Annotated in this window: 108 protein-coding genes, 2 tRNA genes and 2 riboswitches (2 of these 112 cut by a window edge); of the genes, 97 read left to right on the top strand and 13 right to left on the bottom strand. The window is 37.2% G+C overall.

The features are described from left to right. Together IGJ27_RS09420 and IGJ27_RS09415 are read right to left on the bottom strand one after the other, a co-directional pair. A protein-coding gene (locus IGJ27_RS09420) for an ECF transporter S component (protein WP_010737992.1) crosses the window boundary here: on the bottom strand, positions 1-470 show its 5' portion. Its footprint begins 97 nt before the window's first position; 470 of the gene's 567 nt are visible here — the first part of the coding sequence; the start codon lies at positions 468-470; the stop codon falls past the left edge of the window. Positions 471-475: 5 nt separating this feature from the next. Continuing rightward, on the bottom strand, positions 476-1,450 hold the full coding sequence (locus IGJ27_RS09415) for a nucleoside hydrolase (protein WP_010718607.1): 975 nt from the start codon (positions 1,448-1,450) through the stop codon (positions 476-478). Positions 1,451-1,473: 23 nt separating this feature from the next. Next, a riboswitch (PreQ1 riboswitch) is annotated at positions 1,474-1,518 on the bottom strand. A 222-nt stretch (positions 1,519-1,740) separates the two neighbouring features. On the opposite strand from IGJ27_RS09415, the gene IGJ27_RS09410 reads away from it, so the two are divergent. From IGJ27_RS09410 to IGJ27_RS09280, 27 genes are all read left to right on the top strand, one after another. After that, positions 1,741-2,727 (top strand): alpha/beta hydrolase, encoded by a 987-nt coding sequence (locus IGJ27_RS09410; protein WP_192924302.1) that lies wholly within the window; start codon positions 1,741-1,743, stop codon positions 2,725-2,727. Positions 2,728-2,798: 71 nt separating this feature from the next. Next, entirely contained in the window at positions 2,799-3,074 is a 276-nt protein-coding gene (locus tag IGJ27_RS09405) for a GNAT family N-acetyltransferase (RefSeq protein WP_010718605.1), read from the top strand. A gap of 279 nt (positions 3,075-3,353) precedes the next feature. Further along, positions 3,354-3,590 (top strand): preprotein translocase subunit SecG, encoded by a 237-nt coding sequence (secG, locus tag IGJ27_RS09400; RefSeq protein WP_010718604.1) that lies wholly within the window; start codon positions 3,354-3,356, stop codon positions 3,588-3,590. A gap of 220 nt (positions 3,591-3,810) precedes the next feature. Continuing rightward, positions 3,811-4,560 carry an alpha/beta hydrolase gene (locus IGJ27_RS09395; RefSeq protein WP_178305784.1) on the top strand — a complete coding sequence of 250 codons (750 nt, stop codon included), beginning with the start codon at positions 3,811-3,813 and terminating at the stop codon, positions 4,558-4,560. Positions 4,561-4,562: 2 nt separating this feature from the next. Continuing rightward, entirely contained in the window at positions 4,563-6,929 is a 2,367-nt protein-coding gene (gene rnr / locus IGJ27_RS09390) for a ribonuclease R (RefSeq protein WP_178305785.1), read from the top strand. Between the two features lie 39 nt (positions 6,930-6,968). After that, a complete protein-coding gene (gene smpB / locus IGJ27_RS09385; protein ID WP_010718601.1) occupies positions 6,969-7,433 on the top strand; it encodes an SsrA-binding protein SmpB in 465 nt (154 codons plus the stop codon). Between the two features lie 300 nt (positions 7,434-7,733). Beyond that, positions 7,734-8,453, top strand: a complete 720-nt coding sequence (gene atpB / locus IGJ27_RS09380) for a F0F1 ATP synthase subunit A (protein WP_010718600.1) — start codon at positions 7,734-7,736, stop codon at positions 8,451-8,453. Positions 8,454-8,503: 50 nt separating this feature from the next. Beyond that, positions 8,504-8,719 carry an ATP synthase F0 subunit C gene (gene atpE / locus IGJ27_RS09375; protein ID WP_010718599.1) on the top strand — a complete coding sequence of 72 codons (216 nt, stop codon included), beginning with the start codon at positions 8,504-8,506 and terminating at the stop codon, positions 8,717-8,719. Positions 8,720-8,928: 209 nt separating this feature from the next. Next, on the top strand, positions 8,929-9,453 hold the full coding sequence (gene atpF, locus IGJ27_RS09370) for a F0F1 ATP synthase subunit B (RefSeq protein ID WP_010718598.1): 525 nt from the start codon (positions 8,929-8,931) through the stop codon (positions 9,451-9,453). Next, a complete protein-coding gene (gene atpH / locus IGJ27_RS09365; protein WP_034699144.1) occupies positions 9,440-9,982 on the top strand; it encodes an ATP synthase F1 subunit delta in 543 nt (180 codons plus the stop codon). Before atpF ends, atpH begins: the two co-directional genes overlap by 14 nt. Before the next feature lie 22 nt (positions 9,983-10,004). Beyond that, positions 10,005-11,561, top strand: a complete 1,557-nt coding sequence (gene atpA, locus IGJ27_RS09360; protein WP_010718596.1) for a F0F1 ATP synthase subunit alpha — start codon at positions 10,005-10,007, stop codon at positions 11,559-11,561. A 13-nt stretch (positions 11,562-11,574) separates the two neighbouring features. Beyond that, a complete protein-coding gene (locus tag IGJ27_RS09355; RefSeq protein ID WP_010737986.1) occupies positions 11,575-12,477 on the top strand; it encodes a F0F1 ATP synthase subunit gamma in 903 nt (300 codons plus the stop codon). A 22-nt stretch (positions 12,478-12,499) separates the two neighbouring features. Further along, a complete protein-coding gene (gene atpD / locus IGJ27_RS09350) occupies positions 12,500-13,906 on the top strand; it encodes a F0F1 ATP synthase subunit beta (RefSeq protein WP_010718594.1) in 1,407 nt (468 codons plus the stop codon). A 13-nt stretch (positions 13,907-13,919) separates the two neighbouring features. Beyond that, the gene (locus IGJ27_RS09345) at positions 13,920-14,342 is read left to right on the top strand and encodes a F0F1 ATP synthase subunit epsilon (protein ID WP_010737985.1); all 423 of its coding nucleotides are present in this window, start codon (positions 13,920-13,922) and stop codon (positions 14,340-14,342) included. A 218-nt stretch (positions 14,343-14,560) separates the two neighbouring features. After that, positions 14,561-16,069 carry a hypothetical protein gene (locus IGJ27_RS09340; RefSeq protein ID WP_256733919.1) on the top strand — a complete coding sequence of 503 codons (1,509 nt, stop codon included), beginning with the start codon at positions 14,561-14,563 and terminating at the stop codon, positions 16,067-16,069. 144 nt (positions 16,070-16,213) lie between these two features. Next, on the top strand, positions 16,214-17,065 hold the full coding sequence (locus tag IGJ27_RS09335) for a hypothetical protein (protein WP_256733920.1): 852 nt from the start codon (positions 16,214-16,216) through the stop codon (positions 17,063-17,065). Positions 17,066-17,514: 449 nt separating this feature from the next. Then, on the top strand, positions 17,515-17,748 hold the full coding sequence (locus IGJ27_RS09330) for a DUF1146 family protein (protein ID WP_010718588.1): 234 nt from the start codon (positions 17,515-17,517) through the stop codon (positions 17,746-17,748). Positions 17,749-17,852: 104 nt separating this feature from the next. Further along, positions 17,853-19,154 carry a UDP-N-acetylglucosamine 1-carboxyvinyltransferase gene (gene murA, locus IGJ27_RS09325; protein WP_010718587.1) on the top strand — a complete coding sequence of 434 codons (1,302 nt, stop codon included), beginning with the start codon at positions 17,853-17,855 and terminating at the stop codon, positions 19,152-19,154. Positions 19,155-19,166: 12 nt separating this feature from the next. Further along, a complete protein-coding gene (locus tag IGJ27_RS09320; RefSeq protein ID WP_010718586.1) occupies positions 19,167-19,343 on the top strand; it encodes a DNA-directed RNA polymerase subunit beta in 177 nt (58 codons plus the stop codon). A gap of 180 nt (positions 19,344-19,523) precedes the next feature. Next, a complete protein-coding gene (gene yidD / locus IGJ27_RS09315) occupies positions 19,524-19,793 on the top strand; it encodes a membrane protein insertion efficiency factor YidD (protein WP_010718585.1) in 270 nt (89 codons plus the stop codon). Continuing rightward, positions 19,780-20,277, top strand: coding sequence for a GNAT family N-acetyltransferase (locus tag IGJ27_RS09310; RefSeq protein WP_256733921.1), 498 nt, complete (start codon positions 19,780-19,782; stop codon positions 20,275-20,277). Before yidD ends, IGJ27_RS09310 begins: the two co-directional genes overlap by 14 nt. Positions 20,278-20,357: 80 nt before the next feature. Then, on the top strand, positions 20,358-21,245 hold the full coding sequence (locus IGJ27_RS09305) for an ROK family protein (RefSeq protein WP_034699200.1): 888 nt from the start codon (positions 20,358-20,360) through the stop codon (positions 21,243-21,245). A gap of 83 nt (positions 21,246-21,328) precedes the next feature. Beyond that, positions 21,329-21,562, top strand: a complete 234-nt coding sequence (locus tag IGJ27_RS09300) for a DUF2969 domain-containing protein (RefSeq protein ID WP_010718582.1) — start codon at positions 21,329-21,331, stop codon at positions 21,560-21,562. 87 nt (positions 21,563-21,649) lie between these two features. After that, a tRNA-Tyr gene (locus tag IGJ27_RS09295) sits at positions 21,650-21,730 on the top strand. A 6-nt stretch (positions 21,731-21,736) separates the two neighbouring features. Further along, positions 21,737-21,808 (top strand) — tRNA-Gln (locus tag IGJ27_RS09290). 120 nt (positions 21,809-21,928) lie between these two features. Continuing rightward, positions 21,929-22,099 (top strand): hypothetical protein, encoded by a 171-nt coding sequence (locus IGJ27_RS09285; RefSeq protein WP_178305787.1) that lies wholly within the window; start codon positions 21,929-21,931, stop codon positions 22,097-22,099. A gap of 256 nt (positions 22,100-22,355) precedes the next feature. Further along, positions 22,356-23,063 carry a GntR family transcriptional regulator gene (locus tag IGJ27_RS09280; protein ID WP_010718580.1) on the top strand — a complete coding sequence of 236 codons (708 nt, stop codon included), beginning with the start codon at positions 22,356-22,358 and terminating at the stop codon, positions 23,061-23,063. A 95-nt stretch (positions 23,064-23,158) separates the two neighbouring features. Here the strand turns inward: IGJ27_RS09280 and IGJ27_RS09275 are convergent, their stop codons facing one another. Then, positions 23,159-23,806, bottom strand: coding sequence for a YigZ family protein (locus IGJ27_RS09275; RefSeq protein WP_053765692.1), 648 nt, complete (start codon positions 23,804-23,806; stop codon positions 23,159-23,161). A gap of 128 nt (positions 23,807-23,934) precedes the next feature. Between IGJ27_RS09275 and IGJ27_RS09270 the strand changes: the two genes are divergently transcribed. The 27 genes from IGJ27_RS09270 (at position 23,935) to IGJ27_RS09140 (ending at position 50,445) form a co-directional block, all read left to right on the top strand. Beyond that, a complete protein-coding gene (locus tag IGJ27_RS09270; RefSeq protein WP_010718578.1) occupies positions 23,935-24,222 on the top strand; it encodes a DUF7662 domain-containing protein in 288 nt (95 codons plus the stop codon). A gap of 95 nt (positions 24,223-24,317) precedes the next feature. Beyond that, positions 24,318-24,641, top strand: a complete 324-nt coding sequence (locus IGJ27_RS09265; protein WP_010718577.1) for a PTS sugar transporter subunit IIB — start codon at positions 24,318-24,320, stop codon at positions 24,639-24,641. A gap of 175 nt (positions 24,642-24,816) precedes the next feature. Then, on the top strand, positions 24,817-26,145 hold the full coding sequence (locus IGJ27_RS09260; RefSeq protein ID WP_178305788.1) for a DEAD/DEAH box helicase: 1,329 nt from the start codon (positions 24,817-24,819) through the stop codon (positions 26,143-26,145). Between the two features lie 30 nt (positions 26,146-26,175). Then, positions 26,176-26,865, top strand: coding sequence for a ComF family protein (locus IGJ27_RS09255; RefSeq protein WP_178305789.1), 690 nt, complete (start codon positions 26,176-26,178; stop codon positions 26,863-26,865). A 133-nt stretch (positions 26,866-26,998) separates the two neighbouring features. Then, positions 26,999-27,559, top strand: a complete 561-nt coding sequence (gene hpf, locus IGJ27_RS09250; protein ID WP_010718572.1) for a ribosome hibernation-promoting factor, HPF/YfiA family — start codon at positions 26,999-27,001, stop codon at positions 27,557-27,559. A 215-nt stretch (positions 27,560-27,774) separates the two neighbouring features. Then, a complete protein-coding gene (gene secA, locus IGJ27_RS09245; protein ID WP_010718571.1) occupies positions 27,775-30,309 on the top strand; it encodes a preprotein translocase subunit SecA in 2,535 nt (844 codons plus the stop codon). A gap of 145 nt (positions 30,310-30,454) precedes the next feature. Then, positions 30,455-31,553 (top strand): peptide chain release factor 2 gene (prfB, locus tag IGJ27_RS09240; RefSeq protein WP_178243920.1). Its coding sequence is split into 2 segments (ribosomal slippage): positions 30,455-30,526 and positions 30,528-31,553, totalling 1,098 coding nucleotides; the frame shifts between segments, so codons are not numbered across the junction. A gap of 104 nt (positions 31,554-31,657) precedes the next feature. Further along, positions 31,658-32,344, top strand: a complete 687-nt coding sequence (gene ftsE / locus IGJ27_RS09235; protein WP_010718569.1) for a cell division ATP-binding protein FtsE — start codon at positions 31,658-31,660, stop codon at positions 32,342-32,344. Further along, positions 32,337-33,221 (top strand): permease-like cell division protein FtsX, encoded by an 885-nt coding sequence (gene ftsX / locus IGJ27_RS09230; protein ID WP_278250225.1) that lies wholly within the window; start codon positions 32,337-32,339, stop codon positions 33,219-33,221. The genes ftsE and ftsX overlap by 8 nt, the downstream gene beginning before the upstream one ends. A gap of 677 nt (positions 33,222-33,898) precedes the next feature. After that, complete coding sequence (locus tag IGJ27_RS09225; protein WP_178305790.1) at positions 33,899-34,744, top strand: acyltransferase domain-containing protein; 846 nt, start codon at positions 33,899-33,901, stop codon at positions 34,742-34,744. 85 nt (positions 34,745-34,829) lie between these two features. Further along, complete coding sequence (gene cls / locus IGJ27_RS09220) at positions 34,830-36,278, top strand: cardiolipin synthase (RefSeq protein ID WP_010718567.1); 1,449 nt, start codon at positions 34,830-34,832, stop codon at positions 36,276-36,278. A 349-nt stretch (positions 36,279-36,627) separates the two neighbouring features. Continuing rightward, positions 36,628-37,482, top strand: a complete 855-nt coding sequence (locus IGJ27_RS09215; protein WP_010718566.1) for a phosphate ABC transporter substrate-binding protein PstS — start codon at positions 36,628-36,630, stop codon at positions 37,480-37,482. A gap of 117 nt (positions 37,483-37,599) precedes the next feature. Further along, positions 37,600-38,520, top strand: coding sequence for a phosphate ABC transporter permease subunit PstC (gene pstC / locus IGJ27_RS09210; RefSeq protein ID WP_010718565.1), 921 nt, complete (start codon positions 37,600-37,602; stop codon positions 38,518-38,520). After that, entirely contained in the window at positions 38,520-39,404 is an 885-nt protein-coding gene (gene pstA, locus IGJ27_RS09205; protein ID WP_010718564.1) for a phosphate ABC transporter permease PstA, read from the top strand. The genes pstC and pstA overlap by 1 nt, the downstream gene beginning before the upstream one ends. A 14-nt stretch (positions 39,405-39,418) precedes the next feature. After that, positions 39,419-40,225: a phosphate ABC transporter ATP-binding protein PstB gene (gene pstB / locus IGJ27_RS09200; RefSeq protein WP_178305791.1), complete on the top strand. Its 807-nt coding sequence runs from the start codon at positions 39,419-39,421 to the stop codon at positions 40,223-40,225. Positions 40,226-40,240: 15 nt separating this feature from the next. Beyond that, positions 40,241-40,999, top strand: a complete 759-nt coding sequence (pstB, locus tag IGJ27_RS09195; protein WP_010718562.1) for a phosphate ABC transporter ATP-binding protein PstB — start codon at positions 40,241-40,243, stop codon at positions 40,997-40,999. Between the two features lie 12 nt (positions 41,000-41,011). Beyond that, positions 41,012-41,689 (top strand): phosphate signaling complex protein PhoU, encoded by a 678-nt coding sequence (gene phoU, locus IGJ27_RS09190; protein WP_010718561.1) that lies wholly within the window; start codon positions 41,012-41,014, stop codon positions 41,687-41,689. Positions 41,690-41,946: 257 nt separating this feature from the next. Next, on the top strand, positions 41,947-42,591 hold the full coding sequence (locus IGJ27_RS09185) for a hypothetical protein (RefSeq protein WP_034699165.1): 645 nt from the start codon (positions 41,947-41,949) through the stop codon (positions 42,589-42,591). Positions 42,592-42,832: 241 nt separating this feature from the next. Next, complete coding sequence (gene liaX, locus IGJ27_RS09180; RefSeq protein WP_010737970.1) at positions 42,833-44,404, top strand: daptomycin-sensing surface protein LiaX; 1,572 nt, start codon at positions 42,833-42,835, stop codon at positions 44,402-44,404. 216 nt (positions 44,405-44,620) lie between these two features. Continuing rightward, complete coding sequence (locus tag IGJ27_RS09175; RefSeq protein ID WP_010718558.1) at positions 44,621-44,929, top strand: PspC domain-containing protein; 309 nt, start codon at positions 44,621-44,623, stop codon at positions 44,927-44,929. Then, positions 44,929-45,279 carry a phage holin family protein gene (locus IGJ27_RS09170; RefSeq protein ID WP_010737969.1) on the top strand — a complete coding sequence of 117 codons (351 nt, stop codon included), beginning with the start codon at positions 44,929-44,931 and terminating at the stop codon, positions 45,277-45,279. The genes IGJ27_RS09175 and IGJ27_RS09170 overlap by 1 nt, the downstream gene beginning before the upstream one ends. Positions 45,280-45,470: 191 nt before the next feature. Further along, on the top strand, positions 45,471-46,409 hold the full coding sequence (gene hprK, locus IGJ27_RS09165; protein ID WP_010718556.1) for an HPr(Ser) kinase/phosphatase: 939 nt from the start codon (positions 45,471-45,473) through the stop codon (positions 46,407-46,409). 14 nt (positions 46,410-46,423) lie between these two features. Beyond that, positions 46,424-47,254 (top strand): prolipoprotein diacylglyceryl transferase, encoded by an 831-nt coding sequence (lgt, locus tag IGJ27_RS09160; protein WP_010718555.1) that lies wholly within the window; start codon positions 46,424-46,426, stop codon positions 47,252-47,254. Positions 47,255-47,297: 43 nt separating this feature from the next. Next, entirely contained in the window at positions 47,298-48,323 is a 1,026-nt protein-coding gene (locus tag IGJ27_RS09155; RefSeq protein WP_126343480.1) for an NAD(P)H-dependent glycerol-3-phosphate dehydrogenase, read from the top strand. 14 nt (positions 48,324-48,337) lie between these two features. Next, the gene (gene galU / locus IGJ27_RS09150) at positions 48,338-49,276 is read left to right on the top strand and encodes a UTP--glucose-1-phosphate uridylyltransferase GalU (RefSeq protein WP_178305792.1); all 939 of its coding nucleotides are present in this window, start codon (positions 48,338-48,340) and stop codon (positions 49,274-49,276) included. Between the two features lie 129 nt (positions 49,277-49,405). Next, positions 49,406-49,846 carry a DUF948 domain-containing protein gene (locus tag IGJ27_RS09145; RefSeq protein ID WP_010718552.1) on the top strand — a complete coding sequence of 147 codons (441 nt, stop codon included), beginning with the start codon at positions 49,406-49,408 and terminating at the stop codon, positions 49,844-49,846. A 2-nt stretch (positions 49,847-49,848) separates the two neighbouring features. Continuing rightward, complete coding sequence (locus IGJ27_RS09140) at positions 49,849-50,445, top strand: YtxH domain-containing protein (RefSeq protein WP_034699167.1); 597 nt, start codon at positions 49,849-49,851, stop codon at positions 50,443-50,445. Between the two features lie 759 nt (positions 50,446-51,204). On the opposite strand, the gene IGJ27_RS09135 is transcribed toward IGJ27_RS09140, so the two are convergent. Next, positions 51,205-52,308: a M24 family metallopeptidase gene (locus IGJ27_RS09135; protein ID WP_010737965.1), complete on the bottom strand. Its 1,104-nt coding sequence runs from the start codon at positions 52,306-52,308 to the stop codon at positions 51,205-51,207. 207 nt (positions 52,309-52,515) lie between these two features. On the opposite strand from IGJ27_RS09135, the gene ccpA reads away from it, so the two are divergent. The 3 genes from ccpA (at position 52,516) to IGJ27_RS09120 (ending at position 59,080) form a co-directional block, all read left to right on the top strand. Then, a complete protein-coding gene (ccpA, locus tag IGJ27_RS09130) occupies positions 52,516-53,517 on the top strand; it encodes a catabolite control protein A (RefSeq protein WP_010718548.1) in 1,002 nt (333 codons plus the stop codon). A gap of 224 nt (positions 53,518-53,741) precedes the next feature. Further along, positions 53,742-56,144, top strand: a complete 2,403-nt coding sequence (locus IGJ27_RS09125; RefSeq protein ID WP_178305793.1) for a hypothetical protein — start codon at positions 53,742-53,744, stop codon at positions 56,142-56,144. A 554-nt stretch (positions 56,145-56,698) separates the two neighbouring features. Continuing rightward, on the top strand, positions 56,699-59,080 hold the full coding sequence (locus tag IGJ27_RS09120) for a hypothetical protein (RefSeq protein ID WP_178305794.1): 2,382 nt from the start codon (positions 56,699-56,701) through the stop codon (positions 59,078-59,080). A 90-nt stretch (positions 59,081-59,170) separates the two neighbouring features. Here IGJ27_RS09120 and IGJ27_RS09115 read toward each other — a convergent pair whose 3' ends face one another. Beyond that, a complete protein-coding gene (locus tag IGJ27_RS09115; RefSeq protein ID WP_096708856.1) occupies positions 59,171-61,516 on the bottom strand; it encodes a transglycosylase domain-containing protein in 2,346 nt (781 codons plus the stop codon). Between the two features lie 291 nt (positions 61,517-61,807). Here IGJ27_RS09115 and IGJ27_RS09110 point away from each other — a divergent pair, with 291 nt between their 5' ends. Beyond that, positions 61,808-62,707 (top strand): deoxyribonuclease IV, encoded by a 900-nt coding sequence (locus IGJ27_RS09110; RefSeq protein ID WP_081128037.1) that lies wholly within the window; start codon positions 61,808-61,810, stop codon positions 62,705-62,707. Between the two features lie 243 nt (positions 62,708-62,950). Here the strand turns inward: IGJ27_RS09110 and IGJ27_RS09105 are convergent, their stop codons facing one another. Further along, positions 62,951-64,528 carry an Nramp family divalent metal transporter gene (locus tag IGJ27_RS09105; protein WP_010718543.1) on the bottom strand — a complete coding sequence of 526 codons (1,578 nt, stop codon included), beginning with the start codon at positions 64,526-64,528 and terminating at the stop codon, positions 62,951-62,953. Positions 64,529-64,766: 238 nt separating this feature from the next. On the opposite strand from IGJ27_RS09105, the gene IGJ27_RS09100 reads away from it, so the two are divergent. From IGJ27_RS09100 to IGJ27_RS09080, 5 genes are all read left to right on the top strand, one after another. Further along, positions 64,767-64,991, top strand: coding sequence for a YneF family protein (locus IGJ27_RS09100; protein ID WP_010718542.1), 225 nt, complete (start codon positions 64,767-64,769; stop codon positions 64,989-64,991). Between the two features lie 174 nt (positions 64,992-65,165). Continuing rightward, on the top strand, positions 65,166-66,926 hold the full coding sequence (locus tag IGJ27_RS09095) for an ABC transporter ATP-binding protein (RefSeq protein ID WP_034700948.1): 1,761 nt from the start codon (positions 65,166-65,168) through the stop codon (positions 66,924-66,926). Continuing rightward, entirely contained in the window at positions 66,916-68,694 is a 1,779-nt protein-coding gene (locus tag IGJ27_RS09090; RefSeq protein ID WP_178305795.1) for an ABC transporter ATP-binding protein, read from the top strand. The genes IGJ27_RS09095 and IGJ27_RS09090 overlap by 11 nt, the downstream gene beginning before the upstream one ends. A gap of 275 nt (positions 68,695-68,969) precedes the next feature. Further along, positions 68,970-69,941, top strand: coding sequence for a hypothetical protein (locus IGJ27_RS09085; RefSeq protein ID WP_178305796.1), 972 nt, complete (start codon positions 68,970-68,972; stop codon positions 69,939-69,941). Further along, positions 69,925-70,875 carry a hypothetical protein gene (locus IGJ27_RS09080; RefSeq protein WP_178305797.1) on the top strand — a complete coding sequence of 317 codons (951 nt, stop codon included), beginning with the start codon at positions 69,925-69,927 and terminating at the stop codon, positions 70,873-70,875. The genes IGJ27_RS09085 and IGJ27_RS09080 overlap by 17 nt, the downstream gene beginning before the upstream one ends. 132 nt (positions 70,876-71,007) lie before the next feature. On the opposite strand, the gene IGJ27_RS09075 is transcribed toward IGJ27_RS09080, so the two are convergent. Continuing rightward, the gene (locus IGJ27_RS09075) at positions 71,008-71,898 is read right to left on the bottom strand and encodes a MurR/RpiR family transcriptional regulator (protein WP_010737959.1); all 891 of its coding nucleotides are present in this window, start codon (positions 71,896-71,898) and stop codon (positions 71,008-71,010) included. A 220-nt stretch (positions 71,899-72,118) separates the two neighbouring features. On the opposite strand from IGJ27_RS09075, the gene IGJ27_RS09070 reads away from it, so the two are divergent. The 6 genes from IGJ27_RS09070 to IGJ27_RS09045 all read left to right on the top strand — a co-directional run bounded on the left by IGJ27_RS09070 (position 72,119) and on the right by IGJ27_RS09045 (position 79,515). Then, positions 72,119-73,513, top strand: coding sequence for a 6-phospho-beta-glucosidase (locus IGJ27_RS09070; protein ID WP_178305798.1), 1,395 nt, complete (start codon positions 72,119-72,121; stop codon positions 73,511-73,513). A gap of 13 nt (positions 73,514-73,526) precedes the next feature. After that, positions 73,527-74,960 carry a 6-phospho-beta-glucosidase gene (locus tag IGJ27_RS09065; protein WP_010718537.1) on the top strand — a complete coding sequence of 478 codons (1,434 nt, stop codon included), beginning with the start codon at positions 73,527-73,529 and terminating at the stop codon, positions 74,958-74,960. Between the two features lie 146 nt (positions 74,961-75,106). After that, positions 75,107-76,036 (top strand): thioredoxin-disulfide reductase, encoded by a 930-nt coding sequence (gene trxB, locus IGJ27_RS09060; protein ID WP_178305799.1) that lies wholly within the window; start codon positions 75,107-75,109, stop codon positions 76,034-76,036. 451 nt (positions 76,037-76,487) lie between these two features. Beyond that, positions 76,488-77,288, top strand: coding sequence for a hypothetical protein (locus IGJ27_RS09055; protein ID WP_178305800.1), 801 nt, complete (start codon positions 76,488-76,490; stop codon positions 77,286-77,288). A gap of 137 nt (positions 77,289-77,425) precedes the next feature. Next, positions 77,426-79,153, top strand: coding sequence for a phospho-sugar mutase (locus IGJ27_RS09050; protein WP_010737954.1), 1,728 nt, complete (start codon positions 77,426-77,428; stop codon positions 79,151-79,153). 53 nt (positions 79,154-79,206) lie between these two features. Further along, positions 79,207-79,515, top strand: a complete 309-nt coding sequence (locus tag IGJ27_RS09045) for an ArsR/SmtB family transcription factor (protein ID WP_370566774.1) — start codon at positions 79,207-79,209, stop codon at positions 79,513-79,515. 151 nt (positions 79,516-79,666) lie between these two features. Here the strand turns inward: IGJ27_RS09045 and IGJ27_RS09040 are convergent, their stop codons facing one another. Continuing rightward, entirely contained in the window at positions 79,667-80,524 is an 858-nt protein-coding gene (locus IGJ27_RS09040) for a pyruvate, water dikinase regulatory protein (RefSeq protein WP_010718532.1), read from the bottom strand. Between the two features lie 92 nt (positions 80,525-80,616). On the opposite strand from IGJ27_RS09040, the gene IGJ27_RS09035 reads away from it, so the two are divergent. From IGJ27_RS09035 to IGJ27_RS08935, 21 genes are all read left to right on the top strand, one after another. After that, positions 80,617-81,045 (top strand): Fur family transcriptional regulator, encoded by a 429-nt coding sequence (locus tag IGJ27_RS09035; protein ID WP_010718531.1) that lies wholly within the window; start codon positions 80,617-80,619, stop codon positions 81,043-81,045. Between the two features lie 165 nt (positions 81,046-81,210). Continuing rightward, positions 81,211-81,408 (top strand): 30S ribosomal protein S21, encoded by a 198-nt coding sequence (gene rpsU, locus IGJ27_RS09030; protein WP_010718530.1) that lies wholly within the window; start codon positions 81,211-81,213, stop codon positions 81,406-81,408. A gap of 26 nt (positions 81,409-81,434) precedes the next feature. Further along, the gene (locus tag IGJ27_RS09025) at positions 81,435-81,881 is read left to right on the top strand and encodes a GatB/YqeY domain-containing protein (RefSeq protein ID WP_010718529.1); all 447 of its coding nucleotides are present in this window, start codon (positions 81,435-81,437) and stop codon (positions 81,879-81,881) included. A 461-nt stretch (positions 81,882-82,342) separates the two neighbouring features. Then, positions 82,343-83,314, top strand: coding sequence for a PhoH family protein (locus IGJ27_RS09020; RefSeq protein WP_178305801.1), 972 nt, complete (start codon positions 82,343-82,345; stop codon positions 83,312-83,314). A gap of 19 nt (positions 83,315-83,333) precedes the next feature. Next, a complete protein-coding gene (locus IGJ27_RS09015; RefSeq protein WP_094940343.1) occupies positions 83,334-85,529 on the top strand; it encodes an HD family phosphohydrolase in 2,196 nt (731 codons plus the stop codon). 41 nt (positions 85,530-85,570) lie between these two features. Next, positions 85,571-86,047 (top strand): rRNA maturation RNase YbeY, encoded by a 477-nt coding sequence (ybeY, locus tag IGJ27_RS09010; protein ID WP_014834527.1) that lies wholly within the window; start codon positions 85,571-85,573, stop codon positions 86,045-86,047. After that, positions 86,025-86,438, top strand: a complete 414-nt coding sequence (locus IGJ27_RS09005; protein ID WP_034700929.1) for a diacylglycerol kinase family protein — start codon at positions 86,025-86,027, stop codon at positions 86,436-86,438. Before ybeY ends, IGJ27_RS09005 begins: the two co-directional genes overlap by 23 nt. Positions 86,439-86,450: 12 nt before the next feature. Next, positions 86,451-87,350 carry a GTPase Era gene (era, locus tag IGJ27_RS09000; RefSeq protein WP_010718524.1) on the top strand — a complete coding sequence of 300 codons (900 nt, stop codon included), beginning with the start codon at positions 86,451-86,453 and terminating at the stop codon, positions 87,348-87,350. A gap of 160 nt (positions 87,351-87,510) precedes the next feature. Beyond that, a complete protein-coding gene (gene recO, locus IGJ27_RS08995) occupies positions 87,511-88,323 on the top strand; it encodes a DNA repair protein RecO (protein WP_010718523.1) in 813 nt (270 codons plus the stop codon). Between the two features lie 355 nt (positions 88,324-88,678). Then, the gene (glyQ, locus tag IGJ27_RS08990; RefSeq protein WP_178305802.1) at positions 88,679-89,596 is read left to right on the top strand and encodes a glycine--tRNA ligase subunit alpha; all 918 of its coding nucleotides are present in this window, start codon (positions 88,679-88,681) and stop codon (positions 89,594-89,596) included. 1 nt (position 89,597) lies between these two features. Beyond that, the gene (gene glyS, locus IGJ27_RS08985) at positions 89,598-91,673 is read left to right on the top strand and encodes a glycine--tRNA ligase subunit beta (RefSeq protein ID WP_178305803.1); all 2,076 of its coding nucleotides are present in this window, start codon (positions 89,598-89,600) and stop codon (positions 91,671-91,673) included. 841 nt (positions 91,674-92,514) lie between these two features. After that, positions 92,515-93,294, top strand: coding sequence for a YveK family protein (locus tag IGJ27_RS08980; RefSeq protein WP_010737948.1), 780 nt, complete (start codon positions 92,515-92,517; stop codon positions 93,292-93,294). A 10-nt stretch (positions 93,295-93,304) separates the two neighbouring features. After that, complete coding sequence (locus IGJ27_RS08975) at positions 93,305-94,000, top strand: CpsD/CapB family tyrosine-protein kinase (RefSeq protein WP_010718519.1); 696 nt, start codon at positions 93,305-93,307, stop codon at positions 93,998-94,000. Between the two features lie 19 nt (positions 94,001-94,019). Next, positions 94,020-94,784 (top strand): tyrosine-protein phosphatase, encoded by a 765-nt coding sequence (locus IGJ27_RS08970; protein WP_178305804.1) that lies wholly within the window; start codon positions 94,020-94,022, stop codon positions 94,782-94,784. Between the two features lie 11 nt (positions 94,785-94,795). Beyond that, positions 94,796-96,613 (top strand): polysaccharide biosynthesis protein, encoded by a 1,818-nt coding sequence (locus IGJ27_RS08965; RefSeq protein WP_010718517.1) that lies wholly within the window; start codon positions 94,796-94,798, stop codon positions 96,611-96,613. Between the two features lie 168 nt (positions 96,614-96,781). Then, the gene (locus tag IGJ27_RS08960; RefSeq protein ID WP_010718516.1) at positions 96,782-97,411 is read left to right on the top strand and encodes an acetyltransferase; all 630 of its coding nucleotides are present in this window, start codon (positions 96,782-96,784) and stop codon (positions 97,409-97,411) included. Position 97,412: 1 nt separating this feature from the next. Continuing rightward, a complete protein-coding gene (locus tag IGJ27_RS08955; protein ID WP_306172382.1) occupies positions 97,413-98,531 on the top strand; it encodes a DegT/DnrJ/EryC1/StrS family aminotransferase in 1,119 nt (372 codons plus the stop codon). Beyond that, positions 98,524-99,150, top strand: coding sequence for a sugar transferase (locus tag IGJ27_RS08950; protein ID WP_096710097.1), 627 nt, complete (start codon positions 98,524-98,526; stop codon positions 99,148-99,150). The genes IGJ27_RS08955 and IGJ27_RS08950 overlap by 8 nt, the downstream gene beginning before the upstream one ends. Positions 99,151-99,161: 11 nt before the next feature. Then, positions 99,162-100,253, top strand: coding sequence for a glycosyltransferase family 4 protein (locus IGJ27_RS08945; protein ID WP_161651566.1), 1,092 nt, complete (start codon positions 99,162-99,164; stop codon positions 100,251-100,253). Between the two features lie 243 nt (positions 100,254-100,496). Then, positions 100,497-101,666, top strand: coding sequence for a nucleotide sugar dehydrogenase (locus tag IGJ27_RS08940; protein WP_063627376.1), 1,170 nt, complete (start codon positions 100,497-100,499; stop codon positions 101,664-101,666). Next, entirely contained in the window at positions 101,667-103,088 is a 1,422-nt protein-coding gene (locus IGJ27_RS08935) for an oligosaccharide flippase family protein (RefSeq protein ID WP_178305805.1), read from the top strand. A 209-nt stretch (positions 103,089-103,297) separates the two neighbouring features. Here IGJ27_RS08935 and yidC read toward each other — a convergent pair whose 3' ends face one another. Next, on the bottom strand, positions 103,298-104,230 hold the full coding sequence (yidC, locus tag IGJ27_RS08930) for a membrane protein insertase YidC (RefSeq protein WP_010718510.1): 933 nt from the start codon (positions 104,228-104,230) through the stop codon (positions 103,298-103,300). A gap of 338 nt (positions 104,231-104,568) precedes the next feature. Continuing rightward, a complete protein-coding gene (locus tag IGJ27_RS08925) occupies positions 104,569-104,844 on the bottom strand; it encodes an acylphosphatase (RefSeq protein WP_010718509.1) in 276 nt (91 codons plus the stop codon). Between the two features lie 107 nt (positions 104,845-104,951). Here IGJ27_RS08925 and IGJ27_RS08920 point away from each other — a divergent pair, with 107 nt between their 5' ends. The 4 genes from IGJ27_RS08920 (at position 104,952) to IGJ27_RS08905 (ending at position 108,692) form a co-directional block, all read left to right on the top strand. Further along, positions 104,952-105,716 (top strand): TrmH family RNA methyltransferase, encoded by a 765-nt coding sequence (locus IGJ27_RS08920; protein WP_034700883.1) that lies wholly within the window; start codon positions 104,952-104,954, stop codon positions 105,714-105,716. A 124-nt stretch (positions 105,717-105,840) separates the two neighbouring features. After that, positions 105,841-106,344, top strand: coding sequence for an HD domain-containing protein (locus IGJ27_RS08915; RefSeq protein ID WP_010737939.1), 504 nt, complete (start codon positions 105,841-105,843; stop codon positions 106,342-106,344). A 248-nt stretch (positions 106,345-106,592) separates the two neighbouring features. After that, positions 106,593-107,240: a FusB/FusC family EF-G-binding protein gene (locus IGJ27_RS08910; protein ID WP_010718506.1), complete on the top strand. Its 648-nt coding sequence runs from the start codon at positions 106,593-106,595 to the stop codon at positions 107,238-107,240. Between the two features lie 42 nt (positions 107,241-107,282). Then, positions 107,283-107,350: riboswitch (Fluoride riboswitch) on the top strand. A gap of 49 nt (positions 107,351-107,399) precedes the next feature. Continuing rightward, a complete protein-coding gene (locus IGJ27_RS08905) occupies positions 107,400-108,692 on the top strand; it encodes a voltage-gated chloride channel family protein (RefSeq protein WP_053766598.1) in 1,293 nt (430 codons plus the stop codon). 62 nt (positions 108,693-108,754) lie between these two features. Here the strand turns inward: IGJ27_RS08905 and IGJ27_RS08900 are convergent, their stop codons facing one another. The 3 genes from IGJ27_RS08900 to IGJ27_RS08890 all read right to left on the bottom strand — a co-directional run bounded on the left by IGJ27_RS08900 (position 108,755) and on the right by IGJ27_RS08890 (position 111,810). After that, on the bottom strand, positions 108,755-109,954 hold the full coding sequence (locus IGJ27_RS08900; protein ID WP_010718504.1) for a YdcF family protein: 1,200 nt from the start codon (positions 109,952-109,954) through the stop codon (positions 108,755-108,757). A 301-nt stretch (positions 109,955-110,255) separates the two neighbouring features. Continuing rightward, entirely contained in the window at positions 110,256-111,563 is a 1,308-nt protein-coding gene (locus tag IGJ27_RS08895; RefSeq protein ID WP_063627372.1) for a serine hydrolase, read from the bottom strand. 124 nt (positions 111,564-111,687) lie between these two features. Next, complete coding sequence (locus IGJ27_RS08890; protein ID WP_010718502.1) at positions 111,688-111,810, bottom strand: hypothetical protein; 123 nt, start codon at positions 111,808-111,810, stop codon at positions 111,688-111,690. Positions 111,811-112,042: 232 nt separating this feature from the next. Between IGJ27_RS08890 and IGJ27_RS08885 the strand changes: the two genes are divergently transcribed. From IGJ27_RS08885 to IGJ27_RS08875, 3 genes are all read left to right on the top strand, one after another. Continuing rightward, entirely contained in the window at positions 112,043-113,149 is a 1,107-nt protein-coding gene (locus IGJ27_RS08885) for a baeRF6 domain-containing protein (protein WP_010737935.1), read from the top strand. A gap of 443 nt (positions 113,150-113,592) precedes the next feature. Continuing rightward, positions 113,593-113,793: a cold-shock protein gene (locus IGJ27_RS08880; protein WP_005875554.1), complete on the top strand. Its 201-nt coding sequence runs from the start codon at positions 113,593-113,595 to the stop codon at positions 113,791-113,793. A 284-nt stretch (positions 113,794-114,077) separates the two neighbouring features. Continuing rightward, on the top strand, positions 114,078-115,343 hold the start of the coding sequence (locus IGJ27_RS08875; RefSeq protein ID WP_178305806.1) for a helicase C-terminal domain-containing protein. It continues 1,515 nt past the right edge of the window; 1,266 of the gene's 2,781 nt are visible here — the first part of the coding sequence; it begins with the start codon at positions 114,078-114,080; the stop codon falls past the right edge of the window.

Raw genomic sequence — 115,343 nt, 5'->3', positions numbered from 1 at the left:
TGAACGAGTATCACGCTCATTGTTTGATTGAACCCAATTCCATGGAGAAACTGAACGATCATGCTTGAACCAGAAGAAGTGACTCCCCCAAAGAGTTTTACAGTGATTAGGGAAGAAAGGATGGTTCCAGGCAGTGATAAGACAAGCGCCCAGAAAACTAAGGTCCAGCGGTTCTTACTTCGAGTGAATCGTTGATGGAAAATCACTCCAGCAAGTAAACCTGTTACCATTTGAACAGGTGAATAATACAACGAGAAGATATCGGTGGTAACACCACTTAATACCCCGCTGGCCAAGCCAGTGAGTAACCCAAATACCGGACCTAACAAAGTTCCAGCGAATATGGTACCGATCGAATCAAGATAGATCGGTAATCGTAGCCATAATGCAATGGTTCCGCCGATATAATTGATTCCGATACATAAAGCGACGATTGTAATCGTCTGTGTGGTGATTCTTTTTTTGCGCATGTTTTTCATCCCATCTTTAATCTTTCCAGATCTTTTTTAATCGTTTCTTCTTGTGCATTTAAAAGAACGGTCAAAAACTTCCGAAAAAATAGATGAGTATCAACTTCTGTCATAATGGTGCTGTTTGGTGCTTTTTGCCAAAAATCAAAGCGATCGACTAGTGTTTGCCCACGGCTGATTCCTTGCGTTTCAACAGCGGTATAACTAGTAAATCCCTGACAAATGCTTTCGTCGATAAAGTAGGCAACGGCCAGAGGATCATTGATGACGCACCCTAGGATTCTTTCTTGTTGCCAGTGAAAATCAAAATAAAAACGAGTGATCGCTTTTAGAAATTCTCCTTCCTCAGGATTGAGCTGACAACAATATTCTAATAAGGTAGGTGTCAAAACGATTTCTCTAGTAACATCTAAACCGACCATTTCAATCGTGTTCCCTAAATTTTCAAACACAAAGGCAGCTGCATCAGGATCGCACCAATAATTGTACTCAGCAACTGGTGAACAGTTTCCGTGGCTTTTGTAGGTGCCACCCATTGAAATAAATCGCTCGAAATGTTTCCCTAAATGTGGATTTTTCATCAAAGCACGAGCAATATTGGTCAAAGGGCCAAGTGCAATGATCGAGGTGTTTGTTTCTTTAGAAAAGTATTCCGCCAAAAAATCGACTGCTGATTTTTCTTCTATTTGTTTTTCTTGTACTTGAGCAAAGTTTGTCTCGCCTAATCCGTCCATCCCATGAGTGTCTTGTGCGCTAATAAACGGCTGTTTCAACGGTTGTGTTTGCCCTTGATAGACGGGGATGTCTAAGCGTCCGCAACGTTTCAAACATTTGAAAACATTTTGGCTACCGATCGTCACAGGTACATTGCCGCAGACCGTCGTGATCGCAACTACCTCGATTTCGGGGGACTTGATGGCTAACATCAATGCTAAAGTGTCATCGATTCCAGGATCGCAGTCAATAATTACTTTTCGCATTATTTCCAATCTCCTTTCTGTAGAGATACTTAGTTTTTTATTCTGGGAAGTTTCCGAACCAGTCCAAGGATACTCCTTGATTAAAATGCACGGAATCAGTATACTGGCTTTTAAATAAAATGTAAATGTTATCTTATTTTTTATTCCTATTTGATTGGTTTTAAATTTCAATGAAGCCTAGGGTGAAAACTTGAGCAGTTTTTTTAGAAAATGGTACAATGGAATAGAAGGCTATACGGATTGATAATAGAAAAAATATTTATGGAAAGCGGGGAAGATAAGTGATTGTCATGTATCTTATTCTTATAGTTCTCATTTTAGGCGCAGTCATTTATCGTGGACTTTCTTCTTACTATGCGCAAAAATTAATTCAATCGGGTTTACAAAGAGGATATGATTGGTATGAAAAAACTGGTCATCAGTTGATGGACCCATCGGCTTTTACGATCGTGGAAAAGCAACGGCAACTTGCGGAAACAGAAGCTGAGGGCTTTTGGAATAAAGGCAAAGAAATCGAAGTCAAAAGTCATGATGGGTTAAAACTGTTAGGACGAATCTTTCAAAGTTCCTCTCCCAACAAAAAATGGGTTGTTTGTGTCCATGACTATCGAAGTGATGGGAAAACAGATATGTCTTATATTGGAAAGAAATATGCAGAAGCAGGGTTTAACGTCTTGATTCCTGATTTGCGTGCTCACGGCAAGAGTGAAGGAGAAATCATCGGGATGGGGTGGTTGGATCGTTTAGACTTGATTATCTGGATCAACTATATTTTACAGATGCAGCCAGATGCTAACATTATTTTACATGGGAGTTCAATGGGTGCCTCTGCTATCATGATGGCTAGTGGGGAAAAACTACCTCCTGCAGTTCGTGGGTTTATCCTGGATAGCGGGTTTGTTTCCGTCTATGCGGAGTTTCGCTACATGTTGAGCAAACTAACCTTTCTTCCTAAAAAAATGATCATGCGCCATGCGAATCGCTATGCAAAGAAATATGCTGGTTATTCTTTGAAACAGGCGTCAGCAACTCGTCAGTTGGGCAGTAACCATCTGCCAGTATTGATCATTCATGGGGAAGAGGATCAGTTCGTTCCAGTCAGTGCCGCTTATACGATCCAAAATGCGACAGCTGGTGAAAATGATCTTTTTCTGATCCCAGAAGCTCAACATTTAGAAGCAGCCGTGAAAGATCCCACCAAATATTGGACGGTTGTTTTCTCATTTATCGAACAGCGAATCGATTGGAGAGAATCAGGTTATTCCGAGTATAAATAATTGTTTGCTGAGAACTAGACTGTTAGAATCAAGGAGAACAAATTATTTGGTCAATACGGGGAGTGGCGAAAATGGAAATCAAAGAAGAAAAAAATCGTTTCGTATTATTGAATGATGAAGCAAAAGAAATCGGGGAAATGACTTGGTCTGATGCAGGACCAGACATCATGATCATTGATCATACATTTGTAGAACCAGAGTATCGTGGACAAAAATTAGCAGAAAAATTGGTGCTTAATGGCGTAGAACTAGCTCGAAGAGAAGGTAAAAAAATTATTCCATTGTGTCCATATGCGAAGAAAGAATTTGAAAGAAAACCTGAATATCAAGATGTGCTTCGTAAATAATCGACTCGTTTTCGTACGATCGTCAATGAATGAAATGACAAAAAGCGGATCTATCCGCTAAATGAATTTTTTTTAAATTAGAGAAACCGAAATTGTAGCAACCGGCTATTAACGTTGTTATTCTTTCGGTTTTTTCATCTTTTCAGTCTTTGCCCATGAATAAGTGCTAATACTAAATGTTATCTAAAATTGGAGCCCCATTCGCAAGAGAAGGTTGTCAGAGTTTTTTTTATATGATAAAGTAAAATAGATGATATTTTACGGAAAGGAGGCTGCTTAATGTATAATGTAATTTTAGGAATCGTGATCGTGTTATCGATTGTAATGGTCATTGCAATCATGATGCAACCAAGTAAACAAAACAGTGCAGCAAGTGCATTTACTGGCGGAGCGGATCAATTATTCGGTAAACAAAAAGCACGTGGTTTTGAAGCAGTCATGCAACGTTCGACAGCGGTAATGGGTGCCATTTGGATGATTTTATTATTTGTACTAGCCTTTTTATCTTCTAAATAAAAAGTTGATTTAACGATTAGTCGAAATAATTATGAATCGTTTTTTCGTTCAAAAAATTTCGGCTTAATTTTTTAAGTAGTTGATTTGAATGAGCGAAAAAAGAATTCCTTTCATGCAGAGCAGTGATTGACGTCGCGGCTCTTTTTTATTTGCCAAAAGAGCGGTTTTGTCCTAAGGGATCGCCAATCTATGTTAAAATGAGAAGAACGAGGTGAACCTAATGAAAAGTCTACCAAAACCCCTTTATGCAAAACATAGCAAGAAAGCTGTGCTACTCTTACATGCCTATTCTGGAAGTCCGAATGATGTGCGCATGCTGGCTCGATATTTGGAAAAGTCAGAATATACTGTCTATGCTCCATTATTTACTGGACATGGAACGCTAGCTCCACAAGACATTTTAGCGCAAAAAACGGAAACATGGTGGGAAGATACGAAACAAGCCATCCACTTTTTAAAAGCAGAAGGTTTTTCCCAAGTTGCCGTTTTTGGATTATCAATGGGAGGAATCTTCGCTGTTCGAGCATTAGCAGAACAGTCAGAGATCATTGGCGGCGGATGTTTCTGCTCACCGATTTCACCAGTTGAAAATCATGTACCAGAAAATTTTGAGCGATATGAACGTTATGTGCTAAAACTTGCAGGGGAATCTGAACAGGAAATCGAAGAAACTGTCGCTGCGCTTCGACCAAATGTTTATCAGCAATTAGCAGAGATACAAAATCAAGCAGCAATTACAGAAGGAAAACTTAGTGACATCCAAGCACCTGTTTTTTTAGCCCAAGCCGGTCAAGATGAAATGATTGATCCAGCTGGAGTCTACGAAACAGCAAAAAAATTAGCCGATAAAAGAGTGACCCTTCAATGGTATCCCAACAGCAAACATGTGATCACCGTTGGAGAGTCTAGAAAATTACTGGAAAAAGATGTGTTGGAGTTTCTAGAGAATTTACCTTGGAATGAGGAATGAAAATGACAAAAGAAACATTGAAAGAAAAAATTATTTTTTTTATTGAGAGCGAGCGCAAAAAAAGCTTTTCAATGGAAGAAATCGCCCAAGGATTGGGCTTGCAAAAAAGTGAAGATTTCAAACTACTCGTTCAGACGATCGCTCAAATGGAACGAGAACAAAGTGTGGTCTTTACCAAAAAAGGAAAAGTGAAGCTACCATTAAAACCAGTATTGATCGAAGGAACGTTTCGGGCCAATGAAAGAGGATTCGGCTTTGTGACGATTGATCCAGAAGAAGATGATATCTATATTCCTAAAGAAGCAACTGGGTATGCCATGGATGGCGATACGGTAGCGATCGATATCATAAAAACGGCCGATACTGCGATGGATCGTGGAGCAGAAGGTAAAGTAGTTGAGATCCGCAAACGAGCAACTACGCAGTTAGCTGGAGAATTCGTGGCTTACACAGACGACGAGATAAATGAAACGGATCTTTATGGGGTGGTTATCCCAAAAGACAAAAAATTGAATCAGTTTAAAGTTTATGCAGCAGCTGAAGGGATTCGACCAGTTGATGGGAGTATCGTAATGGTTGAGCTGACCCATTATCCTGAGAAAAACTATGCGACCAGTTTAGAAGGTATTGTCAAACAAGTCATCGGCCATAAAAATGATCCTGGAATGGATATCCTATCGATTGTTGTCTCAAACGGGATTCCGACAAAATTTCCAGATGATGTCTTGGCAGAAGCTAATCAAGTGCCAGATACGATCAATGAAAAAGACCTAGTTGGCCGGAGAGACTTACGTGAACAACTGATCGTGACGATTGACGGAGAAGATGCCAAAGATTTGGATGATGCCGTTACTGTGAAAAAATTAGCCAACGGTAATTATTTCTTAGGTGTACACATTGCAGATGTTTCCAATTATGTGACCGAAGGAAGCCAGTTAGATCGTGAAGCTTACGAACGAGGAACGAGTGTGTATTTAACCGACCGTGTCATTCCAATGATCCCACAAAGATTATCAAACGGGATTTGTTCATTGAATCCTCACGTACCAAGACTAACAATGAGTTGTGAGATGGAGATTGATCCAAATGGTCAGGTGGTATCTCATGATATTTTCCCAAGTGTCATCCAAACGACGGAACGAATGACCTATACAGCGGTCAATCAGATTTTAGAAGAACAAGATGAGCAGGTAATGGAACGTTATCAGCAATTAGTGCCGATGTTTCAAGAGATGCAAGAGCTACATCAAATTTTAGAAGAAATGCGGATTCGTCGAGGAGCGATTTCTTTTGAAGACCGTGAAGCAAAAATACTCGTAGAACCAGATGGACAACCAACTGATATCTTATTGCGAAGCCGTGGCGTAGGCGAACGGTTGATCGAATCTTTCATGTTGGCAGCAAATGAAACGGTGGCGGAACATTTTAATAAACGCAACTTTCCATTCATTTATCGGATTCACGAGCAACCTAAAGAAGAAAAGATGCAACGTTTCTTTGATTTTGCTTCCGCACTAGGAATCGTCGTTCGTGGAACAAAAGGAACGATCACACCTAAAGATCTTCAAAAAGTCATTGAAAACGTTGAAGACAAGCCGGAATCAGCTGTTATCAATACGATGCTGTTGAGAAGTATGCAACAAGCACGTTATTCAGAAGATAATTTTGGACACTATGGATTAGCTGCGGAATATTATACGCATTTCACTTCGCCTATCAGACGTTATCCAGATTTGATCGTTCATCGCTTAATTCGCTCGTATGGACAAGACCCAAGTGAAGCAAATCAAACTTATTGGGAAAATGAGCTACCCGAAATTGCGGAGCATAGTTCGAAGATGGAACGTCGTGCGGTCGAGGCAGAGCGTGAAGTAGATGCAATGAAGAAAGCTGAATACATGATGGATAAAGTAGGAGAGGAATTTGAAGGGATCATCAGTTCAGTTGTTAAATTTGGGTTGTTTATCGAATTACCCAATACGATTGAAGGGTTGATCCATATCAATGAGTTGAAACAAGACTATTTCCACTTTATTGAGAATCATTTAGCATTAGTAGGCGAACGAACAGGGTTAACTTTTAAAATCGGTCAAAAAGTGCGGGTAAAAGTCATCAAAGCAGACCCGGAAGAACGTGCAATCGACTTTGAATTGATTGATGCAGAAGAAATCGTTCCATTAGAACGTCCAAAAACGTCAAACAAAAATCGTCCTTCTAATCGTCATCAAAAACGTTCATCAAAATCTCATACTGAACGGAATGGAAAGAAAAATTCCTATTCAAATGAGCGGAAAAAAGGAAAAGGACCATCTAATAAAAAAGGGAAAAAACCTTTTTATAAGGGAATTAAGAAGAAAAAGAAAAAATAACCAATAACCACTATGAATACCAGTTTGGAGGAATGTCATATGCCAAAAGGCGACGGAAAGTTAATCGCCCAAAATAAAAAGGCTCGCCATGATTATTCGATTATCGATACGATGGAAGCAGGAATGGTGCTGCAAGGAACAGAAATCAAATCGATCCGAAACAGCCGAATCAATTTGAAAGATGGATTTGTCCGTATTCGAAACGGTGAAGCATTTTTGCATAATGTTCATATCAGTCCCTATGAACAAGGCAATATTTTTAACCATGATCCGTTACGAACAAGAAAGTTACTATTACACAAAAAACAGATTTCACGGCTAGAGACTGAAACAAAAAATACCGGGGTCACGATCGTACCCTTAAAAGTATATATTCGTGATGGGTATGCCAAAGTTTTGATTGGTCTTGCGAAAGGGAAGAAATCTTATGACAAGCGAGAAGATCTAAAACGAAAAGATGTGGATCGTCAAATTGATCGAACATTAAAAAATTTCTCTAGATAATTTCATTATCCTTTTTCGCATATTCGGTGCTTTTAGGTTTACTTAATGATAAAATTTGTTAGCATTTAATCTGATAAAGCATGATATCACAGGTTTTTTCTTGTAAAACGCCACGATGATTTTTAGGAAAAAGCAAACTTTTTTGACTGAAATAAAAAATTGTCTGATTTTCATGAAAATGTTTTGAATTTTCTGTTTCATGGTGGTATGATACCGTTTGGTTAGAAAACGATTTAGAAAAACCAGATGTACACATGAATTTGATTTTATGTGAAATTCAGGGAAAAGAGGTGAAATGGATTGGATGAACGCTCGCTAACGTTCCATATTGGACCGGTTTGGTTTGATGGTACTGTTTGTATGATGGTGTTATTGACCTGTTTGATTGTCTTCTTCTTAGTTTACTTCTTTACAAGAAATCTTAAGATGAAACCAACGGGGAAACAAAATGCGCTGGAATGGGTCATTGACTTTACCCGAGGGATCGTAACAGATAATCTGCCTAGAAAAGAATTGAATAATTTTCATTTGTTGGCTTTTACATTGTTCTTGTTTGTCTTCGTGGCAAATAATATAGGTTTAATAACGAAAATCGTCTTACCTAGCGAAACAACACTTTGGAAAAGTCCGACAGCAGACCCGTTTGTTACTTTAACTTTGGCATTTATAATGATCACACTTACTCATTTATTCGGGGTGAAAAAGCTTGGATTTAAAGGGTATTTTGTAAATTCGTTCTTGAAACCATATAGTTTCATGTTTCCAATGAAGCTGATCGAAGAATTTACGAACCTATTAACACTTGCTTTGCGTCTTTACGGGAATATCTACGCGGGGGAAGTTTTACTTACCTTGATTGCCAATATGATGAATAATTTAGGTTGGTTCTCATTACCGTTAGCAATTCCTTTAGAGATGGTCTGGATCGCATTCTCATTGTTTATCGGAAGCATCCAAGCATTTGTCTTTGTCACTTTATCGATGGTATATATGAGCCATAAGATTGAAGTAGAAGAGTAACATCGTTTTTAACAAACTACTATTTATCTATATTTAGGAGGAAATAAATTATGAATTATATCGCAGCAGCAATCGCAATCATGGGAGCAGCTATCGGAGCTGGTTATGGTAATGGTCAAGTAATCTCTAAAACAATCGAATCAATGGCACGCCAACCTGAAATGTCTGGTCAATTACGTACAACAATGTTCATCGGGGTAGCCTTAGTTGAAGCTGTTCCTATTCTAGGTGTGGTTATTGCCTTGATTCTAGTCTTTGCTGTTTAATCAATTAACTGTTTGAGGATAGGACTACTGTCACTAATCCTCTTTTAATTGTCAAAAACTGAAAAAAAACAACCTGATTATTTTCAAAATAATTGAGTTGTTTCATCATAATACTAGAACAAAAGGCGTTGAGGAGGCTGTTTCAATCATTGAAGTCAGGATTCCTTCATCATCCATGAGATACACCTTAAAGAAAGGAAGGCTAGCCTATGCTGAATCAATTGGCAATTGCAGAAGTTGGTAATCCGATGTTAGGTAATATCATCGTTGTCAGCGGCTCATTTTTGATACTAATGTTTCTATTGAAACATTTTGCTTGGGGACCAATCAGCGATATTTTGAAAAAACGTGAAGATAAGATCGCCAATGATTTAGATTCTGCCGAAAAATCTCGCATCAATTCAGCAAAAATGGAACAAGAACGCGAACAACAATTGTTAGCGTCTCGCTCTGATGCAGCTGATATCATTAAAAATGCGAAAGAAAGTGGAGAATTAAGCCGTCAAAATATTTTGAAGGAAACGCAAGAAGAAGTTGCACGTCTAAAAAGCAAAGCGCAAACTGATATCATGTTAGAACGTGATACAGCTTTAAACTCTGTAAAAGATGATGTAGCAGATCTTTCTCTTCAAATCGCGGCTAAAATCTTGAACAAAGAATTGTCTCCAGAAATGCATGAATCTTTAATCAATCAATATATCGAAGGTCTAGGTTCTTCAAATGAAACTAGATAAATATACTGTCGGCAGACGCTACGGTAAAGCACTATTTGAACTGGCGATCGATTCAAATAGCGCAGAAGAAATTTACCAAGAATTACTAAGCTTACGCCAAATCTATAGTGAAGTACCTGGATTAGGCAACGTACTTAGTGACGTCCGCTTAGAACCTCACGAAAAACGAATCATTATGGATAAACTTGTCAGTGGGTTTGACGGTATCGTGAAAAACTTTTTAGAAGTGGTCTATAGTTATAATCGGATGTCTGAATTATCGTTTATGATCGATGAATACGAACACCGTTACAACGATTACAAAGGACTACTTTTAGGTAGTGTAAAAACAGCAGTACCACTTTCTGATGAACAATTACAAAAACTAGAAATGAATGTTGCAAAAACAATGGACTATCAAACAGTTGAATTGAAGCAAATCGTTGATTCTTCTATTATTGGTGGGGCAATTGTTGAAGCCAACCATCGAGTGATCGACGGAAGCATTCGCACGCAATTAGAAAAAATGCGTAATCAATTAAATAGATAGTACAAAGAGGTAGGTGAATCGAATGGCTATCAAAGCAGAAGAAATTAGTGCCTTGATCAAAGAACAAATTGAAAATTATCAAAACGTGCTTTCAGTCGAAGAAATCGGTACCGTGACTTATGTCGGTGACGGGATTGCTCGTGCACACGGTTTAGAAAATGCGATGAGTGGTGAGTTGCTTGAATTTTCAAACGGCTCATACGGAATGGCGCAAAACTTAGAATCAAATGATGTAGGTATCATTATCCTTGGTGATTTCGAATCCATTCGTGAAGGAGACAAAGTAAAACGAACAGGTAAAATCATGGAAGTTCCAGTTGGGGACGCCTTGATCGGACGTGTCGTTAATCCGCTAGGTCAACCAATCGATGGGTTAGGAGAAATCGTTACAGATAAAGCTCGTCCAGTCGAAGCAATGGCACCAGGCGTTATGCAACGTAAATCTGTCAATGAACCAATGCAAACAGGTCTAAAAGCCATCGATGCTTTAGTTCCAATCGGACGTGGCCAACGTGAATTAGTTATTGGTGACCGTAAAACGGGTAAAACATCTATCGCAATCGATACGATCCTTAACCAAAAAGGTCAAGATATGATCTGTATCTATGTGGCGATCGGTCAAAAGGATTCTACTGTGCGTACACAAGTAGAAACTTTGAAAAAATATGGAGCAATGGATTACACGATCGTAGTCAATGCGGGTGCATCACAACCTGCGCCATTACTTTATATTGCGCCTTATGCAGGAACTGCAATGGGTGAAGAATTCATGTACAACGGCAAACATGTATTGATTATCTTTGATGACTTATCAAAACAAGCTGTTGCTTATCGTGAACTTTCATTGCTATTACGCCGTCCTCCAGGTCGTGAAGCTTATCCAGGGGATGTTTTCTACTTGCACTCACGTTTATTAGAACGTGCGGCAAAACTAAGTGATGATTTAGGTGGCGGTTCAATGACTGCTTTACCATTTGTTGAAACACAAGCCGGAGATATCTCGGCTTATATTCCAACAAACGTTATTTCAATCACTGACGGACAAATCTTCTTAGAAAGTGACTTGTTCTATGCCGGAACTCGTCCAGCCGTTGATGCTGGGTTATCCGTTTCCCGTGTAGGTGGTTCTGCTCAAATCAAAGCAATGAAAAAAGTGGCAGGAACATTACGTCTTGACTTAGCAAGTTACCGTGAATTAGAAGCATTTACCCAATTTGGTTCTGATTTAGATGCTGCGACTCAAGCGAAATTGAATCGTGGACGTCGTACAGTTGAGATCTTGAAACAAAAACTTCATGCACCACTAGCTGTTGAAAAACAAGTAGTTATCTTATATGCTTTGACACATGGATTCTTAGATAGTATTCCAGTTGACAGCATCTTAGATTTTGAACATGAATTATTTGAATATCTAGATACGAATCATGCAGATATCTTTGAAACGATCCGTACAACGAAAGATCTTCCAGAAGAAGAACGATTGAATCAAGCGATCCAAGAATACAAAGATATTTTCTTAGCGACAAAAGGAAACACTTCTTCAACAGAAGACAAATTGAAATCCATTCAAAATGCATAGTGAGGTGAGATGAATGGGCGCTTCATTAAATGAAATCAAGACTCGGATTGCTTCAACGAAGAAAACGAGTCAAATCACTCGAGCAATGCAAATGGTGTCCGCTTCTAAACTGACAAAATCTGAAGCTTCTTCTCAGAAGTTTCAGATTTATGCAAATAAAGTCAGAGAAATCGTCACTCATTTGACAGCTACTCAACTAAATGATATTGCTTCTGATAATCCTCGTGGAGATATCAATTACAATAGTATGTTAATCAGCCGTCCGGTAAAGAAAACGGGGTATATCGTGATTACCGCTGATGGTGGTTTAGTTGGTGGCTATAACAGTTCGATTTTAAAGCAAACAATGTCTATTTTAGAAGAAGACCATAAATCTCCTGACGATTATGTGATGATCGCAATCGGAGGTACAGGTGCAGATTTCTTCAAAGCTAGAGGAATTAATTTGGCTTACGAATTACGTAATTTATCGGACCAACCAAGTTTTGATGAAGTGCGTAAAATCGTAGGTATGGCAACAACGATGTATCAAAATGAAGTATTTGATGAATTGTACGTATGCTACAATCATCATATCAATTCACTAACTAGCCAATTTCGTGTAGAAAAAATGCTGCCAATTTCAGATTTAGATCCAGAAGAAGCAACTACTTTTGACCAAGAATACATTTTTGAACCTTCAAAAGAAGAAATCTTGGCGCAGTTATTGCCTCAATATGCGGAAAGCTTAATCTATGGTGCAATCGTTGATGCGAAGACAGCAGAACACGCTGCCGGCATGACTGCCATGAAGACAGCAACGGATAATGCTGCAACGATCATTGATGATTTGACGGTATCTTATAACCGTGCAAGACAAGGGGCTATTACCCAAGAAATTACCGAAATTGTTGCCGGAGCTTCGGCGCTAGAATAGTATTGAGATTGGAGGAAAAAAGATGAGTTCAGGCAAGATTGTTCAAGTAATCGGTCCCGTTGTCGACGTGGAATTTTCTTTAGACCAATCCTTACCAGATATCAACAACGCATTAGTTGTTTATAAAAATGATGAGAAAAAATCAAAAGTTGTTCTTGAAACAGCATTAGAATTAGGGGACGGAGTGATCCGTACCATTGCCATGGAATCAACAGATGGTTTACAACGTGGTATGGAAGTTATCGATACTGGTAAAGCCATTTCTGTTCCAGTAGGTAAAGATACACTAGGTCGTGTATTCAACGTTTTAGGAGATACGATCGATTTAGGATCATCTTTCCCAGAAGATGCAGAACGTAGTGAGATTCATAAAAAAGCACCAAGCTTTGATGAATTAAGTACTAGTACGGAGATCCTTGAAACTGGGATCAAAGTTATCGATTTGTTAGCACCTTACTTAAAAGGTGGGAAAGTTGGATTATTCGGTGGTGCCGGTGTAGGTAAAACGGTATTGATCCAAGAATTGATCCATAATATTGCCCAAGAACATGGTGGTATTTCTGTATTTACCGGTGTTGGGGAACGTACTCGTGAAGGAAATGACCTTTACTATGAAATGAAAGATTCAGGCGTTATCGAAAAAACAGCGATGGTGTTCGGACAAATGAACGAACCACCAGGTGCTCGGATGCGGGTAGCTTTGACTGGTTTGACGATCGCTGAATACTTCCGTGATGTAGAAGGTCAAGACGTGCTATTGTTTATTGATAATATTTTCCGTTTCACACAAGCTGGTTCAGAAGTATCTGCCCTTTTAGGTCGTATGCCTTCTGCCGTTGGTTACCAACCAACGTTAGCAACTGAAATGGGTCAATTACAAGAACGTATTACATCAACGAAAAAAGGTTCGATCACTTCTATCCAAGCAATCTATGTACCAGCCGATGACTATACTGACCCAGCGCCAGCAACAGCATTTGCCCACTTAGATGCTACAACAAACTTAGAGCGTAAATTGACAGAACAAGGGATCTATCCAGCCGTGGACCCATTGGCTTCATCTTCAAGTGCTTTGGCACCTGAAATCGTTGGTGAAGAACATTATAAAGTAGCGACTGAAGTCCAACATGTGTTACAACGTTACCGTGAATTACAAGATATCATTGCGATCTTAGGGATGGATGAATTATCTGATCAAGAAAAAGTTTTAGTTTCACGTGCACGTAGAGTTCAATTCTTCTTGTCACAAAACTTTAACGTAGCGGAACAATTTACAGGTCTTCCTGGTTCTTATGTACCAGTTGAAGAAACAGTCAAAGGTTTCCGTGAAATCTTAGAAGGTAAATACGATGATCTCCCTGAAGAAGCATTCCGAAGTGTTGGTAGAATAGAAGACGTCGTAGAAAAAGCGAAAAAACTAGGCTACTAGAAAGGGGTGCCCCATGGATCAATATTTAACTGTGAATGTGGTGACTCCTGACGGTTTGGTCTATGATCACCATGCAGCGATCGTAGTAGCACGTACTACAGCGGGGGAAATTGGTATTTTACCTAAACATGCGCCGATCATCGTTCCATTAACAATTGATGAAGTCCGTGTGAAGAGAACAGACTCTGATACCCACGTCGATTGGATTGCTGTCAATGGCGGAATCATGGAAGTTCGTGACAATGTTGTTTCAATCGTTGCCGATAGTGCAGAACGTGAAAGAGATATTGACGTTTCTCGGGCAGAAAGAGCCAAACAACGTGCTGAGCGACAAATCGCAGAAGCAAAAGAAAAAGAAGATACGAATGAATTGAAACGTGCGACAGTTGCTTTGCATCGTGCGATCAACCGAATCAAGGTTTCAAAACATTCTTAAAAGCAACGAATGAGGACCTAACAAGTAGGCCTTAAAAAATCCAAGATTCTTAAGGAGATTCCTTAGAATTTTGGATTTTTTTTATCGTTTTTTTATTGGTAGTTATATTCTAAACATAAAAAGTAAAGAACAATTACTTCTTTATTACATAAAAATATGGAACTTTCATCATTAGGATACTATGGTAAACTAATTGCAGTAAAAAAGGGGGTATCATAATGCCAAAAAAAATTCAACGTTTTTCCTCAGTAGACACAAAAGAAGAAACACATACGCAACAAAAATCACTATCTTACTCAGAAATAGTAGGCAATCTTACGGATGATCAAACAGTTTCGTTACATAAACAATTACAAGAATTTAGGGACTATCTTTTAAAGAAGAGCCTTGAATCAGAAAAACAAGAAAAAGAGGAGTTTCCATCTAATAGACATCATTTTGGTCCACCTCTATCGGAAAATAATACAGATAATCTTGCTGAGCAACAACACTCGCGATCGGAACCAATTCAAAGAAAGAGAACGTTGCAAAACATTATTAACGAAAATGAACTGAAAATGATTCAAAATCAAGATAGTCATGCAGTGTCAGAACAGAATAACAAAGTACAAGTTCCCCCGTATAAGAAACAAAAAGTTGCTCCAGAGAACGAACTGGAAAATCATTTGGAGTACTCATTAGATGTCGAACGGTTACTGGAAATAGAAGAAATGTTGGGGATCAGAAACACTTCCCAATCAACAACGCTGTCTACCAAAGCCCAAGAGTCTTTATATGAAACTAAGGAATTTGTACAAGATACAAACGTGCCAATAGAAAGTAATAGCGAGTTCAGGTGTTCAACACAACAACCATTGGAGAATGGGCAGACAAGCACTCAAAGTAAGAAGGAACAAGCGCTTGTTGAATCAGTGAAGTGTTTGTTGGAGCAAAGACATAAACTATTTTTTTTGCGATTAGCTAAAAAACATGAGATGAGTTGTCAAACTGTAAAAAACATTTTAATTGAGAATAATATAGATGTAACTGCTGAGAATAATAAAATAAAAGTAGAGTCTGAAGAAAAAGCACGGCAATTATTAACGGAAGTATTTCACGGAAGGAAAAATTTATCATTTGAAAATATTAAACAAATGGTACGATTGAACAACAATGATATTACAATTTTAGCTAAGAATCACTTAAAAGTTCTCCTAGAACAAGCACACGCATCTCATCTGAATGGTTCTCAGAAGGAAACTTCAATAGATAGGATTCTTTTGACATATTCTGGATGGACTATGCCAATGCAATATAAATTGTCAAGGCTGGATACTGAATTAAAAGAACAGATAGATAAACACGGCGTAATAAACATAAATGAAATATCAAAGAAAATACCATGTAGCCAAATTGATGTCATCAAGCGAATAGGACAGTTAAATTATCAGCAATATCTCCCACCAATTTATATGTTTCACCCGCAACTAAATGAGAAAATCCAAAAGCCATTTTATGATGCAATAATACAAGATAAATCGATTCCTACTGATCAAACAAATCAATTTTTTAATCCTAGTACTGATCAAAACATTGCTTATTTGAAGGAACGAATAAAATTAAATCTCGCTAGAAAAGCTGAGTTTGAAACAGCAGAACAAAAAAACAAGACAATTATGGATCAGAGAACTCAGTTAAAAAACCAACCGATTAGAAACAATCAATCTCCCGCTATGGAAGAACGTTGAGTGTTTTAATTTTCGTAGTATGACTATTTTTTTTGTTAAATCGGACTAGGACAAAAGAAAAAAGTTCAAAGGAGGACGATTATTGCTGCTATTATTTACCTTGAAAACTAAAAATAAATAAACTTATGGGAAGGAAAATGAACGATGAAACAGGAAATAATTCTATTTTATGGCTTATCACCAAAAGCGGAAAACTTACAGAAACAGATTGAAAAAATTAGAAAAAAAGGATTCTATTCAAGTGATACTGAAGGACAAGGTCCCTGTGATATCAGAGAGTACAATAATCATTTTTCATCGATTACATATGATCACCCAAAAAATCCGATGAATCTTGAATACTTAAAAGATTTTTCAATAAATTGGAAAAAATATATTTCACCATTTAAAGATTGGTGGCCTTTATGGTCTTACTATTTTCAACGCACACAAGATACTGAAAAAAATAAAGTAATCAATTTTAATCCTGGGCTACATGAATCTACGAAAAAAAATATAGAACACCTATGTGAGAAAAATCGCAAATATACAGGACAGCTGATTGTTAGAGGTTGTAAAATTGGATTAGACAGTGCAAGAGATAATGAAAATGTAACCATTTATTATTGTATTGATGGTTTAGATATGAAACGTATTATAGAAAAAAAAGATAAAAAGGCTTTCACTCCTAAAGAACTTCGCTATCTCTTTCGCAATTGGAAAGATTTTGAAGGAAAGGTACATTTTTTTGAAGATGGATATGAAGTGCCTGCACCTTGGAAAACATCTCCAAATGAATGGGAAAGTTATAAACCAAAAAGTTGGCAAGCGTTGAATGAACAACCACCCTTTCAAGAGAATCAAGTGAAACCAGAAACAATCAACCAACGAATATGTAGACAAAAGTATCTAAATGAAATAAAAAATAATTTATTTAAGCTAAAAGTAGCAGAACAACCACACTCTCAAGAGAATCAAGTGAAACCAGAAACAATCCACCAACGAATATGTAGATAAAAGAATTTAAATGAAACAATAACAAATGACTTAGCTGACCTTAAAGTACAAGCAAAGAAGATGGCAAAAAAAAGAAATAGACTTGATTGTACGATCATCAAGAAATTAAACAAAGGATTTTTTGTTCTTACACTATAAAAGAGAGCATATATTTATATTAAATAATCGTTTAATTAACAATGGTAAATACTATCATAATGATATGAGTACATAAGCAAAAAAGGAACAACTTTCATCAAAGATGCATGTGAAATAGTAGTTAAAATAGTTTATAAAAATAAGGTATTAAAACAGAGTCATCATTTGAATGTAAAGTTCTTGAAAATTCTTGTCTCGTTTAGCCAACAAATTCCATCTTTTTACAACCAATAATTTCTCTATTTTTCCAATTTATGGTATCATCATTTTGTTAGTTATTAAAAAAAGTATAATTTTGAAGGGACGTCACTATGCAAGTATACGGAATTGATGCAATTATTCGAATCGTGAGTCATTTAGCTTTTATTTATCTGGCTTTCTGGTCGTTGCGGTCACTGCGAATTGAGATGTTTTTTAAAAAAATGCATGATACGCAAATTCGAATGGCGATTGTATTCTTCTCTATTTTTTTAGGATATACTGCCAGTAATTTCTTCTTAGAAATTATTGCATTGTGTCGAAATCTTTTCGTTAGCCTGCAGTAAAAAAAAGGTACTATAAAAAAAGGTACTATTTTAATAAAAGAAATGATATAATAGAAAAGATTTTGAGTCTTTATAGCTCATTGGAATTTTTTGGGGGGAACAACATGGAAGAGATCATCGTCAAAGGTGGCAAACAATTGAATGGAACAGTAAAAATCGAAGGAGCTAAAAATGCTGTTCTACCTATTTTAGCTGCTAGTTTGTTGGCTGAAGAAGGAACAACCGTTTTAGACAACGTTCCAATTCTTTCTGACGTCTTCACTATGAATCAAGTGATTCGTCATTTAAACGTAGATGTAGTGTTTGATGAAGACAATAATCAAGTAACGCTTGATGCGTCAAGACAATTAGAAATCGAAGCGCCATATGAATATGTGAGTCAAATGCGTGCTTCTATCGTTGTAATGGGACCATTACTTGCTAGAAATGGTCATGCAAAAGTTGCCATGCCAGGGGGATGTGCGATTGGGAAACGTCCAATTGATTTACATCTTAAAGGATTCCAAGCATTGGGTGCGAAAATCATTCAAAAAAATGGCTACATCGAAGCTATTGCGGATGAATTGATCGGTAACACGATCTATTTAGATTTTCCAAGTGTTGGAGCCACTCAAAATATCATGATGGCAGCAGTAAAAGCTAAAGGAACAACGATCATCGAAAACGTCGCTCGAGAACCTGAAATTGTAGATCTTGCAAATATTTTAAATAAAATGGGCGCAAATATCTATGGTGCTGGTACGGAAACGATGCGTATCGAAGGAGTCGATCATCTGCATGCAGTGAAACACGCAATTGTTCAAGACCGGATCGAAGCAGGTACTTTTATGGTAGCAGCAGCGATGACTGAAGGAAATGTCTTGATCGCAGATGCAATCTCAGAACATAATCGTCCGTTGATTTCTAAATTAATTGAAATGGGTGCAACGATCACTGAAGAAGAAGGCGGCATTCGAGTTGTTGGTCCAAAACATATTTTACCAACTGACGTCAAAACAATGCCTCATCCTGGTTTTCCGACAGACATGCAAGCCCAAATGACTGCTATTCAGTTAGTTGCTGAGGGAACGAGCATGGTGACTGAAACAGTTTTTGAGAATCGCTTCCAACATTTGGAAGAAATGCGCCGTATGAACGCCCATGTGAAGATTGATGGAAACGTAGCGATTATGGACGGGAATCATGAATTACAAGGTGCTGAAGTTTATGCAACAGATTTACGAGCTGCTGCAGCATTAGTACTTGCTGGTTTAAAAGCAAATGGCATAACACGCGTTCGCAATCTTAAATACTTAGATCGTGGTTATTATCAATTCCATATTAAATTGCAAAACTTAGGTGCAGATGTGGAACGTGTGGCAATCGATCAAACGCCCGCTGATAAAACAGCTCAAGTCACTGTTTAAGGACGTGATAAAATGAGTAGCCAACGGTATATTTTAATCACATTGGTGAAGATTTTAGTTGTCATACTATTACTGATTCTTTTATTTATAGCTGGAACAATGATTGGATACGGGGTTATCGGTGGTGGAAATCCGTTTAAGGTTTTTCAACCAAGTTTGTGGCTGCACATCCAGGATTTTTTCAGATAAAGAGTTTTGTGAAAATGATAGTGTAAGCAAACAAAGGATTTCTTAAAACGAATTTTCGCTTTTGAGAAGTCCTTTTTTATTGTGAGTCATTCCACTGTTTGGCAGATTATTGCTCCTTTGAACAGTCGTTTGTCATGAATAGGAGAATGAGGAGCAAAGCTTTAATAATGAGGTGATGAGATGAAAAAAATCTTAGTGGCTATTGTCCGTTTTTATCAACGGTTTATTTCTCCTGCTTTTCCACCTAGCTGTCGGTACTATCCTACTTGTTCAAACTATATGATACGTGCGATTCAAGTACACGGTGCATTTAAAGGAACGCTGATGGGGACAGCACGCATTTTGCGTTGCCATCCATTCGTAAAGGGCGGAATCGATTACGTGCCTTTAAATTGCCAATTGACACGTAATAAGAAAGATAAAGAGATGCCTAATTATGATGAAAAATAAACAGTCAGGTAAGACCGAGCATTCTGAAGAAAAAAGTATCGTCACACTAGAGCAATCAACTTTACCTTGGTCATTATTGTTGGATGCAGATCCTGAAGAGGAAAACGTCCAACGATACATTGATCAAGGGTCTGGTTTTATATGGAAAGCAGAAAACGACATTCAGGGAGTGATCGTTTTTCTCACAAATAAATTAGTGTTTGAAATAATGAATTTAGCTGTAGCTCCAAAAGTTCAAGGTCAAGGAATCGGCTACGCGTTGCTTACCCATACACTAAAAGAAATGAAAAAGTTAAAAACCACCCAACAACAAGTCATTATTCGGACGGGGAGTACGTCATCAGCAGCTTTACAACTGTATAAAAAAATCGGCTTCCTGGAAATTTCTAGAGAAAAAGATTATTTTGTCAAAAATTATAAACAGCCAATCTATGAAAATGGCCAACGTTTACGAGATCAAGTAACTCTAGCAAAGAAAATTTGAACTCATCCATAAAAAGGCTTTCAAAATACTGTGGCTTGACTTAAAATAAAAACAGTATGAGAAAAGGAGACAAATAAATGATGGGTATTTTAGTTTTTGATTTTGGTGGTTCCGCAGTAAAATATGGCTATTGGAATGGACAAGCGCTTGAAGACACCAGCCAATTTCCGACTCCTAAGACATGGGAAGAAATGAAAGCGCATTTAAAACAGGTATTCCAAACGTTTGTAAAACAGAAGGCGATTGAAGGCATAGCAATCAGCGCACCTGGAGTAGTGAATCAGGAGAAACAGCTGATTGAAGGGATTAGTGCCATTCCTTATATCCACGGATTCAATATTTTTCATGAACTGGAGGAACTCTTCCATTTACCAGTGACGATCGAAAATGATGCTAATTGTGCTGGAATGGCTGAGTATTATGAAGGCGCAGCGAAAGAATATCAACATGTAGCATTTGTTGTACTTGGGACTGGAGTAGGTGGAGCAATCTTTACCCAAGGACAACTAAATAAAGGCGCTCATTTGTACGGGGGAGAATTTGGCTTGATGTTCTTAGAAGGCAATCAAACATTTAGTAAGCTTGGTACAGCAGTTCAAATGGCTTGGCGTTACTGTGACCGTTTGGGAGTTTCACGTACGACTTATAGCGGAAAAGAAGTCTTTGAACGAGCAGAACAAGGGGATGAACTAGCAAAAGAAGAGGTAGATAATTTTTATAATTATTTAACAAAAGGTTTGTTTAGTATCCAATTTTCGATTGATCCTGAAGTCATCGTGATTGGTGGGGGGATCTCTGCAAAAGCAGGGTTATTAACAGAAATCAATCAACGAATGAAACAATTAACTACTGATTTAGAACTAAATGACTTTGATCCTAAAATTTTATTATGTGATTATCGAAATGATGCAAACTTGATTGGAGCAGCTGCCAATTTCACCGCTCAACGTGAAGGTTTAGTTCAATGATGCATAGCGTTGAACAAAACTTTTAGACATATGGTAGGCATTCCATGAATGAATATGATAAACTATCATGGAGGTGGAAAAAGATGTCAAAAAAAAATAAAGATATTGAAGTACGTATCGAAGAAGTCAAAAAACAAATCAAAGGAACAACTTATGATGTGACTCAGTTATTTATTGGTAAAAAAATGATTGGGGAAATTTTGGCTTATGGACCAAAAGAATTTGAAATTTTTTTTGGTGAAGAAGATTTTGGGAAAGAAAAGAGTCTTGAAAACGCGATAGAAACAGTTATTCGTCACTGGAATCTTCACGAATAAAAAAATATCAAAAAAATTTTCAATAAGGGGTTGCAAAAATCTGGAAAATTAGGTATTATAACTAAGTCAGGTTGATACAAACCTTTCGGAGGAGTAGCGAAGTGGCTAAACGCGACGGACTGTAAATCCGTTCCTTAGGGTTCAGTGGTTCGAATCCACTCTCCTCCATTTCATTGGGGTATAGCCAAGCGGTAAGGCAAGGGACTTTGACTCCCTCATGCGTTGGTTCGAATCCAGCTACCCCAGTAGTACGGAGTGATCTATTAAGATCACTCTTTTTTTGTGTGAAAACAGCTTGTTTCTTGAAGATTATCATGAAATAGGCTAGAGTGAATAGTAGATAGATCAAAAAAAGGGGGCAGTAAAATGAAGTGGAAAGAAAAAGTAGATGAGACCGCAGAGAAAATCTATGATTTGATTAAGTCGGAAAAGTATCAGGTAGAAGTCTGGTTACCGAAAAAATCAGAAAAAGCGATACAAGTGAAATCAAAGCGTCCAACCAATCACACAAAAAAATGGCTTTCAAAAAACCGTTAAGAATAACACAATCTCTAAAAAACAGTGATTTTGCTGTCTTTTGGAGATTTTGTTATTTTAAAAAATGATTTTCAATCCTTCCACTTGGATTAAAGAGGAAGGACACACATTTACTTACATAAACTTTTGGATAAAATAATCGGATTGGCAAATGATTGATCGACAATTAGTCGAGCAAAAGAAACTTTTTCCTTTTCAGTTGTGAACCAGGTATATACCAGTTATAATAAAGGAAATGAAAGGGCGGATATACGTTATGTCGAATCAACTACCAGTCTATATACAAATCCATGATCAGATCAAAAGTGAAATCGAACAAGGTATTTGGAAAATCGGTGATCGCCTTCCTTCTGAAAGAGAATTGGCAGTGAAATTCAATGTTAGTCGAATGACTTTACGTCAAGCCATTCAAAACCTGGCTGATGAAGGGATTTTGGAAAGAAAAATTGGCTCAGGTACATATGTAGCAAGAGAAAAAGTCCAAGAAAAGATGTCTGGTGCGACCAGTTTTACTGAAATTATGGAATCACAGAATCGAGTACCCTCTAGTCGGACAATCTCTTATTTTTTAACTTCCCCAAGTTCTAGTGAAATGGAGAAGCTGCAACTGGAAAAAGACGAAACGATTCTTCGTATGGAACGAATTCGTTATGCTGATGATATACCAATCTGTTTTGAAGTAGCCAGTATCCCGCAAAAGATTATTGCAGACTATAGTAAATCTGAAATTACCAATTCTCTTTATCGGGTACTCGAAGAGAAAAGTGGGCATAAGATCGGGGCAGCTAATCAAACAATCACAGCCATTCTTGCTTCAGAAAAAATTGCAGAATATTTAGAAGTAAAAAAAGGAGATGCTGTGTTACGTTTACGCCAAACTTCTTATTTTGATGACGGTACCCCATTTGAATATGTTCGTACGCAATATGTAGGGAATCGTTTTGAATTTTATTTAGAGAAATAAAAGAGGGACACGAAACAGTCCAAATAAAGAAGAGCCTGAGACAAGTTTTGTCCTAGGCTCTTCTTTTTTGATTTCGAAATCAGCGGTTAGAGTGATTACTGGTCAGCTTCTACCAATTGTTCATGATAGGAAATTGGCCCATCTGTAAATTCCACTTGTCCATTCAATAATTCAACGACTGCTGTTTTAAATGCAGTAACTTCTTTTTCTACAATCAAACAGTGAACCGTGACTTTGTCTGTGTAGATCGTTTCTTTTATAGGAATATGTTTCAACTCAAGCATATTTTCTAATTTACCTAATTGCGGATAGGTGATATGGACAGCTATTTCTTGCTGTTGTGTTCCTTCAACGATCCCGATTTCAATTAGTGCGTGAGAAACAGCCTGTGTATAGGCACGAATCAAACCACCGGTACCCAATTTTGTCCCACCAAAATAGCGTGTGACGACAGCGACCACATTGATCAATTCATTTTTTTTTAGTACTTCCAGCATTGGGACACCTGCCGTACCACTAGGCTCACCGTCATCACTACTGCGTTGAATTTCATTTTTTTCACCGAGAACGAAAGCACTACAGTTATGGTTTGCTTTCCAATGCTCTTTTTTCATTGCCTGAATAAACGCTTTAGCTTCTGCTTCCGTTTCAATTCGTTTCATAGAGCAAATAAAACGAGATTTTTTGACTTCGATTTCTGCTTGACCGTCTGCTTGGATGGTTCTATAACTATTCAGCGTGATGCTTCCTCCTTACAAGTAGTTGATAATAGTCAAAGTATAATGAATTATTCCTTTAGTTTCAACACTTATAATACTTGAGTAATGAAGAGAGTCTATGGGATAATAGAAGAAAGAAAGGTGAGATGGGGATGAAAGAACGCATAAAAAAATATGACGCCATCACCCAATATTTAAAAAATAACGGGGGATCACAGGTTACTTTAACATTTACACAGATCGACGAACTTCTTTTTCCAAGTTATGGGCTCCCTAAATCAGCTAGACAAAGCACTGATTGGTGGGCAAATGATTATAAGCACCCAGAAAAAGGAGCATATGGCTGGATCAATGCTGGCTACGAGGTTGTGGTGATCAATTTAAAAAAAGAATATGTTGTGTTCAATCAATTAGTTAAATCGAGTTGGCTATTCGACTGATAAGAAAACGTTGACATTATCTTGCTTTTTTGTATAATAATCACACAAGCAAAAAAGAAATCGTTTGCAAAAGTTAAAAGAATGGAGAGAGTAAAATGACTAAAAAAACAATCATGCTCGTATGTTCTGCTGGGATGAGTACCAGTTTACTTGTAACAAAAATGCAAAAAGCTGCTGAAGAACAAGGAATTGATACGGATATTTTTGCCGTATCAGCTTCTGATGCCGATAATCAGCTAGCTTCTAAAGAAGTTGATGTTTTGCTGTTGGGACCACAAGTCCGCTTCATGAAAGCTGATTTTGAAAAACGTCTAGAGCCAAAAGGAATCCCATTAGATATTATCAATATGGCAGATTATGGTTTGATGAATGGCGAAAAAGTATTACAACAAGCCATCCATTTAATTGAAAACAAATAAAGGACAGAGCATACTAAGATGTTCAAATCGGAAATAAGCCGAAAAATCCAGCGAATAGGGCGCCTATTCAAGGATTTTTTGGCTTATTTTTTATACCAACCGTTTCAAATAACCATTTATTCTCAAATTTTTTGAAGAATGGACTGATGTAGCGTATCTTCTTTTAGGGGATTAGATGAAAAAAAGTAGTTTATGCAGTTTATATGGTAGACGATTACTTACGAGAGACTTGAGAGAATGGACAGAGAGTTTTGAACAGATTCGCTATCAGAAACTAGCTGCCATTCATCTACAAGGAAATTGGTTAACATGTAATCGATGCAGCATGCGAACAAAAATAGGTAAATCAGAGCAAAAGCAACCAATCCTCTTTTGTCCTGTTTGTCTTTTTTTAGGTCGTTGTGACAACACACAAGAATTATTTTTATTTGAACAACCTGAGTTGCCGAAAAGAAATGTCTGTTTTACTTGGACAGGAAAGTTAACGCCAACTCAACAAGCGATTTCTACGAACTTGGTCACTGATGTCTCGGGAAAACAGCACATGATTTGGGCTGTGACAGGAGCGGGAAAGACTGAGATGCTTTATGAAAAGGTCATAAAAACGTTAGAAAAAGGTGGACGAGTCGCATTAGTTTCACCTAGGGTTGATGTGTGTAACGAACTTTACCTGCGTTTTTGTGGCGTTTTTCCAGAAGAAGACATTGTCCTGCTTCATGGAAAAAAGAAAGAAGCCTATCGCTTTAGTCCATTCGTGATTGCGACTACGCATCAGCTGTATCGTTTTTATCAGGCGTTTGATCTGTTAGTCGTCGATGAGGTGGATGCGTTCCCTTTTGCAGGAGATCCTGGATTAGCTTATGCTGTTGAAACTGCAATTAAACCAAAAGGAACATTTATCTATTTAAGTGCGACACCTAATGAACAGTTACTGAAAAAAATCCGTTCAACCTTTTTGATCCATCAATTGCCCCTTCGCTTCCATCAACGGTTATTGCCTGAACCACATTTGTTTTTTTGGAATGACTGGCCGAATAAATGTTTGAAAGAAAAAAAACTTCGACCACTTTTGAAGTGTCTAAAGATGCTGCTCCAACAAAATCATGTCTTATTATTTTGTCCGTCGATTGCCTTAATGAATCGATTAGCCTCACTGTTAAAGCGTTGTTTACCCATGTACCGTATTACCGATGCATCCGCAAAAGATCCAAACCGTTCAGAAAAAGTTCAGCAAATGAGAAAGCAACAATATGATGTGTTACTTACTACAATGATTTTGGAACGTGGGGTAACATTTGCGAATGTGTCAGTGATCGTGTTAGGCGCTGATCACCGTGTTTTTACTAAATCTTCCCTTGTACAAATCGCTGGTCGAGCCGATCGAAAGGGAGATTTTACCAATAGCCAAGTCTATTTTTTCTATGAAGAACTGACAAAAGCTATCAAATTAGCCTGTCGTGAGATCAAAGAAATGAATCGTCAGGAAAAAAGCAGCTTGCTATGAAAAATAGTGAGCCTAGAGGAGAAAAAACACATGAATCGTTGTAGTTATTGTCAAAAACAAGTCATCCGAAATTTGAAGATCAGCGAGATTCTTGGGTTGGGAAAGATTCTTCCTCAGATTTGTGAGGACTGTTCAAATTTGTTTCGTCCGATAAATAAACAGCAAAGCTGTCGAACTTGCCAGAAAGAACTGCCTGGTGATATTACGTATTGTGAAGATTGTATTGCCTGGAAAAACGACTATCCCAATTATGATTTCAGTCATCATGCTTGTTTTTACTATGATTCAGCCTTCAAAGAATGGTTAAAGCGCTATAAATTTATGGGAGATGTCCGACTGGCAGGTACATTTGCTAAACAGTTGCAAATAATACAACAAGAATTTAGCGATTATCAAATCTGTCCAATCCCACTAGCAACTGCTCGTTTAAAAGAACGTGGGTTTAATCAGGTCATTGAAATGTTGAGAGTAGCTAAAATACCTTATAGTCAACTGCTGACTCGCTCTGATCATTCACTTCCACAATCCCAAAAAACACGTCAGGAACGTTTTAAAACTACCCAACCTTTCAAATTAGCTGTTGTTCCAACGATCATCAAAGGGAAAAAAGTATTGTTGGTAGACGATGTCTATACGACGGGGCAAACCCTTTTCCATGCGGCTTCTTGTTTATTGCCACATGCTCCTGAAAAAATCCGCACCTTTTCGCTAGCTCGATAAATAAATGAAAAACGAATGTCCTTGATAGCGATTTAGTTTGCAAATGGATTAGAGTTCGATATAATGGTAGTAAGAAGAGGGAAAGAGTGGTCCTTCTCCTTCTTGATTGTGGTAGACGAAAGGGGTAATTTTTATGTTTAGATACAATGTACGCGGTGAAAATATCGAAGTAACTGAAGCGATTCGTGACTACGTTGAGAAAAAAGTAGGAAAACTTGAACGCTATTTCAGTGATGCACCCGATGCTACAGCACATGTAAATTTAAAAGTTTATACTGAAAAAACAGCGAAAGTGGAAGTAACTATTCCATTACCTTATCTTGTATTGCGTGCCGAAGAAACATCACCTGATCTTTATGCAAGTATTGATTTGGTAGTTGACAAATTGGAACGACAAATCCGCAAATTCAAAACAAAAATTAACCGTAAATCTCGCGAAACCGGTATGAACACAGCCGATGCAGCGGTATTATTCAATAACGAAGCTGACGATGCCGATCATGAAAATGATTCTGAATTAGACATTGTCCGTACGAAACGTTTATCACTGAAACCAATGGACAGTGAAGAGGCTGTTCTACAAATGAACATGCTTGGTCATAATTTCTTTATTTTTGAAGATGCAGAAACCAATGGTACAAGTATCGTTTACCGTCGTAAAGATGGCAAATACGGTTTGATTGAAACCGACTGATAAATAACAATTAGAAAAAGCAGTAAAAAGCTTGTGGCAAACCCTTCACGGTTTGCCACAGCTTCTTTTTTGTCTACGTCAGAAATTGTGAATTAATTGTGAATATATTACATTAATTGTGTTAAGATATTTCAATTATCTAGAACTAATGATAAAATAGAAACTAGAATCTACATAATCTGGATAATATATGTAAAAAGGAGATTATACAACGCATGGCCAATTTTATTCGTTCGATTATCGAAAATGATAAAAAAGAACTAAAACGTTTAGATCGTATTGCTAAAAAAGTAGAAGATCATGCTGACGAAATGGCAGCATTAACAGATGAACAATTACAAGCAAAAACAGCTGAGTTTAAAGCTCGCTATCAAAAAGGGGAAACTTTAGATCAATTATTACCGGAAGCCTTTGCGGTAGTTCGTGAAGCTGCCAAACGAGTGTTGGGACTTTATCCTTACCATGTACAATTGATGGGGGGGATCGTTCTTCACGATGGAAATATCCCAGAGATGCGTACTGGTGAAGGGAAAACTTTAACAGCGACAATGCCGGTTTATTTGAATGCATTGACGGGAGAAGGCGTTCACGTCGTTACTGTCAATGAATACCTGGCTACTCGTGACTCCTCTGAAATGGGCGAATTATACAACTTTTTAGGTTTAACAGTTGGCTTGAATATCAATTCAAAATCAGCGGACGAAAAACGAGATGCTTACAATTGTGATATTACCTATAGTACCAATAATGAATTAGGTTTCGACTATCTAAGAGACAACATGGTCGTCTATCGTCATCAAATGGTTCAAAGACCATTGAATTATGCGATTGTCGATGAAGTCGATTCGATCTTGATCGATGAAGCAAGAACACCGTTGATTATTTCAGGTCAAGCTGAAAAATCAACAGCTTTATATACAAGAACAGATAATTTTGTGAAACGTTTGAAAGAAGAAGAAGATTATAAAATCGATGTGCAATCGAAAACAATCAGCTTGACTGAAGCGGGGATCGAGAAAGCCGAAGAAACATTTGGCTTAGAAAATCTATATGATATTGAAAATACTGCCTTAACCCACCATCTGGATCAAGCGTTGCGTGCCAACTATATCATGATCTTGGATATTGATTATGTGGTCCAAGATGGAAAAGTCTTGATCGTTGACCAATTTACTGGTCGTATCATGGATGGACGCCGCTACTCTGATGGATTACATCAGGCGATTGAAGCAAAAGAAGGCGTAGAGATCGAAGACGAAACGAAAACGATGGCGACAATCACGTTCCAGAACTATTTCCGAATGTATAAGAAACTGTCAGGTATGACTGGTACAGCAAAAACAGAAGAAGAAGAGTTTCGGGAAATCTATAATATTCAAGTTTGTCAAATCCCAACAAATCGTCCAGTCATTCGTGACGACCGACCTGATTTGTTATATCCAACATTGACTAGCAAGTTCCAAGCGGTGGTGCAAGACATCAAAGAACGTTACCGCAAAGGACAACCTGTTCTTGTCGGAACGGTAGCAGTAGAAACTTCAGAATTATTGTCTGATATGTTGAATCGTGAACGTATCCCACATGAAGTATTGAATGCAAAAAACCACTTCAAAGAAGCGGAAATCATCATGAATGCTGGTCAAAAAGGTGCGGTGACGATTGCAACGAATATGGCTGGACGTGGTACAGATATCAAGTTGGGACTTGGTGTCAGAGAACTAGGCGGACTAGCTGTTATCGGGACAGAACGTCATGAATCACGTCGTATCGATAACCAATTACGTGGTAGAGCTGGACGTCAAGGAGACCCAGGGATGTCTCAATTCTATCTTTCATTGGAAGATGATCTGATGAAACGATTTGGTTCTGAACGGATCAAAGCATTCTTAGATCGCATGAAAATCGGTGAAGAGGATGCAGTGATCCAAAGTAAGATGCTGACAAAACAAGTGGAATCAGCACAAAAACGTGTCGAAGGAAATAACTACGATACTCGTAAAAATGTCTTACAATACGATGATGTAATGCGAGAACAACGCGAAGTTATCTACAAACAACGTCAAGAAGTCATCATGGAAGAAACAAGTTTGTCTAAACCAATGATGAATATGATCAAACGTACGATCAGTCGGGTAGTAGATGCACACACACAACTAGAAAAAGACAACTGGAACCTTGAAGGAATCGTTGATTTTGCAGGTAGTACATTAGTCCATGAAGATAGCATCTCAATCGATGATCTTAAAGGGAAAGAACCGCAACAGATCAAAGAATATTTAAATGAGTTAGCACAAGAAGTATTTAATACGAAAGCTAACCAGCTCAACGGACCTGAACAATTACTAGAATTTGAAAAAGTAGTCATTCTACGAGTAGTGGATTCGAAATGGACCGATCATATCGATGCTATGGATCAATTACGCCAATCAATCGGTCTTAGAGCATATGGACAAAACAATCCATTGGTTGAGTATCAAACAGAAGGATACAAGATGTTTGAAGAGATGGTTGGAGCGATCGAATATGAAGTGACTCGTCTCTTTATGAAAGCTGAGATTCGTCAAAATGTTCAACGGGAGCAAGTGTCAACCGGCGAAGCAGTTCAACCAACTACCGGTGATGCAAAAGAAAATAGCAACACAAGTGCCAAAAAACAACCGGTTCACGTGAACAAAGTAGGCAGAAATGATCCTTGTCCATGTGGTAGCGGGAAAAAATATAAAAACTGTCATGGAAAAGATGAGAACTAATTTTTGACAGCTAGCAGATAAGATTGGTGAGATCGGTTCTTTTTGATTAAGAATCGACTCACCTTCTTTCTGTTATGAAGCGTTTCTGTTAAACTAAAGTGGTTGAATAAAACATAAAATAATGTAGATAGAAAGAGGGAAGTTTATGGAGATTTCAGAAATCCGTAACTTATTAGCTGAGATGGAAGAAAAGGTCACAAGTTTCAGGAGGTCTCTTTGACTTAGATCGTTTGGAAGAAGACATCGCTGAAGCTGAAGCCAAAATGGCAGAGCCTGGTTTTTGGGATGATAGCGAAGCAGCACAAAAAGTGATCAATGAAAACAACACAAATAAAGAAACGTATGATCAATTCAATGCGTTAGCTGAAGAATTAGAAGAGTTAGCCCTAATGGTAGAAATGTTGCAAGAAGAACCAGATGCACAAATGCAACAAGAAGCAGAAGATAGAATCCAACTATTAGACGAAAAAATGAAGACGTATGAATTAGCCATGCTTTTAGATGGTCCATATGATCGCAACCATGCAATCGTCGAACTTCATCCTGGAGCAGGGGGTACAGAATCCCAAGACTGGGGAAGTATGTTGTTACGCATGTATACACGTTGGGCAGAACAACATGGCTACCAAGTGGAAACATTGGATTACCAAGCAGGGGATGAAGCAGGAATAAAAAGTGTGACTTTACTGATCAAAGGGCATAATGCATATGGCTATTTAAAATCGGAAAAAGGTGTCCACCGTCTTGTTCGGATCTCCCCATTTGATTCAGCCAAACGGCGCCACACTTCGTTTTGTTCGGTCGATGTGATGCCAGAACTAGATGAAACGATTGATGTTGCGATCAACCCAGATGACTTGAAGATCGATACGTACCGAGCAAGCGGTGCCGGAGGACAACATATCAATAAAACAGAGTCTGCCGTTCGGATCACTCATCTTCCAACAGGAACGGTCGTAGCTAGTCAAGCGCAGCGTTCACAATTAAAAAACCGAGAACAAGCAATGAGCATGTTGAAAGCGAAATTGTATCAACTTGAGGTTGAAAAGAAAGAACAAGAAGCTGCAGCATTGCGTGGGGAGCAAAAAGAAATTGGTTGGGGTTCACAAATTCGTTCCTATGTCTTCCATCCATATTCAATGGTAAAAGATCACCGGACAAACGTAGAAACTGGTAATGTTCAAGCTGTAATGGATGGCGATTTAGACTTATTTATTGACGGATATTTAAAAATGCACCTCTAAATAGTTGACTTTAATTGAAATAAAATTGTAAGATTTTGAAAGCAAGATGAAACATTACCATGCTATAATGGTGAGAGACTGAGAAAAGATATGGAGAGAACGCCATGATTGAAATGAAGGATGTCATGAAAAAGTACTCAAATGGTACGACTGCAATCCGAAATTTATCGGTTGTTATCGATCAAGGAGAGTTCGTTTATGTAGTTGGTCCATCAGGGGCTGGGAAATCTACATTCATCAAATTGATGTATCGAGAAGAAAAAGCGTCAAAAGGAACCTTAAATGTTGCTGGTCATGATTTAATGGCAATCAAAAACAAAGATGTTCCTTACTTACGCAGAGAAATCGGGGTAGTTTTCCAAGACTACAAACTGTTGCCGAGAAAAACAGTTTACGAAAATGTCGCTTATGCGATGCAAGTAATCGGTAGAAAACCACGAGATATCAAAAAACGTGTGATGGAAGTGTTAGATCTTGTTGGATTGAAACATAAAGTGCGTGTTTTTCCAAGTGAGCTATCTGGTGGGGAACAGCAACGGGTATCGATTGCCCGTGCAATCGTAAATACGCCGAAAGTATTGATTGCTGACGAACCTACAGGAAATCTAGATCCGGAGAATTCTTGGGAGATCATGAAGTTATTGGACCGAATCAATGCTCAAGGGACAACGGTTGTTATGGCAACCCATAACAGTACGATCGTGAATACAATTCGTCATCGAGTGATCGCCATCGAAAATGGACGAATCATACGTGACCAAGCGGAAGGGGAATATGGATACGATGATTAGAACCTTTTTCCGACATTTATTAGAGAGTATCAAGAGTTTAAAGCGTAACGGCTGGATGACTGTCGCTTCAGTGAGTGCCGTGACGATCACATTAACATTAGTTGGGGTGTTCATGGCTGTGATCATGAATGCAACGAAACTAGCCGAAGATATCGAAGGCAACGTAGATGTTTCTGTTTTCGTTGATATTGGCACGAATGAAAAAGATATGAAGACTCTTGAAAAACAATTAAAAGAGATTGATCACGTCAAAAGTGTCAAATTCTCAAGTAAAGACCAAGAGTTGAAAAAGATCCAGGATGCTATGGGGAATTCATGGAGTTTATTTGAAGGAGATAACAACCCGTTATATGATGTTTATGTCGTTCAAACGTCAGAACCTTCTTATACGAAACAAGTATCTCAAGAAGCCGGAAAATTAGCGAATGTTTCTCGCGCGGATTACGGTGGAACGTCTTCAGATAAAATTCTTAAGCTTGCAGGAACCGTTCGAACATGGGGCTTAGCTGCAGCAGCATTATTATTGTTTATTGCAATGTTTTTGATTTCAAATACAATCAGAATCACGATCTTATCTCGCCAAAAAGAAATTCAAATCATGCGATTAGTTGGTGCCAAAAACGGCTACATTCGTTGGCCATTCTTTTTAGAAGGTGGCTGGATTGGTTTGATCGGTGCAATTATTCCGGTATTGCTGATTACATTTGGGTACCAAGAAGTATTCCGAATGCTTAACCCTTCATTATTGCGCTCCCACTATTCCTTGATCCAACCACAGGATATCGTGTGGAAAATCAACGCTTTGATGGCTGGGATCGGAATCATTATCGGTTCATTAGGATCAATTATTTCGATGAGAAGATTCTTGAAGTTTTAATTCATTTCCATCGTTTCACCATATGAAAGGATGGAACGAGTTGTTTCAAGAAGATCCAACAACTTTAAAGTTTAAATGGATGATTCAATGAATCAGCAGACAGAAATTCATTTTTCTGTCTGCTTTTTTAGTTGAGATTGGGACAAAACTCGTCTCAGTCTCTTCTAGTATCTCTAAAAACGAATAAACGGCGTTCAAGAAGCAACTCCTCAACAATAAACGATGATTTTCTAAAATAGGAGGAGCTATTTTAAAAAATCCTCTCTTATTCGCTCGGAGCTAAACGCTTCTTTCACGACCTCTTGCTAAACGGTGTTCAAACATCAGCTCCTTGAAATAAGCCTGAATTTTTCAAAACATGAGAAGCTGTTTCAAAAAATTCTTTCTTATTGTCATCAGAGCTACCCGATGTTTTCACGACCTCTGATTCACGGTGAGACAAAAGCAGCATCTTCGGAAAATTTGCCGAAATTTACCAAAAATTTGAGAAGCACCAAGTAGATAACAATCAACATCAAAAACTAGTTTTTGTGTTTCTTGTAAATTTTCGGAAATTCCTTCTTATTTCTTGATGCTAAACACTTTTGTCTCAACCTTTTTCTAAAACGCTATCATTTTTTTGTCTCATAATATAAAATAAAAAAATAATATCAAGTAAATGATCAATAGGAGGAACGATGTTACCATCAATAATAACAGTAGAGAAACTTATGGAAATAATCGAGTTACCAAAGGAAGTGCAACATGAGCTAACACAAGTCATTTCACAATTAGAAGAAAATGAATTAATTACTAGTGGAAAACGGTTATTGGAAGTAACCAAAGCAGAGGATGAAGCCAAACGATTGTCCGAAGTGTATCAAGGAGAGACCATCAAAGAACTAGCTTTTCATCTTTATGCAGCAAGTATGAGTTGGGAACGTGTTTATTTGCCACGTCAAATCCCTTTTGAGATATATCAAGAGACTATGCATGCGTTCACACGTTTTTTAGAAGAATCCAAGAGAATCAATCATTTCTATCAATTTGATCGAGGTTTTTGGACATGGCGCTTTGTTTGTGGGTTGGAATTTAGAATCAACCAATTAGAATTTGAGATGGTGACACCTCCTCATAAAAATAAAGTCCCTGAATTAGCAGAGAAAGGCTACATCTCGATTCATATTCCATCGGATGCTGATATGACATATTCCATCATTGCTAAAAATTATGCAGAAGCAAAAAAATTTATTACGAAGTATTTTCCAGACTATCGCTCAGCGTCTTTTATTACGGATACGTGGTTGTTGTCTCCTAAATTGAAAGATTGGTTAAAGCCAGATGCAAATCTAAATTTATTTGCGAACGATTACCAAATTTTATTGTCAGAACCAAATAAAAACGAAGGTGTATTTTGGATTTTCAATACGATTTCTTCCGATGTTACGAGTTATCCGGAGAAGACTTCCCTTCAAAGAGCAGCAAAAAAAGAAATGTTACAAGGAGGTCATATCGGTTCAGCAGTAGGTATTTTAATTCATTGAGATCATTATCTGTCTGATACTTTCACTTTACTTTAAAAAACATCTCGGCTATTCTTAAGTAGGTGTAAAAGTGAAGAGGTGAGCCATGAGAGTAGTTGTTGATAATTTTTTTACGATCATCTTAATTGCGAATATCTTATTATCAATTGTCATTGTTTTTCGTGAACGAAAAGAAACCGCTCAGACATGGGCATGGTTGTTAGTATTAATGTTTATTCCGATTGTCGGTTTTCTTTTATATATCTTTTTTGGCAGAGGTATTTCACAAGACAAGATATTTGATTTGAAGATCCAAGGGAAAATCGGGAAGAACTTGGAAATTGAAGAAGACAAACAAGCCTTGATGCGAGGACTTTATCCGCATCCACCAACAGGACAAGTTGATGTCAAGCAACTAATCTATATGCTGACAGTGTTTGAAAGTACATTGTACACAACTGGAAATGAAGTGACTTTATTTACGGATGGACGAGAAAAATTTGATGCATTGATTGAAGACATCAAGCAGGCAAAAGATCATATCCATCTACAATATTATATTTATCGGGGCGATGCTCTGGGTAAGGAAGTGCGTGACGCGCTGACTGAAGCAGCTCAAAGAGGGGTCAAAGTCCGTGTATTATTAGATGCTTGGGGGTCTACCCAAGTAAATGCAAAATTTTTCCACGAATTACAGGTAGCTGGTGGTGAAGTCGCTTTTTTCTTTCCACTATTTGTCCCTTATATCAATCCACGAATCAATTATCGAAACCATCGGAAAATCGTTGTCATTGATGGGAAAATTGGTTATACTGGTGGATTCAATGTAGGAAACGAATATTTAGGAGAAGTTTCAAAGTTTGGTTATTGGCGAGACAATCATTTGCGAATCTACGGGGAAGCAGTTTATACGCTACAAAATCGTTTCTTGATGGATTGGAACTCGCAGCACGTGAAAGAAGTCAGCTATGCACCAAAATTTTTCCCAAAAATTGATTCTGTAGGCACTTTAGCACTTCAAATCGTCACAAGTGGCCCAGATTCTGAGCATGAACAAATCAAATTGACTTATTTAAAAATGATTTCATTAGCAAAAAAAGAAATATTGATTCAAACGCCTTACTATATCCCAGATGAATCCATTCATGAAGCATTGAAATTAGCCTTGCTTTCTGGTGTCAAAGTTCAGATTCAGATTCCCAATAAACCTGATCATCCGTTAGTCTATTGGGCAACTTATTCTTTTGCAGCAGAACTAATCGAATATGGTGCAGTGATCGAAACCTATGAAAATGGGTTTATCCATGCTAAGACCATGATCATTGACAGTGGAATAGTTTCAATTGGTTCAGCAAATATTGATGTCCGTTCATTCAAATTAGACTTTGAAGTGAATGCGTTGATCTATGATGAAGGAATGGCGACTCACGTAAGAAAAGCTTTCTTTGCTGATTCAAGAAAGTCACAACTGTTAACCAAAGAACGCTATGAAAATCGAGGATTTATCATCAAATTAAAAGAAGGTTTGGCACGATTGATCTCGCCATTATTATAATTGCTACTTCCAGCTAATCAAAAAGGACATGAGGGAGGCGTCTAAGACGTCAGCTCATGTCCTTTTTCTGTCGGGGCCATTTCTGTAAACTGTCAGAAATGGAGAAAGCGTCTCACAGGAACAAAACTAACTTTGGGGTACTTCTTGTTTTTGGGGAAAGCAAGAAATAAGTTAGATAATGTTTGATAAAGAGACACATTTCAAAGCCAGTATAGCATAGAATAACCTAATGAGATAGTGTTTTTTTATTAATAATCATTATTTTTGTTATTTTATAATTTTAATTCGTTTTCAAGTATTTTGTTAAATGTTAAAATGAACTTACTTTAGGACTGAAGGAGATTTCTAAATGAAAAAATTAAAATTACTTTTACCAATAATAGGATTAACTATTCTTTTATCAGGTTGTTCAAAATGGATCGATCGAGGAGAATCCATTACAGCTGTCGGGTCTTCCGCATTGCAACCATTAGTTGAAACAGTCGCTGAATCTTTTCAGGCTGCAAACCCTGGGAAATTCATCAATGTCCAAGGAGGAGGAAGTGGAACTGGATTATCTCAAGTCCAATCTGGAGCAGTAGATATCGGGAATTCTGATTTATTTGCGGAGGAAAAATCTGGAATTGATGCATCTGCTTTAGTTGATCATCGGGTGGCTGTAGTTGGGATCACACCGATCGTTAACAAGGAAGTGGGCGTTAAAGACATCTCAATGGAAAACTTACGGAAGTTATTTACGGGTGAAATCACCAACTGGAAAGAACTTGGCGGGAAAGACCAACCAGTGGTTATTTTAAATCGTGCATCAGGAAGTGGGACACGTAGTACTTTTGAAAAATGGGTCCTTGATGGAGAAACGGCGATTCGTGCGCAAGAACAAGATTCAAGCGGAATGGTGCGACAAATCGTTGCAGATACTCCAGGAGCAATTAGTTATGTCGCTTTCTCATATGTAACCAACGATGTGGCTACTTTGAGTATTGATGGTGTAGAGCCAACCGATGACAACGTTACGACCAATAAATGGATCATTTGGGCTTATGAACATATGTATACAAAAAATCAACCAAAACAGTTAACGAAAGAGTTTTTAAACTACATGCTATCAGAAGAAGTTCAAAATAATATCGTAGGTGAATTAGGTTATATTCCGGTTTCACGTATGCAAGTAGAACGTGATTGGGAAGGAAATATTGTAAAATAATCATCTTTACACAATCTTTACAAACTTCGCATAAATTTTACATGTTATTAAACTCAAATTGATGTTCGCTTTGTACACTGTATAAGTATGTTAAACCTTACTGGGGGGGAATCATCTGTGGAAGATGTGAAAAAAGTATTATTAACAAAATCAAAACGTTCAAAAATGGAGCAGCGTGGTAAATTCATCAGCTTCTTATGTATCGCCTTGATCGTTCTAGTAGTAGTAGCCATTTTTTATTTTGTTGCAAGTAAAGGATTAGCGACCTTTTTCGTTGATAAGATCAACGTATTTGATTTCTTGTTTGGAACGAATTGGAATCCTGGACAAATTGGTGCGGATGGTAAACCGATGGTCGGGGCATTACCAATGATCGCTGGTTCGTTTATCGTTACTTTTTTATCTGCAATCATTGCGACACCTTTTGCCATCGGTGCAGCGGTCTTCATGACAGAGATATCTCCAAAAAATGGCACAAAAATCTTGCAACCAGTCATTGAACTATTAGTTGGTATTCCATCTGTTGTTTATGGTTTTATTGGATTATCAGTCATCGTACCATTTATCCGAAACATTTTTGGCGGAACTGGTTTTGGTATTTTAGCTGGGACATTTGTTTTGTTTGTCATGATCTTACCAACTGTGACGACTATGACAGTCGATGCCTTAAAAGCTGTGCCGCGTCATTATCGTGAAGCATCATTAGCTTTAGGAGCTACACGTTGGCAAACGATCTATAAAGTCGTTTTACGAGCTGCTGTACCGGGAATCTTGACAGCCGTTGTATTTGGTATGGCACGTGCATTTGGTGAAGCATTAGCGATCCAAATGGTCATCGGGAATGCTGCCTTGATGCCAACAGGATTAACAACTCCTGCTTCAACATTGACATCGATTTTAACAATGGGGATCGGAAATACGATCATGGGAACAATTGAAAACAACGTGTTATGGTCATTAGCTTTGATCTTGCTATTGATGTCATTAATCTTTAATATCGTGATCCGAATGATTGGTAAGAAAGGGGCATTGAAATAATGAACGCAAAACGCTCTGATAAAATCGCAACGGGAGTCCTTTATGCAATATCGGGAATTATTGTATTGATCTTAGCTGCGTTACTTTTATATATTTTAGTTCGAGGAATTCCTCATATCTCTTGGTCATTTTTAACTGAACCATCAAAAGCCTATCAAGTAGGCGGCGGAATCGGTATCCAATTATTTAACTCGATTTATTTATTATTGATCACGATGATCATCAGTTTTCCGCTTTCTTTAGGAGCCGGTATTTACCTTTCTGAATATGCTGGTAAAAACTGGTTGACTGATGTTATCCGTACTTCAATTGAAATATTAAGCTCATTACCATCTGTAGTCGTTGGTTTGTTTGGCTTTTTAGTTTTTGTTATCCAATTCCAGTATGGCTTCTCCATTATCTCTGGGGCACTAGCTTTAACAGTTTTTAACTTACCTCTATTGACGAGAACGGTTGAAGAATCTTTACAAGCGGTGCATTACACACAGCGTGAGGCAGGGCTTGCATTAGGTTTGTCACGTTGGGAAACAGTGATTCGTGTAGTTGTACCTGAGGCAACTCCAGGGATTTTAACAGGAGTCATTTTAAGCTCAGGGAGAATTTTTGGGGAAGCAGCAGCTTTGATCTATACAGCTGGGCAAAGCGCGCCTGCACTTGATTTCTCAAACTGGAATCCATTGAGTGTCTCTAGTCCAATCAGTATTTTCCGTCAAGCTGAAACACTAGCTGTTCATATTTGGAAAATCAATACGGAAGGAACGATGCCAGATGGCGTATCAGTATCTGCTGGAGCATCAGCGGTCTTAATTATCGCAGTATTACTATTCAATTTTGGTGCTCGTGCGATTGGTAAACGTTTATACCGGAAAATGACTTCAGCTTAAGGAGAAGAAGTAAGATGAAAGAATATAATTGGAATGAAAGAAATATCATCACAATGGGTCAAAAAAAAGAAATTGCCCTTTATACAGATGATCTTCATGTTTGGTACGGTGACAACGAAGCGATCAAAGGTGTTGATCTGGAATTTGAAAAGAATAAGATCACAGCTTTAATCGGTCCTTCTGGCTGTGGTAAGTCTACTTATTTACGTTCGTTGAATCGGATGAATGATGGGATCGCAAATACTAAGGTAACTGGTAAAATCATGTACAAAGATGTCGATATCAATGCGCCACAAATTGATGTCTATGAGATGCGTAAGCGAATCGGAATGGTTTTCCAACGACCAAATCCATTTAGTAAATCAATCTATGAAAATATCACGTTTGCATTGAAGCAACATGGCGAAAAGAACAAGAAGAAATTAGATGAGATCGTTGAGACCAGCTTGAAACAAGCAGCATTATGGGATCAAGTAAAAGATAGCCTGGATAAAAGTGCTTTAGCCTTGTCAGGTGGTCAACAACAACGTTTATGTATTGCACGTGCGATTGCGATGAAACCGGATATCTTGTTATTAGATGAACCAGCCAGCGCACTTGATCCGATTTCTACTGGGACAGTGGAAGAAACATTGGTGAATCTAAAAGATGATTACACGATCATCATTGTGACCCATAACATGCAACAAGCAGCTCGTATCAGTGACTATACTGCCTTTTTCTACTTAGGAAAAGCGATCGAATACGATAAAACGAATAAGATATTTACTAGACCAAAAATTAAAGCGACCGAAGATTATGTATCGGGTCATTTTGGGTAAGACGGAGGATTCGTTATGACAAAAGAAATTATCTCATCAAAAGATCTTCACTTATATTATGGAAAAAAAGAAGCGTTAAAAGGAATCGATCTAAGCTTCAATCAAGGCGAAATCACAGCGATGATTGGTCCTTCTGGCTGTGGTAAATCAACTTATCTACGCTCATTGAATCGAATGAATGATTTGATACCGAGTGTGACGATCACTGGAAGTGTCCTGTATAAAGGAAAAGATATCTATGGCCCTAAAACGGACATTGTTGAATTGCGTAAAGAAATTGGAATGGTCTTCCAACAACCAAATCCTTTTCCCTTTTCGATTTACGAAAATGTGATCTATGGGTTAAAACTAAAAGGCGAAAAAGATAAAAAAGTCCTTGATCAAGTAGTCGAAGAAAGTTTAAAGGCTGCATCTGTGTGGGATGATGTCAAAGACAAACTGCATAAAAGTGCCTTATCCTTATCAGGTGGTCAACAACAACGGGTATGCATTGCAAGAGTGTTAGCCGTCAATCCAGAAATTATTTTGTTAGATGAGCCAACTAGTGCGCTTGATCCTGTTTCTACTGGGAAAATTGAAAGCATGCTCTTGGAATTAAAGGAAAGATATACTATGATTATAGTTACGCATAATATGTCACAAGCTTCACGGATTTCTGATAAAACAGCCTTTTTCTTAGATGGAAATTTAATTGAGTTCAATGATACGAAAAAAATCTTTATGACTCCAGAAAAACAAGAAACGGAAGACTATATCTCAGGGCGATTTGGATAAGGAGGAAACGAAATGTTACGTACACAGTTTGAAGAAGAACTACTTAACCTTCATAATCAATTTTATGAGATGGGGATGATGGTAAGTAGTGCAGTGCATAAATCAGTTCGTTCTTATATCAAACATGATAAAGCACTTGCTCAAGAAGTGATCGAAAATGATATTAAAATCAACGACATGGAAACACGTTTAGAGAAAAAAAGTTTTGAAATGATTGCTTTGCAACAACCAGTGACTACAGACTTACGGATGATTATTACCGTGATGAAAGCTAGTTCTGATTTGGAACGAATGGCAGATCATGCGGTTTCAGTTGCCAAATCAACGATCCGTGTGAAAGGTCAAACCAGAATCCCAGAGATCGAAAAAGAAATCTCTGATATGTCTGATTATGTCAAAAAAATGGTGGACAATGTGTTGGTTGCTTACGTCAAAACAGATGAAAAAGATGCTCGAACGATCGCAAATATGGATCAACGGGTCAATGATTATTTCAATCGCATCTACAATGCAACGATCAAAAATATGCAGTCTGATCCAGAAACAGTCATCAGTGGGACAGATTATCTAAATGTTGCCAGCTACTTAGAACGGATTGGCGATTATGTAACGAATATTTGTGAATGGATCGTGTATCTAGCTACAGGAAAAATCACCGAATTAAACTCAAATCATAACGAAATTTTCTAACTCTTGAAGATTGGAAAGTAACGATTAACGTGTGAGTTATAAGAAATAAGCCGAAAAATTCCAAAATAGGAAATATCCTAGGAATTCTTCGGTTTTTTTTGTAACTTGAAGACTTAGAGTGAATATTGCTGACTTCTCTGAGAGAAAAAGGTCAAGACTAATTGTCATTTGTATAATCGAAATTCAGCGACTAGTCTTTGTTTTTTCAACTCGTTCAATTATAATAAGAGCATAGAGATGAAAAGGAGTGAAAGAAGATGAAATTTGTTGAGCAAGATTTTGCTTATTATGAGCGGACAATCAAAAGAATGTATCAAAGTTATTATTGGAAGCGAATTCTAATCTTAGCATTCGTACTCGTGATTGTTCTGGCTTATACAGGCATCTTTCAGGAACATTTGCTTTATAATGTTTTACTGATGATAATCATTGCTGGGGGAGGTATTTATCTTTATCTGCAAAAACAAAAATTTCCAGAGGTCTATCAAAAATATCTAGAGATAAATCAACCAGAAGCAAAAATCGTTAAGATCCAAGAAGCAGAGTATAGCTATAATGATCTTGAAGACAAGAGTGTCAGGATTAACAAAACTGGTATGCGTAATTTGCCGTCAAGGAATAAACAGTATACATTGATGGTTGGATTCTCCAAGTCCTTTTTTCCGCGTGAACCACTTCAAATTGTTTATTATGATATGCTTGAACTAACCTATGAAGAAAAGTTTCGTTTGAAGCGAAACGGCTATCATTCAATGCCACGTTTTTTGCGTCGGTTTACATTTAGTAATTTAAAAGAAAGCATTGGTAATATGGGACGTTTTATTGTCGGAAATATATTTTTACTAGTTATCCTGTTTCGTGTTATACGCTATTTATGGTCATTTATCCAATTGCTTTTTTAATATCCATAATATTCATACATAATTCATAAAAAATTAGAAAACAATATTTCTTGCCATAAAAAGGGAAAGAAATATTGTTTTTAAAGCATTATTGGCTGGTTCAATGGGAAGTAAATCGTTCAGTAACTCAAGTTGGAGAAAAAGTTACAACTTAAGTCCTATGACTTTTTCTTCCATTCCGTGCATAATATGAATGTAAGGAAAAGCTTGCAAACTATATTTGCTTAAGGAGGCAATTTCCATGAAAGAAAGAGAACGTATTTTAGACTTAGTTAAAAAAGGGATCCTTTCCACTGAAGAGGGCTTAGATTTATTAGAAAGCATGGCAACTGAGAAAGATGAAAAGCAAATCGCAAAAGAAGCAGATAAAGTAACTGCTAGTCATAAAGAAAAAGATCAAGCAACTCAATTGATCGATGAATTGGAAAATGGCACATCAGAAGAAATCCATTTTAATGCCGATCCAAAACAAAACGAAAAAGAAGATCAAGAAAATTTGGAACGTATCTTAGATGAGTTAGCAACACAAGCCAATCAAACGTCGGCTCATTTAGACGAAGTGAATGAAAAGTTAGCACAAAATAAAGCGGCACGCAATGACAAACAGGAAACATTGATGCAGCTGAATACCAAAGAAGAATTGGACGAACTAACAGAAGATGAGCTTCTCCAAAGAAAGACTCTTGAATCTGAGATCAAGGAATTAGAAGCTGCGAGTGAACAATTAACAGAAGAACAATTGAAACTAGAAGCAGAATTAAAAGATATTCGCAAAAACCAATGGACAGAAAAGAAAGAAACAATTGCTGATAAATTTGAGTTACCAGATGACTGGAAAGAACAAGCCAACGATACATTGAACCAAGTCGGAGAAAAAATGTCTGAAGCTGGTTCTCAGCTAGGCAAGTTTTTGCGGAAGACATTCCAAACGGTATCGGAAACAGTTAATGAAAACATGGAATGGAAAGATGTCAATCTCCGTGTACCAGGTATCGCAACGACAAAATTTGAACACGAATTTTATTATGAAGCACCTGCAGCAAGTATTCTTGATATCAAAGCTGCAAACGGAAATGTCACATTGAAAACTTGGGAAAGTGAAGATGTGAAAGTTGAAGCTAAAATCAAATTATACGGTAAAATGAATGCAGAACCATTCGAGGCATTCTTAGAACGTAGTCAAATTGAAGTCAATGATGAGCATGTCTCATTCCAAATTCCAAATAAACGTGTACGTGCGGATCTAGTCTTTTATTTACCAAAACGAGTATATGACCATACAGCAATCAAATTGTTAAATGGGAATATTACGATTAACGACTTAGAAGGTAAAGATGTGTACACCAAATCGACAAATGGAAATATCGTCATTCAAAAATTACAAGCAACCATGCTTGAAATTGAAGGCGTTAATGGGAATATCGATGTTCAATCAGGTGCAATCTTAGATTCGATCATCGAAACAGTGAATGGTACGGTCACTGTAGGAACAACCCCTGAAAATCTTTCCGTTTCTCTCGTTAATGGGGATGTACGGTTGACAATGAAAGAAGAACATTTGAAAAAAATTGAAGCAAGTTCAGTCAATGGCAATGTCAAAGTAGCTTTACCAACAGGAATTGGCATGGAAGGTAATGCGAAAACAAGTTTAGGCAGCATCAACAGCCGCCTGACTGATTATGAAGTAATCCGTGAAAAAAAAGAACGGACCAATCAATTACTACAGTTCCGTCGTCTCTCTGAAAATGAGGTAGCTAGAATCCAATTATCGACTACGACTGGTAGTATTTATTTAAAAGATACGGATCAATAAAGTAATCAACCGGTGAGTTAGCTTATTCTAACAATCGAAAGCAGGATTGATAAGTGGGATGTACGTTCACTATTAGACGATGATACTTGGTCATTCGTTCCTTTAACGAGGAAAAGCAAAAATCTTTGGAGAAAAAGTGTAGTGAGAATGAACAGTTTATCTATTGTCACACTCTTTTTCTTCCATTAAAATGAATAGAACAGAGGTGAAAGTAAAATGAAAAGAAAATTGACAAAATCAAATAAAAATATTGTTTTGACTGGTACATTAGCTGGGATCGCAGAATATCTTGGAATTGATCCAACGGTAGTTCGTGTGATCTATGTATTCCTAAGCTTAGTGGCATTTGGAAGTCCAGTTATCTTATATATTTTATTGGCTTTGCTCATCCCTTCTGGACGAAACAAACAGACTCGTTATGGGCATGAAAACCAATATTATCAAAATAATAATTATCATCATGAACAAACAAAAAAACGTAAAGAGGCGGAAAAGGTCAATGATGACGAATGGAGTGACTTCTAATGTCTTATCTTCAGCGCCTCATCGTGAATACGTTGACGTTCATCTCTCTGGCAGTGATTTTTCCGACGATGATTTATGTAGATAGTATTTGGACAGCTATTTTAGCAAGTTTTGTATTGTCCATCTTGAATATGTTCATCAAACCTATTCTAACAATTTTATCACTACCATTCACTTTAGTGACATTAGGCTTGTTCACATTTGTCATCAATGCGGCAATCTTGAAGATGACTTCCTTTTTTGTTGGAGCATCTAATTTTAATTTTGCTTCCTTTGGTTCAGCTTTTTTGATTGCTGTGATCATGTCAGTGGTGAATATGATTGTCAGTGAACACAATAGTAGAAGGTAAACGTGAACAATCGATAATGACTAAAAGGGTACATCCATGGGAAATGTTTTAAATTCCCTGGTTGTACCTTTTTTCTTTGTTTTATAAAAAAAGTGAATTTAAAATAAAAACGTTTTTTTTATTTGGTAGTACTTTTTGTCAGACAATGATAAAATGGGAAGGAACACTCTAATAGAAATGAGGTAGCACGAATGGCAGAAGTTGTAAAAGTAAGCCAATTAGTAGAAAAATTATCATTAGAAATAGTGACTGGTGATGAAAAGAGTTTGGAGCGTGTTATCGTAACTGGTGACATCTCAAGACCTGGTTTAGAATTGACCGGTTATTTTAATTATTATTCACATGATCGTTTACAATTATTTGGGAGCAAAGAGATTAGCTTTGCTGAACGGATGATGCCGGAAGAAAGACTGATGATCATGAGAAGATTGTGCAGTGAGGATATGCCAGCATTCATTATTTCTCGGGGGCTGCCAGCTTCTGAAGAAATGATTCAAGCAGCCAACGAATACGGTATGGCTGTCTTACGTTCACCAATCTCCACATCCCGTTTGCTTGGAGAATTATCTAGTTATTTAGATGGTCGTTTAGCTCCTAGAACGAGCGTTCATGGTGTGCTAGTCGATGTTTATGGGTTAGGTGTACTCATTCAAGGGGATAGCGGAATTGGTAAGAGTGAAACCGCATTAGAATTAATCAAACGTGGTCATCGCCTGATTGCTGATGACCGAGTAGATGTTTATCAACAAGATGAACTGACAGTCATTGGTGAACCACCAAAAATCTTAGAACACTTGATAGAGATCAGAGGGATCGGAATCATTGATGTCATGAACTTGTTTGGAGCAAGTGCTGTCCGTGGTTCAATGCAAGTGCAGTTAGCCGTTTATTTAGAAGCCTGGGCGAAGGACAAAAAATATGATCGACTAGGTTCTGAAGATACTTCTGTGGAAATTGCAGAAGTGGGGATTCCACAAATAAAAATACCTGTCAAAACTGGACGAAACGTGGCCATCATCATCGAAGTCGCAGCAATGAATTTCCGAGCAAAAACGATGGGATTTGATGCAACAAAAACGTTTGAAGAAAGATTAAGTCGTCTGATCGAAGAAAATTCAGGGGCACAATAGCAAGGAGTGGAAACATGATAGCGCAAATCGATCGGGTAGCGTTCAATCTTTTAGGAATACCAATCTATTGGTATGCTTTGATCATTGTATCGGGAATAATTATTGCCATGTGGCTAAGTAGCCGTGAAGCCGTACGAGTTGGCTTAAAATCTGAGGATGTCACTGATTTTATGTTGTGGGGATTGCCACTTTCAATTATTGGCGCACGGTTGTACTATATTTTATTTGATTTACCACAATATATAGCTGATCCTATTCAAATATTCAATATCCGTTCTGGCGGGTTAGCTATTTATGGTGGATTAATCGCAGGTGCCATTACTTTATACTTCTTTACCAAATACCACTTTATTTCCATGTGGACATTTTTAGATATAGCAGCACCAAGTGTCCTACTCGCTCAAGCAATTGGGCGTTGGGGAAATTTTATGAATCATGAAGCTTATGGCCCTGTCACGACGAGAATCTTTTTAGAAAATCTTCATATCCCAAGATTCATAATTGATAATATGTACATTGAAGGTTTTTATCGTCAACCTACCTTTTTATATGAATCCGTTTGGAGTTTGATTGGCTTTATCCTACTCCTATTTTTAAGAAACAAAAAGCATTTACTGAAAAAAGGAGAAGTTTTACTTGTTTATGTGATGTGGTACAGCTTCGGGCGCTTTTTTATCGAAGGATTACGGACAGATAGTTTATACTTCTTAGGTGTTATTCGTATCTCCCAATTGTTGTCAGCCTTTTTATTCGTTGGAACAATTATTCTGTTTATCTGGCGTAGAAAAAAAGGAAATTTACCAGATTACGATCGCACTTTTGGTAAAAACCAAATGATTATCTAATTTACAGAGCTAAAAAAATGAAAAAAATAGCAGGAGTGGTAAAATGAAATATAGGGTGGCAGTCTTAGGAGCTGGCTCATGGGGGACAGCTCTTGCGCAAGTTCTTGCTGAAAATGGACATGATGTTCGCCTATGGGGACATCGTCAATCGCAAATAGACGAGATCAACCAACAACACACCAATCAAAAATATTTACCCGACTATCATTTGTCAACGTCAATCCGTGGTTTTAGTGAGTTGGAACAGGCAGTTCAAGATATTGATGCCTTGTTATTCGTGATTCCGACACGAGCCATTCGCTCTGTAGCACAAGAGGTGGTCACTAAATTGAATACCAAGCCTGTAATCATTCATGCAAGCAAGGGTCTAGAACAGGAAACACACAAACGGATCTCAGAAATTCTTTTAGAAGAGATCCCGAGTGACAAACGTCAATCCATTGCTGTTTTATCTGGTCCGAGTCACGCAGAAGAAGTAGCAAATCATGACATTACTACGATCACAGCTGCTAGCACAGATCAAAAAACAGCTTCCTTTGTCCAAAAATTATTCATGAATCATTATTTTAGGATTTATACCAATCCTGATGTGATTGGGGTTGAAATGGGGGCTGCATTGAAAAATATTATTGCTCTTGGTGCAGGAGCAATCCACGGATTAGGTTTTGGGGATAATGCAAAAGCTGCTATTATGACTAGAGGTTTAGCTGAAATCAGTCGTTTAGGTGTTGCCATGGGTGCCAACCCATTGACTTTTATTGGTCTTAGTGGTGTGGGCGATTTGATCGTTACTTGTACTAGTATCCATTCGCGAAATTGGCGAGCGGGCAATTTGTTAGGTAAAGGGCATGAACTGTCAGAAGTATTGGAAAATATGGGGATGGTTGTGGAAGGTGTCCATACGACAAAAGCCGCAAAAGAACTTGCTCAGCAAGTAGGTGTAGACATGCCAATCACTCAAACAATTTATGAAGTACTTTATGAAAATAAAAATGTACAAATTGCGGCAAGAGAAATCATGTTGCGAGATGGAAAAAAAGAAAATGAATATTCACGATTAATTTTTTAGAGGAGAGATGACAAATGAAAGTAAAAAAGGCAGTTATTCCAGCAGCAGGTTTAGGAACAAGATTTTTACCTGCAACAAAAGCGATGGCAAAAGAAATGCTTCCAATCGTTGACAAACCAACGATTCAATTTATCGTAGAAGAAGCACTTAAATCAGGGATCGAAGACATTTTGATCGTCACTGGGAAAGCAAAACGACCAATCGAAGACCATTTTGATTCAAATATCGAGTTAGAAACGAATTTGAGTGAAAAAGGGAAAACAGAATTATTGAAGTTGGTTGAAGAAACAACTGATGTAAATCTACACTTCATTCGTCAATCTCATCCAAAAGGGTTAGGACATGCTGTATTACAAGCCCGTGCTTTTATCGGTAATGAACCTTTTGTTGTGATGTTAGGTGATGATATCATGGAAGATGAAGTACCTTTGACACAACAATTGATTGATGACTATGAGCGGACACATGCATCAACGATCGCAGTGATGGAAGTGCCACAAAAAGATACGTCTAAATACGGAATTATTAATCCTGGTGAAGAATTAGAAGAAGGATTGTTCAATGTTAAAAACTTCGTTGAAAAACCAGACCCAAGTAAAGCACCAAGTAATTTAGCTATTATTGGACGCTATTTATTAACTCCTGAAATCTTTGATGTTTTGGCAGAACAACAACCAGGTGCTGGGAATGAGATCCAACTGACAGATGCGATTGATACATTGAATAAAACACAACGAGTATTTGCTCGTAACTTTACAGGCAAACGCTATGATGTTGGTGACAAGTTTGGTTTCATGAAAACCAGTATTGAATACGGCTTGACTCATCCAGAAGTCGGCGAACCATTAAAAGAATATATTAAAGAGCTAGGGAAACAATTAGAAGCAGATCAAACGATGGTACCAAAAAAAGACAACAAAAAAATTAAATCAAAAGATGAGCTGAAAAAATAAATTTTTTAGCAATGAAAGCTTCAACTGCTCTTATCCAAAAAAAGTAGTTGAAGCTTTGCTATTTTTTATTTGTTTAAAAAATGCGAAAATGCTATGCTTATAGAAAGAGTATCAGAAGGGAGTTCGAGTATGACAGGCGGAGAAATTGCTGGGCTGATTGCGGCCATCGCATTTGCAGTCCTCGTTGTTTTTATCATAAGAGTATTGTTACAATTATCAAAAACATTAGAAAAAGTGGATCAAACAGTGGCAGAAGCAAATACGACGATTGAAGTCGTCACCAAAGATGTCGATCTTTTGTCAAGGCAGGTGGAAGGTTTACTAGTCAAAAGTAATGAATTGCTTTTAGACATCAATGGGAAAGTAGAAACGATTGATCCATTGTTTACAGCTATCGCGGATTTAAGTGAAAGCGTGTCAGAATTGAATACATCAAGTAAAAATATCGTAACCAAAGTTGGTGGGATTGGGCGTACAACAGCTAAAGCTACCGTGGCTGGAAAAGTTGGTGGCACAGCTTTAAAGTTTTTCAAAAATAAAAAACATACAGAAAAGACTGGAGGAATTTAATTATGGCAAAAAAAGGTGGATTTTTACTAGGAGCAGTTATTGGTGGGACAGCAGCGGCAGTCGCAGCATTATTATTAGCACCAAAGTCAGGAAAAGAACTACGCGATGAACTTGCTGCACAAGCAGATGATTTACTTGATATGGCTTCAGACTACACGGATATGGCAAAAGAAAAATCAGCGACATTAACAGACATCGCAAAAGAAAAAGCGCAAGATCTATCCCAACAAGCTGGTGACTTAGCTGGTAGCGTGAAAAATAAAGTCAATCATTCTGCAAATGATGTCGAAGATGAGTCTGAAGACATTTTATTAACATTAAAAGAACAATCAGAAGATCTTTCTCATCGCTTCAAGAAATCAGCAGATGAGCTTAAAAAGCCAGTCGGACAAATGAATGAAACAGTTAAAGATGCATCTGAAGATATGATGATCAATGCGAAAGATGCTGCAGGTGAAGCTGGACAAACAGTCAAAGAAGGCATTGCTGAAGCAAAACCAGTCGCAAAAGATGCGCAAGCAATGGCAGATATGGCTAAAGAAGATGTCAAAGCTAAAAAAGAAGATTTAAAAGATACATTTACTGACAATGGAAAATAGGCAATTTCTATTTTTTGTAAATAATCAATAGATGCTATCTCGATTTTGGTTAATCGAACGGAACAAGTGATGAATATCAAAGCTAGCAAAGTTTCCTAGCTTTGATATTTTTTTGTTTGGATAATTACAAGAATAATACATAATGTAAACGTCTAATTTGCGTAATCACTTGATAGCATGCTTATCACCATGAGAGTGAAGACACTATAAAAGAACCAGAATGATCAGAAGAATTCGTAAAATCTATTGGTCACCAGAGCTCTTTGGTATGAATGGGCCAACAACAATTAGTGAGGTTGAAGATAAGAAAAAAATGAGTCTAGGACTAACAGTCGCCCTTAGACTCATTAATAGATGTAGAAGTGATAAACGGCGTTCAAAGAGCTGATCTTCGGCGATAAGTCAAAAAATCTCAAAACATGGGAAGCTGTTTCGAGATTTTCAACCTTACTGCTCCTGTGATTACTCGTCGCAGGTTTTACTTGGTGAGCGCTCAGATCAAGTCGCTCTTCTCACAACCTCTGATCCACGGCGTTCAAGAAGCAACTCCTCAACAATAAACGATAATTTTCTAAAATATGAGAAGCTATTTTAAAAAATCATCGCTTATTCGTTCGGAGTTAACCGCTTCTTTCACGACCTAATCCACGGTGTTCAAAGAGCTGATCTTCGGCGATAAGTCAAAAAATCTCAAAACATGGGAAGCTGTTTCGAGATTTTCATCCTTACCGCTCAGATCAAGTCGCTCTTCTCACAACCTTATTCAATAACCAATAATTCTTTTGGCGTAGTTGTAAATGGAATACAGCCGTCTTTTGTCACATAGACACAGTCTTCGATTCGAACACCTACTTGATCAGGGATATAGATTCCTGGTTCAAGGGAGAAGCACATGCCTTCTTCGATGACTAAATCATTACCTGCTACAAGGGAAGGAAATTCATGGACAGTGGTTCCGATTCCGTGACCTAGACGATGATTGAAGTATTCGCCATAGCCATAGCTATTGATTACATTTCTTGCAATTTGATCTAGTTCGGCAGCCGTTACGCCGGGACGTACAGCTGCTTGGGCAGCTAATTGTGCCTCAAGTGTGATTTGATAAATTTTTTCCTGAAATTCAGTTGGTTTTTTATAGGCTACAGTTCGAGTAGCATCGCTGCAATAACCATCCCAAACAACACCTAAATCAAACAAAACAAGTTCATTAGGCGAAATTTTTGTGCTGCCTGGAGCACCGTGGGGGCTTGCTGCGTTTTTACCAGCTAAAACAAGCGTGTCAAACGACATTTGCGAAACACCTTGTTTTTTTAGTTGGTATTCGATTTCTGCAATGATTGCTTGCTCAGTAACACCTTCTTTTACTGCCTTAAAGCCGATTTCAAAGGCAACATCTGCCCATTTACCAGCAGCAAGTAATTGGTCTTTTTCTTCCAGTGTTTTGATTAATTGGAGACGTTGAATGATTGCTGTTAAATCAGTAAAGTTGTCAGAACCAGTTAGAACATCTGAAATGGCATCGAAACGATCAACGGTTAACGCATTTTTTTCGATTCCGATATTTCCAGGCTGACCATAACGGTGACGAATTTCTTTCCCAATGATTTCCCAAGGATTTTCGCTGTCTAAATAGCCACGAACATCAAAAGACCATGCACTGTTTTGTGCATCTTCAACTTCTAAAGCCGGAGTGAATAAAAAAGGATCCTGTTCAAGTGGGATAAATAGTGCTAAGACACGTTCATGGGGTTCACTTTCGTATCCTGAAAAATAAGCGATGTGTCCTGGATCACTAATATAGGCAAGATCCACTTGATTTTGAGCCATCCATTTACGTAATTCGTTGATTTTTACGTTATTCATTTTGGCATCCTTCTTTCTAATTTATTGAATTATTAGATAATTGTACCACTTAATGTTTCAAAGACCAACGTATAAAAGTGAAAAAATGAATTATTTTCATGAAAGCGGTAGTAAAACGGTTGCAATTTTGAGTATTATTTGTTATCCTGTTTTAGAAATGTAAAGCGTATTTTCAGAAAACATATAAAAATGAACAGGAGAGCAAGAATGGAAAAGCAAACAATTACTATTTATGATGTAGCGAGAGAGGCAAATGTTTCGATGGCTACTGTTTCACGTGTCGTTAACGGGAATCCGAATGTCAAACCTGCGACTAGAAAAAAAGTGTTAGAAGTCATTGATCGATTGGACTATCGTCCGAATGCTGTTGCACGTGGGCTAGCAAGTAAGAAGACAACGACAGTAGGGGTAATCATTCCAGATGTCAGCAATATGTTTTTTGCTTCTTTAGCACGTGGGATCGATGATGTTGCTACAATGTACAAATACAACATCATTTTAGCAAATTCAGACGGCAATGATCAAAAAGAAGTGAATGTATTAAATAACTTGTTAGCAAAACAAGTAGATGGCGTGATCTTCATGGGACATCATATCACTGATGAAATCCGTGGTGAGTTTTCTCGATCTAAGACTCCTGTAGTATTGGCTGGCTCAATTGACCCTGATGAACAAGTTGGAAGTGTGAATATCGATTACACTTCAGCAACTAAGGATGCTGTCAATAAATTAGCTAAGAATGGCAATAAAAAAATTGCCTTTGTCAGTGGGGCATTGATTGATCCAATCAATGGTCAAAATCGCTTGAAAGGATATAAAGAAGCACTTAAAGAAAATAATTTACCTTACAGCGAAGGTTTGATCTTTGAAGCAGAGTATAACTTTAAAGACGGATTAACCCTAGTTGATCGCATTCATAACAGTGGCGCAACAGCTGTTTATGTTTCAGATGATGAATTAGCTATCGGTATTTTAGATGGTCTTTTAGATAAGGGTGTGAAAGTACCAGAAGAATTTGAGATCATTACAAGTAATAACTCATTGTTAACAGAAGTTGCACGTCCACGCCTAACAAGTATCACACAACCATTGTATGATTTAGGTGCCGTTTCAATGCGTCTATTAACAAAAATGATGAATAAAGAAGAAGTTGAAGAAAAAACAATTATCTTACCTTATGGAATTGAAGAAAAAGGATCGACGAAATAATAAGTGATTAACACTCCACTAGATGATGCTAGTGGAGTGTTTTTAACCTCTAAAAAGATTCAGTGATTGAAATAAGTAAACATTCGTTGAAGCTTTTAGCTAGTTAAAAAGAACAACTATTTATTTTTTTGTAAAAATTTGGACAAATTTTAGCTTTTTATTCCGTATAATGAAATGGAATCTCTATCAGAAGAGAAAATCTAAAATGCCAGGAGTTACTGTATATGTCAGATTTTTATTTTGTAAAACTACGCCCTGAAGTTTACAATGATTTAATAACTTCAAAGGAAACTAAAAATAGGATATTAAATAAAGAAACAAGAATGTATCTTGCGTTCGAACAAAATGAAAGAAATTGGTATATTCCTTTTAAAGCTCATACAAGTACAAAACATCCAGATTCTGTATTTTTTTTGCCAATATTGGAGGAGGACCCTCATCTTGTTTCTCCGGGATTAGTTTTCTATCAGTCCTTAAATCTTTCCTCTTCAGATGTAATAGAAGTAAAGATAAAAAGTGAAGAGATAGCTGATTTATACCTACCGTTTATAGAAAAAAATTTGGGAAAAATTAAGGACGCTTTTTATCATTATCTAAGAGGATATTATAATCATTGTGTATACGATAAGAAGACCGGAACGCTTGAATTATTTCTAAAAGAAATAGAGGAAATATGCAATCTTAAGTTTAATGAGGGAATAAGTGATAAAAGTATACAAAATTTGAGCAAACGAGGTGATATAAAAGGGATTGAAGCATATCGAGAAAAACAACTTCCAAATTTTCTAGAAGAAGATTATTTTATTAAGTTTTTATCTGTTAAATCTCATCTTCCTTGGCAAGATTCAAGCATAATCCAAATCTTGATCGCCCAAAAACCAGACGTCCAATTGGCTCTTCAGGCTTGGGAATGGAAGAAACTTGAAAAAAAACTAAATCTGTGTCCGGAATCCCTCCTTAGAGCATATACAGGAGAAGTTTTCAAAAAAAAAACAAACTCTAAACCAACAGATTATTTTCAAGTACAGGTTTTTGATGTTAGTGAATTAAAGGAAAATCAAGAAATACCTAGACCTGCTTACTACGTAGGAGATCAAACAGTTGATTCATTTCTCTATAAAATTTTATTCCAAAGTATCAGAGGACTTACAAGTAGGTCAATCGAGATACAATCGGGAATGAATGATAAAGAAAAATTGAGTATCTTATTGCGTTCAGCCATACATAAGAGAAGATGGACTAGTATCGGTGATCAAGACCATTTAGAATATTTTAAATCAGAAGCGGTCGGTTATACCTTAGCAAAACATTTAGGATTATCTACGGAGAGTTATTCTTTTGAATATCTTTCTACTTTGAGGCAGAATAAATTGTCTGAAACTACAATAGATAATATTTTAGAGAGCATTAGTTCAGAAGTAAATAAAACATATAATGACTTTAGAGAAAAATTTAATATTATTTTGAATAAAAGTAACGAAAAGAATAAAGTTACCCAACTTCAAAACAATCAATCTATAGAGATATTAGACCCCGTCAATAAAGGGAAAAAAAGACGTGAAGCTTTGATTGAAAATAGTAAAAAAAAGTTTAGCGACAAACGTTTGAAAGTAGGAGAAAAACAGCAGCGTGATCCACAAACTTGGACAGAAGTTAAAACTAAAAAGAGTAAAAGAATCCATCCGAATATATATGAGAGTAAAATACAAAATTCTGAAGGGCAAAATAGCGAAAATAATAGCGAGTATTGGTGGGAAATCGAAAGTAAACACGTGAGGAAAGTCAAAGAAGGGAACCACCAGCTATCAGGCGACTCTAAAGGATTGATTAGACCTGAAGTCAAAATATCCTTGGAAAAAGCTGAGGGTGCCAGCATAAAAAAAACTGAACTCTCGATGGATATTAAGGGAAATGAGCAACAGACGGTTCATATTAAAGGATCAAATGGTACTAAGCAACAAGAAGTTAAAGAGAGATCTTGGAAAGAGAACTCAAGCACAGAAAGAAACAATCAGCTAGATAATCTAGAGCAATACGGAGAAGCGAATCAACAATGGTTTGAGAAAGGAACTTTGGAAAAAGACACAAGTAAAGGAAGTAGCACAAGTACTTCAGAAAATGTTGTTACCAATGATTTAAAGAGTTCTAAACTTAGAACTTTTGAAGGATCGATTATCCTTAAAGTCAAAGAAGGTGCAAGTCTATCTTTGAGTAAAGCTGAGGATACCAATCGAAATGAATCTGAACATTCGACGACTATTAATAGAATTAACCCGCAGACAGATCATCAAGAATCTTCTACCCTTAAAACCTTTGCAAGCTTGTTTAACATGAAAGCCAAAGAAGGTGAAAGCCTATCTTTGAAAAAAGCTGAGGATACCAACCGAACTGAATCTAAACTTTCGACGACTATTAATGGAAAAGATCAGCAGACAGATCATCAAGCGGATCAAAGTGAGCCGGAAGAAATGACTTGGGAAACAGTTACAAGAAAAGGAAGTAAAAAAAGCAACAAAAGCACTTTAGAAAAAGTAGATACTAACAGACTAAGTTCATTTACTACAGATAAAAACAGTCCGCAACGGCAAAGGATAGCTCAGGAAAAGGCAACTAAAAATAATCGGTAGAAAAAAATGGAGTATCCGGGCGTAGAACATTGACAAGATAAAAAAGCTCCTTTAAAACCATAACAAGATAAAAACGAGAGTGGGACAATAGTCAGAAAAAAATCTGATTATTTCCCCATTTTTTTGATTTTAAGGTACATAAAAAGCACAACCTTGTATGATTAAAGTGCTTAAACAAAAATCAAAGGAGTGTGCTTTATGTTTAAAAATTATACCATCAGCCAAACAACTTTACCACGAAATGTAGAACATTAACTGTTACCACCTTTATGTGGATGAAAGACGGTTATATGCGAAATGGACAGCGCAAACCAGGTTATAATTTCCAAATCGCCAACGATTGAGAAAGAACTATTGTCCCACTCTCGTTTTAACTTCTAAAAAAGATTTAGTGATTGAAATAAGTAAACATTCGTTGAAGCTTTTAGCTAGTTAACAAGAACAACTATTTATTTTTTTTGTAAAAACTTGGACAAATTTTAGCTTTTTATTCCGTATAATGAAATGGAATCTCTATCAGAAGAGAAAATCTAAATTGTAAGGAGAAGTTATAAATGTCAGATATTTATTTTGTGAAACTGCTTCCTGATGTTTACGATGAGTTAAAAACTTCAAAGTACAAAGAAATAACATTAGAAAATTTAAATAGGACATATCTTGCATTGGAAAGAAATAGGAGAAATTGGTATATTCCTATTAAATCTTTTACAGAGAAAATTTTTACAGAGTTTGTATATCCATTGCCAGTAATGGAAGAGAAGTACAAGAACAATCGTCGCTGTACTCCAGGTTTTGTTTTTAATCATTCCTTGTATCTTGATTCTTCACTGGTAATAGTAACTAAGGATCCGGGAATGGAATTATATCGTCCGTTTATAGAAGAAAATAAAGAAAAGATCATAGAAAAATTTTATTATTTTGTAAGTATGGCACATCATATTAATGAACGTGGTAATAAGTTGGTTAACTCAATTGACTTATTTCCAGAAGGAGTTGAATATATACTAAATCTTAGGTTTAATGAGGGAATAGACGATAAAAGTATACAAAGCTTGAATAAACGGGGGGATAGGGAAGGGATTGAAACGTATCGAAAAAAACAACTTTCAACTTTTCTAGAAGAGGATAATTTTATTAAGTTTTTATCTGTTACAGCGCATCTTCCTTGGCAACACTCAAAAATAACCCAAAACCTGATCGCCCAAAAACCAGATGTCCAATTAGCTCTCGAGGCTCGGGAATGGAAGAAGCTAGAAAAAAAATTAAAACTGGGTCCAGACGCACTTTATAGAGACCATACAGAAGTACGTTTCGACAAAGAAACAAAAAGTAAACTAACAGCCTCTTTTCTAGTACAGGTTTTCGATGTTAGTGAATTAGCGGAAAAGCAAGAAATACCCAGACCAGCATACTATGTAGGGAATCAAACAGTTGATTCATTTCTCTACCAAATTTTGTTCCAAAGTATTAACCAATTTAAAAGTATGCCAATCGAGATTCAATCAGGGATGAATGATAAACAAACATTGAGTAACTTTATGCGTTCAGCCATACATAAGACAAGAGGGACTAGTACCGATTATCCAGACCAATTAGAATATTTTAAATCAGAAGCGATTGGTTATATCTTAGCAAAACATATAGGTTTACATACGGAGAGTTATTCTTTTGAATATCTTTCTACTTTGAAAAAAAGTGAATTGTCTGACAGTAAAATCGATGCTATTTTAGTTAGCATTAGTAGGAAAGTAAGTCAAATATATGGACGGTTTAGAGACAATTTTAACGATATTTTGAAAAAAAGCATGGAAAATGATACAGTCATCCAATTTCAAAACAATCAATCTATTGAGTTATTAGATCCTGTCAACAAATGGAGAAAAAGACGTGAAGCTTCAAATGAACGTAATCAAAAAAGGGTTGACAGCATACGTTTGGAAGAAGAGAAACAAAAACAGCATGACCCACAAGTATGGATAGAAGTACAAACGAACAGTAGCGAAAGAACCAATTGGAATAAAGATGAAAGTAAAATGCAAAGTCCTGAAGAGCCAAATAGAGAAAACAATAGCGATTATTGTAGGGAAATCGAAAGTAAGCAAGTGATGACTGTCAAAGAAGGGGATAACCAGCAATCAGGTGACTTTAAAGGAAAAGACAAAGATGATGTAAGCCTACCTTTAGAAAAAGCTGATCCCTCGATGAATATCGATGGAAATGACCAACAGTCAGATAACCTAAAGAAATCAAGTGAAACGAACCCGCTGTGGTTTGAAATTGGGGTATGGGAACCAGTCATACATGAAAAAGAAAAAAGCAAACCTGCTACCAATGATCTAAATAGTTTTAACCCTAGCACCTTTAAAAACTTGACTGCTCCTAAATTCAAAGAAGGAACCAGCCTATATTTAGAAAAAGCTGAACCCTCGATGAATATCAATGGAAATGACCAACAGTCAGATAACCTAAAGAAATCAAGTGAAACGAACCCGCTGTGGTTTGAAATTGGGGTATGGGAACCAGTCATACATGAAAAAGAAAAAAGCAAACCTGCTGCCAATGATCTAAATAGTTTTAACTCTAGCACATTTAAAAGCTTGACTGCTCCTAAATTCAAAGAAGGAACCAGCCTATATTTAGAAAAAGCTGAGCCCTCAATGAATATCAATGGAAATGACCAACAGTCAGATAACCTAAAGAAATCAAGTGAAACGAACCCGCTGTGGTTTGAAATTGGGGTATGGGAACCAGTCACATATGAAAAAGAAAAAAGCAAACCTGCTACCAATGATCTAAATCAGTCTAAATATTCACCGACTACAGATAAAAATACTCATCAACAGCAAACAGTGGATCAAAAAAGGAATAAAGCAATGAACTTAGTCAAACAGCAAGAAAAAAAGCGTATGGGCGCTACTGAAAAATTAACAAGATAAAAACAGTCGCCATAATTGGCGACTGTTTTTGTAGGTCCTTTGTCAAATAATGTTGGTACGTTTCATCAATATTATTTGACAAAGTCTGAGTTATTCTTTTTCTTTATCATTTTCTTTTTTTGCTGGATGCGCTCGAGCAAAGGATGAAGCAGTTCCCCAATAGTTTTTATAGTTTTCATCCGTTCCACCGACACCAAACTTGAATGTTGATTTTTTTGGACCATTTTTTGCCCAAAGCGATTCAACTGTCTGACTTGGCGTTTCGATGGTTTTCTTATCAACAGTAACTTTACCAGGAAGTTGTCCTGTAAAGGATGCTACTTTTTTCTTGGAGACATCAGAAGATAATTCAAATTTATCCTTTGTCCCGAACATCGCTGGATTTGCTTGGTATACTTGATTAATGAGATTGGCTAAATAGCTAGAAGAACGTAATCGGGCTCTTGAGTCCATTCCAGTGTTGTCATCGTGACCTGCCCAACTACTGATCGTAATAGATGGCGTTGAAACAATCAGCCAAGAATCACGGTAGTCATTTGTTGAACCTGTTTTGCCGATCCAATCCGCTTGTCCCAGTTCATGATTTAAAGCAGTAATATCATCTTTAAAAGGTGTCGTGATTTTCGCAGTGATTACACTACGCATCATATCATTCATAATTGATGCTGTAGCTTCAGAATACACTCTTACAGGTTTTTCCTCATGTTTGTAGATGACGTTTCCCGAGTTATCAGTAATTGAATCAATCAAATAACCTTCTTGATAGACCCCGCCATTAGCCAAAGCTTGGAAGCCATTGGTTTGTTCCAAAGTCGTTACATCAACGGTTCCCAACGGCGCAGACTCAACACCCCAATTATCGTTGGTTGGATAATTCATTTTTGCCAAGTAATTTTCATAAGCATATTGTTTAGAACCACCATTTTCTAAAACATCCTGATATAAATGATAGGCAGGGATATTGTTAGACCATTCCAAAGACTCTCGAATCGTTTGGAAGGTATTAGAACCTTCATTCGTTGCATTGACGATTTTTTCTCCTGCGTTACTTCCTTCTTGCCAGGTAGTTGCGTAATCAGAAACGCGTGATTCTGATCCTACAAGCCCCATATCGATGGCTGGACCATACACGAGTACTGGTTTAATCGAAGACCCAGCTTGTCTTTGGGTGTCAAAAGCATGATTATTTTGGTTTTGTAGATAATTTCTACCACCAACAAAACCATAGATACGACCAGTTTTATTATCCATCAAGACATTTCCTGTCTCAACTTGTGTGGCTTTGCCATCGTCTAATAGATGTCCATAACTTTTTGCTGCTTCTTGCATTGCCGCATAAACATTTTTATCGATCGTTGAATGGATCGTATAACCTTTGTTTTGGATCGTTTGTTGTGCTTTTTGATAGTAGGCATCATAGACTGAACTATCAGATAAATCTGCATCATCTTTTTCAGCTAATTGTTTAGTGATGATCTCTGTGGCTTCACCCATAACGGTATAATATAGAAACTCACGATCACTTTGTTCAGCAATCTGTTGTGGTAAGAAATCTTTCGTGAGATCATAAGCTTTCGCTTCTTCATATTGTTGTTTTGTGATTTTATTTTCACGATACATGCTGAATAGAACCACATCTTTTCGATTCAATCCTGCTGAAAGGTCTTCTTTTAAACTCCCAGTATTTGTATAAGGACTATAAGTGATCGGACTTTGTGGCAAACCTGCGATAAAGGCAGCTTGTGGTAAGTTGACATCTTTGGCATTAACACCAAAGATTCCTTTCGCTGCTTCTTGTACACCAGCGATATTTTGTCCTTTATTGTTTCGACCAAATGGAGAAACATTTAGATACATAGAAATAATTTCATTTTTGGAAAAGTGTTTCTCGACTTGTGCTGCTAATAAAATTTCATTTGCTTTTCGCTTGAATGTTGTTTCATCAGTTAAGATTTGTTGTTTGACTAACTGTTGAGTCAACGTGGAACCACCGGAAGAACCGATACCAGTTGCTTCAGAAAATAAAGCACGCAAAACAGCTTTTGGTACATAGCCGTTATGTCGCTCAAAATACTCATCTTCAGTACTAATGATTGCAGTTTTCAATAAAGGCGAAATTTGATCTGAAGGAACGGCTGTCCGCATTAAATCAGTTTGGATCTTTGATATTTCAGAATTGTCAGCATAAACAAGTTTAGATGTTTCTGTAATGTTGCCAAGCTCTGATTGCAGGGTTGCTTTGGATGGTATTTCAGTATCTTCAACAAGATAGGCAAAATAACCAGCTCCGATACCAACACCAAGGGCTGCCAGTAGCAGAAGAAGGACGACGATAAAAGTAGTCAATGATTGGAAGACACCAAAAGCGATGTTTAATCCCAACCATTTTTGCTTTTTCCTTCGATGTTGCTTTTTCCGAGTATCTTTACGTGGCAAAAGGGTTCACCTCAACTAATAGTTTTATTTCGCTAATTATAGCAAATAATGGAACAAAAAAACAGATATGGTGATTTTTATAAGGATTATTTCAACTTTCTTTTTCTGAATGATAGTGTGAACGAGAAACTTAAAGCATTAGACCGTTTTCGAGTCGTAAACTTTTCTTTCCCTATATGTTCAGTTAAAATAGAAAAAGATTAGCTTATTTAGAGTGATTATCAATGAATGGAATATGGCTTGATAAGGATTTCGATCATTGATTCACTTTTCATGGAGAGGAAGAATTTTATGTTATTAGGGTCACACGTAAGCATGAGTGGGAAAAAAATGCTATTAGGGGCAGCAGAAGAAGCTGCAAGTTACGGTGCTTCAACCTTTATGATTTATACTGGAGCACCGCAAAATACTAGACGTAAAGCAATTGAAGACATGAATATCGAAGCGGGGAAAGCGTATATGAAGGAACATGGATTATCTGATATAGTGGTTCATGCACCTTATATTATTAATTTGGGAAATACGATTAAACCGGAGATGTTTCCTTTTGCGGTTCAATTTTTAAGAGAAGAGATCGTCCGAGCGGAGGCTTTAGGAGCAACACAGATCACTTTGCATCCAGGTGCCCATGTCGGTGCAGGTGCCGCAGCTGGTATCGCCAAAATCATTGAAGGATTGAATGAAGTTTTGACGAAAGAACAGACTGCACAAATTGCTTTAGAGACAATGGCTGGTAAAGGGACGGAAGTCGGTCGGACATTTGAAGAATTAGCGCAGATCATTGATGGCGTGACTTTGAATGAAAAACTGTCTGTGACATTTGATACTTGTCATACGAACGATGCAGGCTATGACGTGTGTCATGATTTTTCAGGTGTAATGACAGAATTTGATAAAGTAATCGGCTTGGATCGATTGAAAGTGTTACACATCAATGACTCGAAGAATCCTCAAGGGTCACATAAGGATCGTCATGCTAATATTGGTTTCGGGACGATCGGTTTTGATGCACTGAAAGAAATCGTACATGAACCGATGTTTTCAGATATTGCCAAAATCTTAGAAACCCCTTATGTAGGGAAAGAGAAAAAAACGGCCTATGCACCATATGGAAAAGAAATTGCTATGTTAAAAGAAAAACACTTTGATCCAGAAGCTTTCCCAGAATTATTAGCAGCAGTGAATGAATAAACAAATGAAACCTTAAAGTTTTGATTGTAGGATTTGTGCAAAACCTACTGATATTAGTAGAAAAAAACGTGATTTATCTCTTCACGAAGACATTTCAACAAATGGACATCAAAGCTGTTGAATGTAGTTATACGAATTAAAATAAGCCGAAGAATTTCCCTGAGTAACTATTTCGGGATTCTTTGGCTTATTTTTTAAAGTTGGACACTTAAGGAACAACTTTTTTATCATCTAATCTTTTTATTAGTTATTTTCTTGGACGGTTAGTTGTTGCAAACGTTCTGCGTATCTTTTGTTCCCTTTATACAAGTCGACGATCGTCCAACACAATAAGGCTAAGACAGCAAAGATAATCAAGTAGGCCACATTGTCTGCCCACATCAATTCATTGGTAGTTGCTTGATCACCAAAGAAACTTTCGATTTGTCCAGGCAACCCTCGTAAATTCAAGAATGTCAGACTGATTACGGAGATCCAGCCTAAAGATTTAACGAATAGATTATTTTTAAATTGTTTCCCCATCTCTACTTCACTATTTGTCATCATCAATAATGGAATCATTGAAAAAGGAAGCGCAAATGCAAGGAATACTTGAGATTCGTTCATCAAATGATTCAAAGCAGTATGTTCTTCGATCGTTCCTTTCGTGCTGGTAAAGAGGACACAGAGTAAAACAGGGATGACAGACAAGAGACGTGTGACCAAACGACGTAACCAAATCGGCATACGCATGTGGATAAAGCCTTCCATGATCACTTGTCCTGTCAGTGTTCCAGTAATCGTAGAATTTTGTCCAGAAGCTAAAAGGGCAACAGCAAATAATGTAGATAAAATGCCAGATTTTGCTACAGTGGTCAATACATCATTGCTCATAACAGAAGGATTAGACAATGCTTCGTAAAGCCCAAAAAATGATGGGTCTTGCACAGAACCATTTTTAAATACTGCAACGCCCATGATCAAAAGTAAAGCATTGACTAAAAAAGCCATAGTTAATTGAATATTAGAATCCCAAGTTGTAAAACGAACAGCTCGAGCGATATCGGTTGGGTCTTTCCGATCGATTTCTCTCGTTTGTGAGACTGCAGAATGGAGATACAAATTATGAGGCATGACAGTTGCGCCAATGATTCCTAATGCACCTGTCAATGGTGTTTCACCACCAATCATCGGTGAATCAGCAAACGTTTTGCTATTAGGAACAAAGCCAGCAAATAAATGTTTCCAGTCGGGATTTGACAAAGCCACTTGGTAGACAAAAACGAATAAAATGACAAAGATCAAACAAACGACGATCGCTTCAATTTTACGAAAGCCAATCTTAGTTAACATCAATAAAACAAAAACATCAAAAACAGTAATAAATACAGCAATTACTAATGGAATATCAAAAAGTAAATAAAGGGCAATGGCGGCCCCAATTACTTCTGCAATATCGGTTGCCATGATTGCCAATTCAGTTAACACCCACAAAATCACACCAAGTGTTTTACTTGTACGGGCTCGGATGGCTTGGGCTAAATCCATTTGACTAACGATGCCTAGTTTTGCTGCCATATATTGCAAGAGCATAGCGACTAAGCTGGATAAAAGAATGACTGACATCAGTAAATATTGAAAGTTTTGACCTCCTGTAATAGAAGTCGACCAGTTTCCTGGATCCATATAACCTACCGCAACGAGTGCGCCAGGACCTGAATAAGCTAATAATGTTTTAAAAAAACTTTTCCCTTTAGGAACTTTGACTGTTCCGTTCACTTCAGCTAAAGATAAGCCGTTGGTGTGTTCAATCAATTTTTGTTTATGGAATTGATTACTCAAAAAAATCACCTCTCATTTTCTTCACGACACCATTCTACACCTGCATCAAAAAAATTGAAAGCAATTTATTCGGTTTGCCTAAAAAAAATATATGGTTAAGCTTCTATTTGGCGAAGTTATAGGAAAGCAGTAAAATAAACTTTTTAGCCAAAACTAAAGAAAACGCCTTTCTTTTTTGGGAAAACTTTAGTAAAATAAGTCATTGAGAGCAATTCGGAAATAGAAAGGAGAGATTTATATGGTAAAAACAGGAATAGTCGTACTTATCGCAGTTATTGCTTTATTAATCGGCGCAATCGGTGGATTCTTTTTTGCGCGTAAATATATGAAAGATTATTTAGAAAAAAATCCTCCCGTTAATGAGGACATGTTACGATCAATGATGATGTCAATGGGGCAAAAACCATCTGAAAAGAAAATTCGTCAGATGATGCAACAAATGAAAAACCAAGGGAAAAAATAGGGTTTTCATTGGACAAATCATAGCGGGCTGATTGATTTCAGCTCGCTTTTTTTGTTAGATGGATTTATGGAAGCGATTAAAAACAAGGTTGTGTAGTTAGTGAGAAAAATGAGTGACACTGACTAAATTTTTAAGAGAAAAAGAGGTTGATGGGAGTTAAAAAGGAGGAAAAATATGTCTATTTTTAGGAAGTTGGGTTGGTTTTTTAAACAAGAAAAGAAGCACTATGTGATCGGCGTTTTTTCTTTATTATGTGTTGCCTTGGTTCAGTTAGTTCCGCCTAAAGTAATCGGGATCATCATCGATGAGATTGCAGATAAGAATCTCTCCATGCGATTTATCGTCTTTTGGATCGCTGTATTAATCGGATCTGCCATTTTACAGTATCTCTTTCGTTTCATTTGGCGGGTGAATATTTGGGGAAGTGCAGCGAGGTTAGAGAAGGAATTACGTCAGCGTTTGTTTATCCATTTCACTCGTATGGATAGTATGTTTTATCAAAAATATCGTACAGGTGATTTAATGGCACATGCGACCAATGATTTAAATGCGATTCAAAATGTGGCAGGAGCAGGCATCTTGACATTTGCTGATTCGGTCATTACCGGTGGAACCACAATCATTGCCATGATCCTTTTCATTGACTGGCGCTTGACTTTACTTGCTCTGATCCCTTTGCCGCTATTAGCTGTTACTTCAAGGATATTAGGATCAAAACTACATGATGCTTTTCGAGAATCACAAGAAGCTTTTTCCAGTATCAACGACAAAACGCAAGAAAGTATTACTGGGATTAAAGTAATCAAAACTTTTGGGCAAGAGCAGGAAGATCTGGCAGATTTTCAAGAAAAAATCGAACAGGCAATCACCAAGAATAAACGTGTCAACTTTTTAGATGCTTTGTTTGATCCGTTTATCACGCTGATCATTGGGTTATCTTATGTTTTAACGATCATCTTGGGTGGTAAATATGTGCTAGATGGCACGATCACGATTGGACAAATGGTTTCCTTCATCAGTTACATTGGAATGTTGGTTTGGCCGATGTTTGCTATTGGTCGGTTGTTCAATGTTCTGGAAAGAGGAAATGCTTCTTATGACCGAGTGAATGAACTCTTGCATGAGAAGACCCATATCGTCGAACAACTTGGTGCAGTGAAGACACCCGCAAAAGGAGAATTAAATGTAGAGATCGCGCAATTCCATTATCCCAAAGAAGAATTACCCGCCTTGGAACAAATCAAGTTTGCAATTAAAGAAGGGGATACATTAGGAATTGTTGGTAAAACTGGTGCTGGAAAAACCACGATCATGAAGTTGCTGATGCGTGAATATGATGACTATCAAGGACAAATCAAATTTGGTGGTCGTTCGATCAAAGAATATTCCTTAGATGCTCTTTTACATTCTATTGGCTATGTACCACAAGATCATTTTTTGTTTTCAATGACGATTCGTGAGAATATCCGTTTTTCTGATCCTAAGTTATCTAACGAAGAAGTGGAAGCTGCTGCGTCGTTAGCATCAATCAACCAAGAGATCAAAGAATTACCGAAGGGGTATGAAACATTAGTTGGTGAGCGGGGTGTTTCCTTATCTGGTGGACAAAAACAGCGGATCTCGATTGCCAGAGCATTGATCCAAAATCCAGAGTTATTGATCCTTGACGATGCGTTGTCGGCAGTGGATGCTAAAACAGAAGAAAGAATTTTGCGGAATTTAAAAGAAATTCGTCAAAGTAAAACCACGATCATTGCCGCTCATCGACTAAGCAGTGTTATGCATGCTGATGAAATCATCGTCATTGACAAAGGACAGATCGTTGAACGTGGCCGTCACGCCGAGCTATTGGCTTTAGGTGGTTGGTACAAACAAATGTGGGAAAAACAACAGTTAGAAGCCAAAATTGAAAGGGGAGAAAATGATGGAAGATAACTATCAATCCGAATGGTCAAAATCCATTCCATTGCGAGAGCAAAAGCAAATCATTAAACGCTTGTTGCATTTTGCTAAAGCCTTTAAAGCGACTTTCATCATTGCCATCCTGTTTGCTTTGGGATTGTCAGTAATCAATGTCCTATTACCTCGAATCATTCAAACCTTTATGGATGAATATTTAGCCAAACAATCTGCTACGACACAAGTGATTTTATTTTTTGCAGGCTTGTATTTATTTGGGGTCATCGTCAAAAGTATCATCTGGTTTTTCCAATGGTATTTGTATTCCAATGCTTCGCTTAAAACCTATCAATATATCCGTATAAAATTATTTGAAAAATTGCATACATTGGGAATGAGATATTTTGACCAGACACCAGCCGGCTCGACTGTCTCAAGAGTCACGAATGACACCGAAACGCTTTTTGAATTTTGGTATGTTTTTCTGATGGTATTGACAGGCATTTTCGCAGTAGTTTCCTCCTTTATTGCAATGTTTCAAATCAACGGACGCATTGCTTTATGGCTGTTGCTTTTTTTACCTGTTCTAGGAGTCGTGATCTGGTATTATCAAAAATTTAGTTCTCGGATTTATCGTAATATGCGCGAAAAGTTAAGTCAGTTGAATACTAAATTAAATGAATCCATTTCAGGGATGCGGATCATCCAGCAATTCCGGCAGGAAAAACGGTTAGCAAACGAATTTGAAGCGGTCAATACGGATTATCTCAATACACGATACGCTATGATCAAAACCAATTCGCTGTTATTGAGCCCGATTATCAGCTTTTTATATGCATTAGCCATTGCTTGGGCACTGACACTTTTTGGTTTAGATGCCTTAAAATCACCAGTGGAAGTTGGGCTGATCTATGCTTTCACCACATATGTCCAAGGGTTCTTCAATCCGATGTCTCAAATGATGGATTTCTTAAGTATATTCACTGACGGGATCGTCGCTGGTAGCAGAATCTTAAAAATCATGGACACAGAAGAATACGCACCACAGCAACATGAAGGAGCAAACAAAACCATCACTGAAGGGAAAATCGAATTTCGTAATGTCAGCTTTTCCTATGATGGGAAAAATAAGGTGTTGAACAACATTTCTTTTGTTGCCAATCCTGGTGAAACTGTCGCATTAGTCGGTCATACTGGCAGTGGGAAAAGTTCGATCATTAATGTCTTGATGCGTTTTTATGAATTTTATGAAGGGCAGATTTTAATTGACGGGTGTGATATTCGGGAATATCCGATTGCTGAACTTCGTAAAAAAATGGGGTTAGTTCTCCAAGATGCTTTTCTATTCTATGGGGATATTGCAGGAAATATACGTATGATGGATCCAGCGATCACAGATGAACAGATACGTGCAGCGGCAGAATTTGTCCAAGCAGATCGCTTTATTAATGAATTACCAAATGGGTATCATTCAAAAGTGATTGAGCGAGGCGCAAGTTATTCTAGTGGACAACGACAATTGATCACATTCGCACGAACCATTGTTACTGATCCTAAAATCTTGGTTTTAGATGAAGCAACTGCCAATATTGATACCGAGACAGAAGGGTTGATCCAAGAAGGATTAGCAAAGATGCGTCAAGGAAGAACCACTATTGCGATTGCGCACCGCTTATCAACGATCAAAGATGCAGAACTCATTCTTGTCTTGGATAAAGGAAAAATCGTTGAACAAGGAACCCACCAGGAGTTGCTAGTAAAAGAAGGACTGTATGCTGATATGTATAAACTTCAAAGTGAATAGTTGTTCCAAATAGAAGTAATCAGACAGAGAAAAAGAGGAAATCATCTTCTTTTTCTCTGTTTTTTTAATAAAGAAAATTTTATTGAGTATCAGAAGTAGAGTACCTTGAACAATAGCGTTTGAAATAAACAAAACAGATATAAAATAACTATTTAGCGACCAATTATTTCTTTTTTTAGAAAAATTGGGACGATTCGCAAAAGTAAATTAGCATAGAATGATAGAAATTAGAATTTTTATTATTCTAAAATAATTTTAGCTAGGGGTTGTGACCGATGAAAGAGGAAAACTTAGTCAATTTACTTAATGTACTGGAGATAAACCATGGGAAAAACAAAGGAGTATATGAAAAGTTACAAAAAAATCCTGAAAGCTTTGATATTGCTAGTTCGATACATGTGTTAACAAATGTACTTTTTCATACGTCTAATGTTGATCAAGATACGAGAGAAAAAACGTTAACAGTTTGTACGGTAAGCTTTTCACCCGAAGATAAGGCCTATATCTATAAACATGTCATTAATCATTCTATGGAACAATGGGAAAAAGTACCGCAAACAAAAGAAAGTGTCATGCAAAAATTTGCTGAATATTATGAGATTGCAACATATTGTGAAACACAAAAGTCGTATACTTTAATCAAGGCTAAGGAAAAGTTATTGGGTAATATACAAATAGGGACAGTAAAAGAAGAGACAGAAAAAGATATCGACGAATTAATCCAACTACATGTAAAAGTCATTGAAGAACATAGTAAGGTTAACAATCCTAGCACTTCCTTTAAAGAGGCAAACTCATTATTGCTAACAAGTCAACCACATATTGGTAACAATATAAATCAAATCGTTACTACTCTCGAAAAACTAGCTATTTCTCAAGTAACACATCATGAAGTAAAAGTTTATTTAACGAAACAATTGATAGATAGACAAAAAGAAGTACCTGACAAGCAGGTATTTGTTGATGACATAATCAAAATCACTCGTGCTAAAAGACGGGATACAAACCATGAAACGATGGAACAACAGTATGGAACGTTACATGAATTAGTCCAGCAGATCGAATTTAAGGATGAGGAAAAAAATCGTTTGTATAAAAAATTTATTAAACTCCAAGCAAAAGATCATTTGCCGATAGCAGAAAGACTAACAGCAAATGATGTTGTGGGTTATTTAATCGATACATATAATCAACTTTCGTTGTCTGAAAAAGACAAACAAGTATTAGTAAATGATGAAAAAAAATAGAATAAAACAACCTTTATCGAAGGAAGAATCCTATCAAGTTGACCAGAAAATCGACATTTTTTTGATGGTTAGTGAGAAAAAGCTACAGCAGAAGGCGAACATTGCGAATTTTTTTAAAGAATCTCACTCATTAAATGAAAAACAACGCATCGATTTTTTGACGCACTTATTTAATGATACGAAAGCATTTACGCAAGAACAAAAACAACAAATAGTGACAACTATATTTCCGGAGTTAGATGAACTGAAGCACTCAGAAGTTATCCATCAAATAGACAAAAAAATGTATTTTATGACAACAATTGCTCGTTCCCGTACTACTGATGAAAGTCCAGAAAAAAATACCTCTAACGTGCTCAAAGTGCTCCAAGATAAATTTTTATTGAAACAATCTGACAGCCCTTCAACGATTCATATAATGACTTATTTCAGTGTCGTTTGGCATGAATTATCACTTCCAAATAGTGAAAAAAAAGCAATTCTGTTACATGAAAAAGATCAATTAGTGCAATCATTGAGTGAAGAGAATCAACATAAAATAAATGATCAGCTAGAGGTATTTATGGAGATCAGTGAGAACTATCCTAATGAGGGAAAGATAATTAGCGATATCTTAAAAGAGCCTGACCGTTTACACAAAACAAGCGCAATCAATTACTTAGCGGATAAATTTCATCAGTTTCCAGAACTTAATGAAAAACAAAAAGCCGTTTTGGTAGGTTTAATGGCTGACAAAATTGGTTCTCCAACTCTATCCGTAGAAGAACTTAAAAAAACAGTGATTGCCAAAATGAAACACCTCTCACTAACTGAATCAAAACAGTTAGCAAGATTTGATCAGAAAAGAGCAAGTGGGCTAGAAGGCGCTGATAAGCAATTACCAGTTAACTCCAATAAAACTGCTAAAAGCCACGAAACACAACATGAAATTTAAGCAAATAAAACCTAAAAAATATCCATGTTGTCATGGTAAATTTTTTAGGTTTTTCTTTTTGGACACGACTAACTTAACAAGCTAGATGGTGAAAAGAGAAAATGCATAAGAAGCTGAAAAGTGTGAGATAATTTATTCCTTAATTGCAGGAGGCTCTTCCATAATAGAGGAGCTGATTGGGCGATCGTCTACTTTTTGTCCGATTTTGATTAAATGGTTGAGGTTTTTTTGATATTCCTCTGCAAAGATACAGCTGTATAGTACGTCTAGTAAGTAACAAATTGAAGTATTGATCGTAAAATTACTGATTTTGGAATACAATCGTTCTCTGGTAGTGATACGAAGGATTGCTGAGCTGAAAGTAGAAAGAGTGGAATCACCAATACTCGTCAATGTTAAAATCGGCACATTGATTTCTTGCAAAATCTTGGCTGTTCGTAACATCATTTTATTTTCGCCGGTATAAGAAATTAAGATGGCACAAGTATCAGGCGTACAGTTGTAGGCTTCATAGTAGGATTCGCCTGAAGTCGTCACGATCGTTACGTCTCGTTTGATTCGCTTCATTTTCAACATAAAAGCCTGCGAGATCAAAGTATTCGAATTACTAGAAAAAAGGACGATTTTTTTTGCTTTCAATAAAAGCTGTTTTGCTCGTTGTAAGTCATCGTGGTGAAGCAATGAGAGTGTGTCTTCAATCGTCATTCGTTCCAGTGCAGCGACTTTGTTCGCAATAGACATGATTCCATCGTTTTCTAGAAAGGGGAGGTTGGCATCAACTTCTTGAAAATTTCCTTCCAAATACTCGTTTTCCGCCAAAAAAGCTTCCTTAAAGTGGACCCAACCGTTGAACCCAGCCTTTTTGGCAATCCGAATCAACGTAGAAGGATGGACATAACATGCCTTCGCAATTTGTTGGATTGTTGCTTCTTTGAGTTGATGTTCATGGCTTTGAATAAAATGGATCACTTCTGTTTCTGCGGGAGAAAAAGCAATTTTTTTTAGTTTTTCTTTTAATAGCATGACGATCCTCTTTTACATGTTTTTAATTTTTTGTGTAAAAATATTGTAAGCGCTATTTATTGATTCGTCAATCGTTCGTTGTTCTTATACAAGATTTTTACAAAATAATCGGCTATATAATGAATTTTTGTAAATGGAAATGCAAAAGAATAAAGTTAACTTGTTGTTTTCGTTTACAAAAAACATAATATAGTTGTAAAAACAAAAAAGGAGGAAGCTCATGGAACGAAAAGTGAAGATTGCAACAATTGGTGGCGGAAGTAGCTATACCCCTGAATTGATGGAAGGGTTTATTAAACGATATGAAGAATTACCGATTAAAGAAATCTGGTTAGTGGATGTAGCAGAGGGTCAAGAAAAACTAAGAATCGTCAGTGAAATGTCTCAACGAATGTGGGATGCTTCGCCTTATGATGTTAAGATCTATGCGACGTTGGATCGAGAAGAAGCACTGCGGGATGCTGATTTTGTAACAACTCAGTTTCGGGTAGGTCAATTAGATGCCAGAGTGAAAGATGAACGAATCCCTGCATATTATGGCATGCTTGGACAAGAAACCAATGGAGCTGGCGGGATGTTCAAAGCGTTTCGTACCATTCCGGTCATTCTTTCAATCGTAGAAGATATGAAAAGACTATGTCCCGATGCTTGGCTGATCAATTTTGCCAATCCTAGTGGAATGGTTACAGAAGCTGTCGTTCGCTACGGGAAATGGGAAAAGGTAATTGGGCTTTGTAATGTACCAGTTATGGCAATGATGACAGAGCCAGAAATGCTGGGAGAAACCAAAGAAGACTTGATTTATAAATTTGCTGGACTCAATCACTTTCATTGGCATAAAGTAGCAGATTCACATGGAAACGATCGAACGAATGTGCTAATCGACCGACTTTATGCTGAAAATAATGGCTTACCAAAAAATATATTCGATGTGCCGTTTTTCAAGGAACAATTACAACAAATGCAAATGATTCCTTGTGGCTACCATCGCTATTATTATCGTGAAGAAGAAATGTTGAACCATGCTTTAGAAGAATATCAAACAATTGGTACAAGAGCAGAACAAGTTAAAAAAACGGAAGCAGAATTATTTGAGTTGTATCAGGACCCAGAACTAGACCATAAACCAGAACAGTTACAACAACGTGGGGGTGCTTATTATTCAGATGCTGCCTGTGAAACGATCGCTTCGATCTATGCCAATAAAGAAACCCAAATCGTTGTTTCAACAAAAAATGACGGCGCTGTTCCTGATCTGCCTGCTGATTGTGTCGTGGAGGTCACAGCGTATGTCGGGGCACAAGGGGCACGCAACGTTGCTTTCGGTTCTTTGCCACCAGCTGAACGTGGCTGGCTTCAAGTCATGAAAAATATGGAATTATTGACGATCGAAGCGGCAGTGACGGGTAATTATGGCACAGCGCTTCAAGCATTTACGATCAATCCCTTAGTACGGTCGGGTGAAACAGCGAAACGGATCATGGATGAATTGTTTGTTGCTCACGAAGCGTATTTGCCACAATTTAAGGAAACGATCCACCGCTTAAAAGAAGAGGGGATCGAAGTACAAGATGAAATAGCAAACAACCTGACAAAAACTTATCAAAAACAATAATGGAGGAAGTAGGATGGCATTTAGAAAAGACTTTTTATGGGGTGGCGCAACGGCTGCCAATCAATGTGAAGGAGGCTACGCTGAAGGTGGACGTGGTTTAGCTAATGTTGATGTTGTTCCGATCGGTAAAGATCGTTTTTCAGTGATTACTGGGAAACAAAAAATGTTTGACTTTGATGAGGAACATTTTTATCCAGCAAAAACAGCCATTGATATGTACCATCGTTACAAAGAGGATATTGCACTTTTTGCGGAAATGGGATTTAAAACCTATCGCTTATCCATTGGGTGGAGTCGTATTTTTCCAAAAGGTGATGAAAAGGAACCAAATGAAGAAGGGTTGAAGTTCTATGAAGATGTCTTTAAAGAATGTCAAAAATATGGAATCGAACCGTTAGTGACGATTACTCATTTTGATTGTCCGATGCATTTGGTCAAAGAATATGGTGCTTGGCGTTCTCGAAAGTTGATAGAGTTTTATGAAAGACTTTGCCATGTCATTTTTAATCGTTACAAAGGACTAGTGAAATACTGGTTGACCTTCAACGAAATCAATATGATTTTACATGCTCCATTTATGGGCGCTGGATTGTATTTTGAAGAAGGGGACGATGTGGAACAAATCAAATACCAGGCAGCCCATCATGAACTAGTTGCTAGTGCAATCGCTACAAAGATCGCTCATGAAGTGGATCCAGAAAATAAAGTTGGCTGTATGTTAGCAGCTGGCGCAAATTATCCTTACACTTGTAAACCTGAAGATGTCTGGGCGTCAAGAAAGGCGGACCGGGAAAACTATTTCTTTATTGATGTCCAGTCAAGGGGAAGCTATCCCGCCTATGCCTTAAAAGAAATGGCACGTAATGGAATCAAAATCGAGATGGAACCAACTGACTTAGAAATATTAAAAGAACATACCGTTGATTTTATTTCATTCTCCTATTACTCTTCCCGGGTAGCTACTACTGATCCAAAAGTATTAGAGCAAACGGCCGGTAATATTTTTGAATCGGCTAAAAATCCTTATCTTTCAGCCAGTGAATGGGGCTGGCAAATTGATCCATTGGGGTTACGTATCACGATGAATGATCTTTATGATCGTTACCAAAAGCCATTGTTCATCGTCGAAAATGGGTTAGGTGCGATTGATACACCAGATGAAAATGGCTATGTAGAAGACGACTATCGGATCGATTATTTAGCACAACATATTCAAGCAATGAAAGATGCGGTTGAGCTCGATGGTGTGGATCTCCTGGGCTACACGACTTGGGGCTGTATCGATCTTGTCTCTGCTGGGACAGGCGAAATGAAGAAACGCTATGGGTTCATCTACGTTGACCGTGACAATGAAGGAAATGGAACATTGGAACGGACGAAAAAGAAATCGTTCAATTGGTATAAAAAAGTCATTGCAACAAATGGAGAAGATTTAAGTAACGAATAGTGAATTAAATAAAAGTCTATTGTTTTTAAACTAATTTTTCGAGTATAATAAATCTATTCGAGGAAAGAGTAAGCAGAACAATAGACTTTTTTTTCTATAGGCTGTAAAGTAAGCTTACTTGATTTTTATAATGGAGGAATGTACATATGTATGATGTTATCGTGATTGGTGCTGGACCTGCTGGAATGACTGCTGCGTTATATGCGTCACGTTCAAATCTTTCAGTTGCTATGATTGAACAAGGCGCACCGGGTGGACAAATGAATAACACCGCTGAAGTTGAAAATTACCCTGGATTTGATTCCATCATGGGACCTGACCTTGCATATAAAATGTATGAAGGTGTCACTAAATTTGGAACAGAAAATGTCTATGGAATTGTGCAAGACATCAAAGACCATGGAAATTACAAAGAAGTGATCTGTGAAGATCAATCTTATAAAGCCAAAACAGTGATTATCGCAACGGGTTGTATCCATCGTAAGTTAGGTGTTCCTGGAGAAGAAGAATACGCTGGACGAGGTGTTTCCTATTGTGCCGTATGTGACGGTGCTTTTTTCCGAAACAAACGCTTAGTCGTGATCGGCGGTGGCGATTCTGCGGTAGAAGAAGCCATCTACCTAACGCAATTTGCTTCTGAAGTCGTGATCGTTCATCGAAGAGACGAATTACGTGCGCAAAAAATCATCCAAGATCGCGCATTCGCTAACGAAAAGATTTCATTTGTCTGGGACACTGTCACAGATGAAATCGTTGGTAATGACATGGTGGTCACTGGGGTTAAAGCGCATAATGTGAAAACGAATGAAACCGTTGATTTAGCAGCAGATGGCGTGTTTATTTATGTGGGATTAGATCCATTGACTGAACCATTTAAAAAAGCTGGTTTAACTAATGCAGCTGGTTGGATTCCAACAGATCAAGACATGCGTACGACTATGCCTGGTGTGTTCGCTATTGGGGATGTTCGTGAAAAAGATTTACGACAAATCACGACAGCAGTCGGCGATGGCGGCATTGCTGGTCAACAAGTTTATAAATATTTAGAAGCATTAGAAGAAACAACACAAGCGTAAAGTGATCAAAAGAGGTCGTTAGAAGGGCTGTTTGAATATTATTCATTTTTATACTACTAAAGAGCTGAGGACAAACATTGTCCTCAGCTTTTTTGTGGACAGAATTTATTCATGGAAAGAGGAATTGTTTTTTTACGATCGCTTGTTACTGGCACTTCAATCATTAAGAGAGAACTATTTTTTTTGAAAACAGGATTTTTTGCCATCCGAGTGAAATTAACACGTGATACAATGAACAGGCATTTTGATGGAAATAGGGAAAGAAGAAGGACAAGGAAAAAAGAGTACTCGGTGATGCAATGACTAGGGGAACAGAAAACTACATAAAAAGCTAGTCACTGCCAAACAAAGAGAAGAGACACATATTCACAGTATAGAAATGAAGCGGGATTCACGTAACTGATTCTACAAAAAAATTACTTTTAGAAATAAATGATAAGGAGGGGATAATGTGACAAAAGATATTATTTTGATTTATGGTTTATCTGAATATCAAAATTTACATTTGCAAAAGTTAATAACAGAAGGAGAGGTAGTATGGGAATTGGGCGGTAGTCCGTTTTCAATTAGTACATACAATAACACACTCATAGATATACTAAAAGATCAATATGAACTAAAAGTTAAATTTGGGGGAAGAAATACGATTTGGGAATCAAAAGAAACTTTTTATGAATTTTCAAAATCATGGATTAATTGGATTGATAAAAGAAATAAATGGCCATTGTGGAACGATTACTTCAATTGTACTCAGACAAATAAAAAAAACGAATTAAGCAATATTTATGAAAAAGCCTTTCAAGATGAATTTGAAAATTGTACTTCAAGGCATATACGTAGAGGATGCAAAATTGGCTTGAATAGTGCAAAACTAAATCCAAATTTAAAGATCCATTTTTGTTTAGATGGGTTAAATATGAGTGAGGTTTTATCTAAAGACAATTGCAACGGCAAAAAGAAAACATCAACTGAGCTTCGCTACGTTTATCGCAATTGGAAGAAATTGAGCGAGAAAGTTATTTTTATGAAAGAAGGACAGAGGGTAAAAGCGCCTTGGGAACAGGAACCAGAAGTTTGGCAAGCATATCAGCCGAAGAGTTGGAATAATCTTGGAACTTTGCAAAAGAAAGAAGAGCAAACAAATAAAAAAAGAAAATTATTTGATATTCTAAAAAATAAAAAAACTCAACCAGATAATCGTAACGGTTCAGTGCAATTTCAAAAACAAGAAAAATCTTGTTTAATATTGTAAAAACAGTAGGATTAATTTTGATCTTGGTGAAAGAAAAGAAGATCCTATATGCGCTTATTTTTTCTTCTGACTTTTCTATCTAAAAAGAGAATGCTATACTGAAAGAGGTAGATATTTTAGAAAGAGGTGTTCGCTTCATGTCTTGGGAACAAGTATACCAACAATGGGCCAATGAAGAAAATTTAGAAGAAAATTTAAAAAAACAATTAACTGATCTTAGTCAGGACCCTGAAAAGCTGGAAGATGCTTTTTATGCTCCTTTAGAATTTGGAACAGCAGGAATGCGGGGAATTTTAGGTCCTGGGATCAATCGAATGAATATTTATACGGTCAGACAAGCAACAGAAGGGCTGGCACGTTTTATGGATACACAAGGAGAAGAAACAAAACGTCGCGGCGTAGCGATTGCTTATGATTCACGCCATCAATCGCCTGAATTTGCGATGGAAGCAGCGAAGACTTTGGCACAACACGATATTCCTTCTTTTGTCTTTGAGAGTCTACGTCCAACACCTGAGCTTTCTTTCGCTGTTCGTCATTTGAATACGTTTGCGGGAATCATGGTGACAGCTTCTCATAACCCAGCAGCTTACAATGGCTATAAAGTTTATGGAGAAGATGGCGGACAAATGCCACCCGCTGATGCGGATGCATTGACAAAATATGTACGTGAAGTAAGTAATCCTTTAAAAGTCGCTGTTTTAGCTGATGACGAAGTAGAAACTAGTGGATTGATTACGATCATTGGTGAAGAAGTCGATAAAGCATATTTGGAAGAAATCAAAGCAGTCACGATTGATCAAGAATTAGTCCAAACAATGGGGAAAGACTTAAAATTGGTGTTTACACCCCTTCATGGTACAGGAAAAATGCTAGGAGAAAGAGCATTACAACAAGCTGGTTTCGAACAATTTATGCTTGTACCTGAACAAGCTGTAGCTGATCCTGACTTTACAACGGTTCAATCACCAAACCCTGAAGAACATTCAGCATTTGAGTATGCGATTCGTTTAGGTGAAAAAGAAGGCGCTGATTTATTGATTGCAACTGATCCTGATGCGGATCGCTTAGGAGCAGCAGTTCGCCAACCTGATGGCTCTTATAAAGTTTTGACCGGTAATCAAATCGGTGCGTTAATGATTCAATATATTTTAGAAGCACATCAATCACGAGGGACTTTACCTGAAAATGCAGCCGTACTTAAGTCAATCGTATCAAGTGAACTTCCTGCAGCCATCGCTGAAAGCTATGGCGCTACGATGATCAATGTCTTAACAGGCTTTAAATTTATTGCAGAAAAAATCCATCAATTTGAAAAAGATCATTCTCATACATTTATGTTTGGTTTTGAAGAAAGCTATGGTTACTTGGTCAAACCATTTGTACGTGATAAAGATGCAATCCAAGCACTCTTATTGTTAGCCGAAGTGGCTGCTTTTTATAAAAAACAAGGGAAGACACTTTATGACGGCTTACAAATGATTTTTGAAAAATATGGTTATTTTGCTGAAAAAACAATCTCAGTCACGATGAGTGGTCAAGAAGGTTCAGCCAAAATCGCTGCTTTGATGAAGAAATTCCGTGACCATGCCCCATCAGAATTTGCTGGAGCAAAAGTTCTTCAAACAGAAGATTTCAAAGAATTAACGAAAACAGATTCAGCTGGACGAGTGGAAAAATTAACGACACCTCCATCTGACGTATTAAAATATGTATTAGAAGAACATGGTTGGGTAGCGATCCGTCCTTCAGGAACAGAGCCAAAAATCAAATTCTATATCGGTGTAAAAGGCAATTCCGCACAAGAGGCACAAGAAAAGATCGATACCTATGAAGCAATCATCAAATCAATGACAGAAGAATAAAATAATTGAGACTGATGGAAAAAGTGGTAAACTTTAGAAGTCAGTCTTTTTTTATGGAGGTGAATCGGTTGACAAACACACCAAAAAGCGAAATAGAAAAAGTGAGTCAATTATTTAAAGTCTTAAGTGATCCTACCCGATTGAAAATATTGATGTATTTAAAAGATGGAGAACAAAATGTGACGGCCATCAGCCAAGCGGTGGAAATGGAACAATCCGCTGTTTCCCACCAACTACGTTTATTAAGGGAAAACCATGTGGTAAAATCGCATCGTGAAGGCAAAGCAATATTGTATAGTTTAGATGATTTTCACGTGTTGGATATCTTGGAACAAACCTTGAAACATGTGGAACATCAGTAAAATAAGAATGAGGCATTTCTAAGGGAATGTAAATAGATTATACTGAAAAAAAAGCCAGCAGACACGTGTCTGCTGGCTTTTTTTTCAACTAGTTATGCGTTTGGTTCTGGTTGTTTGTTATAGCTGCTTACTGGATACAATTATTTGCTCTTTATTTTTCTCCTGAAGTATCCGTGCCATAATAACTGTGGTCCTCTAAATCTAAGGCATTTAGAATCAACGAAGCCGTTTCTTCAATTGAGAGAGAAGCAACATTGATCACAACGCAACCTAATTTTTCATACAAATCATTAGCAAAATCTAATTCTGCTCGTATTTTTTCGATATCAGAATAAGCCGTATCAGGATTTAATCCATAGGAACGCATCCGTTCTTTTCGAATATTATTTAAAATATCGGGATTATTGGTTAAACCAACAATTTTTTTAGGATCGATCTCCCAAAGTTGTTTTGGGATATGGGCTTGAGGAATGAGTGGGAGATTCGCCACTTTTAAGTTTTTATTCGCTAAAAAAAGACTTAACGGTGTCTTTGACGTTCTGGAAACTCCTAGCAACACCACGTCTGCTTCTAAGAAGCCTCTTGGATCTTTCCCATCATCGTATTTTACAGCAAATTCCATTGCCTTGATTCGTTTAAAATAATTTTCATTCAATAAATGTAGGGCTCCAGGTTGACGAGTGGGTTGAATTCCTGTTAATCGTTGGATTTCTTCGATCGGTGGAGTCATCACGTCAAAACTAAATAAGTTGTTTTCTTCGCAAAAACTTCGGGTATAATCAATCAGCTCTTGGTTGATCAAGGTATGAAGAACTAACGCTTTTTCTGCTAACGCATCTTGTAAGGCTTGTTCGAGGGTGTCTTGGTCAGTGACAAACGTTCGACGAAATAAATTAAATTCAACTGTAGGATATTGTGCCATGGTTGCCTGTGCGAGTTTTGTTGCTGTTTCACCAGCTGAATCAGAAATGACAAAAAAAGTAACGATCTCAGTAGAATCAAAAGCCATAAATAAAAAACCTCACTTGCATTTTTTTTATCTTTAGTATACCATACTGTGGAATATGTACTTCGTAATCATTTTGATTTGGAGGGAAAGACTTGAAAAACCAAACATTAATCGAACAATCGTTAGAAATTTTGAAAAATAACGGATTTAAATACACGAAAAAGCGAGAAGCATTATTGACTTATTTGGTCAAAAGAAATCGTTATGTGTCAGCAAAAGAAGTATTTGATTTTATGAATGAGGAATTTAAAGGAGTGAGTTATGATACGATTTATCGTAATCTCCATGATTTCTCTGAGTTAGACTTATTAGAAGAAACCGATTTGAATGGCGAAATGAAGTTTCGCTTTCATTGTTGCCAGGGAGAGATCGGTCACCATCATCATTTTATTTGTACCGTTTGTGGGATGACAAAAGAAATCCATATGTGTCCAATGGACTATTTTGAAAATCAATTATCAGGTTGTACGATCGAAGGGCATCGGTTTGAAATTTTCGGTCGATGTGAAAACTGTCAGTAGTTGTTTTATAATAAAATAACATATCATTATTTTAAAAAATCCAAAGATTCCCTTGACGGTCAAATCAGCATTAGATATAATGTTTTATAGAACAGTCTTGTTTTTTGGATTATAATTTCAATAACAATTACGGTTACTTTTTAAGCTCGGAGGGAGGGAATTAACATGTCAAAAACAGTCATTCGTAAAAACGAATCAATTGACGATGCTCTTCGTCGCTTCAAACGTTCCGTGTCAAAAGCGGGTACTTTACAAGAATCTCGTAAACGTGAATTCTACGAAAAACCAAGCGTAAAACGTAAGAAAAAATCTGAAGCAGCTAGAAAAGCAGCGAAAAAACGCAAAAAAACGCAAAAAAACTAGTTCCTTTATGAATTGGAGTTGGTAGTGTGTCACTACTAAGTAGATTGAACGATGACATGAAAACAGCGATGAAAGCAAAAGATAAAGAATCTTTACAAGTCATACGTATGATTAAGTCATCCATTCAAAACGAGCAAATCAAAGAAGGTCACGACTTGACTGAAGATGAAGAATTAACAGTGTTGTCTCGTGAAATGAAACAACGGCGTGATTCTTTACATGAGTTCGAAGAAGCTGGACGTGACGATTTAGCTGAAAAAGTGAAAAGTGAAATAGTAATTGTTGAAAAATACATGCCAGAACAACTTTCTGAGGATGATATTCGTCAACTTGTTCAAGAAGCGATTACACAAACTGGAGCTTCTTCTGTCAAAGAATTTGGCAAAGTCATGGGTGCGATCATGCCGAAAGTCAAAGGAAAAGCAGATGGGAACCAAGTGAATGCGATTGTGAAAGAGCTATTACAATCTTAAACTTATCATTTAAAGAGTTTGGGACAACCGCCCTCTCTTAAAAAGAAAATAAGCCTGATTTTGATCCACAACGTCAAAATCAGACTTATTTTTTTTAGTTTTTTTTTCATGCATGTCCCAATTTCCTCAAGGTGAGCGCCAAGGCAACATCAATCGGTACGCCTTGTTCCCCACGCAATCATACATATCCCTCTTCTATCTCTCTTCCTCATTCGATAGATCTAGGCTTGGTTAGATTGGATCGTTGCCTTATCTATTAAGTAAAAGCTGTTTATTGATAGGCAGGAATCTCTCAATCATGGAATAACATAAAGTAAATCATGGAAGTTCAGCAAAGTAATTTTAGGTTAAAATGAATGAAACGAATAAGGAGTGAGACAACCTTTTTTATTTGCTATATAGTTTTTTATGAATATGGTAAAATAGGAAGGAATGAATTGAAGTAAAGGAGATGTCTATTTTTGACAGAAGCATCCAGTTCTTTAGAAATTAGATTAACAGCTGCTGACGATATCAGTATGTTGTTAGGCTCGCATGACAAACATGTAAAATTAATTGAAGAAATGACTGAAACAACGATTCATACGAGAGGCGAAATGATCCAGATTATTGGAGAAGAGCCGGGGCTTTCGTTAGCACAATCGGTGATACGTACCTTACAAGAATTGATCAAGCGGGGGATACATGTCAGTACACCTGATGTTGTTACTGCCTTAAAAATGGGGCAAAAAGGGACATTGGATTACTTCATTGAAATGTATGAAGAAGAAATCGTCAAAGACCGCAATGGTAAACCGATTCGAGTGAAAAATAGTGGACAAAAACAATATGTCGAGGCCGTTGCTAAACATGACATCGTATTTGGTGTCGGTCCTGCTGGAACAGGTAAAACATTTCTAGCTGTCGTTTTAGCAATTGCTGCGTTGAAAAAAGGCGAAGTCCAAAAAATCATTTTGACTCGTCCAGCGGTGGAAGCAGGAGAAAATCTTGGTTTCTTACCGGGTGATCTGAAAGAAAAGGTTGATCCTTATTTACGTCCAGTGTATGATGCACTGTATCAAATATTTGGTTTAGATCATACCAATCGTTTGATGGAGCGTGGGATCATCGAAATTGCGCCATTAGCTTATATGCGTGGGCGAACACTTGACGATGCTTTTGTAATACTAGATGAAGCTCAAAATACAACAGCGGCACAGATGAAAATGTTCTTGACTCGTTTGGGGTATCAATCAAAAATGATCGTAAACGGCGATACAAGTCAGATTGACTTACCTAAAGGGACGATGAGTGGTTTGATCCATGCAGAACGTACATTGAAACAAATCAAAAAAATTGCTTTCGTCAATTTTGAAGCAAGTGACGTCGTTCGTCATCCTGTTGTAGCCGAAATCATCAAAGCTTATGAAAAGGCAGATCTTCATCAAGAGTAAGGCTTAGGGGGATAAGCGAATGTTGAATAAAATACTCCAACAACTGCAAGCAAAATTAGGAAAGGCGGCAATGCCTTTCTTATTGCTTTTGTTTTTTGTGATCGTTTGTGGCGTTACGTTTAGTAGCGTCAAGCAAAAAGCCAATGACTTCAAAGAAGGACAAGTGGCAGAAGAAAGTATCCGTGCGAATAAAACGATCGAAAATACAGAAGAAACCGAACAAAAAAGAAAATTAGCAGCGGAAGCTGTTACGCCAGAATATACGTATCAACAAGATCTAGCTAGTGAACAAAGTAGTCGCATCAAGCAGCTTTTTGAATTGATCAATAAAACAAATGATTCGATCAATAAAGCGTATAAAGAAAAAGTAGATAAAGCAAAAGAAGATGAAAATGTTCCTAAGCCAACCATCGACGAACGAATTGCAGCTTTAAAGAAGAGTTTTGAAAATGCCAATGCTGAAAACGTGGCATTTTATCAAAAATTACCGACTAATTTTTACACAAAAATCTTTAGTATGTCAGATAGTCAAATTGCGACAGTCCGAGATGAAAGTCTTCGATTGATCAATGAACAAATGAAAAAACAAGTTCGAGAAAGTGATTTAGAAACCTTCAAGCAACAGGCGGAAGAACAGATCCAATATTTGAACGTGACACCTGACCAACAACAAACGATCCATTATCTTGTCGATCAAGGAATCGTCGTAAATGATGTCTTAAATGAAAAGAAAACAGAGGAATTGAAACAATCAGCAAGGAGTGCGGTTCAACCGGTCATGATCTATCAAGGCGAAATCATTGTTCGTGAAGGAAATCAAATCGATGCAGATGCAATGAAAAAGCTTGAATTATTAGGATTGACCAGTCAAACAACGTCAATTTTTCCTTTAGTAGCAATGATCTTAGCAGTCTTATTGCAAATTGCTGTTTTAGTTTACAACTCAATGCAGTACCATGAAGCTGGAAAACGAACAGAGTATGTTCTCTTTTATGTTACGGCTATGTCCATCAGTGTGTTATTAATGAAATTTTTCCAACTATTCCAAACGGAACAAGCAGCTTTTATCCCGCTGTTTTATCCTGCAGCTTTTGTTCCTTTAGTTTTAAATTTCTTTTTGAACCGGAGGGCAGGAATCATGGCTGCCTTGTTCCAAGCCGTATCTGCATTGTTTATTTTTTATGGCTCGATTGGGACCAACTTTTTGACCGTTATCTTGATGGCTTATCTTTTTTCAGGTTTATTAGCGACGGTTTTAAAACGCCAACGAGTGTCAGAACAATGGTTTTCAGCTATGATGTGGGTCATTATTTTTCCGTTGATGATGGATGTTGTGCTGATCGTTTATCAAGGTATGAGCTTTAGTAATGGAACAACTTGGTTAACACTGATTTGTGGCTTTATGGGGGCTTTGCTGTCGTATCTGTTAACGATGGGATTACATCCGTATATCGAATTGATGGTCAACGATGATAGTGTGATCGTCTTGAATGAGTTAAGTAATCCTAACCATCCATTGTTAAAACAGCTATTGGAAGAAGCACCAGGAACTTATCATCACAGTATGATGGTCGCCAATTTAAGCGCGAACGCAGTGGCTGAGATCAATGGGCGGTCATTATTGACGCGTGTAGCTTGTTACTACCACGATATTGGTAAAATCAAACATGCTAGCTTTTTTGTAGAAAACTTGCCTTCTGGTGCTGAAAATCCACATAATTTCTTATTACCGGAAGATAGTAAACAGATCATTTTTGGTCATGTGACCGATGGAGCGAAAATTTTAGAGGAATATGGCATGCCGCAAATGGTAATCGATATTTGCCGACAGCATCATGGAACAACATTGATGAAGTATTTCTATATCAAGGCAAAAGAAAGAAATCCTGAAGTCACCGAAGAACAATTTCGTTATCCTGGTCCCAAACCACAGACCCGAGAAGCCGGCATCGTGAATATTGCAGATAGTTGTGAAGCGGCAGTACGGGCAATGGATCATCCAACAGGTGAAAAAATCGAAAAATTTGTCCATAATTTGATTGAAGAACGAATCTCTGATGGTCAACTTGATGATAGTGGTTTAACATTAAAAGAAATTCGCAAAGTGGAAAAATCTTTGATCAGTGGGTTAAGTAGTACCTTCCATTCACGGATCAAATATCCTAAAATGAAATCGGAAGCGGAAACGATGAAAGTAGAAAAAGAAAATGGCTAAAATAAAAAATATCAGCAATAAGTAAGAAAGAAGCGATAAATATGGACATCACATTTATGGATGAAACACAGAAAGTTTCAACAGAAAAAATCAAAGAGATCGAGGATCTTCTGCAATTTGCAGCGGCTCATTTGAAATTACCCGAGGAAACAGAAATGTCTGTTACTTTTATGGACAATGCAGCAATCCAAGAAATCAACCGTGTCTACCGTGGCAAAGATGCCCCAACAGATGTGATTAGTTTTGCATTAGAAGACGAAGGGGAAGACGAAATTCCCGTGATTTTTGAAGAAGGCGATAATCCTTTACCACGAGTATTAGGAGATATCATGATCTCAATTGAGCGTGCCCAGGAACAAGCGGAAGAATATGGTCATTCGTATGATCGAGAGTTGGGATTTTTGGCAGTGCATGGCTTTTTGCACATCAATGGTTATGATCACATGACACCCGAAGATGAAGCAGAGATGTTTGGTTTACAGAAAGAGATTTTAGATGCTTATGGACTTAAAAGATAAAGAGTGCGAGAAAAAGGTTGAGAAAAATAAGCACTTCGCTATGTCAGTAGAATTTGCTCTTCAAGGGGTTAAAACAGTCTTTGATGAGGAACGTAATATGAAAAAACATGTAGGTTTTGGGTTGCTGGCGTTTTTTATGGGAGTTGTATTTCAACTGAATCAAATAGAATGGCTGTGGTTAGTTTTAGCAGTTTTTCTGGTGTGGATCGTTGAGATTTTAAATACTGTTTTTGAGAATGTGGTGGATATGTTTACCGATTTTCATTTCCATCCAATTGGGAAAAAAATCAAAGATATGGCGGCAGGAGCAGTGCTAGTCACCGCTTGTTTTGCAGTGATCGTCGGTCTCATTTTATTTGTACCTAAAATCTATCAAATGTTTTTTAATTAAAAGGAGAATAATATGTTAGAACATAAATCAGGTTTTGTCGCTATTGTGGGACGACCAAATGTTGGCAAATCAACATTATTAAATCGAATCGTTGGGCAAAAAATTGCTATCATGAGTGACAAGGCACAAACGACCAGAAATAAGATCCAAGGCGTTTATACGACACCAGAAGCACAGTTGATTTTTATCGACACTCCGGGAATCCATAAACCAAAACATCGTTTGGGTGATTTTATGGTGGAATCAGCCTACAGTGCACTAAGAGAAGTGGATGCTGTCTTATTTATGATCAGTGCGGATCAAAAACGTGGACGTGGGGATGATTTTATTATTGAACGATTAAAAAATGTTCAATCACCTGTTTATTTGATCATCAATAAAATCGATAAAGTTCATCCAGATGAATTATTAGGAATCATCGAAGATTATTCGGCACAAATGCCTTTTGCACAAGTTGTACCGATTTCGGCTACCGAAGGGAACAATGTGGACCGTCTAATGGAAGTGTTGATCGCTGAGATGCCAGAAGGTCCTCAATACTTCCCGGATGATCAAGTAACGGATCATCCAGAATACTTTATCGTTTCGGAATTGATTCGTGAGAAAGTCCTGTTTTTGACTAGAGATGAAGTCCCACATTCAGTGGCTGTTGTTGTTGACTCGATGAAACGCAATGAAAATGATAAAATCCAAATTCAAGCAACCATTATCGTTGAACGTGATAGTCAAAAAGGGATTATCATCGGTAAAGGTGGTAAAATGCTAAAAGAAATTGGGACGAAAGCAAGAAAAGATATTGAAAATTTGCTTGGTGACAAAGTATTTCTAGAACTATGGGTTAAAGTTCAAAAAGATTGGCGCGATAAAAGAGTTTATTTACAAGATTTTGGTTACCGCAAAGAGGAATACTAACTTTAAGTAGATAAAAATGAGTTGAACGTGAATATTCGATAGACGAAACCGCGTGTAAAAGTCAGAAGACTAGAAAATGAGTAGAATAAGTGGGAAAGGAAAATGATTCAGTGAATGATTTTTCTTTTCCTTATTCTTTTTCTAAAAGGGGGCGAAAAAAATGAGCCAGCTAGCCGAATCAAAAGGGATCATATTGTCCAGTCGAAATTATAAAGAAAAAGACAAATTAGTGAAAATTTTTACTGAATCTGCGGGGAAGCTGATGTTTTATGTCAAAGGAATTCACCGGCAAAACCAACCATTAGCACCTGCACTACTCCCTTTTACTGAAGGAATCTACATTGGTACGTTTAAAAGTGAAGGACTTTCGTTTATAACCAGCGTAAAAGATGTTCACTCCTTTAGAAAAATTCAAGAAGACATTTTTTTAAGTGGTTACGGCACGTATTTGTTAAACTTAGTGGATGCAGCGATCGAAGACCATCAATATGATCCCCATCTTTTTCAATTTACACAAGCAGCATTGCAACGGATGGATCAGGGTGACGACGCGGAAATCATCACCAACATCTTTGAGGTACAATTATTGCAACGCTTTGGGATTGCACCGATTTGGACACATTGTGTGGTGTGCGGCAAAACTCAAGGTAAATTTGATTATTCTTCCAAATATGGAGGCGTGCTGTGCGAAGAACATTGGTCAATGGATCACCGTCGTTATCATGCAGATCCAAGAGCTGTTTATTTCGTGCGTATGTTCTCTGCTATTTCTTATGATAAGATCACAGGAATCAATTTAAAAGACGAAACCAAAGCAACGATCAGGCAACTGATTGACCAGTTATACGAAGAATACGTAGGGATTCATCTAAAAAGTAAAAAGTTCATTGATCAAATGAAATCATGGGAACATGTCCTAAAAAAACCTGATCCGGAAGGAGAAAGTGCTTCTGAAAACCAAAAAAATGAGTAGAATGTTCAACCAACATTCAAAACTATTTGACAAAAGCCTAACTATACGTCTATTATGGAACCTAGATAAATGAGAGTTTTGTACAAAAACTTGATTGGCTAAATAAAAGAATAAAGTACGTTGAACAAGATCAGTAAAAAATACGTAGCAAAAGCGAGTTCGGGAGGGTGTGAGCCGAATGCTGTCGGTTTTTGAAGAGGCACTTGGGAGTACTGACAATGAAGCTGCCGAAATTTTCGGAAGTAGGGTGGAACCGCGAAGTTATTCGTCCCTATGTTTGTTTAGACAAGCATAGGGACTTTTTGTTGTTTCAAATTCTCAGCAAACTATTTAGAAGTGGAAGGAGTCATTTTAAATGAGCAAAGAATTATCTGTACAAGACATGATCTTGACGTTACAAAAATTTTGGTCATCAAATGGGTGCATGTTGATGCAAGCCTATGATACAGAAAAGGGGGCAGGTACAATGAGCCCCTATACCTTTTTACGAGCAATTGGACCAGAGCCTTGGAATGCAGCATACGTAGAGCCTTCTCGTCGCCCAGCCGACGGTCGTTATGGGGAAAATCCGAACCGTCTGTATCAACATCATCAGTTCCAAGTAGTGATGAAACCATCACCTGAAAATATCCAAGAACTTTATTTAGAAAGTTTACGTTTATTGGGGATCGATCCTTTGGAACACGACATTCGGTTTGTCGAAGATAACTGGGAAAACCCTTCGATGGGCTGTGCTGGTGTTGGTTGGGAAGTTTGGCTCGATGGAATGGAAATTACACAATTCACGTATTTCCAACAAGTCGGCGGTCTGCCATGTAAACCAGTGACATCTGAAATTACTTATGGTTTGGAGCGCTTGGCATCCTACATCCAAGAAGTAGAAAGTGTCTATGATCTTGAATGGTCAGATGGCGTAAAATATGGGGAGATTTTCAAACAGCCTGAATACGAACACTCCAAATATTCATTTGAAGTCAGTGATCAAGAACTATTATTAAGTAATTTTGATCGTTTTGAAAAAGAAGCTAAACGATGCATTGATGAAAATTTAGTTCATCCTGCCTATGATTACATTTTAAAATGCAGTCATACATTCAATCTATTAGATGCTCGTGGGGCAGTTTCTGTCACAGAACGAGCTGGTTATTTGTCACGTATCAGAAATATGGCAAAATCTGTTGCAAAGATTTTTGTGGCAGAGCGTGAAAAATTAGGATTTCCTTTATTGAATAAAAACACAGCAAATCCAGAAACGGTTAAGGAGGCTGAATAACATGGCAAAAGAGTTACTTTTAGAAATCGGGTTGGAAGAAATGCCTGCCCATGTAGTTACACCAAGCATGAAACAACTGGAACAAAAAACAGCAAAGTTTTTAGATGAACACCAATTGTCTTATGATACAATCGAAACTTTTTCAACGCCAAGACGTTTAGCGATCAAAGTAACCAATATCCCAGAACGTCAAGCAGATAGCGAAGAAGAATTAAAGGGTCCGGCTAAAAAAATCGCATTGGATTCAGATGGAAATTGGACGAAAGCCGCAGAAGGGTTTGTACGTGGTCAAGGTTTGACGACTGACGATATTACCTTTAAAGAGCTGAAAGGTGTAGAGTATGTGTACGTAACCAAATATACACATGGACAACCAGCGAAAGAAGTATTGACTGGACTTGCAGATGTCATCAAAAGTTTGACATTTCCTGTTACGATGCATTGGGCAAATTTTGACTTTGAATATATTCGTCCTATTCATTGGATTGTTGCTTTACTAGATGATGAAGTGATTCCTTTCGAGATTTTAGATGTTACAACAGATCGCACATCACGTGGTCATCGTTTCTTAGGAGAAACAGTTCGTTTCGCTCATGCCAAGGAGTATGAAGAAAAATTACAAGAACAATTCGTGATAGCTGCGCCACATAAAAGAAAAGAAATGATTGTCCAACAAGCAACAGAATTAGCAGAGAAAAACCATTGGACGATCGATTTAGACGAAAAGTTATTAGAAGAAGTAAATAATTTAGTCGAATATCCCACAGTTTTTGCTGGCGATTTTGAAGAAAAATATCTGTCTGTCCCAGAAGAAGTATTGGTTACTTCAATGAAGGAGCACCAACGTTATTTTGAAGTAAGAAATGACCAAGGATTACTCTTGCCACATTTTATTTCTGCTCGAAATGGGGATCGTGTCAAACTAGAAAACGTGATCCGTGGAAATCAAAAAGTATTGACTGCTCGTTTAGAAGATGCAGAGTTTTTCTACAATGAAGATAAAAAGATTGAAATCGAGACTTTTGTTGATAAATTAAAATCAGTGACTTTCCATGAAAAAATTGGAAGCATCTACGAAAAAATGCAACGAGTACAAGTTATTGCTCGTATTTTAGGTAAATCTGTCGGCTTATCACCAGAAGAGTTAACGGATTTACAACGTGCTGCTGAAATCTATAAATTTGATTTAGTGACCAACATGGTAGGTGAGTTTCCAGAGCTTCAAGGGATCATGGGTGAAAAATATGCGCGATTACACGGCGAAACATCAGCTGTAGCAACAGCTATCAAGGAACACTATCTGCCAATTTCAAGTGAAGGTGACTTACCAGAAACCAAAATTGGTGCAGTATTAGCGATTGCAGACAAATTAGATAGTATCTTCTCTTTCTTTACAGTTGGAATGATCCCAAGTGGGTCAAATGATCCGTATGCTCTTCGTCGTCAAGCGTATGGGATTGTCCGCATCATCGAAGCAAAAAATTGGGCATTTCCATTGGTTCGTTTACAACGTGAAATCGACCAGGCAATCAATGAAGATCAAGAACGTTTTGGCGTCCAGTTATCGGATGGACAACAGGCAGTCATTGATTTTATCAAAGGACGTTTCCGTCAGTTACTAACTACAAAACAAATCCGACACGATGTGATTGATGCAGTTTTAAATGCAAAACAAAGCGATTTGACAAAAGTTTTTGCAGCAGCTCAACTGTTTAAAGAACGTTTAGATGAGGAAGAGTTTAAGCCATCGATGGAAGCATTGACTCGAGTGGTTAATTTAGCGAAGAAAGCGCAAGAAACAACGACAACAGAGATTAATCCTGCGTTATTTGAAAATGAAGCTGAAACAGCACTTTATCAAGCGGTAGCAGAAATGAAAAAACAATTTGGTACACAAACGCTGAAAGAAGATTATGATCAACTTGTTGCTTTACGTCCATTGATCGAAACGTATTTTGACCAAACCATGGTCATGGTAGACGATCCTGCTGTCCGTAACAATCGTTTGGCACAGCTGAAACAAATTGCTGAAATGGCACTATCAATAGCAAGCTTAGATCAGATTATCACTAAATAAATCAGGTAGCCCTTTGCCAACTTGATTTGAAACAAGCGTTATGACAAGTCTAGCTCTGAGATATAAGCCGAAGCATCCGAAAATAGTTTCTTCTATTTTTAAATGCTTCGGCTTATTTTTTGACTGATTACCGAAGTGCAGATCTTTGAACGCCGTCGATAAGATTGTGAAAGTACCAGAGTGGATGCTTTCATAGCAATTACTCGTTTTAGCGTAAAAAGTAAGCTTAAGGTCTTAATACCTCAGACTCTTTTTATGTAGTGTATATCGTTTTTATTCATGCTATCTAGCAATAAACGACTTATCTTTCACGAATCAGAACAATATGACATTTTTTGGTAAAAAGAGAACAATCGGTTAGTGCTATTGAGTGAAATGCATAGTTTTTGTTATTTTTAAATCATCCTTTATTTAAAAATGAAAGTTAGGTATAATTAATATAGAAAAATTGTTATTCATAACAAGAAAAGCTTGTTATGAATGGGATAATAGTAAATAGGGTCTCAGGTAGAAATTCTTTACTTGTCTAATGAAATTAGCAAATTTCCCGTGATTTGGAAGCGATTAGATAAAGTAACGATTTATTTTTTTGGGAATAAAAAGTTTTTAAAACGATGGGATCCAGTATCTTACTCTAGATGATAATAATTATCATCTGAATGATAAACTAAAAATTTTTTTAGAAATCGATGTCATTTTATTATCTAAGTATGTTCATAGGATGGAAGTCTCACGAAGCTTCACTGAAATGAGTATATTTTATGAGAACAAGTAACATCAGCAGGATGTCATGTGTTAAAAGAAAAATGAATCTAGGAAAGTAACAGGAAAGTGGAGAGAAATGGAAGAGACAATTAGTATAAAAGAGATCATCGGAGTATTTCGTAAGCGTTTGTTGACCTTATTTATTTCAACGTTAGTTGGTTTGGCGGTAGCAAGTTTCGTTACATTCTTTATTTTAACACCCAAGTTTAGTTCACAAGCCCAATTGATTGTCACGTTGCCTCAGTCAAATATTACGAATGTCAATGATGTGAATACGAATTTACAAATGATTAACACCTACAAAGATATGATCATTAGTGACTTAGTTTTAAGTGAAGTGAAAGATCAATTAGAAACGCAAGATCAGCTAGCAATGACGGTTGGAGAAATCAAACAAGCAATCACAGTGAATCAATCCGAAAATTCACAAATGTTTTCTATCCAAGCGATTAGTTCGATTCCAGATAATGCTCAGAAAATTGCGAATACCACAGCTGAGGTGTTTCAAACGAAAGCAAAAGATGTGATGAATGTCGATAAAATATCGATCATTTCTGAAGCGGTTGCGGACGGAACATCGGTGTCACCAAATAAAAAAATAAATATTGCCCTTGGCCTTATTTTAGGTCTGATGATTGGCATGGGGATAGCTCTGTTATTGGAATTGTTCGACCAGACTGTGAAAGATGAAAAATATCTTTCGGAGGTCATAGGGTTTCCAATTTTAGGGACGGTACCAGAAATGACTGCCAAAGATTTCAATAGAAATGACAAAAACAACAACGCACCGGTGACAATAAACGATGAAACTGGTGAACAAGCGAGAGCTTCTCGTAGAGCTCGTTCGAGAGTGTAGGAGGGAAAACATGCGACGCGTCATAAAACAAAAAGAAACACTACTTCAACCGATTCGTTTGATTACTTTAACTAATCCTTCATCAGCAGCGGCTGAGCACTACCGAACGATTCGAACCAATATCCAATTTGTTTCAATCAATGATCAACAAGTCAAAACGATCGTGGTCACGTCATCTGGACCAGGTGAAGGGAAATCGACCACGGCTGCAAATCTGGCTGTTGTCTTTGCAAAAGCTGGTCAGAAAGTGTTATTAGTTGATGCTGACATGCGAAAACCAGTTATTTACAAAGCATTTCAAATAAATAATCACTATGGGTTAAGTAATCTACTCAGCTCAACTGAAACGATCAGTAAAGGGATCCAAAAAACGGCAATCAAGGAATTATCGGTATTACCAAGTGGACCGATTCCTCCTAATCCATCAGAGCTGTTAAGCTCGAAAAGAATGGATCAACTAATGGTAGAAGCAAGTCAGCTCTATGATATCGTGATGTTTGATTTGCCTCCGATTGTAACTGTGACAGATGCTCAAATCTTGTCATCAAAGGCAGATGGTACGCTTCTGGTAGTACGTGAAAAGACTTCACGAAAAGAAGCAGTTGTGAAAGCCAAAAAATTATTAGAGATGGCTCAGGCAAAGGTACTGGGAATTGTTTATAACGGAGTCGAACAAAGCAAAGATACAAGTTATTATTATGAATGATAAAGAGGAGGTAAAGGGAATGATCGATTTACATTGTCATCTATTACCAGCAGTTGACGATGGTGCGCAAAACCTGGAAGAAAGCCTGGCAATGGCTGAAAAAGCGGTTGAACAAGGGATTACTCATATTTTATGTACACCGCACCATAACAATGGCAAGTATTGTAATCAAAAGAAAAAAGTCATTCCCCTAGTCGCCACTTTACAAAAAGAGCTGGATAAAAGAAATTTACCGTTGGTGTTATTAGAAGGTCAAGAAGTTCGTATTACTGGAGAATTGCTTGAAGCGCTTCACCTAGATGAACTTCTTTTTACAGATTTAAATGATACTTATCTGTTGATTGAATTTCCTACATTAGAAGTACCGTTATATGCAAAGAACCTTTTTTTTGAACTGTTGAAACTAGGAAAAATACCAGTAATCGTGCATCCTGAGCGTAATACTTATTTTGCAAAAGATCCGAATCGTTTGTTGCCTTATCTAGAAATGGGGTGTTTGACACAGCTGACAGCGCCAAGTTATCTGGGGCGCTTTGGCAAAGAAATCCAAAAAACAGCAAAAAAAATGGTCAAGTACAATCTTGTACAAATGATTGCTTCGGATGCTCACGGTGTTGAGCGACGTTCTTTTTGTTTAAAAGAATGTTATGAACAAATCGCTAAAGACTTCAATAACGAAAAAGTTGAGCAAATGAAACAAGTCGCCAAAGATTTAATCAATGGGGAGCAGATTCATTATCCAACTTATCAAGCGATAAAAAAGAAGAAGTTTGGGTTATTTTAGGGGGAGTAAAGGTGTTTGAAGTCACAAGAAAAAGAAAGATTGCTATTTTGATAGGAGTTGATAGCTTATTGTTGTTTTTGGCAAACATTGCTACAATTAGATTCATGAAGCCATTCGCAGAAGTATCAACGGATTTTATGTTCATCTCTACAGGCGTTTCAATAGGTTTCTATTTGTTTTATGGGAGTTTATTTAAAGTCTTTACAAGAATCAATCGCTATATGAATTTAGAAGAAATCAGGGCGATTTTTGTTTCTTTGTCGATCACTATGATTTCAAATCTTTTTGTCTTGTTTTTTATCAATCATCAGTATATGTTACGTCTAACGATCTTTACCTATATTTTGTCTTTGCTTTTAATCATGGGAAGCCGTCTGGAGTGGCGTCTTTACATTGAGAAAAAGCAGACAAAGCTACAACCTAGAGCCACTGCCAAGAAGACGATCATCGTAGGCGCTGGTGAAGGCGGTAGAATTTTGGCAAATATCTTACTTGGATCAAAAACAGCAAGTGACACCTATGTCATTGGTTTTGTTGATGATGATCCTAATAAGCAAAATACATATCTTTCAGGAAAAAAAGTGATCGGTATGATCAAAGACCTCCCTGCACTAATCAAGAAACATGATGTACAAATCGTTACCATCGCCATTCCTTCCTTATCCAAAACAAAAATCAGGAATATCTTTCAAATGGTAGAATCCTTGCATGTCAAAGTAAACACGATGCCTTCAATGGAAGAAATCGCTTCTGGAAAAGTTAGTGTCACAAAATTAAAAAAAATTGACGTAGTTGATTTACTAGAAAGAGATGAAGTTGAATTGGACATTGAATCGATCAAAGGTCATTTGACAGGGAAAACCATTCTTGTGACTGGTGCGGGTGGCTCGATCGGCTCAGAGATTTGTCGGCAGATTATCCAGTTTTCCCCAGCACAATTATTACTAGTAGGACATGGGGAAAATTCGATTTATTTGATCGATCGGGAACTCCGCATGAATCAGCAAAATCAGCAGACAAAAATCGTCCCGCTCATTGCAGATATTCAAGATCGTGACAAAATCAATGAGATCATGCAAAACTATCGCCCAGATATCGTTTATCATGCTGCAGCACATAAGCATGTTCCTCTCATGGAAGTAAATCCCAAAGAAGCAGTAAAAAATAATATTCTTGGAACAAAAAATGTTGCGGAAGCAGCCAAACAAGCGAAAGTCAAAAATTTTGTGATGGTCTCAACAGATAAAGCGAATCATCCACCTAATGTGATGGGAGCGACAAAGCGGATTGCAGAAATGATTGTAACAGGATTGAACGAAAAAAATGGAACAACATTTTCCGCTGTTCGCTTTGGAAATGTATTAGGTTCACGAGGAAGTGTGATTCCTGTCTTTCGTGAACAAATTGCGCAAGGTGGACCAGTCACGATTACTGATTTTCGGATGACACGTTACTTTATGACAATTCCTGAAGCAAGTCGATTGGTCATTCAATCAGGAGTCTTGGCTAAAGGTGGAGAGATTTTTATTTTAGATATGGGTGAACCAGTCAAAATCGTCAACCTTGCCAAAAATATGATTCGCCTGAGTGGCTATCGTGAAGACGAAATTGAGATTCTTGAAACGGGTATCCGTCCTGGGGAAAAACTATATGAAGAACTACTGTTGGATAAAGAGAGAAACGATGAAGCTGTCTATGAAAAAATTTTTGTTGGAAACATCAAAGGTTATTCAAATCAAAAAGTGATGGATTTTATCCGTCATTTGCCAAAAGATGAGAAACAATTAGCAAGAGAAGTGATTCGTTTTGCCAATGCTTCTAATCAATAGAAACTAGCTGTTTTAAGCTGAACGTACTATTAGTAAAGTAGTAAAATCATTGCTTTATGTGCTGGATTATACGATTCCTGCGATCAAAAATTGCATAGGGATACGTTATTCAAATCGCATGTAAAAAAACGTTTGACCATCAAAAAAAGAAACGAGAGGAGAAAGCGAGTGGATGCAATAATAGTAGGAGCAGGTGGGTTTGGTAAAGAAATTGCTTTTTTGCTCCAACAACAAAATGAGTATCAGTGGGTCGGTTTTGTCGATGATCGTAAAAGTGAGCAAAGCGATGTTCTAGGAAAACCTGTGATTGGCAAAATTGCTGACTTGCTTCAAGTCAAAACACCAATGGCAGTTTTTCTTGGGATTGCGGCTCCGACGGTCAAAGAAAACATCTATGAACAGTTACGACAAAACCCTCACTTGCTTTTTCCAAATTTGTTTGCCCCTAGCGCATTGATTGGCTTAAATGTTCAACTGGGCATTGGGAACATATTGATGCCTTACACGACCTATACTGCAGATATTTCAATCGGTGACTTCAATATGATCAATATTGGTTCAACAATCGGTCATGACTCCATTATAGGTAGTTACAATGCCATTTTTCCTAATGTCAATATTTCGGGAGCAGTCACTTTAGGAGATAAAAATGAACTGGGTGTCGGTACAAAGATTATTCAAGAACGTTCGATTGGTGATGGTAACATTATTGGGGCTGGCAGTGTTGTCATCAGAGATATCCCTCATCATTCAAAATGGGTGGGGGTACCAGCAAAGATAATTGAAAGGTGGAGTTGATGTGAGAAAAAAGCGAATATTATTAGCTTCGCCCCATATGAGTGAAGCAGGCTATGAACAAGCGTTTGTCAAAGAAGCCTTTGATACGAACTGGATTGCCCCTTTAGGTGCCAATGTCGATGGTTTTGAGCAAGAACTGGCAGATCATGTGGGAGCCAAGCATGTTGCTGCGCTTTCTTCAGGTACGGCAGCGATTCATTTAGCATTAAAGGCAGCAGGTGTCACGAAAGGAGATCAAGTGATTTGTCAATCCTTGACTTTTGCAGCTACGGTCAACCCGATTCTTTATCAAGGAGCCGTCCCAATCTTTGTGGATAGTGATGCCGAAACTTGGAATATGAGTCCTGTTCATTTACGCGCAGCTTTAGAAAAATATCCAAAAGCGAAAGCGGTGATCGTCGTTCACTTATATGGATTAGCTGCAAACTTAGCTGAAATCATGCAGATCTGTCAAGAATATCAAGTGACGTTGATTGAAGATGCTGCCGAATCATTAGGAACGACTTACCAAGGTAAATATACAGGAACGTTTGGAGACTATGGGATTTATTCCTTCAATGGAAATAAAATCATCACAACTTCAGGTGGGGGAGCATTAATCTCTGACGATCAATCAAAAATCGGAAAAGTCAAATTTTGGGCCACTCAATCTCGTGAAAATGAACGTTATTATCAACATTTAGAAATCGGTTACAACTATCGTATGAGCAATATATTAGCAGGAATCGGACGTGGTCAATTAAAAGTATTAAATGAAAGAATCCAAAAGAAGCGTGCCATCTATCAATTTTATCAAGAAGAATTGTCCGAGTTTCCTAATATACAATTTATGCCGGAAAACTCTTGGAACGAACCTAACTATTGGTTGAGTGTCATTCGTTTAGAAGGAATAGATCCATCTTATTTGATTGAAGAATTGGAAAAAGAACAGATCGAAGCACGTCCTGTCTGGAAACCGATGCACTTACAGCCTGTTTTTGACTCTTTTGATTTTATTGGCGGCGAAGTTGCAGAATCGCTTTTTTCTTCTGGAGTTTGTCTTCCCTCAGATACTAAAATGACGGATGAAGAGTTAAATAGAGTCGTTGCAACGATCAAGCGAGTGATGCGTTATGAGTAAACCAACCTTTTATCGACTTTTTGGAAAGCGTGCGTTCGATCTTTTTTTCTCAGGTCTTTTATTGCTTTTGCTTGCACCACTGATGCTCATACTTGCAGGGTGTGTGCGATTAAAATTAGGTTCACCGATTATTTTTAAGCAAACAAGACCAGGGAAGAATGAACAATTATTTTTTATGTACAAGTTTCGCACGATGACAGACGAGAAAGATCAACATGGCGCGTATCTTCCAGATGAAGTTCGTCTAACAAAATTCGGCAAACTACTTAGAGCGACTAGCCTTGACGAGCTGCCAGAGCTTTGGAATATCTTTAAAGGCGAAATGTCTTTTGTTGGTCCTCGTCCATTATTGGTAGAATATTTGACACTTTATAATGAAGAGCAACGAAAACGCCACAACATTCGCCCAGGTTTGACCGGATTGGCCCAAGTCAGTGGTAGAAATGCGATCAGTTGGGAAGAAAAGTTTACGTATGATTGTTTGTACGTTGAAAGTTATTCGTTTGGCAAAGATGTTTGGATCTTGTTACAAACAGTCCTTAAAGTGTTCAAACAAGAAGGGATTAGCTCAAATTTTGGACCAACAAGTGAAAAATTTGAAGGGAATGAACCATACTGAAAATTTTATATGTGACGACGATCTCCAATACACTCAATGCTTTTTTAATCCCGCATATTGATCAACTAATCAAAAATGGACATGAAGTGAGTGTGGCATGTGCGCTTGAACAACCGTTGGCATCTTATTTTTCTGATAAAAAAATACCAGTGTTTCAAATACCATTCAATAGGAATCCATTAGCTAAAAGCAATCTTTTAGCCTATAAGAAAATCAAACAGCTGATCAAAGAAGAGAATATCGATATCGTACATACGCATACGCCAGTTGCTTCGATGGTGACAAGACTTGCTTGTAAGCGGATCAATATTCCTATCTACTATACGGCACACGGGTTTCACTTTTATCAAGGAGCCCCAATGCTTAATTGGTTCGTCTATTACCCAGTTGAAAAATACTTATCTCGTTATACAAGTAAGCTTATTACCATTAATCAGGAAGATTATTTGCTTGCTTCACAAAAATTTAAAGCAACACAAACTCATTTGATTCAGGGGGTTGGAATCCAAGTCGAAAAGTTCGAGAAAACCTTGGTTGATAAACGGCTAAAAAGTAAGGTACTTTCACTAGCTCAGCCAACAACCAAAGTACTCCTTTCAGTCGGTGAATTGAATAAAAACAAAAACCACGAACTGGTGATTCATGCACTCGCTTCATTTAAAGACCAAGATTTCCACTATTTTATTTGTGGAACGGGACCTTTGAAACAAACGCTGGAACAAAAAATTAAATTTTTAGGTTTGGAAAAGAAAGTCAGTTTACTCGGATATCGTAAGGATATTATTGAGATCATGAAAATGAGTGATCTATTTCTCTTTCCTTCTTTAAGAGAAGGATTGCCCGTATCGATCATGGAGGCTATGAGCGTTGGTTTACCGGTAGTTGCTTCAAATATACGAGGCAATAAAGATCTGATCTATGATGAGAACACAGGAAAATTGTTTGATGTCAAAGAGTCAGAAGAACTAGTGAATATTCTTCAAGATTTTTTTTCTGGAACGTTACCTGTTACAAAATATTCCGAGAACGCTGCTGCTCATATCCAACAATTCAGCGAAAATGTAATCATCAATCAAGTAGCAGAACTTTATGAAACTTTATAACTAAAGGAATTTCACAAAATAAAAAAAGCACTTAAACAGGGAAAATGAGGTGAAAAGCTCTTAACCTCAAGAATGTTTTGATTATTTGTAAGAGTGACTGACGAAATGAGCCTGGGTTCAAAGGAAAAGTAAATGGCTTTGTTTTTTTAGAAGAATGATAAAGCGAATGAAACGAAGAACTACCAATAACGTTCCAGTTTGTGTTTTTTATGTTAATAAAACTAATTATAGAGGTGAAACCAATTGAACGTATCAATTTTCGGCCTAGGCTATGTAGGGCTAGCCAATGCGTTATTACTTAGCCAGCATGAGAATGTCAAAGCTTATGACATCGTAGCAGAAAAGATCGAACGACTACAAAAGAAGGAGTCACCAATTGAAGACCGTGAAGTACATAATTTTCTTCAAAGAGAAGACCTAGCAATCGAATTTATTAAGGATTTCCGAGAAGCGGTTCTTTTTGGTGATTATTTGATTATTGCCACACCCACTGATTACGATGAAAAGAAAAATTATTTTAATACCTCATCGATTGAGAGCATCATTGAACAAGCTCTCGCCATTCGTCCAGAAGCAAAATTTATCATTAAGTCCACGGTACCAGTAGGGTATACGGCCGAATTAAAGAAAAAATATCAAACAGAAAATATTGTTTTTTCACCAGAATTTTTACGTGAAGGTAAAGCATTGTACGATAATCTTTATCCTTCCCGCATTGTTGTAGGAGAATGTTCAGATAGAGGGACAGAGATTGCGAATATGTTCAAAAAGAATACGCAAGCAGATAATGTCCCAGTTTTATTGACTCATTCAACAGAAGCGGAAGCAATCAAGTTATTCTCAAATACGTATCTGGCGTTGCGTGTGGCTTACTTCAATGAATTGGATAGTTATGCGGAGATACGAGGCTTAAATACGAAACAAATCATTGAAGGCGTCGGACTGGACCCACGTATCGGCTCTCATTACAATAATCCTTCATTTGGTTATGGAGGGTATTGTTTGCCAAAAGATACGAAACAGTTGAAAGCAAATTATACCGATGTGCCTAACAATCTTATCCAAGCGATCGTTGAAGCAAATACAACCAGAAAAGATTTTATTGCAGAACAAATTTTAGCCCAAAAGCCTAAGACTGTGGGAATCTATCGGTTAACGATGAAAGCCGATTCAGACAATTTCCGTTATTCATCGATTCAAGGAGTCATGAAACGAATCCAGGAACAAGGAGTTTCGGTGGTTGTCTATGAGCCAACGTTACCTGTTGAAGAATTTCATCATGCGCCTGTCGTTTCGGATCTTGCGCGATTCAAACAACTATCGGATGTGATCGTCTCAAATCGGATGGACCATCAATTAAAAGATGTGATCGAAAAAGTCTATACGAGAGATATTTTTAGACGGGATGAATAAATGAAAAATATAGCCAAAAATTTTTTTTATCAGAGCTTGTTTCAACTGACGAAAATCATTCTTCCGATTATTACCATTCCAATCGTTTCTAATGCTTTAGGGCCAAGTGGGATCGGTCTTTATAATTATACGTTTTCAATTGTCCAATATTTTGTTTTGTTTGCGGGGCTAGGGGTAACGATGTACGGGAACCGGGAAATAACTTTGACTTACAACCGTAAGAAAGAAGCGTTATCAGAAGTTTTTTGGGAAATTCTGCTTTTTAAGGCATTAGCGAGCTTAATTGTCATAGTCGCTTACTTTATTGTTGCCTCTTTATTAAATAATCGTTCGTATTTGTTTGTCCAATCCTTGGCGATTTTTGCCGTATTATTTGACGTATCTTGGTTTTTTATGGGAATTGAAGATTTTAAGAAAACTAGTATAGCTAATTTAGTAGTCCAACTAGTCACGTTTTTTCTCATTCTTTTCTTGATTAAAAACGAAGACGACACGTTAAAATATACCTTGATTCAAGGACTAGGTTTAGTTTGTTCACAAGTGAGTGTCTGGTTCTTTATTCCTAAATACATTCATTTGACGAAAGTTGATTTAAAGAAAAGTCTTAGTCATTTAAAGGGCTCTTTTGATTATTTTATTCCTCAAATTGCGATCATGTTGTATACCAATTTGAATAAGACCCTTTTAGGTTTCACATTAGGAAGTGTTGCAGTGGGCTATTTTACCAATTCTCTGCAATTGAATACCGTATTCATCACGATCATAACTACCTTAGACATCGTCTTACTTCCCCATATGACAAGTTTTTTTGCAAAAAAAAATATGGAGAAAATCGTTCGCACGATGGAAAAAACGATTCATTTACAATTGTTTTTTTCGATTCCAATCATGTTTGGGATGTTGACAGTTTATGACAAGCTCGTTCCTTGGTTTTTTGGCGAAAAATTTAGCTACATTACTCAAATTATTCCTTATTTTACGGTTTTGATTGTGATCGTTCCTTTAGGCATGGCGATTTCTAGACAATATCTAATGCCAATCGGTCAGGTTAAAGAGTATAATCGTTCAGTAATCATTGGAGCTATCATCAATCTTGTGGCAAATCTCATACTATTGCCGTCTATTGGCTTTTTGGGCGTCGTATTTTCAACTATTCTCGCCGAAAGTTTCGTTACAGTTGTAAGAACAAGAGCTTTTCTAAAACAGACGACGTTTACCTTTTCTTTCAGAAAAATCGGGATGTTTATAATTGCTGGATTGATCATGTGTTTGATCACCAGGTTTTTAACAGGTCATTTAACGAGTAATATCCGAACCAATCTGATCCAATTCGTCATTGCTTGTCCAATCTATCTCGCAATCACAACGATAACGAAAGTCAATCCACTAGTTGATTTATTGAAGATCAAAAAGAAAATCTAATGATGACAAACAACAGGTCAAAGACCTTGAAAGTGGTTGCTGCTAGTGAAAAGAAAAATGTTTACACTGATTTTCATTCAATCCGAACCATTGATTCGGCAATATAGCGAAGAATAATCAATGATCAGAGGACAAAATAAAAAAGGAGGAGAGGCGTTCTCTCTTCCTTTTTTATTTTAGCTATTTTTAGAAATAAACGAAATGCTTAGTTATTTCCGTTTTTGTTGTTTTCCAGCGTTACGACCTGTTTGGTTTTTAGGTGCTTTGACTTGTTTCTTTACTGGTTGTTCGCTATCCGCAGGTGTCACGTCTTTACGAGGTGTTACGACTTGCTTCGGTGGATTTTGTTTTAACTCTTCTGCCACTTGAGCTTTTAATTTAGGCTTCATGATGACATTTGTAATGAAGGTTTGCAAACAACTAAAGATACCACCAACTACCCAATAAAGTGTGACTCCAGCTGGCGCACTGATCGACATGAAGACGATCATCGCAGGCGAAACGATAAGCATCGTACGCATTGTTTTCTTTTGTTCTTCAGGGATACCGATTGTTGAAATATATCCTTGAAGTAAATAAGCAGCACCAGCAATCGCAACTAATACAAAACTAGGGTGTCCTAAGTCGATCCCATAGAAAGAGGATTCACGAATGCCTTCTGTATAACGAGCTGTGAAATAAAGGGCTGAAAAGATCGGCATTTGGATCAAGAGAGGCAAGCAGCCGATCCCGCCAGTCATACTTAACCCATTTTCACGATAAACTTGTTGCATTTCAGCTTGTGCAGCCATTTGTTCTTCACGAGTAGTCGCCGTTTTTAGTTTTTGTTGAGCGGCTTCGACTTGCGGCTTCAATGCTTGCATTTTTTCAGATTGGATCATTGTCTTTTTCGATTGACTAATACCTAATGGCAAAATGATGATACGAACGATGACTGTCATTAAAATAACAGCCCAACCATAGGACCAGTTGAAGTTCTCCACTAAATATGTAATCGCTTGTCCCATTGGATGGACTAATACTCGGTACACGATACCTGATGTGTCAGGGTTACCATTTGAATCCAGACGAACACAACCAGATAAGAAAAGCATGACTGTGACAAGGCCAGAACCCAATACCCAATTTTTCCATTTATTCATAAAATACTTCCTCTTTTATAATTTTTACACAAAATTAACTATACTAAAAAAGCACACACAATTCAATCTACTTTATAGAAAATTCATAGATTCCTACCTATATGGTCTTAAAAAAATAAAAAAGTTATTTGTCAAACCACAAAAAGGAAAGGGAGAAAAGCCATCGGTTAAACAGAAGCAAAAACGATCAAACGAGTGAGGGACGATTAGAAGAGAGAAGGCACGTTGTTTCTTTAAAAAAAGTCCTTTATCGTCAAACTTTCTTAAAGTCATGTGAGCCTTCTCATAGTGTAAATAGAACTACCTTTTGCGTGTTTCGTCCATTCAGAATCAGTAAATTAGCCGATCACATCAAATTTTTTTCGTTCTTCCATCATCGGATTATCTTGCAAGTCAACGTATTGTACGCGACCACTAGGACTTGGAGAATCCTTTACTTCTTCAATGAATCTTTTGATCGTTTCCTCATCGCCACATGCTTCGATTGTCACCGAACCATCTTCTTCGTTTTTAACTGTGCCTGTGATCCCTAATTGATCAGCAACGATTTTTGTCATATAACGAAAGCCAACACCTTGGACACGTCCTTGAACGTTCATCTTGATTTTTTTCATCATATCCACCTTTCTTTCCTTGCTTTTTAAATTAATGATACCGATTTTTTGATGTTGTAACAAGTTCAAGGTTCGAATTCATGCTATAATTAAGTGAGGTGAAAAATGTGAAAGAAATCCAATCAGCAAAAAATCCAAGAATCAAAGAATTGAAAAAACTACATAAGAAAAAATACCGGGAAGAAACAGGCGAGTATCTACTCGAAGGATTCCATTTGGTTGAAGAGGCAGTTGCTTCTCATGCCAAAGTAAAAGAAATCTTAATCACAGAAAAAGGGTTAGAAGAGTGGGAGGAGTGGCTTAAAAACCATTTAGATATCCCTTGTACCTTGGTAACGAATGAAGTCATGGCTGTGGTATCAGATTTGCCAACACCCCAAGGTATCTTAGCCGTTATGCTCTACGAAAAAGTAAACATGCCCGAATTAACTGGAGGATGGTTATTGTTAGATAATGTCCAAGATCCTGGGAATGTTGGAACAATGATTCGTACGGCAGATGCTTTTGGACTATCTGGTGTCGTTTTAGGAAAAGGATCAGCTGACATTTATAGTACAAAAGTGTTAAGAAGTATGCAGGGGAGCAATTACCATCTACCAATACTTCAAACAGACCTTGAGCAAATGATCCCGCTTTTAAAGGAACACAATTTTAATATCTATGGAACGGAATTGAACGAGGATGCTCGTTCATTAGAACAGGTAACTGTTCCTGAGAAGTATGCAATTGTCATGGGGAATGAAGGGCAAGGCGTGCGGCCCGAAATTCTTTCCTTGACGGATAAAAATATCTATATTCCGATTCGCGGAAATGCTGAATCATTAAATGTAGGAGTGGCAGCAGGCATCGTACTTTACCATTTCTCTTTATGATTAAGGAACTATTAAGCTTTCTACATTTTGATGGAACCTCACTAGAATATTCCGAACACTAATGGTATACTAGGATCAATTTCAAAGGAAAATGAAATTCAAAAAAGGTGGCAGATCAATAATTATGACAGAAAAATGGCGTGAAGACGAAGAATATATGTCTTATGTAGAAGATCTATTAGCAACAGATGCAGTGAAGAAATTAGCCAATTATACACAACATGTCCACTCCACTCGATTAGAGCATTCTCTTAGTGTTTCTTACTATAGTTATAAATTAGCCAAAAAATGGGGCGGTAATGCAAAAGCGACCGCACGTGCAGGTCTTTTGCATGATCTTTTCTACTATGATTGGCGTACAACAAAATTTGATGAAGGAACGCATGCTTATATCCATCCAAGGATCGCAGTGAAAAATGCAGAAAAAATTACTGACCTATCCGATTTAGAGCGTGATATCATCTTAAAACATATGTGGGGCGCTACGATCGCACCGCCTAAGTATAAAGAAAGCTATATTGTGACGTTTGTCGACAAATATTGTGCTGTGAAAGAAGCAGCACAGCCGATGACTGCTTCGATGAAACAAAAATGGCAAAGATATTTCGGCAAAGAACAATCGATTTAATACGATGTGATTAAGAATTCTTCCTGAGAAATTTCATAAAATTTCTCAGGTTTTTTTTTATTGACGAACCATGATTTTTACGGTTTACTTTGTATCAAGTACAAGTTGTTGAAACAAACTTAAAGGGGGTGATGATAAGATGCCATATGGATCTTATTTAAAAGAGTGGAAAAGCTTTAACTAACGTACTTTGTTGAAGTTCTTTTCTTCAAAGTACATTCACTTGAAAGAAGAAAGGACTCAAAGTCATGGAAAAAACAATTAAACCTTATCAATATTATTTTATTAAAAGAGAAGTCGAACAATTAATATCAGTCTATCATTCAGTAAACGATTCTAAAACGATCGAAACGGTCCAAGCATTAGCTGTGGAGAGAATAGAGGAACTAGTAGAACCCTCACAAAGGATGAACCTTTTCTTAGAAAACATCTTAGATACTTCTTTGACCAAAGAAACTGCTGAACGCTTATTAGAAGAATTAAAAGAATCAGTTCAACCTTTTGAGCAACCTTCGAAAGCTCAAATCGAAAAATTATTCCGAAAAGTGAAAAAGCTAAAACAACCTGATTGGAATCATTTGGATTTAAGAGAACACACCTATATTGGATGGAATGATCCTGGTACCCAGAAAAAATTTCTTGTTTATTATGATGAATCAGGGAAGTTAAACGGTATTCGCGGGACTTTATCCCCGACCATCACGAAAGGGATTTGTACGATTTGTAAAAAAACTTCGAGTGTGTCACTCTTTTTAGCAACAACAAAATCGAATTCAGATGGCACCTATACGAAAAAAGGAAACTATATTTGCCATGATAGTGAGCATTGTAACCACAATTTAGTCCAATTGACTCCTTTTTATGAATTTACTGAGATTGTAAAAAAAGAAGGATAATTTCATTGTATTTTTCATAAATATATGCTATTTTAATTGATGAAGTGAATAGGTGATGGTGTTCGCCTTTAAACGTTAATCTTAAGATAACTAATGACGCCTACTAAGAATCGGGATACCCCTTTTTTTAGTAGGCGTTTTTTTTGAGGAGGAAAAGAGATGGAAAATCGATTACCTGATCCAATTAGGGTTGTCGTATACATGATCAAATGGTTATTGATCACATTGCTATTGGGAATTTTTATGGGAAGTTTATCAGCCTTTTTTCTCAATAGTTTAACATGGGTTACTAATATACGCCTTGCTTCACCCTGGTTGTTGTTTCTTTTACCAGTAAGTGGTGGAATTTTTGCTTTTTTATATAGTAAGTACGGAGGAAATTCTGGTAGAGGAAATAACTTAGTGATTGATCAAGGAAATGGTGGGGAAGAAAAAATTCCTTTACGCCTGATTCCTTTAACGTTATTTGGAACGATTACCACCCATTTATTTGGTGGTTCTGTCGGACGAGAAGGAACAGCTGTGCAAATGGGAGGCGCTTTAGCAGAAAATTTAGCCCGTCTCTTTCGGTTAAATAAAGTGGAACGGGAGTTATTGGTGATCAGCGGGATCAGTGCTGGTTTTAGTTCCGTTTTTGGTACGCCTCTGGCTGGAACACTATTTGGGTTAGAAGTTTTAGCAATTGGAAAAGTTAGAACAGAAGCCTTATTTCCAAGTTTTTTTGCAGCACTGTTTGCTAACTTTGTGACTGAAAGCTTTGGAGTGAAACATATCCATTACCCTATGGGGACGATTCCAAATTGGGATGTATCTCTTTTCTTTAAATTATTCGTTGCAGGCATTGCTTTTGGTCTGATTGGTTGGGTATTTAGTCGTTCGATCGTTTTTTTGAAAACTTGGTATGCCAAAAGAATGGCTAGTCCAGTTCTACGTAATTTTATTGGCGGAGCTGTGGTCGTCATCGCAGCGCTCTTATTGCAAACCCAAAGATATTTGGGGCTCAGTTTGCCTCTGTTAACTGATGCCTTTAATGGTACCGCCCATTTCTATGATTTTCTTGGAAAGCTTGGATTTACTGTCTTGTCTTTAGGTGCTGGTTATCAAGGTGGAGAGGTAACTCCTTTATTTGAAATCGGAGCGACATTAGGTGCTGCTCTAGCACCAATCTTACATGTGTCCATTCCTTTTTTAGCAGCCTTGGGTTTCATTGGCGTCTTTTCAGGAGCAACAAATACACCCATTGCTTGTTTTGTTATGGGAATCGAATTGTTCGGTGGACAAGCAGCCAGTTATTTCTTTATGATCTGTCTGGTGAGCTTCATGTGTTCTGGTAATAGTGGAATTTATTCAGCACAAAAAGTAGTAGTGAAAAAGGGAATTCTTTTCCTGCCAATGATGGGAAGTCAGAAACAGTCTGAGCGATCTAAGGGGAGAACGAAAACACGAAAATAGTTGTTGCAAAAGGAAAGATTACAAAAAGTAAAAGGCATTTGGGGGGCACCCAAATGCCTTATTTAAATAAAGATGCTCAAAGCTGCGAATAATACGGTAAATAGCACGATTAAGCCACCAACGATCAAGTGTCTTTTTTTGTGCAGAACCAAGATGGCGATATATTCTCGCAAAAATGCATTCGGCAAGTAGTAAAAGGCAGTTTTCGCTCCGATTCCATCCGCTTTTAAACCAGCTTGCTTTGCATAAAGACCTGCACGGAAGATGTGGTAATTATTAGAAGTGAAAATCGCTCGATATGGCCCACCAGTTTGTTGATCCATGAGTTCTTTAGAAAAACGCATATTTTCTAAAGTTGTCTTTGAATTGGCTTCCACCAAGATATCTCTCTCAGGAATGCCTTTAGCTAAAGCATATTGCTTCATCGCAATTGCTTCCGGCACTTTTTCATCTGATCCTTGACCACCAGACATCAATAGAATAGGCGGGTTCAAGGTTGCTTTACTTTGTGCCCAATAAAAGGCGATCGCTTTGTCGATTCTTTTTGCTAAAAGAGGGGATACCGTTTCGCCATTTAGTAGACCAGCCCCTAAAACGATAATGTAATTTTGGTTGTATCGTGGACGGTTGAACTGATACAAAAAAGAAACGGTTATAAAGTTATAGAAAACCACAAAAAGATAAAACAGAATCAATGGGACAGCCGTGAATAATACATTGAACCATTGTGGGAAATATTGGATAAAGAAGATTTGAAATATAGTATATAACGTCAAAAAGATTGCTAATAATAAAGTTAAGAGATTGGCTAATGAGCGAGATTCTCTTTTTAAAACTAATAACCCGTTCCAAAATAAAAAGACGATCAAAATGTAGACACCAAATAACAAGATCAACAAAACGGGGATAGCAATTATTGCAAATAAACCACCAATAAAAATATTTTGTGTTTCAAGCAACAAAGTGACTAAGTAGCCGCCAAAACTAATTAAAAAGAAATTGAACAATACCCCGTTCAATAGTTTGCGTTTTTCAGTAAAATAGGAGAATGCAAAAATACTGAAAAAAACAAGTGGGATCAAAAAGTAAAAGGTGGAATAAAAAATTTCCAAAACAATGAAGTAAGTGACCATCATCATAAATGTCCAAGATCCACAATAAAAGAACAGAGCAGGATCACTTTGACGACGGCGCCAATAAAGAATACCGGTAAACCCTAAAACATAGAGAACCAAGAAAGTCAGGTCTCTTGTCAAATTCATAGAATTAACTCCTTTCGTTTAGTGAACACGAAATAAAACGTGTTTTGTTTAGGTTGATACCAATTTACGCAAAAACGATTGACTGAAAGATAAAATCAATAAAATTGACACAACCTTTACTATTATAGCTAAAATTAGAGAAAAAAGCTGTTCTGAAAAATTAAAAACTAAAAAAAGGAAAACTTGAGGCATGTAGCAGGGATTGTTAGATAAAAGTACACCTCCTAAGTTAGACAATGACATTCTGACTTAAGAGGTGTACTTAAAATTCTACGTTCTACTTGTTGGTATTTTAGCTGGATTAGAACAAATTACTAAAAAAATCAGTAACATGTCGCCAACCAATCACAAAGATATTTGCTTTTTCAACTGATTTAGCAGTAATAATATCTGTGGTTGGTTCTTTATTGTCTTCCAAATAGCCCAGTGAATCATCGGCTAAGGTAATCGTTGCTGTCCCTACCTTCATACCTTTATTGACGGGGGCTGCTACTTGATCATTCGTTACGACTTTTTTATCAAGGGTAGGAGTAATTTTTAATTTACCAGTATCCATACCATTTCTTACCCAAACTTTTACAGGATTTTTTAAGGCAACAGCTACTGAAGTTTCTTTGCCATCTTTCACTGCTAAGTTTTTTAAATCTGGAATACTTGCATTGGACTTTCCAAGTTCTTTAATTGACCAATTATCATAGCAGTAATCCATTAAACGTCCGGTTTCGTTGAAGCGGGCACTTGGATTTGTAGCATGGTCATCGGCATTTAAAACAACCGTAATGACTCGTCTACCATCTTTATTGATCGTTCCAACAAAACAAGCACCAGCAAATTCAGTTGTACCAGTTTTTAAACCATCTACGCCTTCTTTGTAGTTAACAAACCCAGAAAGCATCCAATTCCAATTCACCATTTCGACAGGCGACTGAGTCCCTTCGCCGAATGTTTCATTAGTAGTATTTGTCACTTTTAATACCTCAGGGAAATCTAAGATCAAGTGTCTGGCAACAATCGCAACATCTTTGGCTGACATTTGGTTTTCTTCTGTTTCCGAGGTACCTTCAGGACGATTCTCACCGAGATAGGAATTATTTAATCCAGAGGCGTTCACAATCGTTGCGTCGTTAATACCCCAATCTTTTAATTGTTTTTTCATCAATTCAAGAAACTTTGTTTCACTGCCAGCTATTTTTTCGGCTAAAGCTACCATTGAGGCGTTAGCAGATTGAATAAAGGCTGAATCAAAAAGTTCTTTGACCGTATAGCTGTTCTCTTTGTGCAAAGGTACGTTTGACAAGTCAGGAACAACGCTCAATTTTTCAGCATAATCTGAAATTGGCACTTTTTCATCCCAAGTCAGTTTTCCTTCTTTTACTTGATCAAGAACGATATAAAGACCAATTATTTTGGTGATTGAAGCAATTCCCATTGGTTTTTCTCCATCTTGATCATAAAGGATCTTACCACTTTCTGCATCAACAGCAAAAGCGGCTTTTGCATTGACTTTGAATGATTCATCAGCGTGAACTGCTGTGATTGGTAAAATCGCAGTGAGGCACAAGATCAAACTTGTTAATAACATGAACAATCGTAATTTTTTTTGAGGCATTTATTTTCTCCTTGTTTTCTAATAGTTTTCCTATAAATTAAAATTTTATCAAAGAGATAGAGTAGTTTCAATATTTCTGATAAAAACATAATAAAAGATATTTATAGAAAAAGGAGAAAAGTGGTTACTTCTCTTGATCTTTGCTACGAATTTTTACCGGTTGCACTTCTGGTTCATTCAATCGAGAAGCAACAAAAATAGTAACAGCAGTTAGGGTTAATAAACTGAAGATCATGAATATGTGCATGTGATCACCTCATTCATTTATTTTCTCTTAGTGTAGCAAAAAGAATTGAATTTCTTTTTAAGAAATGAAAGGAATGATTGAGTAAAGTATGAAATAATTATGAAATTAATTAAATAAAACAAAAATAGAAATAAGTCGTTTTATTAAAATTCGTTTTATTATCTCGAAAAAATTTGTTGTGGTAGACTTTACTTATAGTAAAGGAATGACTTTTTTTAGGAGGGATACGATTATGACAAAAATGGCGAAAGAATTATTGTCACAGCTGACTTCAGAAGGTGCTACAGGCCCATTCGTCACGATTATGTTGAACACCCATGTCGCACATCAAGATGTAGAAAAAGATCAAATCAAGTTCAAAAATTTTGCGAAAGAAGCAAAAAAACGGTTTGAAAAAAAATATGCTGAACATGACTGGTCCTTGTTCCAAGAAAAAATCACTAGTTTGTTAGAAGATGCTTCATTTTGGCGAAGCGCTACAACAAGCGTGGCTGTCATCTTATCTCCAGAACATACGTATATCCATCGCTTAGGTATTCCTGTAGATGACCAATATTATGTGAGTGATCTGCCATATCTTCTAGCGATTATCAAAAATAGTCACTTTAACTACGCCTATTATCTACTAGGATTGAATCGTGATTCAATGAAGTTGTACGAAGTAAACAATAAGCAGGTAACTGAAGTAAAATTACCGGAAGATGCACCGAAAGATGTAGTAACAGCTTTAGGTTCGGAGTTAACAGGTGGCGGATTAAACTATACTTCAAATGGTAGTGAGGGAGCTACGTTTCATGGTGTCAATCCAAAAGATGAGGAAGTAGAGATCGACTGGGTCAATTATTATCAAGCAGTTGATGATTATCTTAAGGATACCTTTGACAATCCTGAAAAACGCCCAATTTATCTGTTTGCATTACCGGAAAACCAAACGATGTTCAAAAAAATTGCTAAAAATCCGTACTATTGTTCTGATGTGGCGATCTCTGCCTCACCTGCACAATTATCGTTAAAAGAAATCGAAGCAGGAGCTAAAAAACTCTCTGAGGAATTAGCTGCGAAAGAAGCAGAAGGGTATAATCGTTTGTTAGATAAGAAATTTATCGATCAACTAGTGGATATCGTTCCAGCTGCTAAAGAAGGGAAAATTTCTCACTTGTTTATTGCTACGTCTAACTTAGTGGATGGATTTGGAGAAGATCCAGAAACAGAGTATGACCGTCGTCAAGTTTTAAATGAATTGGCAGATAATGTCATCATGAACGGAGGACAAGTAGTCATTCTTGAACAAAAAGAGGCACCAGATGAGAAAAGTTTAGTAGCAATCCTTCGTTACTAATAGAGCGATGTGAGATTTTGCATTTTGAATAAAGAAATGAACGAGCACGACTGGGGAAATTTTTTCCTCAGTCTTGTTTATAGTTAAAAAATAAAAAGTAGAAGAAATCAATTCAACTGGTGTTATTTTACTATCAACTATCGTTCTTATGGGGAATCTTATCAAAAAAAATCGTTAGAGAAAGTCTGAATTATAAGGAAACGATTCCATATTTGTTAGGACGGAATACAGAGATATCCCTCTTTTTCTCGTTTTTGTCAGAAAACACCAGATGAAAAGGAAAAAAAGAAGGGAAAATAGTGGCTATTTTGTAACCGATATGATATATTAAGAGTGTAGTTTTTGTTCGGTAATCTGTGGCATGTTTCAAATAAACATCTTCCAGATATACACCATTCAAGTAATTGCAAAATATGTGTTGAAACACAAGGAGGATTTTTATTATGGAAACAGGTACAGTAAAATGGTTTAACTCAGAAAAAGGTTTTGGATTCATTACAGCAGAAAACGGTAACGATGTATTCGTTCATTTCTCAGCTATCCAAGGCGACGGATTCAAAACTCTTGAAGAAGGTCAAACAGTAAACTTTGACGTTGAAGAAGGTCAACGTGGCCCTCAAGCAACTAACGTTGTTAAAGCTTAATTAATTGATTTGAATAAAAGCTCGATAACTACATTGTAGTTGTCGAGCTTTTTTGTTTTGGATCAATCACGAAGTTAAATACGTTCTTCAGATAAGTGGAATTGATTCTGCATCAATAGGTAGTTGAGTAATCAGCCGGTAGGTAAGATGATCAGATGATTTAGAAAGTGAACCAATAATATAAAGGTTTTTTTTCACAAATGGAAAGAGAGATTAAGAAATTTTCTTGTGATTGTAGTATAATCGCAAGAGAACATTTAAAGGCAAGAGAAGAGGAAGTAAATTTGAAATCAAAAACTTATGCAGTTGTCGATATTGAAACGACTGGGACAAATCCAAAAGAAGATCGCATTATCCAATTTGGATGTGTCATGATTGAAGGTGGTCGAATCACTTCTCGTTTTTCGATTGATATTAATCCCGGACGCAAGATTTCCAAACAAATCCAACATCTGACAGGAATTACCAATCGTCGTGTCCAACAAGCACCTTATTTTGAAGATGTGGCCGCAACCATCTATAATCTGTTGGCGGATACGATTTTTGTTGCTCATAATATTTATTTTGATTATAACTTTCTTAATCAGGAGCTATTAAGGTGCCAAACACCGGGATTAAAGATTCCTGGCATCGATACTGTTGAATTAGCTCAAATCTTCTTGCCAAGTGAGCCAAGCTTTCGATTGGCTGATCTGTCAGAGAGTCTAGGCTTTATTCATGAAAATCCACACCAAGCTGATAGTGATGCCGAAGTGACTGCCCAACTTCTTCTATTGATTGAAGAACGGATGCGCCGTTTACCATTAGTCACATTAGAAGCCATTTATGCATTAAGTGGGCAAACAGGAATGGATACAAGTCGATTTATTCAAAGTGTGATGGAAGAGATGAGAGAACAACCTCAGCCGTTAAACGAAGAATTAGAGATAATTGATGGGTTAGCTTTGCAAAAAAAAGAAGTAGATCTTTATACCAGCATTCATTACAACGAGCAAGTTTATCCTAGAAAGAAACAAGCTAAAGAAAAGATATTTGGGAAAACATTGATGTATCGTAAGGAACAAAATCGCTTGATGAATGCAGTATACGACCATTTTACCAAAGATGAGTCCAAAGATTTGATGATTGAAGCCGCTACTGGAATGGGAAAAACGATCGGGTATCTACTCCCACTCAGCTATTTAGCCACTCCTGAAAAGCCGGCGATCATCAGTACTGTCTCACTGGTACTCCAGCAACAGATCATGGAAAAAGATATCCCATTGTTAAATCAATTGTTGGATCAGCCGATTCAAGCAACAGTGATTAAAAGTTATCGCCATTATATCGATTTACAAAGGTTCAAAGCGACCCTTGAAGCGCCAAAAGAACAAAAACAGTATTTACTTTACCAAATGGCAATCCTTGTTTGGTTGACTCAAACAAAAACCGGCGATTTAGACGAATTGCATTTGACCAACTTGAATCACCTTCTCTTTAGTGAGATTGCCCATCGGGGGACTTCATTTTTAGCTAAAAATCAATCGTTTTATGCACAAGATTTTGTTCGT

This window comes from Enterococcus sp. DIV1726a (assembly GCF_051710985.1).
GTDB lineage: Bacteria > Bacillota > Bacilli > Lactobacillales > Enterococcaceae > Enterococcus_B > Enterococcus_B hirae.
This window is presented reverse-complemented; position numbering and strand designations above follow the sequence as displayed.

Bases quoted from the DNA above. Each gene is read 5' to 3' on its own strand.
- IGJ27_RS09095 (WP_034700948.1), top strand. From the start codon at position 65,166: ATGTCTATTTTTAGGAAGTTGGGTTGGTTTTTTAAACAAGAAAAGAAG.
- IGJ27_RS09090 (WP_178305795.1), top strand. From the start codon at position 66,916: ATGGAAGATAACTATCAATCCGAATGGTCAAAATCCATTCCATTGCGA.
- IGJ27_RS09140 (WP_034699167.1), top strand. From the start codon at position 49,849: ATGGCAAAAAAAGGTGGATTTTTACTAGGAGCAGTTATTGGTGGGACA.
- IGJ27_RS08970 (WP_178305804.1), top strand. From the start codon at position 94,020: ATGATCGATTTACATTGTCATCTATTACCAGCAGTTGACGATGGTGCG.
- murA (WP_010718587.1), top strand. From the start codon at position 17,853: ATGGAAGAGATCATCGTCAAAGGTGGCAAACAATTGAATGGAACAGTA.
- IGJ27_RS08935 (WP_178305805.1), top strand. From the start codon at position 101,667: ATGAAAAATATAGCCAAAAATTTTTTTTATCAGAGCTTGTTTCAACTG.
- IGJ27_RS09415 (WP_010718607.1), bottom strand. From the start codon at position 1,450: ATGCGAAAAGTAATTATTGACTGCGATCCTGGAATCGATGACACTTTA.
- IGJ27_RS09410 (WP_192924302.1), top strand. From the start codon at position 1,741: ATGTATCTTATTCTTATAGTTCTCATTTTAGGCGCAGTCATTTATCGT.
- IGJ27_RS09045 (WP_370566774.1), top strand. From the start codon at position 79,207: ATGGAGGTGAATCGGTTGACAAACACACCAAAAAGCGAAATAGAAAAA.
- atpE (WP_010718599.1), top strand. From the start codon at position 8,504: ATGAATTATATCGCAGCAGCAATCGCAATCATGGGAGCAGCTATCGGA.
- hprK (WP_010718556.1), top strand. From the start codon at position 45,471: ATGGCAGAAGTTGTAAAAGTAAGCCAATTAGTAGAAAAATTATCATTA.
- ftsE (WP_010718569.1), top strand. From the start codon at position 31,658: ATGATTGAAATGAAGGATGTCATGAAAAAGTACTCAAATGGTACGACT.
- liaX (WP_010737970.1), top strand. From the start codon at position 42,833: ATGAAAGAAAGAGAACGTATTTTAGACTTAGTTAAAAAAGGGATCCTT.
- secA (WP_010718571.1), top strand. From the start codon at position 27,775: ATGGCCAATTTTATTCGTTCGATTATCGAAAATGATAAAAAAGAACTA.
- IGJ27_RS09225 (WP_178305790.1), top strand. From the start codon at position 33,899: ATGTTACCATCAATAATAACAGTAGAGAAACTTATGGAAATAATCGAG.
- lgt (WP_010718555.1), top strand. From the start codon at position 46,424: ATGATAGCGCAAATCGATCGGGTAGCGTTCAATCTTTTAGGAATACCA.
- secG (WP_010718604.1), top strand. From the start codon at position 3,354: ATGTATAATGTAATTTTAGGAATCGTGATCGTGTTATCGATTGTAATG.
- IGJ27_RS09100 (WP_010718542.1), top strand. From the start codon at position 64,767: ATGGTAAAAACAGGAATAGTCGTACTTATCGCAGTTATTGCTTTATTA.
- IGJ27_RS09300 (WP_010718582.1), top strand. From the start codon at position 21,329: ATGTCAAAAAAAAATAAAGATATTGAAGTACGTATCGAAGAAGTCAAA.
- IGJ27_RS09335 (WP_256733920.1), top strand. From the start codon at position 16,214: ATGAAACAGGAAATAATTCTATTTTATGGCTTATCACCAAAAGCGGAA.
- IGJ27_RS09145 (WP_010718552.1), top strand. From the start codon at position 49,406: ATGACAGGCGGAGAAATTGCTGGGCTGATTGCGGCCATCGCATTTGCA.
- IGJ27_RS09280 (WP_010718580.1), top strand. From the start codon at position 22,356: ATGTCGAATCAACTACCAGTCTATATACAAATCCATGATCAGATCAAA.
- atpH (WP_034699144.1), top strand. From the start codon at position 9,440: ATGAAACTAGATAAATATACTGTCGGCAGACGCTACGGTAAAGCACTA.
- IGJ27_RS09170 (WP_010737969.1), top strand. From the start codon at position 44,929: ATGTCTTATCTTCAGCGCCTCATCGTGAATACGTTGACGTTCATCTCT.
- galU (WP_178305792.1), top strand. From the start codon at position 48,338: ATGAAAGTAAAAAAGGCAGTTATTCCAGCAGCAGGTTTAGGAACAAGA.
- glyQ (WP_178305802.1), top strand. From the start codon at position 88,679: ATGAGCAAAGAATTATCTGTACAAGACATGATCTTGACGTTACAAAAA.
- IGJ27_RS09185 (WP_034699165.1), top strand. From the start codon at position 41,947: ATGAAATTTGTTGAGCAAGATTTTGCTTATTATGAGCGGACAATCAAA.
- IGJ27_RS09340 (WP_256733919.1), top strand. From the start codon at position 14,561: ATGCCAAAAAAAATTCAACGTTTTTCCTCAGTAGACACAAAAGAAGAA.
- IGJ27_RS09125 (WP_178305793.1), top strand. From the start codon at position 53,742: ATGTCAGATTTTTATTTTGTAAAACTACGCCCTGAAGTTTACAATGAT.
- pstB (WP_178305791.1), top strand. From the start codon at position 39,419: ATGAAAGAATATAATTGGAATGAAAGAAATATCATCACAATGGGTCAA.
- trxB (WP_178305799.1), top strand. From the start codon at position 75,107: ATGTATGATGTTATCGTGATTGGTGCTGGACCTGCTGGAATGACTGCT.
- ccpA (WP_010718548.1), top strand. From the start codon at position 52,516: ATGGAAAAGCAAACAATTACTATTTATGATGTAGCGAGAGAGGCAAAT.
- IGJ27_RS09070 (WP_178305798.1), top strand. From the start codon at position 72,119: ATGGAACGAAAAGTGAAGATTGCAACAATTGGTGGCGGAAGTAGCTAT.
- IGJ27_RS09085 (WP_178305796.1), top strand. From the start codon at position 68,970: ATGAAAGAGGAAAACTTAGTCAATTTACTTAATGTACTGGAGATAAAC.
- IGJ27_RS09255 (WP_178305789.1), top strand. From the start codon at position 26,176: ATGAATCGTTGTAGTTATTGTCAAAAACAAGTCATCCGAAATTTGAAG.
- IGJ27_RS08890 (WP_010718502.1), bottom strand. From the start codon at position 111,810: ATGCACATATTCATGATCTTCAGTTTATTAACCCTAACTGCTGTTACT.
- IGJ27_RS09270 (WP_010718578.1), top strand. From the start codon at position 23,935: ATGAAAGAACGCATAAAAAAATATGACGCCATCACCCAATATTTAAAA.
- IGJ27_RS08885 (WP_010737935.1), top strand. From the start codon at position 112,043: ATGACAAAAATGGCGAAAGAATTATTGTCACAGCTGACTTCAGAAGGT.
- cls (WP_010718567.1), top strand. From the start codon at position 34,830: ATGAGAGTAGTTGTTGATAATTTTTTTACGATCATCTTAATTGCGAAT.
- IGJ27_RS09005 (WP_034700929.1), top strand. From the start codon at position 86,025: ATGCTTATGGACTTAAAAGATAAAGAGTGCGAGAAAAAGGTTGAGAAA.
- IGJ27_RS09320 (WP_010718586.1), top strand. From the start codon at position 19,167: ATGAGTAGCCAACGGTATATTTTAATCACATTGGTGAAGATTTTAGTT.
- pstB (WP_010718562.1), top strand. From the start codon at position 40,241: ATGACAAAAGAAATTATCTCATCAAAAGATCTTCACTTATATTATGGA.
- IGJ27_RS09395 (WP_178305784.1), top strand. From the start codon at position 3,811: ATGAAAAGTCTACCAAAACCCCTTTATGCAAAACATAGCAAGAAAGCT.
- IGJ27_RS09120 (WP_178305794.1), top strand. From the start codon at position 56,699: ATGTCAGATATTTATTTTGTGAAACTGCTTCCTGATGTTTACGATGAG.
- IGJ27_RS09215 (WP_010718566.1), top strand. From the start codon at position 36,628: ATGAAAAAATTAAAATTACTTTTACCAATAATAGGATTAACTATTCTT.
- rpsU (WP_010718530.1), top strand. From the start codon at position 81,211: ATGTCAAAAACAGTCATTCGTAAAAACGAATCAATTGACGATGCTCTT.
- IGJ27_RS09345 (WP_010737985.1), top strand. From the start codon at position 13,920: ATGGATCAATATTTAACTGTGAATGTGGTGACTCCTGACGGTTTGGTC.
- IGJ27_RS09065 (WP_010718537.1), top strand. From the start codon at position 73,527: ATGGCATTTAGAAAAGACTTTTTATGGGGTGGCGCAACGGCTGCCAAT.
- IGJ27_RS09330 (WP_010718588.1), top strand. From the start codon at position 17,515: ATGCAAGTATACGGAATTGATGCAATTATTCGAATCGTGAGTCATTTA.
- hpf (WP_010718572.1), top strand. From the start codon at position 26,999: ATGTTTAGATACAATGTACGCGGTGAAAATATCGAAGTAACTGAAGCG.
- IGJ27_RS09175 (WP_010718558.1), top strand. From the start codon at position 44,621: ATGAAAAGAAAATTGACAAAATCAAATAAAAATATTGTTTTGACTGGT.
- yidC (WP_010718510.1), bottom strand. From the start codon at position 104,230: ATGAATAAATGGAAAAATTGGGTATTGGGTTCTGGCCTTGTCACAGTC.
- IGJ27_RS09080 (WP_178305797.1), top strand. From the start codon at position 69,925: ATGATGAAAAAAAATAGAATAAAACAACCTTTATCGAAGGAAGAATCC.
- IGJ27_RS08900 (WP_010718504.1), bottom strand. From the start codon at position 109,954: ATGAATTTGACAAGAGACCTGACTTTCTTGGTTCTCTATGTTTTAGGG.
- IGJ27_RS09405 (WP_010718605.1), top strand. From the start codon at position 2,799: ATGGAAATCAAAGAAGAAAAAAATCGTTTCGTATTATTGAATGATGAA.
- IGJ27_RS08915 (WP_010737939.1), top strand. From the start codon at position 105,841: ATGACAGAAAAATGGCGTGAAGACGAAGAATATATGTCTTATGTAGAA.
- atpD (WP_010718594.1), top strand. From the start codon at position 12,500: ATGAGTTCAGGCAAGATTGTTCAAGTAATCGGTCCCGTTGTCGACGTG.
- IGJ27_RS09110 (WP_081128037.1), top strand. From the start codon at position 61,808: ATGTTATTAGGGTCACACGTAAGCATGAGTGGGAAAAAAATGCTATTA.
- IGJ27_RS08895 (WP_063627372.1), bottom strand. From the start codon at position 111,563: ATGCCTCAAAAAAAATTACGATTGTTCATGTTATTAACAAGTTTGATC.
- IGJ27_RS08925 (WP_010718509.1), bottom strand. From the start codon at position 104,844: ATGAAAAAAATCAAGATGAACGTTCAAGGACGTGTCCAAGGTGTTGGC.
- IGJ27_RS09305 (WP_034699200.1), top strand. From the start codon at position 20,358: ATGGGTATTTTAGTTTTTGATTTTGGTGGTTCCGCAGTAAAATATGGC.
- IGJ27_RS09265 (WP_010718577.1), top strand. From the start codon at position 24,318: ATGACTAAAAAAACAATCATGCTCGTATGTTCTGCTGGGATGAGTACC.
- IGJ27_RS08880 (WP_005875554.1), top strand. From the start codon at position 113,593: ATGGAAACAGGTACAGTAAAATGGTTTAACTCAGAAAAAGGTTTTGGA.
- IGJ27_RS09015 (WP_094940343.1), top strand. From the start codon at position 83,334: ATGTTGAATAAAATACTCCAACAACTGCAAGCAAAATTAGGAAAGGCG.
- IGJ27_RS09155 (WP_126343480.1), top strand. From the start codon at position 47,298: ATGAAATATAGGGTGGCAGTCTTAGGAGCTGGCTCATGGGGGACAGCT.
- rnr (WP_178305785.1), top strand. From the start codon at position 4,563: ATGACAAAAGAAACATTGAAAGAAAAAATTATTTTTTTTATTGAGAGC.
- IGJ27_RS09260 (WP_178305788.1), top strand. From the start codon at position 24,817: ATGAAAAAAAGTAGTTTATGCAGTTTATATGGTAGACGATTACTTACG.
- IGJ27_RS09310 (WP_256733921.1), top strand. From the start codon at position 19,780: ATGATGAAAAATAAACAGTCAGGTAAGACCGAGCATTCTGAAGAAAAA.
- yidD (WP_010718585.1), top strand. From the start codon at position 19,524: ATGAAAAAAATCTTAGTGGCTATTGTCCGTTTTTATCAACGGTTTATT.
- ftsX (WP_278250225.1), top strand. From the start codon at position 32,337: ATGATTAGAACCTTTTTCCGACATTTATTAGAGAGTATCAAGAGTTTA.
- atpA (WP_010718596.1), top strand. From the start codon at position 10,005: ATGGCTATCAAAGCAGAAGAAATTAGTGCCTTGATCAAAGAACAAATT.
- ybeY (WP_014834527.1), top strand. From the start codon at position 85,571: ATGGACATCACATTTATGGATGAAACACAGAAAGTTTCAACAGAAAAA.
- era (WP_010718524.1), top strand. From the start codon at position 86,451: ATGTTAGAACATAAATCAGGTTTTGTCGCTATTGTGGGACGACCAAAT.
- IGJ27_RS09050 (WP_010737954.1), top strand. From the start codon at position 77,426: ATGTCTTGGGAACAAGTATACCAACAATGGGCCAATGAAGAAAATTTA.
- IGJ27_RS09040 (WP_010718532.1), bottom strand. From the start codon at position 80,524: ATGGCTTTTGATTCTACTGAGATCGTTACTTTTTTTGTCATTTCTGAT.
- pstA (WP_010718564.1), top strand. From the start codon at position 38,520: ATGAACGCAAAACGCTCTGATAAAATCGCAACGGGAGTCCTTTATGCA.
- recO (WP_010718523.1), top strand. From the start codon at position 87,511: ATGAGCCAGCTAGCCGAATCAAAAGGGATCATATTGTCCAGTCGAAAT.
- IGJ27_RS08910 (WP_010718506.1), top strand. From the start codon at position 106,593: ATGGAAAAAACAATTAAACCTTATCAATATTATTTTATTAAAAGAGAA.
- IGJ27_RS09285 (WP_178305787.1), top strand. From the start codon at position 21,929: ATGAAGTGGAAAGAAAAAGTAGATGAGACCGCAGAGAAAATCTATGAT.
- IGJ27_RS08950 (WP_096710097.1), top strand. From the start codon at position 98,524: ATGAGTAAACCAACCTTTTATCGACTTTTTGGAAAGCGTGCGTTCGAT.
- IGJ27_RS08905 (WP_053766598.1), top strand. From the start codon at position 107,400: ATGGAAAATCGATTACCTGATCCAATTAGGGTTGTCGTATACATGATC.
- IGJ27_RS08975 (WP_010718519.1), top strand. From the start codon at position 93,305: ATGCGACGCGTCATAAAACAAAAAGAAACACTACTTCAACCGATTCGT.
- IGJ27_RS08980 (WP_010737948.1), top strand. From the start codon at position 92,515: ATGGAAGAGACAATTAGTATAAAAGAGATCATCGGAGTATTTCGTAAG.
- phoU (WP_010718561.1), top strand. From the start codon at position 41,012: ATGTTACGTACACAGTTTGAAGAAGAACTACTTAACCTTCATAATCAA.
- IGJ27_RS09135 (WP_010737965.1), bottom strand. From the start codon at position 52,308: ATGAATAACGTAAAAATCAACGAATTACGTAAATGGATGGCTCAAAAT.
- smpB (WP_010718601.1), top strand. From the start codon at position 6,969: ATGCCAAAAGGCGACGGAAAGTTAATCGCCCAAAATAAAAAGGCTCGC.
- IGJ27_RS09075 (WP_010737959.1), bottom strand. From the start codon at position 71,898: ATGCTATTAAAAGAAAAACTAAAAAAAATTGCTTTTTCTCCCGCAGAA.
- glyS (WP_178305803.1), top strand. From the start codon at position 89,598: ATGGCAAAAGAGTTACTTTTAGAAATCGGGTTGGAAGAAATGCCTGCC.
- IGJ27_RS09355 (WP_010737986.1), top strand. From the start codon at position 11,575: ATGGGCGCTTCATTAAATGAAATCAAGACTCGGATTGCTTCAACGAAG.
- atpF (WP_010718598.1), top strand. From the start codon at position 8,929: ATGCTGAATCAATTGGCAATTGCAGAAGTTGGTAATCCGATGTTAGGT.